We start from the raw sequence: 115343 nt of genomic DNA, 5'->3' as shown, positions 1-115343 counted from the left end.
CGCTATCTGCGAAATCTCCATGTCACCGATGGTCAACAACTTGCACGCATAGCCGATGCGCATATCCGTTACATATTGCAGGAAAGTCTTTTCCGTGACCTCTTTGAAGAAGCGGCAAAAGGCGCTGCTGTTCATATTCGCCATTTCGGCAATCTCGTTGAGCTTAAGGGAACGGGTGTAATTGCTGTTGATGAAGGAGATGATTTTATCAATCCGTTTGTTGCCTGCCGTGGGGAACTTCTCGTAGTAGAAAGGGCTTGCCAACATCTTCTTTGGGGAAGACACGGACAATCCCTGCAATAAATCCAGCAATCCCGTTATCTGCCCGAAGCCTTTCAGTTCGGGAAAAGCGGATACCATGTCACGTGCCGGGCTGTCGTCGGCAGTGTGAAAAACGACTCCCCGTTTGGCCTCTTTCAGCAGCAGCCGTATCTGATGAAACTGCGGATAATGGTCGAAAGAGTATTGCATGAAGTTCTCCTCGAACTGAATGATGGTGCCTTGCACCCGCAGCAAAGGATTACCGCAATGATAAGCATCGTCACTCCGCATGTAATGAGGCAGGTTGGGACCGAACAATATCACATCGCCGTCCGAAAACCGCTCTATGCAATCGCCCACAAAGCAGCGGCCGCTACTGTTCCTCACATAGATTATTTCGTACTGACTGTGGAAGTGCCAGGGATAAGTGAAACGGTCGTAGTCGTAGTAACGCGCCTTTATCGGGTTGGATTCCGATATCTGGAGTTGTTCGTTTATTATCTGTCTCATAACGCTGCTTGCTATCAGTCCGGCATCTGCCGGCTTGTCCGTAGAACAAAGATACGAATAATAATAATAAGTACACCGGGAAGAAAGAAATTACAAAGAGGGGATAACGGAAATAACAAGGGGGAACAACGAAAATACCAATAGCCGGTACACGGAATACCAACGCTTGGTAGCGGTTGTACCAAAGCATGGTACGAGCCGTACCTTAGTGTGGTATAAGATGTACCAACCGTTGGTATAAGCCGTACCAGATGCCGGTACTATATTGGTACTTATATGCTATTGATTTAAAGTCGTTTACTTCTCTGCGCCGGCTACTATCCCATCTTTCTTCCGATATATGCAAATATCCGCAAATATCCTGCAAATATCCGTTCATATACGGAGTGTTTTAGTGCCTATATTTGCACCGGATAAAGATGTGCATAGTTAGTTCATACTATCTGTCATTCAGAGAATACAGGCTTGCAACATCTGCTCAAACAATCATTTTAAATCATTAATACAAAGGAAGTATGGAAAAGACTTGGAGATGGTTTGGTAAGAAAGACAAAATAACGCTCGATATGCTTCGTCAAATCGGTGTGGAAGGTATAGTCACCGCTTTGCACGATGTGCCCAACGGCGAGATATGGACAGAGGAAGCTATCAACGATTTGAAGGCATATATCGAGTCCTACGGTTTGCGCTGGTCGGTTGTAGAGAGCCTGCCCGTATGCGAGGCCATTAAGTACGCCGGACCGGAACGCGAACAACTGATAGAAAATTACAAAATCAGCCTCGCCAACCTGGGTAAATGCGGCGTAAAGACCGTATGCTACAACTTTATGCCCGTTATCGACTGGATACGTACGGATTTGCAGCATCTCTGGGCGGACGGTACATCATCACTCTATTTCGACCGGGTACGTTTTGCCTATTTCGACCTGCGCATTCTTCAACGTGAGGGAGCCGAGAAAGACTACTCTGCGGAAGAACTGGCTAAGGTGGCCGAGCTGGACAAAACCATCACCGAAGCCGAAAAAGAGAGCCTTATCGACACAATCATCGTAAAGACACAGGGATTCGTAAACGGCAACATCAAGGAAGGCGACAAGAACCCGGTGAATATCTTCAAGAACCTGCTGGCCTTGTACAAAGGTATCGACCGCGACGCGCTCCGCGAAAACATGCGGTATTTCCTTGCCGCCGTCATGCCGGTGTGCGAGGAATACGGAGTGAATATGTGCGTACATCCCGACGACCCTCCTTTCCAAGTATTGGGTCTGCCGCGTATCGTTACCAACGAGGAGGACATCGCATGGTTCCTGAACGCTGTGGATAATCCTCACAACGGACTGACCTTCTGTGCCGGCTCGCTCAGCGCGGGAGAGCATAACGATACCCGCGAACTCGCCAGAAAGTTTGCATCACGTACCCACTTTGTACATCTGCGCAGCACCGCAGCCATGCCGGGCGGAAACTTCATAGAAAGCTCCCACCTGACGGGACGCGGGCACCTCATCGACCTTATCCGTATCTTCGAGCAAGAGAATCCGAACCTGCCCATGCGTGTAGACCACGGACGGATGATGCTGGGCGATGAGAATAAAGGATACAACCCCGGCTATTCATTCCACGGCCGCATGCTGGCGCTGGCACAGGTGGAAGGCATGATGGCAGTGGTGCGGGATGAAATGGGGATTGAGAATTAAGTATGAAGCATACAGTATAAGAACGATAAATAATAAAAGAAAGAAAAACTATGAACGAACAATTCAGTATTGCAGGTAAAGTAGCGGTCATCACCGGCGCAGGTGGTGTATTGGGCGGCAGCATCGCCAAGTGTTTTATGCAACAAGGCGCTAAAGTTGTAGCGGTGGACATCCGTCAGGAACAACTGGACAAGCGCGTAGAGGAACTGAAAACGTATGGTGAAGATGTTATCGGTATCGTAGGTAACGTACTGGACATCGCCAGCCTTGAGAAACTTGCCGATGACATCGTTGCCAAGTGGGGACGTATCGACATTCTGCTCAACATCGCCGGCGGAAATATGCCGGGCGCAACTCTGGCTCCCGACCAGCACTTCTACGACATGGATATCTCCTGCTGGGAGAAAGTTACCAACCTGAACATGAACGGAACCGTTTATCCGTCTTTGGTGTTCAGCAAAGTGATGGCAAAGCAGGGTAAAGGATGCATTGTCAACGTATCTTCCATGGCGGCATACAGCGCCATCACCCGTGTTCCGGGTTACTCGGCCGCCAAGACGGCCGTTGCCAACTTCACGCAATGGCTGGCAAGCGAACTGGCTCTGAAATACGGAGACGGTATCCGTGTCAACGCCATCGCCCCGGGCTTCTTCATCGGCGACCAGAACCGTGCCGTACTCATCAATCCCGACGGCTCACTGACCGACCGCAGCAAGAAAGTATTGGCCAAGACTCCGATGAAACGCTTCGGTGACATCAACGAGTTGAACGGCGCCGTACAATTCCTGTGCAGCGATGCCGCCAGCTTCGTTACAGGCGCATTGCTCCCTATCGACGGTGGTTTCAGCGCATTCAGCGGAGTATAATCCGGCAGAGGTTTTCCTCTAAGGAATGAATAAAGAAGGCTCTCTACCTTGCGGTAGAGAGCCTTCTTATTTATTATAAACTTATAAAATGGATATTGCTTAATATCCCGGATTCTGCTCTGCTTTCTTTTCTTCCGGAGTCAGTGCGTGACCGTTCTTCTGGATAGCATCCAGGTAGGTTTGCGGAATAGGACGCAGCAAGTGACGTTCTTCGATATTGGGAGCCGCTTCCGGATTGAAGGCTTTAACGCGGGCCACCAATGTTTTGGTTCTTGCCAAATCTACCCAACGGTGGAATTCACCGCAAAGTTCACGAGAACGTTCGTTCAGCAACAGGCACATCATGCGGTCGTAATCCGAAGAGTAGCCGAGTTTGGCTATGATTGCCTCATCTTCAGCCGGAAGATTATGAATATCCGTAATATCCAAGCTGGTAGCTGCCGTGGTTTCGGTTATGTTGTTGGATTCATAGTAGGAGTTCTCCGTATAATATGAATTCACGCCGTCATTCTTCCAACCCAGTGCATTTTCATTGTACGATGCCCCGCCGTCGCAATATGCGGAACGGTCTTCACCGCTCTTATAAGCCGCACGCTGACGAATCTTGTTGATATAATACAATGCATCATCGTATTGATTCTGACGGATCAGGACTTCGGCTGCAATCAGGTAGGTTTCGCCTACACGTGCCAGGATACCGTCACGATGTCCCTGCATATCGCCGAGCGCTTCACGAGAACCGTCGATATACTTATTAAGAGAAGCAAAACGTGTTACATCGTCATACAAGGCCACATCATCCGCACCATTACGGTCTTTCGGGTAAGCAACGAATACGGTAGGAATCTTCTTGCCGGTCTTGCTGTCCGTTACCTTCTCAGTGAGCTGTACTCCGTCAAAACGAGTATCGCCCGGACGATTGATAACATACATCACTCCCAAATCTCCCAACTGATAACCGGAATCTTTCTTTGGATTGTTCACGGCATATTTAGTCTTGAAGCTTTTCCAGAAACGTGAATCATTGACCATATCATACACATTGTACATGTAGTAAGAAGTTCTCAGACGTTGATATTCACGTCCGCCTGCCAAGTCGCGCTTCATCTGAGGCAGATTGTTGTAAACGGACAAGAAATAGAGATGGCAAGGATTGCCGTTGGCTCCTTCGGATGATTTATCAGAAGAGAACTGAGCGGAAAGGATTATCTCATCCAATTGCTCGCTGGGGCCGTCGGGCTCCGTATAGTTCCACAGTGCGGAGAAGTTCCCAGCCAACTGATGATGCGCAATCACTTCTTTAGCCAAACGCAAAGCCTCCGTCAGGTCTTCGTCTTTAGTAGCACCGTTCCAACTGTCGTTAATCTCACTGGCACGGAACAGATACGCTTTAGCAAGGAAATGAGCGGCAGCGTCTTTAGTCATTTTTCCGGTCAGGCTTGCCGTTTCGGGAAGCATATCATAGGCATTCTTCAAATCGCTGATAGCCTGCCCTACGGTAGCTTCCGCAGAAGAGCGGGTGAACTCACGAAGAGGCACATCACTCGGTTCGAGCTTCAAAGGTACGCCGCCATATTGAGAAACCAACTTCAAATAGTTGAACCCGCGCAGGAAATAAGCCTCTCCCATATAGGTCTTCTTATTCGCACCCGTATAGCTGTCGGGAGTAATCTTGCTCAGCAACAAGTTAGCATTATTGATACCGATGTACATATTGTCCCAAAGGCTTTCCGCCATTGTAGTATTGGAGTTGGCTGCCACAATTTGTGACTGGAAACTACCGTCATAATTGTTCCATACCTTGTTGGAACCGTCACCGCCCACGGTAAACTCGTCCGTACCATAGTTAGTGGTGGCATATGCCCACTCCTTACCAAAGTGGAAACGCAAATTATAATACATGCCTATTGCCAGCTGGTCAATACCTTCTTCCGTATCAAAATAGTCGGTATTCTGCTGAGTAGTCAGTTCTTCATCCAGAAAATCGCTGCAGGAAGCCATTGAACCTCCTAAAGCCAAGGCCATCAAGCCGAATGTAATACTTTTATATAGTTTCATGGTTATATGCTTTTAAAGTTTAAAATCCTACGTTCAATCCTATTGTGAAACCACGGTTCCAAGTGGATGTCAGGTTTTGGGAAGCATCCAGTTCAAGGAAGTCGATGTTAGAGAAGATACGTCCCGGATTCTTAGCCTGTACATACACTTTCAAGTTAGACAGATTCCACTTCTTAACCAATGTTTGCGGGAAAGTATAACCTAATGAAATATTACGCACTTTGAGGAACGAACCGTTCTTATAACCCAAAATCTGATAGTAAGGATCACCTCCTCCATCATCGTGGATAGGTTTCTGGTACTCGGCATTCTTGTTGTTTTCATTATAATAGTTAATCTTACGTTGGGTATAACGGCCGCCTTGCCATTCACCACCGGTATCTACCATATAATCAAAACGTCCATACAGCATAACGGAGAGGTCGAAGTTCTTATAAGAGAAGGTATTTGTCATACCGAAAGTCCAGCGCGGACGAGTATGTCCTATTACCACACGGTCGTCGTTCGGATCAATCTTGTAGTCTCCGTTTTGGTCTACCGGACGTGCCATACCAGCCTGGAACGAATGTCCTTTGGCATTGAACTTAGCCATCTCGGCAGCATCTTCTTCTTTCCAGATGCCAGCCGACTGATAACCGTAGATTACGCCCAGCGCCTGACCGATGAACCAGCTGTTGTTGATATCGTCTTCTTTACCGTTGGCCAGCTCGTCAATCTTATCTTTCTGCCAAGCGGCATTGATGCTGGTAGACCATTCGAAAGAACGTGTCTTAACGTTTACGGTGTTCAATGTAAGGTCAATACCGATATTGGAAGTCTTACCTACATTGGCATACGTATTTGTATAACCGTTCAAGGAAGGGATAGTCATTTCCATCAACAAGTCTGTTGTACGGGAAGTATAGAAATCCAAAACTCCCGAGATTCTTCCGTTCAATACCGAGTAATCGATACCGATATTGTACTGTGTAGTCTTTTCCCATGTCAAATCCTTGCTTGCCATAGCTACGTTACCGTCCTTGGCAATGGACTCGGAAGCCACAAAGCCCGGAGTAGGAGAAGCTCCGAACGGATAATATACAGGCACTACCGCACCTTTGGTCTGGTAAGGGTCGATAGCCGAGTTACCGGTCACACCGACACCGACACGCAGTTTCAACTGATTAATCCAGTTAACGTCCTGCAAGAAACCTTCCTGGTCAAGACGCCAGCCTAATGCGGCACTGGGGAAGAAAGCCCATTTATTTCCCTGAGCAAGCTGGGAAGCGCCATCCCAACGGCCGGAAACCGTCAACAGATATTTATTGTTATAGTCATAGTTCAGACGGAACATGTAAGAGAGCAATTGCTTTTCCGTCAAACCGCTGCTCCAGTCATCCAATGCGGAAATATTCTTCTTGCTCAGCGCATTCCATTTTGCGCTTGCCAAAGGAATGTTGATAGCAGCCATAGAAGATTCTTCATAATGATATTTAGTAGCGCTCTGTAACAGAGTTACCCCGAAAGAGTGCTTACCTATTTCTCTATCATAGTAAATCAAATTGTCCAATGTCCAAGAGAAGTCGGATGAATTAGACAGCTTGGCGCGGTTAGTACCCTCGCGGCTTACGGATTTTGCATCCTGGAAGCTACCGTTACGGTAATAACGGAAATCGGGACCAAAATTAAAACGATATCTAAGACCTTTCAAAGGAGAGTAAATTTCACCCAAATCCAACTGGGCATACAAACTACCGATGGCACGGAACATACGACGTTCGTTTTCACTATAATTCCATTCGTCTACGATAGTCTTTACTTTATCATCACCACCCGGATAGTCGATGCGATTTCCTTCATCATCATAAGGTACAGCGTAAGGATATAAACTGGTAGAAGCGGCATACAAGTTAGACGGCCTGTCTTTCACCATCTGTCCTACCGCTTGCGCAGAAGAGCCGTATTGCTGGTTGCTGAACGTACCGTTGATATTCAAACCCATTTTGAACCATTTGGTCGGGTCCATATCCAAGCTTACTTTCGCCGTATAACGGGTATAAGATTGCCCTCTTACAGTGCCTTCATTGTTAAGATAACCGATAGAAGCATAGCCTTTTACCTTTTCAGAACCACCACTGGCACTCAGTGTGTGCTCATGAGTGATACCGGTTTGCGTAACCATATCAGCCCAATCGGTAGTAGGTACGGCAGCACCATTCCAGCTACCGCCTGCCCATCCTTTTTCAATATTTCTCCAAGCATAGGGGTCTTTTGCTCCATTGAAAATCAAATAATCACTATCCTTGGTCGGCTGGTCGCCTCTCGGATATTTGTTCGGTTCTTTGTAGTAATAAGCCCAACGACGCCAATCGATATACTCGGCAGAGTTCATCATTTCGGAATAGTCCTGCAAATTTTCGATAGTAACCGTACCGGAGTAGTTCAAAGACATTTTGCCTTCTTTACCGGATTTAGTAGTAACCAGAATAACGCCATTGGCACCACGGGAACCGTAAATAGCTGTGGCAGAGGCGTCTTTCAACACATCGATAGATTCGATATCTTGCGGATTCAAGGTTTCAATACCGCTATTGGACATCAAAGGGATACCGTCCACTACATACAGCGGGGTATTGCTGGCGCTCAAAGAACGCACACCACGTACGTTAATTGTTCCGACTTCACCCGGGCGCTCATTGCTGACAATGTCCACACCGGCTGCCTTACCCTGCATGGCTTCAAAAGCATTGGCTACCGGACGTGAATTCAGTTCTTCGGAACCTACGCGAATCATGGCGCCGGTAACATCCGATTTCTTCTGAACGCCATAACCCACTACCACTACTTCATCCAGCATTTCATTGTCTTCCACAAGCACCACTTTAAGATTGGTCTTGTTCTTCGCGGAGATTTCCTGGGTCTTGTAACCGATATAACTGATCTGGATAACTCCCGCTTCGGGCACGTCATTCAGCGTGAACTTACCGTCGATGTCAGTGATGATTCCGTTCGTTGTCCCTTTGACAAGAACACTGGCACCGATGATAGATTCACCGTTTCCGTCCACTACAAGTCCTGTGATTGTTTTGTTTTGCGCGAATGCGCATAAGGTTGCTGCAAAAGCAAAGAGCACAAACAGCACCTGACGCTTAAGTATACTCATAGAATATACTCCTTCTTTCTTCCTGCTTCTCATAGAATAATCTTGGTTTAACAATTAGTTTAACATTAGCGTTTTTCTAACACAGTGTTTGATACGGGCAAAATTATTAATCTCAAAGCAGTTATAGCATAACCGTTTTGATACAATTCATTCTTTTTTTGCTATAAATGAGTGGGGAAAGATAGAAGATTATCCGATAATATCGCTCCTATCAAGCGATAGGTAATGTAAACCAAAAGCACGCCCCTTTGCCCGGTTCACTCTCTACGCCGATGGTTCCGCCCAGTTGCTCAACGATACTCTTACTGATGGACAAACCCAATCCGGTTCCATGCACAAAAGAGTTCAGCTTGACAAAACGGTCAAATATTTCGGCTTGCTTTTCCTGCATGATGCCGATGCCGGTATCGGCGACATAAAAGCGTAAATGGCCGGCATCTATCCGGTCATATCCCAAACGTATGCTACCGATGGCAGTAAACTTTATCGCGTTATTAATAAAGTTGGCGATGACCTGGTTCAAGCGGTTGCGGTCGCTCGCTATGACGCACTCCGGCAGGTGACGGTCGAAGACAACCTCTACTCCCGGCTTGGCTTTTAGCTTCATCACACGCACCATGTCTTCACATAGCAGGTTCACATCCAGTTCCCGTTCGACGAAGTCAAAGGTTCCGGCTTCCATTTTAGACAAGTCCAGAATATCGGATATCAGTTGCAGCAACAGTTCGTTGTTTTCTTCTACGATTGCCATGTACTGCTCCCGTTCTTCCGGATTCTCTTCCTGCACCAGCAGACTGGAGAAGCCGACAATCGCATTCAACGGAGTACGTATCTCATGGCTCATATTGGCGAGGAAAGCGCTTTTCAGGCGGTCGGCCGTTTCGGCTTTCTCTTTGGCATCGATCAATTTGGATTCGGTTTCTTTCAGCTCCGTGATATCATAGTTTATGCCGATAAGCTCGATTACTCCGTTTTCCGGCTTAAACTGGTTGACTACCACGTTGGTGCGTATCCAGTTCCATTGGTCTTTTGTTCCCGGACGCAAGATACGCATCTCTCCCTTGAAGTCTTTCACTTTGCCGAGACGAGCCTTATAGAAGAAGTCCAGCATCTGTTTTCTATCCTCCGGATGCATCTTGCCATATACTCCTACGACTTCCGGCAAGGAAGCGTTTTCATCTTCTCCCATATTCTTATACCATTGCTTGATGGCATAACCTTTCTTATCCAGCAGATTCAACTTTGCATAACCCACTTTCGCATAATCGGAAATCAACAGGAAGAAGTTCTCAAAATCGCATATGCGGCTCAAAGCGTCTATACGCTCGGTATTATCAATATTAATTAGAGCATATCCGGTAAAGTATCCTTTACTGTCGTATATCTTACTTACTTTGGTGTACAGATTAATCTTATTACGCCTGTCGGAAGGATAATACCCCTCTATACTCCCGAATTCATAATCCAGACGGAAATCCACGACATCCTGCTCGCGTATCCGCTCTATCAGTTGAGGGGACAGATTCGGATTCTCAAACAGGTTGATACCTATTACATCGGCTTTGTCGCGGATGCCGAATATCTCCATGTTCTTATTGTTAATATCTACCAGAATACCGTTCGTATCATAAATCTCCACTCCGGCCGGTATATTGGTAAAGATATTCCTGAACAGTTTCTCACTGCGGTCTAAAGCCTGGCGCTCATGTATAGCCTCATCTTTCGCTTTACGCAACTCGACGCAAATACTGATGATATTCGCCAACGAGCTCAACCACTGGTAGTCTTCATTACTCCACAAGATGGTACGGTCTACCAAATCCACTCCCATAAATCCTTTCACCGTATCATCCGCCACCAATGGAACAACCATCAGCGCCTTGATGCCCTGCCGGTCCAATAATTGGAATTCGCTTTCTTCCATTTCGGGCAGCTTATACAATGACTCGAACAATATAGGTTTCCCGGATAGAATCTGCGAAGCCCACCATGACATGGAAGTCACCGGAATATTCTGGAGTGTTTCTATGGCCGGCATTACTCCTTCGGCTACAACCTCGTACGTACAAGTCTGGGAAGTATAATTCTCGTTATACTCAAAGATATAGGCGCGCCCCGCACGGAAGAAATCCAGAATATCTTTCAGGATTTCGTAAATGCCGGAAGCCACCGATTCATCTTTCAGAAAATGGGACAAGGAATGGGAAATGGAATTCTGACGGTACAACAGATTATTGATATGGCACATTCTGTCCTTATCTTCTTTATTCACGGGTTCCGTTACGCGTTGCAGAATTCCGAAGACTTTTAAATGTCCGTCAGGCGTAATCTCCTTAAAACCCATACGGGAATGTACCCAAATCACTCCTGCCGCAGTATGAATAGGAAAGGTCTGTTCGTAGACTTCCACTTCTGTAATGGCGAGAAACTCTCTGGTAATGCGCCCCCGATAGTCTTCACGAATCATCCGGCCGAAATCCATGAAAGAAAGTGACTCTCCTTTTACTCCCAACAAATCGCATACATATTCGGAACAAAGATACTGCTTAGCGGAGAAGTCGGCCTCCCACCAACCAATCCGTCCAAGCAGGGATAGGCGGCGAAAACGTTCGGTGTCATTGTGAAGGGGAACGCCCATAATGTGTCTATTTTTTTAATGATTATACAAATGTAGAGATAAAACTTCAATAACCAAGTACCTTATATTCTTTTTTAAGTTACACGGCATGACAAAATCATACAGATTGTGTAACAGAGCCTTAATAAAAACGAAAATGTATTGTATAAGGTATGTACCACTCTTGAAATACGCCCGGCGCATCTTTGCAGCGAACTAAGAAACGTATAAAAGAGATGAGTATGAAAGTAGATTTAGGAAAGATTCTCTTCCTTATTTTATTCCTTACACTTTCTGTCATGACGGCCATGGCAGGCACCATCAAAGGTACTATCACCGACAAGCAGACCCGGGAACCGCTGACCGGAGCTACCGTACAGATAGCAGGAACCACGCAAGGCGCCATCGCCGATATGGACGGCAACTACTCCTTGGATGTGAAAGACGGTACTTACACATTGTACATTAAATATGTGGGTTACAAAGATATCGTACTGAATAATGTAAAAGCAGGCAATGCCGATGTCGTACTGAACTTCGAGTTGGAAAGCGACGCACAGGCGTTGAGTGAGGTATCCATAGTAGCCGCAGCAAAAAAGAATAATGAAGTGTCCCTGATGCAGGAACAGAAGCGCAGTTTAGTGGTACAAAGCGGCGTATCCGCCCAACAGATTGCCAAAACACAGGACAAAGATGCCTCCGAAGTTATCAAGCGTGTACCGGGTGTATCCATTATAGACGAGAAGTTTGTCATGGTGCGCGGACTGTCCCAACGTTACAATAATGTATGGATGAACGGCAGCGCCGTTCCCAGTTCGGAAGCCGACTCACGCGCTTTCTCTTTCGACATCATTCCCAGCTCCCAACTGGACAACATGGTTATTGTAAAAAGCCCTGCCCCCGAATATCCCGCAGACTTTACCGGTGGTTTTATTCTTATCGACACTAAAGATATGCCAAGCGAAAACGGCTTTAATCTTTCTATCGGAGGCGCAATCAACGACCGGACCCATTTTAAAGATTTTCTAAAAGCCAAAGGGGGAAACATGGACTGGCTGGGATTCGGCACCGGTTTCCGCACACTTGACGCCGGTATGAAAGGAGCATTGAATACATATCCGAACTATGCCAACGGCAATACCGCCCGTATAGACATCCTTAACAACGGCCTTAACAACGACTGGACACTAAAGACCATAAAGCCTGTCGGAGACCTTAAAGTAAATCTGTCTTACAACCATAAATGGGAAACCGAGAGCGGACGTACCTATGGTATGCTGGCAGCCGTAAATTACAGTAATACTTATAAAACGTATCTGGATATGGAGAATTCCCTTTACGGTCCGTACGATACATCCAATGACAAAACCGTATTCCTACGTAAAGCAACAGATAACCAATACAGTAATGATGTGCGTCTGGGCGCTATGCTGAATCTCACCTTTCAGCCGAGAGACAGCCGTCACCGTTATGAATTTAAGAACATTTTCAATCAAATAGCCAAAGACCGCTATTCGGAACGTACCGGATTCAACGCCCAGCCCGATAATATCAATAATATGGAATACTACTATTCCAGCCGTACTACATACAACACGCAATTTACCGGCAAACATACGTTTGACGCCAATAAGCTCGACTGGAGCATCGGTTATGCGTATGCCAACCGTAATCTGCCCGACCGCCGCCTCATCGAGCGTACCGACCGTACAGACGAAACCATGAGTATCTATCGTATCAGCCGTGAGTTCACCAAACTGGACGAGCATATCGCGTCGGCTAATGTAAACTACCGTCATGATTTCCAGTTCGGAAACATTGAACCGACTTTGAAAACCGGTTTGTACGGCGAATACCGCACGCGTACCTATAATACCCGCCAGTTTCAATACGGCTGGGACCCTGATAACGCTTTGCCGGATCGGTTTGAGTTCGACACTGACGTTGTTAATAACGTACTGATTGACTCCAATTACGGAACCGACAAACTCTATATGCAGGAAGAAGTGAACTACATGAACAACTACGAAGGAAAGAACACTCAAATTTCCGGTTATGCAGGAATCAACATCCCCGTAGGCGCTTTCAGTTTATATGCCGGAGTACGTTATGAGCACAACCGCCAGGAACTCATCATGAACACCCGGCAATACGAGGAGAGCAAACGCAGTACTTTCTACGATTATAACGACCTCTTCCCCTCTTTGAATGCCACATACAAGCTGAACGAGAAACACCAGCTCCGCCTGGCTTACGGCAAATCCGTGAATCGTCCGGAATTTCGCGAACTTTCCACTTCCGTTTACTACGACTTCGACCTCGGCAGTGACGTGATGGGTAACTCCGGTTTGAAAGCAGCCTATATACAAAATGTAGACCTGCGTTACGAATGGTATCCCGACAATGGCGAACAAATCTCCGTGGCCTTATTCTACAAACATTTCAAAAACCCTATTGAATGGACATACACCATGTCCGGCGGTACCGACCCGATTTATTCCTATATTAATGCCAAAGGAGCCGACAACTATGGTATAGAAGTGGATATCCGCAAAAACCTCGACTTTATCGGTATGAAGAACTTCAGCCTTTCATTCAACGGGGCGCTCATCAAAAGTAAAGTTCAGTTTGCGGCGGGAACTAACAATATCGACCGGCCTATGCAAGGGCAATCACCGTACCTCATCAACACAGGATTATTCTATAACAACACGGAGAAAGGCTGGAATGCCGCCATCCTCTACAATCGTATCGGTAAACGCATTATCGGTGTAGGCAACCGCTACGGCAGTTCTTCCGAAGGTGATGCACGCAATATTCCCAACTCCTATGAAATGCCTCGTAACAGCATTGACCTCTCTGCCAGCAAAAAGTTTGGCAATCTGGAAATAAAAGCCGCTATACGCGACCTTCTTGCAGAGCGCTATTACTTCAAACAGTTTGAGGATGTAGTAGTAAACGGACAAGCCCGTACCATTGAAGAAATAACGCGCAGTTATAAACCCGGACGGAGTTACAACCTGACAATCGGTTACAATTTTTAAATATACAAGAGAGACTAACAGATTAGAAACAGAAATCCAAAACAAAAAAGAAGTATGAAAATGGAAATTAAAAAGTTTGGCTGGGTCAGTATGATATGCGCAGCCATTGTAATGGGAAGCGGATTAACATCCTGCTCTGATGATGACAATACCGGAAATGGCAATACCGAAGAACCGAAAGTAATTTACGACGGAACGACAGCCGTCAGCGAAGGTATTCTATTCAACAAAGGTACAGAACTGGGTAGTGGCGACCAAGAATTTGTATTTACCGGTGACGTAACACTGGAAAAAGGAACTTACCTCTTGAAAGGTTGGGTATACATTGCCAGCGGAGCCAAGCTGAGAATTCCCGCAGGTACAATCATTAAAGGCGACAAGCAGACCAAAGCCGCCCTTATAGTGGAACCCGGCGGTTACGTAGAAATGAAAGGAACCAAAGAAGCTCCTATCGTAATGACTTCCGAAGAGGCTCCGGGTAACCGCAAGCCCGGTGACTGGGGTGGCCTGATAATCTGCGGTAAAGCCAAGAACAATGAGGGAACCAAACAAATAGAAGGTGGTCCGCGTACAACTTTCGGTGGTGATAACGACAGTGACAATTCCGGTATCTATCAATACATCCGCGTGGAATTTGCCGGTTATCCGTTCAAAACAGACCAGGAAATCAACGGAATCACTTTTGGTTCTGTCGGTAGCGGTACAACCATCGACCACTTACAAGTATCTTATTCCAACGATGATTCTTACGAATGGTTCGGCGGTACGGTAAATTGCCGGTACCTGGTGGCCTACAAAGGTTGGGATGACGAGTTCGATACCGACAACGGTTTCAACGGAACAGTACAATACTGTCTTTCAATCCGTGACCCGCGCATTGCCGATACATCTCAGTCCAACGGCTTTGAGAGCGACAACAACGCAAGCGGTACGGAAACGGCCCCATTTACTACCGCCACTTTTAAGAACATAACTTTCATCGGTCCCAAGACCGCCTTGAATACGGACTTTGCCAACACTTCAGACTACATCACCGGCGGTAGCGTATATCCGGACAACGGCTCTAAACTCGGTAAATTCCAATCTGCCATGCAAATCCGCCGTAGCAGCAGGTTGAATTGTGAAAACTCATTGGCAGTAGGTTATCCTATCGGCCTGATTATAGATGGCGAAAAAGGCAATACACCGAAGTATGCCAAAGAGGGCGGCTTCACATTGAAGAACATCATCTTCGCAGGTATGGATATTATCGGCTCCGACGGTAACAAAATTTATGAAGACCACTTATCCGCCGACGGCAAAAATATAACAGACGGCAGCCGTATATCTTTCTCTCACGAGTTCTTTGTAAACGACGGTTCTTTGGGCACTACTTACGCCAATTCCATCAATAATGCGGTGAAGAGCGAATCCGAATTAGGCCTGACCGACCCGATGAATACCGGCCAGAAATATTGTCCGGCTTCAATCCTCTCCGATGGTAATAACGGTTATATCGGAGCTTTTAAAGATGCCAACGACGACTGGATGAAAGGTTGGACCAACTTTGACCCGCAAAATACCGTATATTAGTTAAACGGGAATCCGGTTAGGGGATATTCAGATAAAAACAGCCTGTATCAGGATAAGATAATAGCTCATTCTGATACAGGCTGTTTCTTCTATTTCAAAAGCAAGACCAGCAGGAATAAATCTACCGGCAACCAATCATTGACAGCTAAGAAAGCACCCGTTGGAAGTCCCTTCCCGACGGCGACTGAAATACCTGTAAATCGAATTCGGGAATGATAGCCAGAACATGGTCGAATACATCGGCCTGTACCCCCTCATAAGGAATCCAATCCTTGATGGCACAGAAGAAATAAAGCTCCATAGGAATACCATGGTCTGTGGGTTGCAGTTGGCGCACCATACAGACAAGTTCCTGATTTACATCAGGAAGGCTTTTCAGGTAAGCGGTCAGATAAGCCCGGAACACACCCAAATTGGTTTGGCGACGACCGTTGACGAGAATGGAGTTATCGATATGATGTTCTTTATTGTACTCCTCTATCACCGCTTCGGTATGCTCCACATAGTCTTTCAGCAAACGAATTTTACGATACTTGTCCAACATCTCCGGAGTACAGAACTTCACGCTGTTCATATCGATGTTAATGGAACGCTTGACACGCCGCCCGCCGCTCTCGCGCATACCGCGCCAGTTCTGGAACGAGTCGCTGACCAGCAGATAGGGTGGAATCGTAGTAATGGTATTATCCCAGTTACGCACCTTTACCGTATTCAGCGTGACTTCTATCACCGTACCGTCGGCACCGTATTTGGGCATCGCAATCCAGTCACCCACCTTCAGCATATCATTGGCGGATAGCTGTACCCCCGAAACAAATCCCATAATCGAATCTTTGAATACCAGCATCAGGATAGCGGCAGAAGCGCCCAGTCCTGCCAATAGCGACAACGGAGACTTATCAATCAGAATACTTACCACGATGATAGCGCCCACAAACCAGAGAATCACCTGTACCGTCTGCAACATTCCCTTCAAAGGGCGGTCGCGAAGCTGTTCTTTCTCGCTGTACACAGTATAAACCGCTTTCAGGAACGAATTGATAAAACTTAGGAACGTGATAAGAATATAGATAAGGCAGACACGCTGGATGAATCCCAAAGTGGAAGAACTCGTCTCGGCAAAAGCAACCGGAATAAAGATATAGATGATGACAGGAGCCACCATCCGGCTAAGGTGAATCAACACCTTACGGTCGAAAACGATATCATCCCATGTCGCTTTCGTTTTCCTTATCAGATGCGCCACCACCTTTAACAAGATATTCCGGCAAATAGCGTCCGCCAGAAAAGCGACTATAAGCACAAGCGCAAAAGCTATAAATTGATCGAGCATATCGGCCAGAGAAGGGGCTATTCCCCAGGAAATCAATAATTCGTCGATATTCTTTAATATGTCCATGATGTTTAAATATAAAGTATAATAGGTGGTCAGAGCTTCTCCCGTTCGAGGAACTCCCGGATGTCTTCTTTCAACCACTGATAGAGATAAAGGTTCTTGTAACCGCTGTTTTTCTTCAACATGACAGCTACATTGACTTGGCTGTTCTCATAGCCCGTCAGTTCATTGCGGAACTGTTCGTTATGCTCCGCCAGACGTTTAATTTCCTGTTCACGCTCACGACGGAGTACGGTACAAACGGGTATCAGCAGCTTCAACACCACACAGTCCATAATGTGATGTCCTTGTATATAGAGATAGGTATTGTCGGGAACTAATCCTAATTTACGCAGTTCTTCTCCCAACTTGTCAACGTGCTCTATGTAGTGCGGAAAACGGACTTGCATTTCGGACAACTTGGCAGATACCGTACGCTGCATAGCATCCAAAGCGCTATAAGGATGCCGCAGGCTTATTTCCTGCAAACGGACACAGGCATTAAAATCGTACATAGGGAAGGTATGCGTATCATGCTGGCGATAAAACCATACGTTCCACAGAAACAACGGATAGGCTATCTGTGAATAGCGTTTCAGGAAAGCGGGAAAATCGAGGATATGACGGTCGTTCAACGTTGCCTGCACACAAACTTCATGAAGGCTCTCGGCAAAACAATGGAAGTTCTCAATGGCATATCCGTAAGTCTGGAAGATATAAGGATTGCGGTTTATCTTCCGCGACACATTGGTAGCCCCTTGCAGCAGGAAATCGTAGTCACTGTCCACACAAGCTATCAGGCTGCGTCCCAACTCCGTTGTATTGAGCGTATTCATCAGCACCATCTTCTTACCCTTCGCCAATGAAGTGGCGGACGGAAGCATTACTTGGAAATAGCGTTCCTCGTTCTCGAACTCTGCCAAAAGAGTACGCCAAAAAGCTATATCATCATAGCTTTCCACATACGCCACAATGCGTCTGCGCCCCCTCTTCGATGAGAATTTATGCGCGGCGTCCAGATAAGCGGAAGTCAGATTATGTCGTAAAGATGTTGCCAAAACAGTGATGAATGATGATTTTAATGAATCATTTAATTTATAATCGTTGAAATATCTTCCACTTCCGTCACTGCATCCAGCCATCCTTCCATGATAACGGCAGGCGAATGGGTAGTGAGGATAAGCTGTACATTCGGATTTAAATCACGTATCATACCGATAAGCTTTTGCTGCCATTCAATGTGCAATGACGCTTCCGGCTCATCCATAAAGAGTACACAATGGTCTTCGTCGCGCACGAGGACAGTCAGCAGGATTACCAGCATCTGTTTCTCACCGGATGAGAGTTTATAGGGAAGCAACCGTTCTCCATCCTGGAAAAAGACGATATCATTGCTCTTGCGGTCAATCTTCTTGCGGGTATAACTGAACAGTTCGTCAACCATATCCTGGAACTTCCGTTTAGGTACGGAAAGAGCCGGAGCCATACTCCGCTGTTCCTCGTCACCGCTCAACAATTCAATCATTTTGTTACCGATATTCACTTGGTAATCAAGATAACGGCGTTGGAGCAGATAGAGCTGCCAGTCCAGTTCGGACTTTACGTTCGGGTCTGCCATGCGGGCGGTGAAATCTCCCATGATAAGGGGACGGTCGTAACTGCGGATTACATCATAAGGGATGAAAGTCGCTTCCGGATTATCGAAAAAAACGTGTACTCCGTTCTTCTCATCACTCTTCACTTCTCCGGTGGTTTGCTCCAGATAACCCACCGAACGGTTCAGAATCGTAGTCTTTCCTACCCCGTTAATACCGGAAAGTATGTTGACATCGGGACGCAACTCCCAAGCTATATTATATCGATGCCACAATCCGTGTATCTCGATACGTCTGATGTAATTGGCTTGTACTTCCATGATTCCTTTATATTCGTGTAGCAAATATAAAGAAAGAGATTGAGAATTTAATTACCTTTGCGGCGTTTTTCACCACAACCAATACATATTTTACAATATGAACAAGAACATACAAGGTCACCTCTTCGCTCTGACCGCCAATATTCTATGGGGACTAATGGCACCCATCGGCAAATCCGCATTAGTTGAGTTCTCCGCTTTGTCTGTCACTACTTTCCGCATGGTAGGCGCAGCGGCTTGCTTCTGGCTGCTCTCACTCTTCTGCAAACGCGAGCAGGTAGACCACCGGGATATGTTGAAGATATTCTTCGCCTCTCTTTTTGCATTGGTGTTCAATCAGGGAGTCTACATCTTCGGACTGTCCATGACTTCCCCCATCGATGCCTCTATCGTAACTACCACCCTTCCTATCGTCACCATGATTGTAGCGGCCGTTTATCTGAAAGAGCCCGTTACCAATAAAAAAGTGCTGGGCATTTTTGTAGGGGCAATGGGGGCATTGATACTTATTATGAGCAGCCAAAATGCAAGCAGCGGTAACGGAAGCATCATAGGCGACTTACTGTGTCTCGTCGCCCAAATCAGTTTCTCTATTTACCTGACCGTATTTAAGGGATTGTCCCAAAAATACTCTCCCATCACCCTGAACAAATGGATGTTTGTGTATGCATCCATGTGCTACATCCCTTTCTCCTATCACGATGTGGCCGCCATTCAGTGGACGGAAATCTCTACTGCGGCACTGCTACAAGTAGGCTATGTAGTGGTAGGCGGCAGTTTCTTTGCCTATATATGTATCATGACGGCGCAAAGGCTGTTGCGCCCCACAGTAGTAAGCATGTACAACTACATGCAACCTATTGTAGCTTCAATAGTTACAGTCATAATCGGTATGGCGGTATTCAATCTGGAAAAGGGAATTGCCATTGCGCTGGTATTTCTCGGTGTATATATCGTTACACAAAGCAAATCGCGCAAGGACTTTGAGAAAGAAGGAAAAGAGGTATAGGGAGCAAGAGGTTATCAAAATATGCTTGAGGATTTCTTTCAGGCACGGATTACACAGATTTACTTGATTCTTTTCCGTGTAATCCATGCCTAAAAAGGAACAAACAGCAAGTGTCTTCTACTTTGAGACCCCACTAATTCTTTAATTCCGTAAAATAAGTATCCAGCAAATTCTTGGCAGCGACAAAGGATGTCAGGTTACCTTTTAATACCTGGCTCTCTTTATCGGTCAGCATCGCTTCAATTGTTGGATTATGATAGAAACTGTCACGGAGTTGTTCATTAATGGTTTCGTACATCCAATATTTGCTTTGCTCGTTGCGGCGATATTCAAAGTAACCGTTCTCTTTCACAAAATCGATATATTTGTAGACCATATCCCATACTTCCTGTACCCCGAGGTTGTAAAAGCCGGAATAGGTCAGTACCTGCGGCGTCCAGCCGCTCTCCGGAGCCGGGAAAAGATGCAGCGCATTACGGAACTGAGTGGCAGCCAACTTGGCACGTTCCAGATTATCCCCATCCGCCTTGTTGATGACGATACCGTCCGCCATCTCCATAATGCCGCGCTTGATGCCTTGCAGCTCATCGCCCGTACCGGCAAGCTGGATAAGCAAGAAGAAGTCCACCATTGAATGTACTGCGGTTTCACTCTGTCCCACACCCACTGTTTCTACAAATATCTTATCGAATCCGGCGGCTTCACAAAGCACAATCGTTTCACGCGTCTTACGCGCCACACCGCCCAGCGAACCTGCCGAAGGGCTGGGACGGATAAAAGATTTAGGATGAACGGAGAGCTTCTCCATACGGGTTTTATCACCCAAAATACTGCCTTTGCTGCGCTCGCTGCTGGGGTCGATAGCCAATACCGCCAGTTTGCCGTCGTATTTCTCCAATACGTGCAATCCGAATACATCGATAGACGTACTCTTGCCAGCGCCCGGTACACCGCTGATACCTATACGGATAGAGTTGCCGGAATATGGCAGGCACTTTTCTATCACCTCCTGGGCAATGGCCTGATGTTCGGGCTTTACGCTTTCCACCAATGTCACAGCCCGGCTTAATATCGTAACATCACCTTTTACAATGCCCTCTACGTACTCGGCAACGGAAAGCTGGCGTTTCTTCGGCTTCCGCTTCAAATAAGGATTGACGGACGACGGTTGTTCAATGCCTGCATTGACAACCAAACCTTTATATTCTCTGCTATTTTCAGGATGTTCCATGGTAAGATTTATATTATTTCGCTTTAATATTAATCTCGACTTTCGGCTGCATCGGGTCATTCGTAATCATCAGTAAGCGCAGATGACGGCGTTTTTTGCCGATATTCCGTTTCGCCACCGTTACACGGAGACGGGTACTTTCTCCCGGTTGCAGCACACTTTTCTTCAGGCTGGCACCCACAGCCGGGTGGAATACCTGAAGTTTGCTGATTTGCAAAGGAGAACGGCCTGTATTCGTTATAATAATGTCCTGACGCGCCTTCGACTTCTTTGCCAATACCGTACTCATATCGATATCCTTAATGGAAAGATTGATGGCAGGGGCATTCGCCTTTTCCGTTTCGGTCATGCCCGAGAAGTCCGGCAGAAGAATGGCGGACACAGGAATTTCATTTTCATCCCCCACCTTGTCACCCGCAAAACGTGCCAGATAGACAGAGGCTTGCGTCAGTCCGAAGTCCGTCAAGCGTTCGGAGTCCAACGTAACGGTGATGACACCCTTTTCTCCTTTTTGCAAGACATTGGGTTTCACTTCCGTTTGCAGATAAGGCGGCAGATGCATCAGCACAGGTTCGTACGGACGGTCTGACAGATTCACGACTCCTATGTGCATAACAGGCTTTTCACCGGCCTGCACATCGGGGAAGTCAAGACTGTTCTTATCAATGCGTATCTGCCCGATGAGATACGGATGGGTTTTAGTAAAATCCTTGATTTCACGTACTACCTCACCGTTGAACTTCAAGTAGACCAAATGAGGTTGCGCATTACTGTAAATGGCTACGGATTTGTTGAAGTGCCCCAGAGCCTCTGCGTCAAAAGTCACATTGACCACTCCCTTTGCACCCGGAGCGATAGGAGTTTTTGTCCACCGTGCTACGGAACAGGCACAATCGGGCTCCACACCGGTAAGCACCAAAGGCTGGTTACCGGAGTTCGTAATGGAATATTGCACCGTTACCGGACGCTTCCATTCAATCTGCCCGAAATCATACATTTCCGTATTAGAGGTGAAATGCGGTTGCGCTACGGCCGTTAATGCCGTAGCTGCAAGCGCATATAGAGTGATAAAACTACGTCTCATTTATATTGCTTCTAAATTAGTCGTACAAATGTAAAGTTTTTAAGCGAGATACGCAGATTTTCTTTCCGCTTTTTATAACCTGTAAACATTCGATAGCAAGTAAATCCATCTACCCTATTTGATTACAACAGTTCCACCCGCAGAGTGTGAAGCATATTCCGGCGCATAAGCACACTGCACGGTAGCCAGTCCGGTTTCGTACGTACCGCCGCGAGCCACCCGATAGCTATGTTCCAGTACATAAACGCCTTTACCCAGGTGGTCGAAGAAGAAATTGGCTCCGGCATCTTCCACCTCTGCGTAATATCCGAAACCGTTGCTCCAACGATAGCCCGAAAGCGAGTTTACCGGTTCGAAGCAGGCGCCACGTTGGTCTTTCAACTGAATAAAGTCCATGGCACGGTCCAAGCGGAGAGTAAGCCGGGACACGACCTTATCACCTACGGAAAGCTGTGCGGCATCCGCCAACGGTTGCAGAGATTTCTGTCCGTCGGCCGAGATACGCTCTACAAAGAGTTTCTTATCGATATCCAGCTCACCGCCTTGTTGCTTCACATCGGATATGGGCGACAAGTATTGCGCATAAACGGCTCCCCACGCGATACCCGCATCCCTCTTCTCTACGGTAACGGATGTCGCCTTCAGTTCAGGACTGCCTTGCGTGAAGACTTCCTTGATGTATCCCAATCCCGGTACAACGGTCTTTGCCGGAGAAAGCGTTTCCATCACTTTATTACCTAAAGTGATGCGGACATCTCCTTCGCTTTCCAGCAAATCGCTACCCTGGCAAAGCAATGCATAAACCGCATCAGCGGTAGCCACCGGAGAATTCCAAGCCGTCGTCTGTTTCTGTTTCAACAACCAAAGCTTCATTTCTTCTATCAAAACATCATTGCCGCCCGCCTTACGCAAGGCCGTCATGACGGCCACATGGGCAGGAACCGGCATCATCCCCCAAGTATAAGGATTGGCATGGAAAGCAAAATGCGCTCCCATTTCATCCGTTTGTACAAGATGCTCTTTTATGGAAGCTATAAACTCATTCGCTTCCGTCCTGCGTCCCACCGTCTGCAGGATAACGGCTGTCTGCGCTTTACGAATCATTGTACCGTTCTCAAGATTACCTCCCAGCTTGGTAAGGAAGTAATCGAACGCTTTTGCATATTCGCCGGACAGTTTTTCCGAACCGAGAGCCACCAGATACAAATATTCCATAGCGGCATCCGACAAAACGGTAATCTTAATCCCATTCTTCTCAGCCTTACGGATATCCCGGTATTCTTTCAGAGCTTCCTTATTCAGATAATCAAAAGCCTTATCCTTCATCACCGCCACTTCTTCCGGCAGTGCCTTATCCGTAAGTAAAGAAAGGCGGACAAGTAACCCGGTGATATAACTTGTGACATAACGGTTGCCGGACATACCGCCAAACCAACTCCATGCGCCTTCCTCCCCCTGTAACTCTTTCAATTTGAGCAAAGACGACATATTACGGTAATTTAATTGGTTAACATCGAACAGGGTAGCGATGCGTTGTTGCCGTTCCGCCTCAGTAGTAGCCTCCAACAACCAGGGAGACTCATCCAGCAGAATGTTTTTCACATCCTGGTTTTTCTCCAATTGGCTGAGGAAAGTTTCTTTTGTCCCACCCGTCAGACGCCAGTTGTCGAACACCGCTTTAATGCGCGGCTGGCTATTGGCAATATAGCCAGCCAAACTGTTGGCATAGAAAGCGGTTGCCCAGGAAATGGCATTATCGGTTGCGGGCCGGCTCAGTACAGGCAGGGCTTGTACGGCATACCATGCCGGATTACCTGTAAATTCCACCGTCAGGCGACGGTCGGTTGCCGTACGGCTGTTACCGTTGAACAAGCTGTCCAGCGAGAAAGTACGCGTTTCTTCACCACGGACAGGCATGGCAAGCGTCTCCGTAATATACTCTTTATTGCTTAAAACAGGCAACAGATGTTGTTCCCCGTCACTGAACGTGCCGCCGTCCGCCACCATACGTACACCAAGCAGGTCATAACGTTCCGTTACATCAAACCGGAAATCAACCGATACCGTCTTTCCGGCCTCCACCGAGAACTTCTGACGCCGGGTGGAGATAATCTTCTCCGTCATCGGGTCGAAAAGGGTGAATACGGCTGTGCCTTTTACCTCCTTCCCTGTCAGGTTGGCAATACCGGCAGCTATCCGTGTCTTATCACCCACCCGTACAAAGCGCGGCATATTCGGAGTAAGCATAAACTCTTTGGCGGTGACAGCCGTAGCGTCAAGCATACCCGTCATCATATCCCGGGTATGGGAATACCCCCGGAAATTCCAACGTGTCAAACTCTGCGGCATAGTGAAGGAGAAAGCGATCTCACCCTGTTCATTCGTACGCAGTTGGGGATAGAAGAAAGCCGTTTCTGCAAAATTAGTACGCAAATCAGCCACCGGCTGTAACGTCTGTCCGTCAAGAGGAATAGTTTCCGATTCAAAAACAACATCCGTCACCGCTTCTTCTACCTGTGCCGGAACATATTTCACTTCAACCGCCTGTCCGGCTTCTTCTGTCGCAGAGAGGGCGGCATTACTGCTCTGCGGACTATATCCGCGTATCTTCAGCCCGCCCGTCGCAGCCTTGCTGCGTGCGCCTCCGTATCCGACGACCGTCACCCCGTTGATAGCCGCGTTATCTTCGACAATTTGCAAAACCTCCGCCACTCCGTTATAGGGCGAAGTGAAATAGTCAAAATGCCAAACGGGAACTCGCCACGACTTCGTGGGGAAATAAGGAGCGTAACTCTTTCCGTTATTATTATTGATATCCCAATAGTAATAAGGAATATACCGGTTGTAATAAACGCTTAACGACTGGCTGCGGCTATAAATCCGGTCTAATGAAGCGTCGTACATCATTGCCAGCATCTCGGCTGCGGCAGGAAACCCTTGCGGAGTTTTGATAACCAGCTTCCACTCTTCCTCCTGTCCCGGACGCAAACGGTCGCGGAAAACCTCCCACTTCATATCCAACGTCCGCTCAGGCAGGCGTTTCCGCAATTCCACCCTACGTGTATATAGCTGTCCGTTCTTTACAAAGGTAAACTGTACGGCAACCCCGTCTCCATACTCTTCGCGATAAGGATACTCCATACGGAGAATCGAATCGCTCAATGACAGGGTACGGCTCTCCAGCCTTCCCTTTTGTCCGAAAACATCTGCCAAGACATAGGCATCCTGCATGGAAGTGCCGAAGTAGAAAAGTGCCGGATGGGTTGCATCGAACTCAGTATTCTTTTCATAGAGGAAGGTTTCCATAAACATAGCCGGACGCGCATCTGCCAATGAGAACAACACAATATTCACCATATTATCTGCATTGCTGACTTCCTTGCCGTCACGGTCACGAACCGACATGACAAAGCGATACTCTCCCGACGGCAGTTGTTTCCAAGCGGCGAAATCCTTCGTCTCACCCGATATAAATGTACTTTCATAAACCGGCCTGTCTGAGACTTTTCCTGTTTTAGAGTCGAGAACCGGATACAGACGGCACATACCTTCCATGGACAACGTCTCATTCACGGCATTCATCACTGCCAGCTTTCCCGATATGGAATCTTCCTTGCATAATTCCCTGTTAATATCAGACATAAAGAAATAGGCTCGGCGGGCTGCGCTCAGGTTATACTGCGAAGTCTGCGTTTCACCCACATCACCCGTTACCGACACTTCTATCTGATAGGAAAAACGTTCCCCGCCTATTCTGTCCGTATCGGCACCCGGCTTCAGAACGACAGGTATGGAGAATTTGCCTTTCGCATCCAGTTGCACCGTATCCGAGGCAAGCGGTGCGGCAGTTTGTCCCCAATATCTCCAATTGTTACGACGGGTAACGGTATATACCAACGGCACATCCTGAATGGCCATACCGTTATATGCCTTGACATTGCCCGTCACATCTACCGTGTCTCCCAAACAGAAGGCCTCCTTCAACGGATTAAAAGTAATCTCAAAGGTAGGCCGTTTGTAATCCTCCACCCGTACGGAAACGGAAGTCTTATTTTTTACTCCAACCGTAAAGTTGCCATTCAAGCAAACCGTCGGCAGCACCAATTCCGTTGTAAAGGAACCGAATTCGTTGGTATTGACATTCTTCTGTACCAACTCTTTTCTATTTACATCCAGCAAGCATATCTGATAGCTCTTTCCGGCCAAGACATGCGCCTTATCCGCTTCCTGTTCATAAGCGATACCCTTGACATAAACGGTCTGACCGGGACGATACAAAGAGCGGTCTGTCAGCAGGGTGATATGTTCTTCCGGACGCGACTCACCGCGCTCGTAATATCTGTTCAAATAAATATGCTGGGGCATCATGGCCGTATCCGTCCCTTTACGTGCCACATAGCTGCGGATGGCTTTATTCCATTCCACAACAGCCTTACCACCGACATCAGTAGTAACCGTCTGCACCAGTTCACGGTCTTTCTCATTGTACGTGGAATAGAAGCTGACCGTTGCATCGGAAATGGGTTGTCCGCTACGGCTATCCACCGTAACCACTTCCATTTTGTTATCCGGCAGAGACAGCGTCAATACCTTGAAACGGGTTGAGACAAGAAAGGAATCCGCCGTACGGGCAGTCGCTACATCCGGTACAATCTGTAATATATAAACGCCCAGTTCATCCGGCACATAAAACTTCAAATCCGTACGTTGCAGGTTGCCCGATGCCTCTCCCCGCCTCTCGTCTTTCCCGGCCTGAGCATCCAATTCAAAATGAGTTGCGGACAATTTACGGGCATGCTTCTGATAGAACGCCCTGCTTATTCCGGTATCCATCCAAGGTACTTCGGACAGATTCGTACGGTACAGGTTCAGCGTAAATCCTTTCAGATTACGATAAGCTACGTTCAGTTCCAATGAATCACCGGGATAAATACTACCCTGGGTATTAATATCCAGATAGGGCTGCAGAATATTTTCCCGTATGTTTCGCAGTTCATTGATACGCTTATAAGCAGGGTAGCGTTTCACTCCTTCATCACAGGTCTGCAAAGCCTCATCAATATAAGTTCCTCCCAAACCACGAAGTCGGTCGGCTTTACAGATATAGGCTTCCGCACAGATTTCATGCGTGCCGTATTCCCGGATCAGACTATCCAGAACTTCAAGATACTCTTTGTTGAGTTGCTCTTGCCTCTCGCGATAAGTAGCGTAGGGCTCACGGCTTATACCACCGCCTGTTACTTTCCATTTCCAATAATCAAGCGTTGCCAGCACCACCGCATCTTCCGCCCCGGCACGATGCCGGTAAGCATTTATCATACCTGTATAAATACCCTCAATCCGGGAGAGCTGCAATGAGTCCACCCGAAAGCCGTCCAACAGCCGGTAGGTATCGATGGCACGGGCTGCCAGCAGATGATACATATCGTGACCGTAAAAACGGCTTCCGTCTTCCAGCACGACAAAAGGCACGTATTCTTTGGAAGAAGCCCCAAGCAAGCGGATGGAATCCCGCAATGAAGCCAGATTATGTTCATCTACCTTAGCGACAAAAAGGTTATTGCTCCACTCACGAATGTCTGTCGGGGCTTCGTCTGCGTCCAAAGCCATGCGTTCCGACAACAGCCGCCGGTTACCCCGCATATAATCCGCATATTCGCGGGCAAGCAATGAATGCAGAATAGCTTTGCTTACCGGATTTCGCTCCGATTTCGTCCAACTTTCCAGATTCTTCAAATTGGTATACAGGCTATCCGGAGTCAGTCTTTCCTGATAGGCCTCCCCACAGATATATGCCTTGAGCATCTGCGGAGCGTTCTTCTCCAGCTCGGCTTTCCGGTAGATTTTACCCGTCAGCTTCACTACCGTTTGCGGCAAACTCTTCTTTTGAGCTTGCTCTACCTGTTTCCACAGTTTTTCATAAGACTGAGCATGCAAAGCGGAAAAGCACAACCCGATCATCAGCAGAAACAACGTACAAAATCTTTGGATTTTCTTCATAGCTATTCTATTGTTATTAGTTTTTGTTTTTTACGCGAATCAGGAATCAAATAATAAAAACTTATCCGTACGGCTATCTGCATTCATATTCCGGTACGGCAGTTTGTACGGTTTATCTTCATTCCCTTATCGGGCCTGTCAGCCTCTTACCTATGACGAGCTATTATTAAAAGGCTTCTAATTGCATATTAAAAGGCTTTTAATATGCAATTAGAAGCCTTTTAATGGTACTTCAACCGTAATGTCATGCCGGCGCCCATCTATACAAACGATTCATATCTCCGCCACATGAATGCACACTGTAAAAATAACAAATTAATAGCCACATTGTGCCGGCTTTTTAGAAAAAATAAAAAAACAAAGCATATACTGACATAAATACCTGCGGTAATAAAAAAAGCGGGGGATACGTTCTCAGAACATATCCCCCGGTCTCTTATCAATCACTACACTCATCTCGGGTAGTTATAATACTTCATCGCTTCAATCCAATTCTCGCCAACTTTGGCAAGAATACCTTTGAAAGAGTTTACAATCTTTTTTCCCATAATCTTAAAAATTAAACTAATACCCTGAAAACATTTTCTCTCTATTTCTTGATGGTGTATCCCATCATCAACATCTCATTACGACCTACCTCTGCGAGAATACGTCTGAATGAATTCATAATCTTCTTTTTCATAACCTTAAAAAATTAAACTAACATCTTGAAAACTGAAAACTAATTTCTCTCTTAAAAGGGGATGAATGCTTAAAGCATTACATAACCCCAGATGTTCTTATCGGCTTCGCCGAAACGTCTAAATAATTTTCTTAACTTTTTCATTTTGTTATCCTCCTAAAATCAATCTTGTTATTCTTAAAAATAACCTGTTATCCTATCGTTTCTATGTTTTATAACACAAAAATAAGGCCTTTGTTCAAGATAGCAAGTGAAAACACATAGAAAAACATGTTTTATAACACATTTCTTGACCTAAATCAATTCCCTGCAACATTACGGCGGCAAGCAGGGACAGAATGTCAGTAAAGCAAAGCAATTCTGACAGACCGAGGTAAAAATGGCGGCAATAAAAAAGCAGAGCGCATCGGCACCCTGCTTTCACATTATTATATATAAAAAGAATTACTTTTCCGGAGTCTGCTCCAAAGTAGCAACCAGGAAGTCATAGAACTTCGTCACAGACGGAATATATGCACGTTCATCGGGCGAATGCGGTGAACGCAGCGTAGGTCCGAAAGAAATCATGTCGAGTCCCGGGCAATTGGCACCGATAATACCACACTCCAAACCGGCATGAATGACCTTCACAGCCGGTTCCACACCGAATTGCCGCTTATAGGACAACGTCATGGCATGCAGAATCGGGGAATCCACATTAGGCTGCCAGCCGGAGTAACCGCCGCTCAACTCTACCTTCATACCTGCCATAGAGAAACATGCTGTCAGGCTATCCGCTAAGAAATCTTTCATTGTATCGCAAGAACTGCGAGCCAATATGCGAACATCAGCCTTACCGCCTCCAATCGTTACAATGGCCAGATTGGAAGAAGTCTCCACCGTGTCGGGAACAGTGGGAATCATACGCATAACCCCGTTCTGACAGGCCATCAATACACTGATCATATTATCCTGGATTTCTTCGGGAACAATGGCGGCAGGCAACTCTACGTTCTCCAGTTTTAACGTAATACCTTCTTCGATCGGAGTATATTCTTCATTAATCTGTGCCTCATATTCCTTGATATAGTCTTCTAATCCTTCGATGTCTTCGGGATTAAAGACCAATACGGCGTGCGCCTCACGTGGAATCGCATTACGCATATTACCGCCTTCAAAGCTTGACAACTGACAATCGAACTCAATCAGCAAGTCGTGTACGATACGGGCAAGCAACTTATTGGCATTACCGCGTCCCTGATTGATTTCCAATCCGGAATGTCCGCCACGCAAACCTTTCAAGGTTATCTTACGGGCTACGGAATCAGCCGCAGGGGCTTCTTCCTTATATTCCAATGTAGCTGTAATATCGATGCCGCCTGCGCAACCGATATAAAGTTCCCCTTCGTCCTCGGAGTCAAGATTCAGCAGAATCTCACCATTCAGCGTACCCGGTTTCAAACCGAACGCGCCGTACATACCCGTTTCCTCGTCCTTGGTAATCAACGCTTCCAACGGACCATGCTTCAGGTCGTTCGCCTCAAGCACAGCCATAATAGCGGCTACGCCCAAACCGTCGTCTGCCCCCAGCGTGGTACCTTTAGCCTTTACCCAGTCACCGTCAATGTAAGTTTCAATGGGGTCTTTGGTAAAATCATGAACTGTATCGTTGTTCTTCTGCGGAACCATATCCATGTGTGCCTGCAGAATGACACCTTTGCGGTTTTCCATACCCGGAGTGGCAGGTTTGCGGATAATAACATTGCCGACCTCGTCAACAAACGATTCCAAGCCCAAACCCTTACCGAAATTTATCAGGAACTCAGTTATTTTCTCCATATGTCCGGAAGGACGGGGTATCTGAGTCAGCGAATAGAAATGCTTCCACACATTTTGTGGAGCCAACTGTAAGATTGTACTCATAATTATAAATGTTGTTTTCGCAAATATAAGAGTAATTTTTCAATATCGCTCTAATCGGAATTGCAAAAATCGGTAAAGTCACGTTCAAATTGCATGAAGCCGCCGGGATAAACGGCGTCTATCAGTTGGGAATAACGAACGCCTGTCATCTTTTTGTTCAATAAGGCTATAAAGTTCTCCATAAACTCTTTTTCAGCCACTTCAAGTCCGAACGTAACAAGCGCGTGGGAAAGAACGTAGGCATAAGATTCATCCGTAAGCAGTTTCTTACGAAAATCACCGTTGGTATTGTCGATAAACGATTTCAAATCCACTTCACCTAACATGTACATGGTACGTATCCGTCCCCGCTCGTAATCTCCAAGCGTGTGCTTAAGCCCTTTCTTACCCAACTCGCAATTTTCAAAATATTTGGATAGGCCTTCGTTAAGCCATCCCGGCAGTCTTTTCATGGTCTGACGGCTTAAATGATGCGTCAATTCATGAATAATTATCTTTGAGCTCCGTTCCCGCCATTTTTCACGTCCTAAGATAATCGCCTCTTTCTTACCGGGGATATACAGTCCGCCGGCATGCAGAGATGGCAAGGCTACTTTTATGCTGTCCAAATAATACCAAGCATCCTGCTTTTTCTCAAAGACGGTCAACTTCAAGTTAGTAGTATCTTTCAAGCCAAACCGTGCATAGAGTTCTATTTCGGATGTCAAAAAACGTTCTATCCAAATCCTATCTTTTTCCGAAAGGGGATCCCCCTCATATCTTATCTGTAAATTTTGCGCGACAGCCCCGCAATATGAGGCGAACACCAAATAAAGGAATAGTGAAAGTCTCATTTCATTTTTTACTTTTTAAATACTTCTTTTGTTCACGCTTGCTCATATCCAGCATAATGAGTTCATCATCGACAAGCGCATTATACATCTTCCTCTCCACAGGCTTTACATCGCCTTCCGCAGTACGGAATACCGGCGTAAAGTGTGAATAGACATATCCGGCGGCTTCCAATCCGCTGAATTTATTTTTATCAAGGAAGAAAAAGGAGATAGAAACTCCCGTAGGGCCGGCTATCCCGACCGGTTGTCCCGTACGCACCTCCTCACCGGGAGAAACAAAATTCTCATTCATAGCCAGATAGGCTGCAAAAGTATAGTCGGCATGGCATATCAGCAACTGGCGAGGCAACATCGTACGACACACGATTCCGCTACGGGTGGCATAGACAGTATCACCCGGCAACATGCGAAATTGCAAGGTTCTGACAGATTCGCGCCTGTCCGTTTTCCAAGCGGTTTGCATGCCATTCTTTACAGGAAACGCATAAGGCGTATTTATATTGAAGTCCTTTGGAAAACTTCCACGAAAAAACGTGTAAGTAGTGGCTCTGTTAAATAGGTTATTGTACTGTGCATCTTTCATTCTCTTAAAAACGGTGTTCTTGCCGGGTCTCAAATTATAGGAGTCATCATTAACCCTATAAAGATAATAGTTACAATAATCTTCGTTGTAATAATTCAGTTCCTGATTCCCGTCATTATCATACTCCCATTCCGACCGGACTATATTGACAGGGCGTTCCAATATTCGTTGAAAAGACTGTGCATCAGCACAAACCGATAATGCCGACAATGCAGCGGCTACTATCAAAGAGTTGATTGTGTTTTTCATAAACAGTTTACTTTCTATGCGCAAAAGTAATTATTTATTCCTAACAGCAAATAATAAGAACATAAAAATCTTTCTTATCCGCCATTTCTGTTACTTCTTGAGCCGTATGCATGCAAAAGATGCTTGGCAAGCCATCTGCGTACCGGTTCATCATACAATTTCAGGCATAAGTAAGCCAACACGACAGAACCCGCCACAAGCGCTACCGCACCCGGCAGAGACTGCGTAAATGTAAGGTGCTCATTCTTAACCCAAGCATAATACAGATAGATAAAAGGATAGTGCACCATGTACAACGGATATGATATATCTCCCAGAAACTTACAAACCCGGGTCGTGACTTTATCCGTAGTCTTTCCCGAAGCTCCAAGACAGACTAACAAAGGAAACGCGACGGCAAAGCATATAGTATCATACAAACCATTCATCCATAGATGCTCACTGCCGCCAATTCTGGGAACCGCCGATAAAATGACAATAGAGAAACTCCCTATCCAGAACGCCCCTCGTACCTTGACAGGCTTGAAGATGCGTGACAACAACAAACCTGCCGGAAACGAGAACAACAATCGCAAAGAGCCGCCGATTATATTTTCTTCCGTCAAAGCAAAGCCCACACATATATCGCCAAGCGGTCCGCAAAGAGCAAATACAGCCAGTCCGCAACCCGCCGACAATACTAATATGGAAAGGACTTTTGTAGAAAGCTTATGCAGAAAGAACGCATATAGAATATTACCCATATATTCAAAAAACAGAGACCAGCTGGGTCCGTTCAGAGGGTACATCTCGCCTACTCCCCGAATTTCCATACCGGGAGTCGCCGGAATTAGAAAAGCATTCATTAGCGTAGCGAGTATCAACGCCATTGCAGATACCTGTGAAACATCCCAAACAGAACAGCCTTGAAAATAAAACATCACAGCTCCGATGACCGCTCCGAGAACTACCATAGGATGCAAACGAATAAACCGACGTTTAAGGAAATCAGTAATACGCATTGTTTTCCACCGGTCATCATAGGCATAACCAACGACGAATCCGGATAAAATAAAGAAAAAATCGACAGCCAAATACCCGTGGTTAATCTTCTGGTCCAGATGACTGGTGGCATAAGCCTCAAACAAGTGGAAACATACAACTGTCAGCGCCGCCACCCCACGCAGTCCGTCGAGGATATTATAATGCGGTTTCGTATCTGCAAACGCAGATGATAAAGTATTAGACATCTGTGCTATTTATGTGTTTATACTTTTGCAAAAGTATAAAATTAATTGATTCATTTTGCACGGTTCACCAACGAAACGTGCAGTCCGCCATAAATACCGAGCAGTACAACCAGCAAGGTTTGAATACCATGTACTATCAGTGCAAAAGCGCCGGCATCCGTAGCGTTCACGCCGTAAAGCATCATCATGGTGATAACGGCAAAATGCCAAGGGCCCGCCCCATTGGGCGTAGGAACGATTACTGCAAATGTTCCGCCTACAAACATCACCATTGCGGCCTGAAAACTAAGATGTTCCGTAAAAGAGAAGCAATAGAAAGTCAGATAGAAATGATAGAAGTAACATCCCCATATAAGTAACGTATAGAGAATAAACAAGGGTATATTCCTCACATTACGAAGCGACATCACCCCCTCGCACACATTCAGCACGACTCCCTTCACTTTCTCAAAGAAAGAAAGCATCCGCATCAGATAATACATAAGCACCAGCACGCCGATAACACAGAACAGGGACACATAAAACCAGGGCGATGTCAGCAGATGCATCAGTGAAGGGATTTTTGTACCCGTTTCCTGAAAGAAGCGGAGAAACACGGGCATCTGAACCAGAAAAGTAAGTCCCGTAATCAAAAGGATACACAAGGTATCCACCAAACGCTCGGTTACCACAGTCCCCAAAGATTTGGAAAACGATACATCATCATACTTAGCCAGAATACCGCAACGCGACACTTCACCCACACGGGGCAATATCAAATTGGTAGCATAGGAAATGAATATGGCATCCACACAATCGCTCCTCTTGGGGTAAGCCCCCAACGGTTCCAGCGTCTGTCGCCAGCGCCACCCTCGAAACACATGGCTCATCACGCCGAAGAACAGTGAGAACAGCATCCATCCCCAATTCGTACCATGCAAAAGCAATTCTTTGGCACGTTCAAAATCAAAATCACGATACACCCAATACAGGATAAAACCGCCCAAAAGAACGGGCAACACGATTTTCAATGTTTTTTTTATTATCTTATTCATCGTTTTACCTTAAAATTCATCCGGCACGCGTCGTAATTTGTGATTTGTAACTCGTAATTCGCCGAAAAGGATTACCTTTGAACCGCAAAAGTAACGATTTAGTTGATACATGAGATTAGTTAAACCTAAAAAGTTTCTCGGCCAGCACTTTCTGAAAGACCTGAAAGTGGCGCAGGACATCGCCGACACCGTAGACGCCTGTCCCAAACTCCCGATACTGGAAGTGGGACCGGGTATGGGGGTACTGACACAATTTCTTTTACCCAAAGAGCGCACAGTGAAAGTTGTGGAAGTGGATTACGAATCGGTAGCCTATCTGCGGGAAGCTTACCCGCAATTGGAGGATAATATCATAGAGGACGATTTCCTGAAAATGAATCTGCAACGCCTGTTCGACGGACAGCCATTCGTACTGACGGGTAATTATCCCTATAACATATCCAGCCAGATTTTCTTTAAAATGCTGGACAACAAGGACCTGATACCATGCTGCACGGGCATGATACAGAAAGAGGTCGCCGAGCGCATCGCCGCCGGTCCGGGCAGCAAGACGTACGGTATTCTGAGCGTACTGATACAAGCCTGGTATCGCGTGGAGTACCTCTTCACCGTAAGCGAGCACGTGTTCAACCCTCCCCCTAAAGTGAAAAGCGCCGTTATCCGTATGACTCGCAATGACACGCGACAATTGGGATGCGACGAAAAGTTATTCAAGCAGGTGGTAAAAACCACATTCAACCAACGCCGGAAAACCTTGCGCAATTCCATAAAACCGATACTCGGCAAAGAATGTCCGCTGACCGAAGACCTCCTCTTCAATAAGCGTCCCGAACAACTGTCCGTACAAGAGTTTATAGAGTTGACCAACCGGGTGGGAACAGCCTTGAAAGAAATGAAAGAAGAAACAGACAAATGAGCATTTAACGGCTTTCAGCCTTAGGCGATATACAATGAGTTATGGAAATAAACGAAGAATACATAGATAGAGTCAAAAGCTTTATAGAGCAGAAAGACGCGGAAAACGTCAAGGCGCTTCTTATCGACCTGCATCCGGCAGACATTGCCGAACTGTGTAATGACCTCGCGCCCGAAGAGGCGCGCTTCGTTTATCGTCTTCTCGACAACGAAACAGCCGCCGACGTATTGGTAGAAATGGACGAAGATGTCCGAAAGGAATTCCTGGAACTTCTGCCTTCGGAAACCATTGCCAAACGGTTTGTGGACTATATGGATACGGATGATGCCGTAGACCTGATGCGCGACCTCGACGAGGAAAAAAAGGAAGAAGTCCTCTCGCATATTGAAGATATAGAGCAGGCCGGAGACATCGTAGACCTGTTGAAATACGATGAAGACACCGCCGGCGGTTTGATGGGTACGGAAATGGTAACCGTCAACGAGAACTGGAGTATGCCGGAATGTCTGAAAGAAATGCGTCTGCAAGCCGAACAGCTGGACGAAATCTACTACGTATACGTCATTGATGATGACGAACGCCTGCAAGGCGTATTCCCGTTGAAGAAGATGATTACCTCTCCCTCCGTTTCCAAAGTGAAACATGTGATGAGGAAAGACCCCATTTCCGTCCATGTAGACACTCCCACGGACGAAGTGGTACAGATCATCGAGAAATACGACTTGGTGGCAGTGCCCGTCGTCGACAGTATAGGCCGCCTGGTAGGGCAAATCACCGTGGACGACGTCATGGACGAGGTTCGCGAACAATCGGAGCGCGACTACCAATTGGCATCCGGTTTGTCACAGGACGTGGAAACGGACGACAATGTCATGCGCCAGACTTCCGCACGCCTGCCGTGGCTGCTTATCGGTATGTTGGGCGGTATCGGCAACTCCATGATATTAGGCAATTTCGACGCGACTTTCGCCGCACACCCCGAAATGGCGCTGTACATTCCGTTAATCGGTGGCACGGGCGGAAACGTGGGAACCCAGTCTTCCGCAATCATCGTGCAGGGCCTTGCCAACAGTTCTCTGGACGCAAAAGATACATTCAAGCAAATTGCCAAGGAATCCGTGGTAGCGGTAATCAACGCGACTATCATATCCTTATTGGTATACATATATAATTTTGTACGGTTCGGCGGTACGGCCACAGTTACCTACTCCGTATCTATCAGTCTGTTTGCCGTTGTCATGTTCGCTTCCATATTCGGAACGTTAGTACCCATGACACTCGAAAAGCTGAAAGTAGACCCGGCCATCGCCACAGGTCCGTTTATATCCATCACCAACGATATTATCGGCATGATGATGTATATGGGCATCACCGTACTATTGGCCTGAAACGGCTAAATTGAAAAAAATTAAGGGAAAAAGTATGAAGTAATCATTTTATTTCATTAATTTGTAACCTAATGTAACCCGAACGGGGTATCCCGTTTCTAAAAAGTAAATACAAATGACGGACACTCATGACACTAATCTCCCCGACAAACCGGTGGAATTAGAAGAAGACAAAAAAACAGCAGAGGTTTCTGAGCCGGCAACAACAGAAACTCCCGCTGAGGCAACCTTGACCGACAAGCCGGCCGAATCAGTTCAAAAGCTCACTAAAGAAGAAATCCTGAACAAACTCAAAGAGATTGCAACAGACGTGGAGAATGCTGCCAAATCGGAGATAGACGGTTTGAAACAGGCTTTCTACAAACTACATAACTCAGAGCAGGAAGCCGCAAAGAAGCAATTCGTTGAGAATGGGGGAGCTATTGAAGAGTTTGTTCCACAAGCCGACGCTTTGGAAGAGGAATTCAAAAATACCATGTCCGTCATCAAGGAAAAAAGAAGCGCGCTCAATGCAGAACAGGAGAAACTGAAAGAACTCAACCTGCAAATCAAGCTTTCTATCATCGAGGAACTGAAAGAGTTGGTGGAATCTCCGGAAGACGCCAATAAGAACTATACGGAATTCAAAAAGTTGCAGCAGCAATGGAACGAAGTTAAAATCGTGCCGCAGGCCAAGATTAACGAACTGTGGAAGAACTACCAGCTGTATGTCGAGAAGTTCTACGACCTTTTGAAACTGAATAACGAATTCCGTGAATATGACTTCAAGAAGAATCTTGAAATAAAGAATCATCTTTGCGAAGCCGCCGAGAAACTGGCAGACGAACCGGATGTGGTTTCCGCTTTCCATCAATTGCAGAAATTGCATCAGGAATTCCGCGACACAGGACCGGTAGCCAAAGAACTGCGCGACGAAATATGGGCACGCTTCAAAGCAGCCTCTACTACCGTGAACCGTCGTCACCAGCAACATTTCGAAGCTTTGAAAGAGACTGAGCAACACAATCTCGACCAAAAGACCGTAATTTGCGAAATCATCGAGGCCATTGATTACAGCGAGCTTACCAACTTCTCTTCCTGGGAAAACAAAACTCAGGAAATCATCGCTTTGCAAAACAAATGGAAAACCATCGGTTTTGCTCCGCAAAAGATGAACGTGAAGATATTTGAGCGTTTCCGCAAAGCCTGTGATGAATTCTTCCAGAAGAAAGGCGAGTTCTTCAAATCCCTGAAAGAAGGCATGAACGAGAACCTTGAAAAGAAGCGCGCCTTATGTGAAAAAGCGGAAGCCCTGAAAGACAGTACCGACTGGAAAGCGACAGCGGACGAACTGACCAAACTCCAGAAAGAGTGGAAAACAGTAGGGCCTGTTGCCAAGAAATATTCGGACGCCATTTGGAAGCGGTTCATCTCCGCCTGCGACTACTTCTTTGAACAAAAGAACAAAGCGACTTCTTCACAACGTTCCGTTGAACAGGAAAATCTGGAAAAGAAGAAAGCCATTATCGAAAAGCTGACCGCCATCGATGAAACGACGGATGTGGAAGAAGCCACCCAACAGGTTCGCGAACTCATGAAAGAGTGGAACGGCATAGGACATGTGCCATTTAAAGAAAAAGACAAGATTTACAAACAATATCACAGCCAGATAGACAAGCTGTTTGAACGCTTCAACATCAGCGCTTCCAACAAGAAACTGAGTAACTTCAAATCGTCTATCAGCAATATTCAGGAAGGTAGCCCGCAAGCCCTCTACCGTGAACGGGACAAACTGGTACGTGCCTGCGAAAACATGAAAAACGAATTGCAGACTTACGAAAACAATTTGGGTTTCCTGACGGCTTCTTCCAAGAAAGGCAACAGCCTTCTGACCGAACTTAACCGTAAGGTTGAGAAACTAAAAGGCGATATAGAGCTGGTTAAACAGAAAATTAAGGTGATTGACAATTCAATCAACGAAGCGGAATAATTTTTTGAATCTAATTATACGAGGTTATGCCAAAAGAATGAAGGCTTTTGGCATAACCTCTTTTTTATCCAAATCTAATCTCACTGCTGAAATATGAAAAGAATTCTAACCTTAGGTATCGTGCTGCTGACGGCAAACAGTCTGCTACCGGCACAAGAAATCACATTCTCGGAAACCAAATTCGATTGGGGAACCGTTCAGGAACAAGACGGAACCGTCAGCCATGATTTCCGGTTCATAAACACCGGCGACAAACCTCTCACTATCAAAAATATCATTACCGGTTGCGGATGCACCTCGTCCGAATGGTCTGAAAAAGCCTATCAACCCGGTGAGAAAGGAACCATACGGCTGGTATATCATCCGCAAGGCAGAACGGAAAACAGCATCAACCTCGTTGCCGAAATATATACCAACCGAGCTGCCAAAGGAGTGGTTACCTTGGAAATGGCAGGAGAGATAAAACGTCAGGCACCCTCCTATCCCGCCTACTATAATCCTGCCAATGGAAAGCGAAGCCAAAGCCAAGCCGGCATCCCGCAGGACGAATATGAGCAAATTCTCGACCGGATACGCGAAGAACTATATGCCAAATCCACCCCGCAGCAAACAGACCAAGCAACAGAGAGATTATTACGCTCCATGCTCCCGGAAGGCAAATGGAACGACCTCGATTATACCTGTTTTTTCCGTACCAACTGGGAACCGGCAGACCACTTGAAGCGGTTGGTTACAATAGCCGCTTCATATACCGACAAACAATCCCGCTATTACGGTAACGAGGTATTATACAATGCAATCAGGGCTGCCCTGCAATACTGGATAGCACAAGATCCTACCTGTTTCAACTGGTGGTATAACCAAATTTCCGTACCGCAAACGCAAGCTTCGCTCCTCGCCCTGATGGATGCAGGACAACAGAAGCTCCCGCCCGAAATCAGTGCGCCTATCTTAAAAGCAATGGGCGAACGTAGCGACCCGCGTAAGTGGACCGGCGCCAATAAAATGGACATTGCCATTCATCATTTAATAAGAGGTTGCCTGTTGAAAAATGACAGCATTGTACGTGTCAACGCCGATGAAATATTCTATCCCGTACAAATTGTCGCGAACGAAGGCATACAAGAAGACTTGTCCTATCACCAGCACGGGCCTCAACTCTACATCGGCGGATACGGAACGGTGTTTGTTGATAACATAGTGCGCATGGGCAATATCCTCAACGGTACAAAATATGCCATGAATCCGGAGAAACTCAGCCTGTTTTCCAATTTTATCCGCAACACCTACTTCAACGTATTCCGCAGCAGATATCTGGACTTCAGTGTAACAGGCAGAGGTGTCAGCCGCAAAGGAACATTGGATTACGGAGATTGCGCAGTCCTGTTTAAAAACTTACAGACGCTCGATGCCGCACATGCCGACGACTATGCGAGCATTGCCCGCCGTTTCCTCACCCGGGAAGCATCTTATCAGCGTTCGGACAGAAATACAATGTATTATTGTTCAGACTACATGTTACACAACCGACAGAATTACGACTTTTCCGTACGCGCCTCCTCAACACGCACCAACAAGACCGAAAGCGGTAACGGCGAAAATATATACGGAACCTATATGAGTGACGGTGCTACCAACATTCGTGTCAACGGCAATGAATATGTTGACATCTTCCCCGTTTGGGAGTGGGACAGAATACCGGGAACCACTCTGCCCGCAGGAGAAAAACGCAATCCTGTTGACTGGGGAACCAAGGGAACCTGTACATTCACAGGCGGAGTATCCGACGGGAAATACGGTGTAATGACCTTCAGGCTGAATGACTATGGCGTAAAAGCCCAAAAGTCATGGTTTATGTTCGACAACGAAGTGGTCTGCTTAGGTAGCGGCATCGGCTCGGATGTCCCGGCAGACATCGTTACCACCCTCAATCAATGCCATTTAGACGGAGACACATGGATAAATACAGGAAAGACACTCCGGCAAGCAGCCCAAGGAGAATTTTCTTTTGAGCAAGCTCCGCAATGGATCTGGCATGACAGCATCGCCTACCTGTTCCTTCAGGAGAATAATGTAAAACTAAGGATGAACAGGCAAAAAGGCAACTGGGCAAAAATCAATTTCAATTATCCTGCTACGGAAATCAGCATACCTGTGTTCAACCTGAGCATTAATCACGGCAAGTCACCCCGGAATGCATCTTACGCATATATCGTTGTACCGGGAATCAACCATCCGGAAAAGATGAAAGCATACTCCCACCGGCATCTGAAAATTGAACGGAACGATATGGAGATGCAAGCCGTTAGTAATCGGAAATCGGGAATCCTGCAAATTGTATTCTTCAAGCCCGACACCTTCGACAATGGAGAAATAAAGGTGAAAGCCCTGAAACCCTGTGTTGTACAAATAAAGAGAAGTAAAGGAAAAGTGACGGATATACAAATTGCCGACCCGCAAAATCAGGAAAAGCTAAAGCCCGGGATAGATGTAATAATCTTATAGAGGGGGGGGGGGTCAAAATACACTTGATAATTTCTTTCAGGCACGGATTACACAGACTTCACTGAAAAGGATAAAGGAAATCCATATTTTCCATAAAATCCGTGTAATCCGTGCCTGAAAAGAAACAAATAGTAAGTGAATTTTATTTGGGCACATCCACCTCTTAATGGTGGAACAGACGGATACCCGTAAACGCCATTGCTATACCATACTTATCGCAAGTCTCGATAACATGATCATCGCGTACCGAACCGCCGGCCTGCGCTATAAACTCCACGCCACTCTTGTGCGCGCGCTCAATATTATCACCAAAGGGGAAGAAAGCGTCAGAGCCCAGTGCAACCCCTCTTAAAGTATCCAGCCAGGCACGTTTCTCCTCACGGGTCAGCACCTCCGGCTTCTCCGTAAAGAATTGCTGCCAAACGCCGTCAGCCAATACATCATCATAATCGTCACTGATGTAAACGTCAATCGTATTGTCACGGTCGGCACGGCGTATCTTCTCCACCCAAGGCAGATTCAGCACTTTCGGATGTTGGCGCAAGTACCATATATCAGCTTTATTTCCTGCCAAACGGGTACAATGAATACGGCTTTGCTGACCGGCGCCGATACCGATTGCCTGGCCGTCTTTCACATAACATACGGAATTAGACTGGGTATACTTCAGGGTAATAAGCGCTATCATCAAATCACGCTTGGCGGCTTCGGAGAAATTCTTATTCCGGGTAGGAATATCAGCAAACAACTCCTCGCCATTCAGCTTAATCTCATTGCGCCCTTGTTCAAAAGTAACTCCGAACACGTCTTTATGTTCAATCGGAGCCGGTTTATAAGCCGGATCAATCTTGATTACATTATAAGTACCTTTACGCTTGTTTCTCAATATTTCGAGCGCCTCATCGGTATAGCCCGGAGCAATCACCCCGTCTGAAACCTCACGATTGATGAAACGGGCGGTAGCCTCGTCACATACATCACTCAGGGCGATAAAATCGCCATAAGAAGACATACGGTCGGCACCACGGGCACGCACATAGGCATTGGCAAGCGGTGAAAGCGGCAGGTTATCAACAAAGTAAATCTTTTTCAGCGTTTCGTCCAGCTCCAGCCCGATAGCGGCTCCTGCCGGGCTCACATGTTTGAATGAAGTGGCGGCCGGCATTCCGGTGGCTTCTTTCAATTCCTTCACCAATTGCCAACCGTTCAAGGCATCCATAAAGTTGATATACCCCGGACGTCCGTTCAGGACTTCGATAGGCAACTCCCCCTCCTGCATAAAAATGCGGGCCGGCTTTTGATTAGGGTTACAGCCGTATTTCAGCGATAATTCTTTTGCCATAATTAGTATTGTTTGAGTTGTTGCAAATTTACTCTTTTTTGCCTAATAAAAAAACCCACTAAATTATGATTTTAGTGGGTTCCTTAGCTTTAAATATATGTCTTATGGTTGGGCTACCTGGATTCGAACCAGGAATGACAGGACCAGAATCTGTAGTGTTACCATTACACCATAGCCCAATTGAGCATCGCATTTCTGTTTTGCGGTGCAAAGATACAAAGTTTTCCATAAACCAAAACATTTTCCGTTATTTTTTTCATTAAAATCTGATAAGATACCATGACACAAAGAATTATATACCTAAAAAAAAACAAAAAATGAAAGACTTTTTCTCTTTTGCGTGTTTGATATGATAAATCAACGTATATTTGTCACCTGTTTAATATTAATAATGTGTAATGAACGAAGCTAAAAAACTAATTCAACAAATAACAGAAGGTATTCAAGATAAAAAAGGAAAAAAAATCGTCATAGCAGACCTTACCCAAATAGACGATACTATATGTAATTATTTCGTCATCTGTCAAGGAAACTCTCCAAGCCAAGTAAGCGCCATTGTAGACTCTGTAAAAGACTTCACCCGTAAAGGAGCGAACAGCAAGCCTTTTGCGGTAGACGGCTTACGTAACGCCGAATGGGTAGCCATGGACTATTCCGATGTATTGGTTCACGTCTTTCTGCCGGAAGCGCGTGACTTCTACAATCTGGAACACCTATGGGCAGATGCCAAACTAACTCAAATCCCCGACCTCGATTAATTTAGACTTATGGACAATAACACCAATAAAAAGCCCTCTAAAACCAATATGCCCAAGTTCAACCTGAACTGGTTGTATATGATTATAGCCATGATGTTACTGGGACTGTATCTCACCAACGAAAGCGGTACAGCCAGCAAAAACATCCCCTACGACGAATTTCAGGAATATGTACGCAACGGCTATATAAGCAAAGTGACCGGTTATGACGATAACTCCGTAGAGGCATACGTCAAGCCCCAATATGTGCCCAATGTATTCAAAGCCGATTCCAGCCGTGTAGGCAAGAATCCTCTGATTACGACAGAAGCCCCCTCGCGCGAAAGCCTGGGTGACTTCCTGCAGAAAGAAAAAGACGAGACTCGTTTCGACGGCTCCATCAACTACGAAAAGAAGCGTAACTACTTCGGTGCAATCCTCTGGCAGATACTGCCGTTCGCATTCCTCATCGGCTTCTGGATATTCCTGTCCCGTCGCTGGAGTGGCGGTGGCGGCATGGGCGGCGGTAGCGGCATCTTCAGTGTCGGCAAATCCAAAGCGCAACTGTTTGAAAAGAACTCTCCCGTAAAGGTAACCTTCAAGGATGTAGCCGGACTTGCCGAAGCCAAACAGGAAGTAGAGGAAATCGTGGAATTCCTGAGAGAACCGCAGAAATATACAGACCTGGGAGGCAAGATACCCAAAGGCGCATTGCTCGTAGGCCCTCCGGGAACAGGTAAGACGTTGCTGGCAAAGGCGGTAGCCGGAGAAGCCAACGTACCGTTCTTCTCATTGGCAGGTTCCGACTTCGTGGAAATGTTTGTCGGCGTAGGCGCTTCCCGCGTCCGCGACCTGTTCCGCCAAGCCAAAGAAAAAGCTCCCTGCATCGTATTCATCGACGAAATCGATGCAGTGGGACGTGCCCGTGCCAAAGCGGCCGCTATGGGCGGTAACGATGAACGCGAAAACACATTGAACCAATTGCTGACCGAAATGGACGGTTTCGGTTCCAACAGCGGTGTCATCATTCTCGCCGCAACCAACCGTGTGGATGTATTGGACAAAGCATTGCTGCGCGCCGGACGTTTCGACCGCCAGATACACGTTGATTTACCGGACTTGAACGAGCGTAAAGAAGTATTCGGCGTACATCTGCGCCCCATTAAGATAGACAATACGGTGGACGTGGAATTACTGGCCCGCCAAACTCCGGGTTTCTCCGGTGCCGATATCGCCAATGTCTGCAACGAAGCTGCCCTGATTGCCGCCCGTCACGGAAAGAAGTTTGTAGAAAAGCAGGACTTCCTGGATGCCGTAGACCGTATCGTAGGCGGATTGGAAAAGAAAACCAAAATTACGACAGAAGAGGAACGCCGTTCCATCGCCATACACGAAGCCGGACACGCCAGCATCTCATGGCTGTTGGAATACGCCAATCCGCTGATTAAAGTAACAATCGTTCCGCGTGGACGCGCCCTGGGCGCTGCCTGGTACTTGCCCGAAGAGCGACAGATTACCACCAAGGAGCAGATGCTGGACGAAATGTGCGCCACTTTGGGAGGACGCGCTGCCGAAGATTTGTTCATCGGAAGAATCTCTACCGGCGCCATGAACGACCTGGAGCGCGTAACCAAGCAGGCTTACGGCATGATTGCCTATTTAGGCATGAGCGACAAATTGCCTAATCTCTGCTACTACAATAACGAAGAGTATTCTTTCAACCGCCCGTACAGCGAAAAGACCGCCGAACTGATTGATGAAGAAGTAAAGCGTATGGTCAACGAGCAGTACGAGCGTGCCAAGAAGATACTTTCCGACAACAGGGACGGCCACAACAAGCTGGCTCAACAGTTGATAGACAAAGAAGTTATCTTTGCGGAAGATGTGGAAGAAATCTTCGGCAAGCGTCCGTGGGCTTCCCGTTCCGAGGAAATCATCAGTGCCGGCAAGACCTCTAAAGAGCTGAAAGAAGCCGAAGAGCAAGAAGCCGCCAAGGCCAAAGAAGCGGAAGAAGAAGTGAAAGAAGAAGAAAGCCGTAACACAGAGGCTTCAGACAAAACCGACAATACGGCTCATGCCGAATCAAACAATTAAAACGAAAACACTTTGAAAAATAACTTCATACAACGCGCGATTACAGGTGCATTATTTGTAGTCATATTGGTGGGTTGTATCCTTTACAGCCCCCTCTCATTCGGGATTCTGTTCACCATCATCAGCGCATTGAGCGTGCATGAGTTCGCCCATTTGGTAAACAAAAGCGGTGAGGTCGGTATCAACAGGACGATTACCGCTTTAGGCGGAGCCTATCTGTTCCTCGCGCTCATGGGCTTTTGTACGTCCGCTATCGACGCGCGCGTATTCTTACCCTATTTAGGGCTGCTGCTCTATTTGATGATTACGGAGTTATATCTGAAAAAGAAGAATCCCATCGGCAACTGGGCATATTCCACACTGAGCCAGCTATACGTAGCCTTGCCTTTCGCGTTACTGAATGTACTCGCTTTCCAGAATTCACCGGAAACGAGCAGCGTGACTTACAATCCTATCCTGCCGCTTTCCATCTTTGTATTTATCTGGCTGAGTGACACAGGCGCATATTGCGTAGGTTCTTTAATAGGCAAGCACCGTCTGTTCGAGCGCATCTCTCCCAAGAAATCATGGGAAGGCAGCATAGGCGGAGCGGTTTTCTCCATCGCCTCTTCCTTTGTATTTGCCCGTTTTTTCCCTTTCATGTCCATGTGGCAATGGGCGGGACTGGCAGTCATCGTGGTTATTTTCGGTACCTGGGGCGACCTGACCGAATCGCTGATGAAACGCCAACTGGGCATCAAGGATTCCGGAAACATCCTGCCGGGACACGGCGGAATGCTCGACCGCTTTGACAGCGCCCTAATGGCCATTCCCGCAGCGGTGGTCTATCTGTATATACTGACAATGATTTAACAAACAAGAAACCAATATTTTTTAGGCACGGACTACACGAATTTCACGGCTCTTTTCAAGTTCATCCGTGTTTTCCGTGTAATCCGTGCCTAAAAAGAAATCGGCAAACGGGTTTTAAGACACCCTATTCTTCACGCATATAATACGACGACCTTCCTACTTCAACCGCATCTTCGATAAGTCGAGGTTTCGTACATCCTTCGTATTATCATCGGCAGCTACAATATCGAATACCAATTCCACCTCACCGTTTACTTCCGAATTAAGTTTCAGTTTCATGCCTTTTGTCTCGGAAGTCACGTCAAGACTGTTCAGGTTATACGATACCGCGCCGTAGTCGCGCAGCCCCGTCAAGTCCTCATAGTTATTATAGCGGAGTTCCAAATGTATGTAACCGTCCTCTCCATATAAATCCGCATCATCTTGCGGACGCACAAGACTGATACGATGCTTGGTTTTGGAGGGCAGATTCTGCATGAACACGATATTCATATACCCTCCGCTGATACCGATATCTCCTTTAAATATCAGGACAGGATCATTGCCGAACTCTTCCTCGGTCTCGGGAGTCAGCGTTTCGACCTCCTTCGTCAGCACATCCTGCAAACTTAAGAGCTTCACAGCGTGGTCGTACCCGTCAAACCCGTCGGATAAAGGATTAAACATGGTAATCACGCGCTTTCCGTCGACCGGTTCGTACCATCCCAAATCCGTATTCACAGGCCAGAGGGTTCCCCAAACATCACAGTCCAGATAAAAAGCATTTCCGGTAACACGCACCGTAGCCCATAACGGTGGAGTGAAATCACCGATTGAATATCCGTCGTTATCATCACAGGATTGCAGTACAGGCATCACAGCCAAACAAACTGCCATAAATAACCAATGTAGCTTTCTCATAATTAAAGTCTTTTTGTTTATTTCTGTATGGAAAATACAAAAGCCGGGCATTTACTGCACCGGCTTTATTCCTTTTAACAAGAAATTAAATATCGTCCTACTTTTTAAAACGTTTCTTAAGCAAAGCCACCATCTTACGGGCTGCGTGCGCAGGCGCTCCCGCTTCGCCCAAACGGGACGCCATATATTCGTAACCGTCAAGCATCCGCCTGCGGTACGCCTCATCATATAAGATACGTTGAAGTTCGGCACGTATCCGCTCCACCGTCATGGTATCGGCAACCAGCTCTTTCACGACTTCACGGTCCGCGATAAGATTAACCAAAGAAATGTACCTGACTTTCAAAATATGCCGTTTCAGGAAAGCGATAACCTTACCTATCGGCGTATGGTAGCATACCGCCTGCGGAACCCGGAACAACGCCGTTTCCAGCGTTGCGGTGCCCGAAGTGACCAGTGCCGCTTCCGCATGCCGAAGCAAAGAGAACGTACAGTTAAAGATTATTTTCACATCCGAGTTGCCTATATACTTTTGGTAATACTCCGGAGAAATACCCGGAGCCCCCGCCAGCACCAACTGATAATCGGGGAATGAAGCGGCAGCCCGAATCATATCCGGCAAATTATCCTTAATCTCCTGCTTGCGGCTTCCCGCGAGCAGCGCAATGACAGGCTTCGCGGAAAGGCCGTTGGCCTGCCGGAACTCATCCGAAGTTTCCGAATAAGCGGCCTGAAAAGCGGTCACCTCATCCATCGTCGGATTACCGACATAATGTATGGGATAATGGTGCCTGCCTTCAAAGAACTCCACCTCGAACGGAAGAATGGAGAACAGTTCATCCACATCCCGCTTGATATTCTTGATGCGGTACTCCTTCCAAGCCCATATTTTGGGAGAGATATAATAATACACGGGGATTTGCGTATGGGCATGAATAAACTTGGCGATATTCAGGTTGAATCCCGGATAATCCACCAAAATAAGTACATCCGGTTGCCAGGCCGCAATATCTTCTTTGCACCGCTTCATATTGGCAAAAATAGTACGCAGATGCAACAAGACGGGAACGAAACCCATATACGCCAATTCCTTATAATGCTTCACCGGCGTTCCGCCCACAGCCGCCATCAAGTCGCCGCCCAAAAAGCGGAACTCAGCCTGCGGGTCTTCCACCTTCAAAGCGCTCATCAGGTGAGACGCATGCAGGTCACCGGAAGCTTCGCCGACAATCAAATAATACTTCATAAATACCGTAAATCAATTTATACTCTCTGAAGTTGTGTCCAAACGAAATGTCAGAACCAGGTCTTCAATTCGTCTATCAAGCCGTATGCGGTTACATCCACGGTAGTCGGGGTAATTGCCACATAGCCGTTTTGAAGCGCCCAATGGTCGCTCTTTTCATTCTCTTTTTCAGCCTCTTCAAATTCTCCGGTCAGCCAATAATAATGCGCATCGCCCCGGTGGGCAAAGTTCTCCCATTCGTTGGTCCACTGTCCTTTGGCCTGTTCGCAGATTTTCACCCCTTTCAGCTCTTTGGTGTCGGGGAAGTTGACATTAAGACAAGTCAGCGGCGGCAATCCTTTTTCCAACACCCGGCGGGCTATCTCACGGATATACGTTCCCGCAGGCTCAAAATCGGCGTCGGGCTCGTGGTTGCACAGTGAAAAGCCGATAGAGGGAACCCCCTTCAGGCAACCCTCGATAACCACGCCCATCGTACCCGAATAATGTACATTGACAGAGGAGTTATCCCCATGGTTGATACCGCCCACCACGAGGTCGGGCTTACGGTCGAGTACCGTATGGAACGCCAGTTTGACGCAATCGGCAGGCGTACCGGAACATTTATAAACCGTCAGCCCCACATCCTTACGAAGCAACTGGTAACGGATAGGCTCCGTTACAGTCAGCGCGCTCGCACTGCCCGAACGCGGCGCATCCGGCGCCATCACCACAATCTCGCCCAACGGACGGAGAAACTTTATCAACTCGCTGATTCCTTTCGCAATGATGCCGTCATCATTGGAAATCAATATTAAAGGTCTCTGATTTTCCATATTTCTTTTTAAATTTGCTACAAATTTAGCAAAAGAGAACCACATATTAACCACCAATACTCAAAAAGATATGCCAGACATCATTCTCATCATAACGGGTATCCTCTGCCTGATAGCAGGACTGGCCGGCTGCATACTGCCCGCCATACCCGGCCCGCCCGTCTCCTATGCCGGTTTATTGCTGCTGCACTTCACCGATAAGGCGCAATTCTCCGCCACACAATTACTGCTCTGGCTGCTGATTGTCGTCATCGTTCAGGTACTCGACTATCTCGTCCCCATGCTGGGCAGCAAATACAGCGGTGGAACCCGGTGGGGAACACGCGGATGCCTCATAGGAACCGTCATCGGACTGTTCTTCATGCCCTGGGGCATTATCCTCGGCCCGTTCCTCGGCGCATTCATCGGTGAGCTTTTCGGCGGCAGGGAAACCCGCCAGGCGTTAAAGTCCGGATTGGGTTCACTGCTCGGCTTCCTGTTCGGCACGGTGGTAAAATGCGTCTTATGCGGGTACTTCGCATGGGAGTTTGTATCGGCGTTAGTCCGGTAATCGCACGCGCATCAAAGAGAAGAATTCCCCCTCCACCTTTCACATCCCTTTATTGATGCGGGATAGCGGGTGAAGGCCGGCTTTAAAGCGTTTCGTTCTGATTTGTCTCGCAGGATGAATGATTTCGTTCCGCGGGATGGATTTATCCGTCTCACGGGACGGATATTTTTGTCTCGCGGGACGGTTTAATCCATCCCGCAAGACGGTTTCACCCGCTATCCCGCATCAATAAAAGGATGTGAAAGGTGAAGGGGGTACATGCAAACCGTTTTTTCATACGAAACACACCGTCTGTCGTACCCGGACAGACTATGCGTTCACCTCGGGCAGACAGCGCGTTTCGCCCGGACAGACCCTGTATTTTCCTACGATGATAATCCGGTTTGATACGCTTGAAAAAAAGATTTGCTTATAGTGAAAACTTGTTTGGATGTACATCAAAACAGGCCGGCACAAAACGCGTCGCAGCGCGACGCCCGCATTGAAATAAATCTTAATCTTACGCAAGTGAGACAAAAAAACAGCTTCATTTCAAGATAAATACGTATATTTGCCTGCCAACACAGAGAAGGAGTACTCCAGCGTACTTTCATAGGGAAGAACCGAAATAAACGCCCGGGAGTTATTAACAAAACAGGCGACTTTTCAACCGTTTTTGCAATCTTTCTCTTTTTTAGTAGGCGCTATTCGGAATTATCACTTATTTCGCTGCCAATAAACATTGAAATTATGGGAAAAATAATTGCTTTGGCAAATCAAAAAGGTGGTGTAGGAAAAACAACAACGACCATTAACCTCGCAGCTTCTCTCGCCACGCTTGAAAAGAAAGTTCTTGTTGTGGACGCAGACCCCCAGGCAAATGCCTCATCAGGGTTGGGCGTGGACATCAAGCAGGCGGAATGTACTATCTATGAATGTATTATAGACCGTGCCGATGTGCGCGACGCTATTCACGACACAGAGATTGATACATTGAAGGTTATTTCCTCCCACATCAATCTGGTAGGTGCCGAAATAGAAATGCTCAATCTTAAAAACAGGGAAAAGATACTGAAAGAAGTGCTTGCCCCGCTGAGAGAAGAGTTTGATTATATCCTGATAGATTGCTCACCGTCATTGGGGCTGATTACCATCAACGCGCTTACGGCCGCCGACTCGGTTATCATCCCCGTACAGGCCGAATACTTCGCGCTGGAAGGTATCAGCAAACTGCTGAACACCATTAAAATCATCAAGTCCAAGCTGAACCCCGCACTCGAAATCGAAGGATTCCTGCTGACTATGTATGATTCACGCCTGCGCCAGGCCAACCAGATATACGATGAAGTAAAGCGCCACTTCCAGGAACTGGTGTTCAACACCGTTATCCAGCGCAACGTAAAGCTGAGCGAAGCGCCCAGCTACGGGCTTCCCACCATCCTGTACGACGCAGACTCCACCGGAGCCAAAAACCACATCGCGCTGGCCAAAGAATTAATCAGCCACAACGAGAAGTAATCTCCCGTATGGCAAAACAGTAAATTGTAAATCGTAAAACAGTAAATAAACAGATGGTACAGAAAAGAAATGCATTAGGACGTGGGCTGGACGCCTTGCTCTCTATGGACGAGGTGCAGACCGAAGGCTCTTCCTCTATCAATGAAATAGAATTGTCGAAGATTGCCGTCAACCCCAATCAGCCCCGCCGCGAGTTCGACCAAACAGCGTTGCAGGAACTTGCCGATTCTATTGCAGAGATTGGTATCATCCAGCCTGTCACCCTGCGTAAGCTATCCGATGATGAATACCAGATTATTGCCGGCGAACGCCGTTTCCGCGCTTCACAAATAGCCGGACTGACAAGCATCCCCGCCTACATCCGTACGGCCGACGATGAAAATGTCATGGAAATGGCGCTCATCGAAAACATACAGCGCGAAGACCTGAACTCCGTGGAAATAGCGCTTGCCTATCAACACCTGCTGGAACAATACGGACTGACCCAGGAACGCCTCAGCGAACGCATAGGAAAGAAACGTACCACCATCGCCAACTACCTGCGCCTGCTGAAGCTGCCGGCTCCCATCCAGATGGGACTGCAAAACAAGCAGATAGACATGGGACACGCCCGTGCCTTGATAACGTTGGGCGACCCCAAACTGCAAGTGAAGATTTTCGAGGAGATACTCGAGCAAGGATATTCCGTGCGCAAGGTAGAGGAAATCGTGAAATCATTGAACGAAGGGGAAACCGTGAAAAGCGGCGGTCGTAAGATTGCTCCCAAACGCGCCAAACTGCCCGAAGAGTTCAATATGCTGAAGCAGCAGCTTTCCAGCTTCTTCAGCACCAAAGTACAACTGACCTGCTCCGAAAAAGGGAAAGGAAAAATCAGTATCCCGTTCGGTAACGAAGAAGAATTGGAACGTATCATCGGTATTCTCGATACGCTGAAAAATAAATGACGAAGAAGAGAAGAATATATCAAATCGGTATCGCCCTGCTGCTTTGCTTTATGCAGACGGCAGGGATTGCTATGTATGGTCAGAACCGTCCGCGCGCCGCCGCCAAAAGGATACACAGGCTGCAGGCGGACTCCCTCAACGCCATACGGCAAGCTGCCCGGATACCGTCCGACAGCCTGGGTCTGACAATGGACGAACCGGTGCTTCACCAGGCCGTTACCTCGGCGGACAGCATCGCCACCGCCGACAGCATTGCGGCCGAGAACAAGAAAAAGTTATTGGAAATGACCTCCGCTCCCGCCTTGGAAGAACCGGAAGCGCCGACAGACAGTCTGAAAAGAGAAATCAACCCAAAGGTGTGGGTTCCCAACCCTACGAAGGCAACCTGGCTGGCGCTCGTGATTCCCGGCGGCGGACAAATCTACAACCGTAAATACTGGAAACTGCCTATATTCTACGGCGGTTTCGCCGGATGCGCCTATGCATTGACGTGGAACGGAAAAATGTATAAGGACTACTCCACCGCATACAAAGACGCGATGAACGGCAACATGCAGTCCAGCAGCATCACCGACCTGCTGCCCCCCGGATACACGGTTTCCGAAACCCAGCTGAAGGAATTGCTGCGCAAGCGAAAAGACACCTATCGCAGATACCGGGATTTAAGTATCTTCGCCTTTATCGGAGTATATCTGCTATCCGTCATCGACGCCTATGTGGACGCCGAGCTGTCCAATTTCGACATCACTCCCGACCTCAGCATGAAGGTGGAGCCGACTGTCATCAACAATCAGATAAGCAACCCGTCCAACCGTTCCGTAGGATTGCAATGCAGTTTCCGATTTTAAAAACAAATAAAACAGATTTATCCATGACAAATAAACCTACATACATGAAAAGAATAATCATAGGTTCCTCACTGCTGTTCAGTGTATTGCTTGCGGCTCCGCAAGCGTATGCCCAGGAAAGCGTAGACGTCATCATCCGTGAAAACGGAACGGAGCGCCGGGAAGTTATCGACCTGCCCAAGAGCATGACTTACCCCGTAGACAGCCTGCTCAACGACTGGAAAGCAAAAAACTATATAGATTTGGGAAAGGATTGCAGCACTTCTACCGTCAATCCGGAATTCAGCGACTCTGTATATATCGACCGGCTTTCACGTATGCCGACCGTCATGGAGATGCCTTACAACGAGATTGTTCGCAAATTCATCGACATGTACGCCGGACGCCTCCGCAACCAGGTGGCTTTCATGCTGAGCGCCTGCAATTTCTATATGCCTATTTTTGAAGAAGCGCTCGATACATACGGTCTGCCGCTGGAGCTCAAGTATCTGCCGATTATCGAGTCGGCTCTCAACCCTTCGGCCGTATCCCGTGCAGGAGCCTCCGGCTTATGGCAGTTCATGCTGAACACGGGCAAGATATACGGCCTGGAAAGCAACAGCCTTGTGGACGAGCGCCGCGATCCGATTAAAGCGACTTGGGCCGCCGCACGTTATCTGAAGGATATGTACGCCATTTATCAGGACTGGAATCTGGTAATCGCCGCTTACAACTGCGGTCCCGGAACAATCAACAAAGCCATCCGTCGCGCGGGCGGCAAAACGGATTATTGGGAAATATACAATTACCTGCCCAAAGAGACACGGGGATACGTACCTGCCTTTATAGCCGCCAACTACGTAATGACGTACTACTGCAAGCACAATATCTGCCCGATGGAAACCAATATTCCGGATGCCACAGATACCGTACAGGTGAACCGCAACCTGCACTTTGAGCAAATCGCGGATGTTTGCGGCATCGGAATGGATGAGCTCAAGAGCCTGAATCCCCAGTACAAAAAGAACATCATCCCGGGAGACAGCAAACCTCAGACACTCCGTTTACCGATAAACTCCATTAGTACTTTTATTGACAAACAAGACACGATTTATACCCATCGCAGCGCAGAGTTGTTTAAAAACCGCAGAACCGTTTCCGTGGCCGATACCCGCAGCAAAGCACGCGGCAGCAAAGGAAAAAGTTCTTCACAAGGCGATGTAACCTACCACAGGATACGCAACGGAGAAACCCTGTCGACTATCGCCCGTAAATATGGCGTCACCGTCAATCAGATAAAAAGCTGGAATGGATTGAGAAGCACAAAAATTAACGCAGGAAAGAGACTGAAGATTTACAAATAAAGACATAAATGCTTGTCCGGTGTTGAAAATTGCTTATTTTTGCAAAAAGTGAAGAAGAAAGGAGAAACAGTATATGGAAGAGAGTGTAAGCCAGAAGGAGAAAGAGAAAGCCGAAGAAGAAATGATTGAACAGGCATTCCAGGAACTGTTGAACGACTATTTGGCAACCAAGCACCGCAAGCGTGTCGAAATAATAACCAAAGCATTCAATTTTGCCAATCAGGCGCATAAAGGAATCAAACGCCGTTCGGGCGAGCCTTATATCATGCACCCCATCGCCGTTGCCAAGATTGTGTGCAATGAGATAGGTTTGGGGTCGACTTCCATTTGCTCCGCCCTGTTGCACGACGTAGTGGAAGACACCGATTACACGGTTGAAGATATTGAAAACATTTTCGGCCCTAAGATTGCCCAAATCGTAGACGGGCTGACCAAAATCTCAGGCGGTATCTTCGGTGACCGCGCCTCGGCGCAAGCAGAGAACTTCAAGAAGTTGCTGCTCACCATGTCCGATGATATTCGCGTTATCCTTATCAAAATAGCCGACCGGCTGCATAATATGCGTACGCTCGGTTCCATGCTGCCCAACAAGCAGTTCAAGATAGCCGGTGAAACCTTGTATATCTATGCGCCGCTGGCCAACCGGTTAGGCTTATACAAGATAAAGACGGAGTTGGAAAACCTGAGTTTCAGGTACGAACATCCGGAAGAGTACCGCGAAATTGAAGAAAAGCTGGCGGCAACAGCCGTAGAGCGCGACAAAGTATTCAAAGAATTCACCGCTCCGATACGCGCCCAACTGGATAAGATGGGATTGAAATACCGCATTCTCGCCCGCGTAAAATCCATTTACTCTATTTGGAACAAGATGCAGACCAAGCACGTGCCGTTCGAGGAAATCTATGACCTGCTGGCCGTACGCATCATCTTCGAACCCCGCAATATGGAAGAGGAGCTGAACGACTGCTTCGACATATACGTGTCCATATCCAAAATATACAAACCGCATCCCGACCGTCTGCGCGACTGGGTGAGCCACCCGAAAGCCAATGGTTATCAGGCCTTGCACGTCACCCTTATGGGGAATAACGGACAATGGATTGAAGTCCAGATTCGCAGCGAGCGTATGAACGACGTTGCGGAGCAAGGCTTCGCCGCCCATTGGAAATACAAAGAAGGCGGTGGCAGTGAGGATGAGGGCGAGCTGGATAAATGGTTGCGTACCATCAAGGAGATACTCGACGACCCCCAACCGGACGCCATTGATTTTCTGGATACCATCAAGCTGAATCTGTTTGCTTCGGAAATTTTCGTATTTACTCCGAAAGGCGAAATCAAGACCATGCCGCAGAACTCGACAGCATTGGATTTCGCTTTTTCCCTGCACACAGACATCGGCAGCCACTGCATCGGCGCGAAAGTAAATCACAAACTCGTTCCTCTCAGCCATAAGTTGCAGAGCGGCGACCAGGTGGAGATTCTGACCTCCAAATCGCAGCGCGTACAACCGGAATGGGAAGCTTATGCCACTACCGCCCGTGCCCGCGCCAAGATTGCATCCATCCTGCGCAAGGAAGCGAAAGCTCATCAGAAAGAGGGTGAAATAATGCTTGCCGACTTCTTCAAGAATGAGGATATACGCATGGATGATGCAGCTTTAGACAAGCTCACCCGTCTGCACAATTTCCATACCCGCGACGAACTGTTCGTTGCCGTCGGCGGCAAAAAGCTCGTATTGGGCGATGCTGACAGAAACGCCTTCAAAGAAAAGCAGAGTACCAACTGGAAGAAGTTCCTGACTTTCTCCTTCGGTAACAAAGATAACAAAGACACAAAGGAGCAGCCGTCCGAAGATAAAGCTCCGCAAGAAAAAATCAATACCAAACAGATATTGAAACTTACGGAGGAAACCATCCAGAAGAACTATATCATGGCGGATTGCTGTCATCCCATTCCCGGCGACGATGTACTGGGATATATAGACGAGCAGAACCGGATAATCATTCACAAGCGCCAATGTCCGGTAGCCGCACGCCTCAAGAGCAGTTACGGCAACCGCATCATTGCAACCGAATGGGATACTCACAAGGAGTTGTCATTCCTTGTGACGATTTATCTGAAAGGTATCGATAGCATGGGACTGCTGAACGAAGTTACACAGGTCATCTCCCGCCAACTGAACGTTAATATCCGCAAGCTGACGATTGAAACGACCGACGGCATTTTTGAAGGCAAGATACAGCTTTACGTACATGACGTGGACGATGTGCGCAGCATCTGCGACAACTTGAAACTGATACAGAATATCAAGCAGGTAACGAGAATAGAGGGATAATCCTTTAAAGATTCTCTTTGATAAGATTCTCTTTCAATGCCTCTACATCTTCATAGGTAAAGGCATCGAGTGATTCTTTCATACCGATAAGTTCTTCACGGATACTTTTAAGCCGCTCTACGATTTCAAAATTCCGGAGAGTGGCTTCTTTATTGTCTTTCATCCGCTGGCGTGCGCCGGGCAACGTCATCCCACGCTCCTTAACCAGGTGATAAATCAACTTCACAGTCTCAATATCTTCCTTACGGTATTGGCGTATCCCCCGCCCGCCCTTCTTGGGATTGAGTTGCGGAAATTCCTTCTCCCAGAAACGAAGCAGCGATTCGTTGACGTCAAACATTTTGGCAACCTCGCCAATGGAGTAATACAGTTTCAGTTCTTTATCGGTATTCAGCATGACAATACTATCAATCAGTCGTTATACAATCCATTAATCAAGCACCTTACCGTGATTGGCCGCAATCTGTATCATACGGTCGTAATCTTCGGCGCTCAAATCCATAAAGTAATAGTTAACCGGATTTACTACCTGTCCTTTTACATGCACTTCGTAATGCAAGTGAGGACCTGTACTCTTGCCCGTACTGCCTACTTCACCGATAACCTCACCTCGTACCACCCGCTTACCGAGTTGCGTACGGAAACCTTGCAAGTGAGCGTACCAAGTCTGATAACCGAAGCCGTGGTCAACGATAATAATATTGCCGTAACCGGTTTCCCATCCCATTTTTACCACCTTACCATCGCCAGTGGCGTATACCTCCGTCCCCGGATGAGCCGAGAAGTCCATACCCGCATGAAATTTGGTAGTTCCGTAGATAGGGTCGATACGCGTGCCATAACCGGAAGCCGTCTTACGCAAATCCTTATTGGAAATCGGCTGAATGGCAGGTATGCAACGTAACATTTCATCATGGTTCTTGCACATCTCCACCACGTCGTCAAACGAACGGGATTGGATATAAAGCTGCTTCGTGAGCATATCCATCTTCTGAGTAGTGTTTACCACCAAATCCGAATTAGCCATATCCATCAGATGTTCGTAACGGTTTGTACCGCCGTACCCCGCCTTACGGATAGCCGACGGAACAGGGTCGGCCTGGAAAATGACGCGATATAAGTTGTCGTCACGTTGCTGTACATCCTGCAATACTCCCATCGCCTCGTCCATTCTTCGTGAAAGGACATTATACTGCGCCTGAAGCCGGCTGTTTTCTTTCCGCAGCTCTTTCTCGGAGGGTGAACCGAAAATCAGCAATAATATGATGAAACTGCCGGCTCCCAACCCCATACCGAAAAACAGCCTGCGCAATATGCTCAACGCCCGTTGCCGGACGGTAGGATAAATTCGGTCGTAAGTCTGTGTCCGCGGATTATAAATGTAGTAAACTTTGCGCATTGAGAGTAAATATTTCATTATCAATGCGACAAAAATACGAAAAACAAGCTATCTTTGCACAGTTTTTTCAAGAATTATAAGATTTATGACCGACGATTTATGATTTATCGGAAGGTGAGTCATAGAATGTGTAAGTCATAAATCACAAGCAATAAATCAGAAATCATAAATCAGAAATAAGAAGTATGTTGACTGCAAATGAAATCAGAGACTCATTCAAGAGTTTCTTCGAAAGTAAAGGTCACCAAATTGTGCCTTCGGCTCCAATGGTGATTAAAGACGATCCCACGCTGATGTTTACCAACGCGGGTATGAACCAGTTTAAAGATATTATTTTGGGTAATCACCCGGCGAAATATAAAAGAGTGGCGGACTCGCAAAAATGTCTTCGTGTCAGCGGAAAACACAATGACTTGGAAGAAGTGGGTCATGACACTTATCACCACACCATGTTCGAGATGTTGGGTAACTGGTCTTTTGGCGATTACTTCAAGAAAGAAGCTATCTCCTGGGCATGGGAGTATCTGGTAGACGTGCTGAAGCTGGATCCGAAAGACCTCTATGCAACCGTGTTCGAAGGCAGTCCCGAAGAAGGTCTGGAGCGTGACAACGAGGCCGCTTCTTACTGGGAACAATTCTTGCCGAAAGACCATATCCTCAATGGAAATAAGCATGATAACTTCTGGGAAATGGGTGATACAGGCCCTTGCGGTCCGTGTTCCGAAATCCATGTGGATTCACGTTCGGAAGAAGAGAAAGCCAAAGTTCCCGGATCGCAATTGGTGAATAAAGACCATCCGCAAGTTATCGAAATCTGGAATCTCGTATTCATGCAGTTCAACCGTAAAGCGGACGGCAGCCTTGAAGGACTTCCCGCCAAGGTTATCGATACCGGTATGGGCTTCGAGCGTCTGGTACGTACATTGCAAGGCAAGACTTCCAACTATGACACCGATGTTTTCCAACCGATGTTGAAAGCAATCGGCGACATGTCAGGAACCGCATACGGCAAAAATGAGCAACAGGATATCGCCATGCGCGTAATCGCCGACCATATCCGTACGATTGCCTTCTCTATTACTGACGGCCAGTTGCCGAGCAATGCCAAGGCCGGTTATGTAATCCGACGTATTCTTCGCCGTGCGGTGCGTTACGGTTACACATTCCTCGGGCAGAAACAGGCGTTCATGTACAAGTTATTGCCTGTACTGATTGAAAATATGGGTGGTGCATATCCTGAACTGAACGCACAAAAAGAACTGATAGCCAAAGTTATCAAAGAAGAAGAAGATTCTTTCCTTCGTACTTTGGAAACCGGTATACGTCTGCTGGATAAGACCATGGCGGATGCCAAAGCAGCCGGTAAGACTGAAATCAGCGGTAAAGACGCCTTTACGCTTTATGATACATTCGGTTTCCCGCTCGACCTTACGGAGCTTATTCTCCGCGAAAACGGTATGACAGCCGACATCAAAGAATTTGACGCCGAGATGCAGCAGCAAAAGCAACGCGCACGTAATGCAGCAGCCGTGGAAACCGGAGACTGGATTACATTGCAGGAAGGTACAACCGAATTCGTAGGCTACGACTATACGGAATACGAAACATCCATTCTGCGTTACCGACAGATAAAGCAGAAAAACCAGACATTGTACCAGATTGTATTGGACAAAACCCCGTTCTATGCCGAAAGTGGCGGTCAGGTAGGTGATACCGGTGTATTGGTGAACGAATTCGAAACAATCGAAGTCATTGACACAAAGAAGGAAAACAATCTTCCTATCCATATTACCAAGAAGCTTCCCGAACATTTGGAAGCTCCGCTCATGGCATGTGTAGACACGGACAAACGCGCCGCTTGCGCCGCCAACCACTCTGCCACTCACTTGCTGGATGCAGCGTTGCGCGAAGTGCTGGGCGAGCACGTTGAACAGAAAGGTTCTTTAGTTAGTCCGGAATCCTTACGTTTCGACTTCTCTCACTTCCAGAAAGTAACGGACGAAGAAATCCGCCGGGTAGAGCATATTGTAAATGCCAAGATACGCGCCAATATTCCTTTGAAAGAATATCGCAACATTCCTATTGAAGAAGCCAAGGAACTGGGAGCTATCGCTTTATTCGGTGAGAAGTACGGTGACCATGTACGCGTTATCCAATTCAGTTCTTCCATCGAATTCTGTGGTGGTACGCACGTAGCCGCTACCGGAAACATCGGAATGATAAAGATCGTATCCGAAAGTTCCGTTGCAGCCGGTGTCCGCCGTATCGAAGCCTATACCGGAGCCCGTGTAGAAGAAATGCTCGATACGTTCCAGGATACCATGCGCGATTTGAAAGCGCTCTTCAACAACGCTCCCGACTTGTCCGGCGCAATCCGCAAATACATCGAGGAAAATGCAGGTTTGAAGAAACAGGTGGAAGACTTTATGAAAGAGAAAGAAGCGCAACTGAAAGAGAAACTTTTACAGAACATTCAGGAAATAAACGGTGTGAAAGTAATCAAATTCTGTGCAGCCATGATACCTGCCGATGCAGTCAAGAATATCGCTTTCCAACTGCGCGGGGAAATTACAGAAAACCTCTTTTTCGTTGCAGGAACAGTATTTGAAGGAAAACCGATGTTGACAGTAATGCTGAGCGACAATTTGGTGGCCGGTGGCCTGAAAGCCGGTAATCTGGTGAAAGAAGCCGCCAAACTGATACAAGGCGGCGGTGGCGGTCAACCTCACTTTGCAACTGCCGGCGGTAAGAACCCCGACGGGCTGAATGCAGCAGTTGAGAAAGTGATAGAACTGGCAAATATCTAAACGATTATTCCAATCACCATAAAGTAGAAACCCCGTCTCGGCTTCCTTTGCCAAGACGGGGTTTCTTTTATTTATCCAATCTGTTCCTGCGGATAATTTACTAAATATAACGTCCCCGTAGCACGGGTAAAGGCTGTATACAGCCAACGGAAATAATCGGGTGTCAGATACTCGTCCGTCATATATCCCTGATCAAGAAAAACGTTCTTCCACTGCCCGCCCTGCGCTTTATGGCAAGTCACGGCATAAGCGTACTTCACCTGCAAAGCGTTATAGAAAGGATCGGCTTTCATCTTTTTCATCCGTTCACGTTTCGTCGTTATATCAGCATAGTCCTCCAGAACAGTATAGAAAAGCCTGTCGTTATCTGCTTTAGGCAACGCGGGGACGTCGCTATGCAAAGTATCCAGCAAGAGATTCACCTCTAACTCAAAATCATTATAATCAGGAAATGCCAAAGTCACATCGGCAAAGCGAAAACCATACAACTCACGGGTGCGGCGTACCCGGCGTACTATGGCGGTTTCACCATTGGCTATGAAATCGGGAATTTGCGCAACAGCTTCTTTCTTCTCGCCATTGCGCAACATATCCGTTTGAAGCTGTTCCGTCCAAAAATAATTATTTTTCGCAACCATCAGCAAGTCTCCCGTATTCAGTTCATCCTCCCTCCAAAGAATCTGGGCACGAATACCGTTATTATAAATATTCGCCCGTTTATTGGAACGGCATATCACAATGGTTTCATCCAATCCGTCATGGTCATAGCATGTTTCAAGCCTATCTATCAACTCATTACCGGGTAATGCCTTTATGTCCGCAAAGCCCGTTATCTTTATTTTCGGTAACGCTTCACAAGTATCTTCGGCTATCAGTTGCCGTAAACGGGTTGCATTCCACAATATACCCGATTGCTGTTCCTGACGGACGACTTGAGTTAAATCCACTTCCTGTACTTCCAGCCCATATCCTTTCAAAGCATCGGCAAAAAGTGCAGGACTTTGTTCCTCTCCTACCGGCGGAAGCTGCGCCGTATCGCCCATCAGTAAAAGACGGCACCCCGTACCGGAATAAACAAACTGTACCAAATCATCCAGCAAACGTCCCGTTCCGAATGAAGTTCCCGACAGGCCTTCATTGGAAATCATCGACGCCTCATCCACAATATATAACGTGTGAATTGTCAAATTATCGTTCACAGAAAAATTACTTGTCTCGTTAGAGAATGATTGCTGTCTATATATTTTTTTATGAATTGTAAACGCCGGATGTCCCGCATAAGCAGAAAATACTTTCGCCGCCCGCCCCGTCGGAGCCAGCAATATCACTTTTTGCTGCAACTTATCCAACGTCTTGACCAAAGCGCCTACCAACGACGTTTTACCCGTTCCGGCATAACCACGAAGCAGAAAAACCGCCTCGCTGCGTGGCGACAAAAGGAACTCCGACAAAGATTTTATTGCAATTTCCTGCTCCGAAGTTGGTTGATAAGGAAAATTTTCCTTAATTTGCCTTTCTAAATAGTTATTTATCATTTTTGTAATAGAAAAAAGTAACGGGAACTATCGTTTTTAAATTTATTTCTTTTATTTTTGCGGTGCGAATATAACAACTAAAAAACATATTTATCATGAAAACAGTATTTAATATCGTTTTAGGCTTATGTGCTCTGGTCTTAGTTTATATCTGCTATGCCAGTATCATGGGTCCTATAAACTTTGAAGAAGCCAAAAAGCACAGAGACGCAGCAGTTATCGCACGTCTGATCGACATCCGTAAAGCACAGTTGGAATATCGTGGTTTGCACGACCAACAATATACCGCCAGCTTCGATACGCTGATTGACTTCGTAAAGAATCAGAAACTTCCGTTCATCTTCAAACAAGGAGAATTGGATGACAAACAGTTGGAAGACGGTTTGACTGAAAAGAAAGCTATCAACATCATCAATAAAGCCAAGAAGACCGGTAACTATTCAGAAGTAAAGAAATGGGGATTGGAAAACTTCAAACGTGATACCATGTGGGTAGCCGTATTGGATACTATCTTCCCGAAAGGCTTCAACGCAGATTCTATGAGATATGTTCCTTTCGGAAACGGTGCGCAGTTTGAAATGGCTATCCGCAACGATACAGCCAAATCAGGTGCTCCTTTCTGTCTGCTCGAAGTTAAGACTCCGTACGATGTATATCTGAATGGTTTGGACAAGCAGGAAATCGCTAACTTGAAAGACCTTCAAACTAAGTTGGGTAAATACTCAGGTTTGATGATCGGTAGCTTGGAAACAGCTAACAATAACGCCGGTAACTGGGAATAATCCACCGACAATACGTATGATAGAAACAACTGATTTTAGTAAATCGGAACAATATACCTTATCCATCCGTCTCAGTACGGATGGATTTTCTTTTTCTATATTCAACCCTCTCGGCGACGGTGAAGTTTCTTTCTATGAGCGTGAGGTAGACGATTCTTTATCTCTCACCGCCAACCTGAAACAAACTTTCCGGGAAGTGGAATGGCTGAACTTCGCTTTCCGCCGTGTCAATGTGCTCATGGCAAACAAGCGCTTCACATTCATTCCTTTAGAGTTTTTTGAGGATGAACAGGTAGAAACCGTATTCTATCATAATCACCCCAAGCAGGAAAACGAACTGGTACAATATAATATTTTGCACAAAAACAATATAGTCGTACTGTTCGGTATGGATAAAAGTACTTGTTCACTTTTACGGGAACAATATCCGAACATCCGTTTCTATTCTCAAGCAAGTCCGTTTATAGAATACTTTGCGACTAAAAGCCGGCTGGGTAACTGCCGGAAAATGTATGTACATCTACGTAAAGAAGCAGTAGACATATACACCTACGAACGTGGCCGGTTGACATTCGCCAACGCTTTTGCGTGCAAGGAAGCCAACGACCGTATCTACTACATCCTCTATATATGGAAACAACTCGGCATGGAACAGGAACGCGACGAACTTCACCTTACCGGCGAACTGTCCGACAAAGAGCAACTGCTACCCGAACTGAGAAAATTCATCCGACAGGTATTCATCATGAACCCTGCCACTAATCTTGACCTGCAAGCCATTAACCTATGCGAGTAATCAGCGGAATATATAAAAGAAGACGCTTTGATGTGCCTCATACATTCAAAGCACGCCCGACTACGGATTTTGCCAAAGAAAACCTGTTCAACGTACTATCCAACTATCTCGACTTTGAGGAGGGTGTACGTGCCCTTGACCTGTTTGCCGGTACAGGCAGTATCAGCATAGAACTTGTGTCCAGAGGTTGCGACCAGGTTATCAGTATAGAAAGAGACCGTGACCATTACGCCTTTATCTGTAAAGTGATGCAAGAACTGAAAACCGACAAATGTCTACCCGTCCGCGGTGATGTATTCAAATACATACGAGGCGGCCGAGAGCAGTTCGACTTCATCTTTGCCGACCCGCCTTACGAGCTAAAAGGACTTGAAACTCTACCTGACCTGATTTTTGAAAATAACCTTTTAAAAGAAGACGGTCTGTTTGTTCTGGAACATGGAAAAAGCAATAATTTTGAAAGCCATCCTCATTTTGTAGAAAGAAGAGTATACGGTAGCGTAAACTTCTCCTTTTTTAAGTTGAGAGTTGATAGCTGAAAGGTGAAAGTTTCACTGTGTGGCAAACTCTCAACTTTCAACTATAAAAGTGGTGCCAGCAAACGCACCACACTCTCTGCCGCCTTACGATACCACGGTCGTTTTTCCCAGTTCTTGGAGAATACTTGTACACACTCCCGTTGATCCTGCAGAAATATCTCACGCATCTGGAGAGCCGTTTCAGTATCGTATATAAATGCATTCACTTCAAAGTTATGTTCAAAACTGCGGAAGTCCACATTTGTAGAGCCTACAGTAGATAATTCATCATCCGAAACCATCAATTTGGAGTGCAGAAATCCTTTTTTATAGAAATAAACTTTCACTCCCGCCCGTAATGCTTCTGCCAAATAAGAACAAGAGCCTAAATGCGTCAGCCTGTTATCTGCACGGTAAGGGAGCATCAAACGCACATCAACTCCTGCTAAAGCCGCTGTCTGCATTGCTACGGCAACGGCCTCCGTCGGCAGGAAATAAGGAGTTTGTATGTAGAAATATTTTCGTGCACCGGTTATCGCCATGACAAGTCCCTGCATAATCTCTTTCCAAGGGCCTATCGGTTCGCTTGTTACAATCTGCGCCAACGAGGTTCCGCAATTATCGACTTTTGGAAAATAGCGGGCGGACGTTATCAAAGTACGATCTACAAAATACCAGTCGAGCAAAAATGCCGTCTGCAAGCCGTGCACAGCTTTACCATCCAGCAAAATATGAGTATCACGCCAGATACCCCAAGAGAATCCGCGCATATAACGCTCTGCCAAATTCATTCCGCCGACAAATCCGATACGCCCGTCAATGACCACAATCTTACGGTGATTACGATAGTTCACCTTACTGGTAAACAATGGAAAACGAACCTTCAAAAAGCTACGCACTTCCACGCCCGCCTCACGCATCTGATCATAAAAACGGTGGGGAACATGCCAGCATCCCACATCATCATAAATAACACGTACCTCTACCCCCTGTCTTGCCTTATCTACCAATACATCTCGCACCATACGCCCGATGGCATCATCCTCAAAAATATAGAACTCCATGTGGATATGTTTCGTAGCCTTCTGCAACTCGCGCAACAAGGACTGGAGCATGGAAAGCCCTCTCGTATAGACTTCCACACGGTTTCCGTCAAAAGGAAATGCTTGGTTAGTATTACGGAACAGGGCGATGAGACGGCTGTAATTCATCGGAAGTACACACGAATTCTGGGCAAGATATTCCGCCATCGGCTTCTTCAGCAAACGGTTGTAGCTCTTCTTCCCGATGACACGTACACGCCGTTGACTACGACCGAAGAAGAAGTAAAGCACAAGCCCCGCTAATGGCAGAAACATTAATATCAATATCCACGCCATCGTCTTTACCGGATTTCGGTTGTCGAGGATGATGACCGTAATTGTTCCGATAATTGCACCAAAATAGATTATATCAAATGCTACTGTGGCAATCAGGCTGGCTATGAGGTTCCAATCAAACATACATTTGTCATAAAGAGTAAAACAAATGTATAAAAAACAAAGGGATTTTTACGACCTATTACATTGATTAACATTAAAACGGACGACGCCCACCGCCAAATCCGCCCCGATGTCCTCCCGGATGGCCGCCAGGGCCGCCAAACCCTCTTCGCCCCTGCATGCTTTCGCGAGCAGCCTTACTGCCAAAGATATTCAAGCGATAAATAAAGTGCAGCATACAATAGCTGTTGATACCGTTATAAGAAGATACCGAACGTGCATCTGCCGTCAACGAACGACTGATATTACTCTGCTGTTTCAGTATATCGTACATCTCAAAACTTACAGTAGCCGCACCTTTCAGGAAAGACTGCGAAAGTTGGGCATTCCAAATCAATTCGTTACGGTTCATGCTGCTATCCGTATAGCCGCGACGGCTCTGATTGGTAATATTGGTAGAAAGCGTCATCTTCCAGGGCATCGTTATATTAGTCAAAGCACCGTAAGAGAAGGTATAAGGTTCTTGATTATTCTCCGGACGCAATTTGCTGCGCTCGGCCGTATAAGAAATAGAACCGTTCAGTCCAAATTCAAACCAATCGTTACGATAAGCTCCGTTCAACCGTTCACTCAGCGTTAATCCGGTAGTGGTATTCTTATCGTCCACCTTTGTATCCTTATTGTATAGGAAAGCTACATTATTGGCATAATTGATATTCGAGAAAGAATTTATCGTAAACTTCTTATTCTTCAATGCCGTATTGAATCCAAACATGCCGAAAGCGTTCCAATTACCATTGATATTCTTCGGAGTGGTAGTTCGCCCACCGGTTTGCTCATTATATATCGTACTGTTGCTGATACTATTCTGAGTCGTCGAGAAGCTGACATGTGTCATCATACCACGCTGCAGTTCTGCGTTATATGTATTATAAAACAAACGCATATTATGCGTAAACGCAGGTTTCAGGCCGGGATTACCCACTTTGATGTTCAGTGGATTTGAATTATCGGCAATCGGCAATAAGTTCTCCATACTCGGCTGACTGCTACGCCCACGATACATGAAACGTAACTGGCTCACTTTGGAGAAACGGTAGCGAAAATCAATATTCGGAGCAAAGTTAAATACGTTACGTGTCGTATCAATCATATAATCACCACGTTTGTAGGACAGTACCGAATGTTGCGGCTGGAAAGACATTCCCGCGCTCAACTGATACTTTTCACGGATGAAACGCAACGATACAGACGCATCATGATTATAGTACCTATACTCTGCATATTTGCCCAAACTATCCACCGGATGCGTTTCATATCCTGCAGGTAATGGTCCGTTAATATCCCATTCGGGAAAGCTCAACATATCAAACGTAGTCTTATCGCTCTCACTATACTTATACTGGAACTGATAACTGAACTGTAAAAAAGCAGCCCGTGCAATCGGCTCGCTGTATGTAATTTGGGCGCTATAATTATAATTGCGGGTGGGAGTCGTAATGTATTGGTTACGATACAGGATGGAGTCACCTCCCAATGCATTCAATATCTGATAGTAACGAGTTTCTGACTGCGTATATTGGTCATTATCATTATCCCCGTAACCAAAACGTCCGCGAAAAGTAACATTACGTCCTCTGTCATTAAGTTTCCTGTTCAGCTGCAAAGTAGCCGCTGTAGAGATACTCTTACTTTTACTTAAAGAAGCGTCGTTCGTAGCATTGACACGAATATCTTCCAAAGGATCATCTGTCATCTGGTCGAAATTGAGGAAATCGTTCGGGTTGGCAACCAAACTATACGGGTCGATATTGAATGTTCCCGACTCCGATCCGGAAGCATTATTCGTTTTACCATAAGAGAAGTTCGGACGGAAAATAATATTGGTCATTGAATCCGGCTTCCACTCCAAACGGAAATCAGCATTAAAGTCTATATTCTTGTTCCTATTGACGGAATTGGAGTTTGAATACGAGTTTCCGTTCTGCAGGAAACGTTCGGAAGAGTTGGTACTGATAATATCCGCGCCTCTATAATTATATCGGGCGCTGCCGCCAACTTCCAGTTTGGATGTTTCCGTAGCGAAATTCGCACCCAACGTTTTAGTAGCCACCAAACCGTTATTTCTGCGCCAACGCGGACCACCGCCACCGCCCGAGAAGCCTTGGTCATTGACATTATTCGCCGAACCGATCAAGGAGAACTGCGTTTTATCCACAAAATGATTCACCATCATACGAGCCATATAGCGGTCTTCCGTACCATAAGCAACATCCGCATTACCAAACCAGCCCCTGTTCATGCCTTTCTTCACAGTGAGGTCAAGCACCGTTTCCTCTTCACCGTCGTCTATACCGGTGATACGTGCCAGGTCTGATTTCTTATCGTAGGTTTTCAGTTTATCAATCATATCGACGGGCAAATTCTTCAATCCGGTTTTTACATCACCGCCAAAGAATTCTTTGCCATCTACCATAATTTTCTTCAACTCCTTACCATTAATCTTCACGTTACCGTCGTCATCAATTTCGGCACCGGGAAGTTTCTTCACCAATTCTTCCAGCATCGCGCCTTCCGGAGTACGGTAAGCGGTAGAATTATACATTAATGTATCTTCCACCACTTGTACTTGCGGCGCTTCGGCGGTTATCACGGCTTCAGCGAGCATAATGGCATCCGTTTCGAGCGTTACCGTACCGACATTCTTATTCAGTACATTGGCATACAGATGCAAAGGGATAAATTTATTCTTAAAACCGATATAGGAAACTTTCAATACATACTTCCCGGCATTCACCTTCGGCAAGGTAAAATAGCCATTTCCTGTAGTAGCGACACCGGCAGCATAGGCGCTGTCCGGCAATGAAAGTAACTGAATAGTAGCTTGTACCGCAGGTTCGTTCGTATCCTCAACCACACGACCGGAGACGGTAATGTTTTTTGTTTGTGAAAAAGCGGATAATGCCGTTGCCAGCAACAACATTGCTCCGGTGATAATTCTTTTCATGCCCTGTCTTCTAAATGATCAACAATGTTTATTTGTAACTGCTTCATTTGACAAACTTACGGACAAAAGGTTTAATGCCTAACAGATTGATTTTATTTAATTATCGATTATTCCGCTTAAATAACCGGTCAACAGTCGCTTTCTTTATACCAAATTCAAGACAAAGAACATTTATAATCAGGAATATCAAGAAAGAAGAGGAGTCTACAGACATCAAATCACCTTGTGCCACACGATAAAGCATGTTACCAAAGATGAAAAACACCGTCAAGAACATAGCGTTCCGCGTAGCTTTGTTACGTATTGCCTCCACCTCTTTACATTCATTTTTTGTCAAAGCGAATATTATCATCAATGCCCCCAACATCATCAAAAGTTTGGAACATTCCTTATAAAACAACAAATTAGCATCCGTTACCCTGCCCATCATCACCATTAAGAACGGCAGAAACAAAGCGAGCGCAATTATACAATATCCAAGCGGACGACAATATACGGGAAGTAAAGCTTTCATTTGGATTTCAAAATTATGGTTTCAGATTTATTTTCGTGAGACAAAGGTAGCATTTATTGTCGAAAGAATTATCTTTGTCCCGCAATAAATCATAAATCTGCAATTTTCTCATGAGTAAACAAGAAGTAATCCTTTGCGAAAAACTCGAAAGCAGTCTGACGCATGCCATTGAGAAGTGTCCTCACGATAAGCTCTTCATCCTTACCGACGAACATACCCACCGTCTTTGTTTGCCGCAACTGCAAAGTATTCCCGCACTGCAAGATGCTGCCGAAATCATTATCGGAGCAGAAGATATGCATAAGAATCTGGAAACACTGGCTTCGGTGTGGCAGGCTTTAAGCGAGCAAGGAGCTACCCGCCACTCACTATTAATAAATTTGGGCGGCGGTATGGTAACCGATCTCGGCGGTTTTGCCGCTTCCACCTTTAAGCGAGGAATAGCTTATATCAATATCCCCACGACCTTGCTTGCTATGGTAGATGCATCGGTAGGCGGAAAAACAGGTATTAATTTCAACGGATTGAAAAACGAAATCGGAGTTTTTGCACCTGCCGCCAGCGTATTGTTGGAAACCGAATTCTTACGTAGTCTCGATTCCCATAATTTCTTCTCCGGTTACGCCGAAATGCTGAAACATGGTCTAATCAGCACTCCCGAACATTTAACAGAATTATTATCTTTCGATACGGAAAACATAAACTATACTGCTCTCAAAGCAATGGTAGGCCGTTCTGTTCAAGTGAAAGAAGATATTGTAGAACAAGACCCCCAAGAACATGGTATACGTAAAGCGCTTAACCTCGGCCATACCGTAGGGCATGCTTTCGAGAGCCTTGCCTTGGCAGAGAACCGTCCGGTACTCCATGGTTATGCCGTAGCGTGGGGAATAGTATGCGAACTTTATCTTTCGCATATACAAACGGGCTTCCCTAAAGAAAAGATGCGTCAAACCATTCAGTTTATCAAGGAGAATTACGGAGCCTTTGCTTTTAACTGCAAACAATATGACCGCTTGTATGAACTGATGCAGCATGACAAGAAAAATACCGCCGGCATCATTAACTTCACACTGCTTAAAGAAGTCGGGGATATTTGTTTGAATCAAACGGCAGACAAAGAAACAATATTCGAGGTATTCGACTTTTATCGGGAATGTATGGGTGTATAAGCTCCTTATTAGCATAAAGAATATAAAGAAGTTACAAAATAAAGGAGCAAAAAGTTAAGGAATTATTTGCTATTTCAAAATAAAGCCGTACTTTTGCATCCGCAATTCGGGGTGTAGCTCAGCCCGGTTAGAGTACGCGTCTGGGGGGCGTGTGGTCGCTGGTTCGAATCCAGTCACCCCGACTGGTAATTATCAAGGAGTTAAGTCAATGGCTTAGCTCCTTTTTCTTTATAGCGATTACATTTTTATTAAATTTTTCGGCTTCAAAAAGAAATATAAGCAATACCAATCCATAAATTCCTATCTTTGCTTTCAAATTCACCCTTAATAGTTTCAATACAATCCTTAACATTAGCCTATGTTCGAATTTATAAAGAAATACAGCAACGGTTCCTTCTCTTTCGGCATTGAAGATAATCTGAAAGCAAAGTGCATGGAAATCCAATATGAAAATATAGACAAGTGTTGCGGCGTATATATCGTATATGGCTATCCCAAAGATAAAGGCGATAAAGAAATCGTTTACATAGGCAGTTCCGGCCACTTTGAAGACAACCGTCTCATCCCCCGCAAGGGCGGACTGCGAAGGAGACTTTACGGGCGGCAGAAGGATGATTTATCGGGCGAACTTGTCTTTAGAAGTATATTATGGCCTCGATTGATGCAAAGAAACTCTATCCATAAATTAGAAATATGCTGGTACGATACGGGAAAAGAGCACAATCCCTTAATTGTTGAGTTCTGTCTGATACTAACACATATTATCTGCCGCAAAAGGCTGCCTGTTTGGAATAATGAATTAAAGCTGGACGGACGTTCAAAGAACGACTTCGAACAATTTGTAAAAGAACAAAACATAACATCTTTGATTACGGCAATAAACCAATAAGTTAAATCCTTTTTTATAATACTCCGAAATCTAAATCAATGTAAACGAAAAAAGATAAACCGGGCTCCATATAGCCAATCTATAATCTCTATCCGCATTATTCCGTATTTCTTGGCATCGCCCTTCTTTGTATTTAGGCAAGAATAGTTACTTTTGCAAAATCAAAGAACAAAATTATGGGAGCAGGAAAATGGATTGGCGGTATCATCGGCTTTATGGCAGGCGGACCGCTCGGCGCATTGGCAGGATATGCACTTGGTTCGTTGATGGACCTCGGCGGTAATACAACAAGCTATACGGCAACCTACGGCAACGGACAGACAACGGAAGGCGTGTTTGCCGGACAGCGGAACAGTTTTCTCTTTTCAATGCTGGTAATGGCCTCGTACATTATACGGGCGGACGGGCGTATCATGCACAGTGAAATGGAATACGTCCGCAATTTCTTACGAACGAATTTCGGCGTGGCCGCAGTCAGCGAAGGAGAACGAATACTACTCAACCTCTTTGAGCAGCGCAAGCGTATGGATATGCAAAACCCTCTTGCATTCAAGAATACCATCCGTGACTGCGGTATGCAAATTGCCGCCAACCTGACATACGAAGAACGCTTGCAGTTGTTGGGCTTCCTCGCCAACATAGCCCGAAGCGACAACAACGTTTGTCGTGAAGAAATAGAAGCATTGAAAGAAGTGGCGACTTATATGGGACTATCCGAAAACGAAGTGGAATCCATGCTCAATTTGGGTGGCAATTCATTGGACGCGGCTTACAAAGTATTGGAAATACTCCCCACGGCAACCGATGAAGAAGTGCGTGCCGCATACCGCAAATTGGTATTAAAGCACCATCCCGACCGGGTAGCTACGCTGGGAGAAGATATCAAGCGTGCCGCCGAAGAAAAGCTACAGAACATCAACAATGCCAAAGAGATTGTGTACAAGGCAAGGGGAATGAAATAATAACCAAAGCCCACTTCATCAAAACAATACTCTTACTATAAATCCCTAATCCGATAGAAATACATTCATTATGAAAAAGATACTCGCTTACTTCGCGCTGAGTTTCACAACTCTCGCCACCTATGCAACAACTCCTCTCTGGATGCGTGACATACAAATTTCACCCGACGGGACAGAAATCGCTTTCTGTTACAAAGGAGATATCTACAAAGTTCCTGCAAAAGGCGGTACAGCCATACAACTCACTACGCAGGAGTCCTACGAATCGACCCCTGTCTGGTCACCGGACGGCAAGCAAATAGCATTTGCCAGTGACAGATACGGTAACTTCGACGTATTCGTAATGCCAGCCAACGGTGGAACAGCCCAACGCCTGACCACCCACTCGGCCGGAGAAATCCCATCCGCATTTACCCCCGACGGTAAATACATCCTCTTCTCGGCCGCCATTCAAGACCCAGCCGAAAGCGCCCTCTTTCCCCGTTCTGCCATGACTGAACTTTACAAAGTACCCGTAACCGGCGGACGTACCGAACAGGTATTGGGTACACCTGCCGAAGCAGTCTGTTTCGACAAATCGGGCGAACTGTTTTTCTATCAAGACCAAAAAGGGTTTGAAGACCAATGGCGGAAGCATCACACTTCATCCGTCACACGTGATATATGGATGTACGATGCCCGCACAGGCAAACATGCCAACCTCACCCAACGTGCCGGTGAAGACCGTAACCCCGTCCTTTCTCCGGACGGACAGGAGTTGTATTTCCTAAGCGAACGCGATGGCGGTTCATTCAACGTATACGCCTTCCCGCTGAACCGACCGGAGGCAGTGAAAGCAGTAACTTCCTTTAAAACCCACCCCGTACGTTTCCTTTCCATAAGCAACAACGGAACATTGTGCTACGGTTACGACGGCGAAATATACACACAGCAGAACAACTCGGAACCACAAAAAGTCCGAATAGAAATCACCCGTGACGACCGTCCGCAAATAGCCCGCTTGAATTATACCAGCGGAGCAACCTCGGCCACCGTCTCACCGGATGGCAAGCAAATAGCCTTCATAGCTCGTGGCGAAGTCTTTGTAACTTCGGCAGACTACGCTACCACCAAGCAAATCACCCACACCCCTGCCAACGAAAGCAGTCTGTCCTTTGCCCCCGACAATCGTACGCTGGCCTACGCCAGCGAACGTAACGGCAACTGGCAGCTCTATCTCGCCAAGATTGCCCGTAAGGAAGAACCCAACTTCCCCAATGCCACTCTTATAAAAGAGGAAGCGCTACTGCCTTCCGCCACTGTCGAGCGCACTTGCCCGCAATTCTCACCGGACGGTAAGGAATTGGCATTCATAGAAGACCGCATCCGCCTGATGGTACTCAACCTCGACACGAAGAAAGTACGCCGGATTACCGACGGTTCCACCTGGTACAGTACAGATGGCGAATTCAGTTATGCCTGGTCACCGGACGGCAAATGGTTTACCCTCGAATTTATCGGCAACAGACACGATCCGTATTCCGACATAGGTCTTGTCAGCGCGCAAGGCAATAGTCCCATCGTCAATCTGACCAATAGCGGTTACATGAGCGGTTCGCCCCGTTTTGCCCTCGACGGTAACGCGATTCTGTTCAAGACAGAACGTTACGGTATGCGCGCCCACGCCTCATGGGGCTCGCAAGACGACGCCATGCTTATTTTCCTCAATCAGGACGCTTACGACAAATACTGCCTGAGCAAAGAAGATTACGAGTTGCGCAAAGAATTGGAAGCCGAACAGAAGAAAACGCAAGACAAGGATACCGCCAAAGATAAAAAGCGCAGCAAGAAAGAAACAGAACAAGAAAAGACCGGCAATGACAAGTCTCAAGTGAAAGACATTGTCGTTGAACTGAAAAACATTGAAGACCGCATTGTACGTCTCACCCCGAATTCTTCGGATATGGGCAGCGTCATCATCTCCAAAGACGGTGAAAGCCTTTATTACTTCGCAGCCTTTGAAGACGGTTACGACCTTTGGAAAATGGATCTTCGCAAGAAAGATACCCGGCTCCTTCACAAAATGGATGCCGGCTGGGCTTCCATGGAAATGGACAAAGACGGTAAGAACCTCTTCCTGCTGGGTGGCAAAACCATGCAGAAAATGGATATGGCGTCCAATACGTTGAAACCCGTCACTTATCAGGCGCAGGTTAAAATGGATTTGGCGGCAGAACGCGAATATATGTTCGGGCATGTGTACAAACAACAGCAGAAACGTTTCTACAACACCAATATGCACGGCGTAGACTGGGATGCCATGAGCGCCGCCTATCGTAAGTTCCTGCCACACATCAACAACAACTACGACTTTGCCGAACTCTTGAGCGAATGGTTGGGCGAACTGAACGTATCGCACACCGGCGGTCGCTACTCCCCTTCCGGACAGAGCGAACCGACAGCCAGCCTGGGACTGCTTTTTGACTGGAAATACCGGGACAAAGGCATGCGTATAGCCGAAGTAATAGAAAAAGGCCCGTTTGATAACGCCACTACCAAGGTGAAACCAGGCAGTATTATCGAAAAGATTGACGGTATGGAGATTACCCCCGAGACGGATTACTATACATTAGTAAACAATAAGGCCAAAAAGAAAACCCTCGTCTCGCTCTACAACCCGCAGACCAAAGAGCGTTGGGAAGAAGTGGTAATCCCGATAAGCGGCAGTGCGCTAAACACTCTGCTCTACACCCGTTGGGTAAAACAACGCGCGGCAGATGTAGCCGAATGGTCTGGCGGCCGTTTGGGCTATGTGCATATCGAGTCGATGGGCGATGACAGCTTCCGTTCCGTTTACTCGGATATTTTGGGTAAATACAACAATTGCGAAGGCATCGTCATCGACACCCGCTTCAATGGCGGCGGCCGTCTGCACGAAGATATCGAGATTCTGTTCAGCGGCAAGAAGTACTTTACGCAGGTAATCCGCGGTCGCGAAGCTTGCGATATGCCCAGCCGCCGCTGGAACAAGCCGTCTGTCATGCTGACGTGCGAAGCCAACTATTCCAATGCGCACGGTACGCCGTGGGTATACCGCCACCGGAATATCGGCAAGCTCGTAGGCATGCCCGTTCCGGGAACTATGACCAGCGTATCGTGGGAACGCCTGCAAGACCCTTCCCTCGTTTTCGGCATTCCCGTTGTAGGCTACCGTCTGCCCGACGGCAGTTATTTGGAGAACTCCCAATTGGAACCGGATATCAAAGTCGCCAACTCGCCCGAAACCATCGTGAAAGGCGAAGACACCCAGCTCAAAGTAGCCGTAGAAGAGCTGCTGAAAGAGCTGGAATCCGTCTTATGAGACAAAAATATTCGTCCTGCGAGACAAAAATATTCATCTCACGAGATAAAAAAAATCATCCCACGAGACAAAAACAACCGTCTCGCGGGATGAAATAAACTGTTCCGTAAGCAGGAAAAAACGCTCTCTCTAATCATCCATATCGTTCAGATGTATCTCCAGCGCTTTCACCGAGATATAAATTTCGTATACTGAAATAGTCAGCGAGATAATCAGCAGTACCAAAGCAAGGCCGAAAATATAAACCGAGGCCAGATAAAGCCGGATATAAATAAAGAACATACTGACTACGCACAGCAGCAAACTCGCTATGCCCGTTACCTGCATGGCACGTGTCAGATACAGACGTTTACGCAGGTTGGCAATCTGCGCGGCGGTTACAGACGAATGGCTCTTCTGGTGCTGTTCCTTCAAAGCGCGCACAAGACCGGCATACGACAAAAAACGGTTGGTATACGCCAACATAATCAAGGATATTGCCGAAAACAGCAAAGCGGGGGTAGTCAAATCTATTTCCATAAGACGGATTTCTTTAAATCTTTAGCGGCTGCAAAGATAAATAATACTTTCTCCATCTAACTTTTTTCCTTTACCTTTGTTCCCACGAAAAGACTAATTCACCGAGCCTATGTTCACTGACCTGCTTAATTCCTCTTACTTCGCGCTTTTCCTCATCGTAGCCTTAGGCTTCATGCTGGGAAGAATCAAAATCAAAGGATTGTCGCTCGACGTTTCCGCAGTAATCTTCATCGCCCTGCTCTTCGGACATTTCGGGGTGATTATCCCTAAAGAGCTGGGAAACTTCGGGCTTGTACTATTCATATTCACCATCGGCATACAGGCCGGTCCGGGCTTCTTCGATTCCTTCCGGAGCAAAGGGAAGACACTCATTATCATCACCCTGCTGATTATTTGTTCCGCCGCTTTGACGGCGACAGGGCTGAAATATGCGTTCGACATCGACACGCCAAGCGTGGTAGGGCTGATAGCCGGCGCACTGACCAGTACTCCGGGACTTGCCGTTGCCATCGACAGCACGCATTCACCGCTGGCATCCATAGCCTACGGTATCGCCTATCCGTTCGGAGTAATCGGCGTTATCCTGTTCGTGAAGCTGCTGCCCCGCATCATGCATATCGACCTCGACCGGGAAGCCCGCCGCTTGGAAAAAGAACGCCGCGGACAATTCCCCGAACTGATTACCTGCATTTACCGCATTACGAACCCTATCGTTTTCGGACGCACCCTGATGCAAATCAATGCCCGTGCCATGACCGGCGCGGTAATCTCCCGCCACAAGCATGACGAGCAAATCTCTATCCCGACCGCACATACCGTACTCCACGAAAACGACTACATACAAGCCGTCGGCAGTGACGAAGCCCTGAATCAGCTTGCCACTCTGGTAGGCGAACGCGAAGAAGGCGAGCTCCCGCTGAGCCACACCCAGGAAATAGAGTCTCTGCTGCTCACCAAAAAGGATATGATAAACAAACAGCTGGGAGACTTGAACCTGATGAAGAACTTCGGCTGTACCGTAACGCGTGTCCGCCGAAGCGGTATCGACCTCTCCCCCTCACCCGACCTCGCCCTTAAGTTCGGCGATAAGCTGACGGTAGTCGGCGAGAAAGAAGGGCTGAAGGGTTTGGCGCGTTTGTTGGGCAATAATGCCAAGAAGCTGTCCGATACGGACTTCTTTCCAATCGCAATGGGTATCGTGCTCGGAGTGCTATTTGGCAAACTGAATATATCCTTCCCCGGAGGTTTGTCGTTCTCACCGGGATTGACAGGCGGTATACTGATAGTGGCCTTGTTCCTTAGCGCCGTAGGCAAGACAGGCCCCATCATTTGGTCTATGTCGGGTCCAGCCAACCAACTGCTGCGACAATTGGGACTGCTGCTATTCCTCGCCGAAGTAGGGACATCGGCCGGAAAGAATTTAGTAGCTACCTTTCAGGAAAGCGGCTGGCTGCTGTTCGGCGTGGGCGCAGCCATTACGTTAGTGCCCATGCTGATAGCCGTAATCGCAGGCAGGCTGTTTTTTAAAATCAGCATCCTCGATTTATTGGGAACCCTTACCGGAGGCATGACGAGTACTCCCGGCCTGGCAGCCGCCGACTCCATGACGGACAGCAATATTCCGAGTGTGGCCTATGCTACGGTGTATCCTATTGCGATGGTGTTCCTCATATTATCCATCCAAATTATTGCAACGGTGATTTAAGACGATGAGAGCCTTGGACAAAGAAACAGCCATCGCCCGCATGAACACATTCGGGCGTAGAAACACACCTTTTCTGTTCATCATCGACTATACGCAAGAGCAGTCGTACGTTGAAGCCCTCGATGAGGTAGATACGTCCGTCTGCCTCTACCGGTTCGGAGAAGCCGGTAATGCCCCCGATGCAGATGCCCGGTATACCGGAACAATAGATTGGGACTTTACTCCCCCGTCTCCAGCCGATTACCGCCGTTCTTTCGATATCGTGAAACGTAATCTGCTGGGCGGAAACAGTTATCTGACCAATCTGACGTGCAAAGTTCCGCTTCGCACTAACCTGACGCTAAAGGATGTATTTCTGCATGCTCACGCTTTGTATAAGCTTTGGCTGAAAGACCGTTTCGTCTGTTTCTCGCCCGAAATCTTTGTCCGCATGGAAGAAGGCAGGATAAAGTCCTTTCCGATGAAAGGAACGATTGATGCCGCTCTGCCCCATGCCGAATCAATATTGCTGGACGATGCCAAAGAAGCGGCGGAACACGCCACCATTGTCGATTTGATACGCAATGATATCAGTATGGTTTCCGAACACGTCACCGTAACGTCCTATCGCTATATAGACCGCCTGCAAACCAACAAAGGAGCGATTCTGCAGACAAGCTCTGAAATATGCGGCACGCTACCCCATGATTATACCGAGCGGCTCGGCGATATCCTTTTCCGGTTATTGCCTGCCGGCTCTATTACCGGCGCTCCCAAGCCGCGTACCATGCAAATCATCGACGAAGCGGAAGGCTACGAACGGGGATTCTACACCGGAGTTATGGGCTGCTACGCCAACGGCCGACTGGACAGCGCCGTCATGATACGCTTCATCGAACAAGAAAACGGGCAACTCTATTTCAAAGCCGGCGGCGGTATCACCGCCCAAAGCCGATGGGAAAGCGAATACAACGAGGTAAAACAAAAGATATATGTGCCGATTTATTGAAACCATACGTATTGACGGCGGAGTGGTTCGTAACTTAGCCTACCATGAACGGAGGCTGAACGATACCCGCACACACTTCTGGCCGGAAAGTACCGGCCTGCAATTGACCGATTTTCTGCCCCCGATTCCCGAAAACGGCAGACACAGATTGCGTATAGTCTACGGACGATGCGGTATCGAGGAAGTGACTTGTACCCCTTACATCCTACGTCCCGTCCGTTCACTGGCATTGATATCGGCAAACGACATCGGTTACACCTACAAAAGCGCCGACCGTAAAGCGCTCAACCAACTGTTTGCGCAACGCGGTTCTTGTGATGACATTCTCATTGTCCGCCAGCGCCTGCTCACCGACACCAGCATTGCCAACATCGCTCTCTTCGACGGCAAGCGGTGGTACACTCCGCAACATCCTCTGCTGAAAGGAACCAAACGAGCCGAGCTATTGGACAAAGGCATTCTTACGGAAAAGAATATACGCATGGAAGATTTGCCTTCCTACTCCACCGTCCGCCTTTTCAATGCGATGACAGACTGGGGTGAACTGGAACTTTCCGTCCGTCACCTGCAACCAATATTCTGAAAATTGCTGAAACCGGTTGCGGCATCGCAGGTCTCAAGCCTATCCGGATAACTCCGTTATTCAAAGAAACGGCAGACACTCAATATTTATCTGCCTCAACGTTTCGGAGACGTACCGAATGCGAAGTAAAGCCTAGCCCGCCTTTTGCCCAAAGCCAGCAGGATGCAACTTAACGAGCAGCCGGCACTGATGACAAAGATAATTCCCGTGGATACCAGGATATCACCGAGCCCCACCAAAGGAGAGACAATTCCGCCGGAAGCGAAACAGACAGCCCCCAATAGCGCGGAAGCCGTACCCGCATTGTCACGCTGACACTCCATCGCCAATGTTGTGGTAGACGTAAAAGTCAGCCCCATCATAAACAACAAAACCAGCAGAAGCGCTTCGTACATCCAAAAACTACATCCTGTCATAAGCGCCGTACACTCTCCGAGTGCAGCCACCGCCATGCCCACACAGCCTATCAACGTACTACTGACAGGACGCCTGAACTTCACGGATGTCGCAGCCGCACCCCCTATCGCCACCGCATTAACAGCAAAGCAGAAACTGAATACCAACGGCGAATATCCGTAATGCTGCTGCACAATAAAAGGTGAAGAGGAAATATAGGCAAACAGCACTCCTTGCGCAAACGCCATTTGCAACACATAAAACACATATTGCCTATCTTGCAGCACCACTTTAAAACTGCGGAATGTATCTCCCCACCGGCTTACCGAACGGTGCTCCTTAGGCAATGACTCCCGAAAGCAGTAACTGCCGACAAGCAACACAACGCCCAATCCCAACAGAATACCGAAGATACCCTGCCAGCCGATAGCTTCCGTAAATACTCCTCCGATAATAGGAGCCACCACCGGAGCCACTCCGTTGATAGCGCCAATAACCGCAAGCATCTTCGCCAGTTCCTTACCCGAATATTTATCTGCAGCCACCGAACGGGCGATTACAATACCGCCTGCCCCGGCTATGCCTTGTACCAGACGAAAAGCCACAAACTGATGAATATCCCGTGCAAACAGACAAAGAATGGTAGAGACGATAAACAGCCACATGGCTGCCAGTAACGGTATGCGCCTCCCATAGCGGTCGCTCAGCGGACCAAACAAGATTTGTCCTGCCGCCAACCCTATCATGCTCGTGGTAAGTCCCAACTGTACCATTGAAGAAGCGGTTTGAAAATAATCTCCCATAGCCGGAAGGCTGGGCAGATACATATCGGTGACGAATGGGCCGAAAGCAGTCAGCATACCCAGCAATACAAGTAGAAACAACTTAGAATTATCTTTTACCATACAACATATTAATTTGAGCCACAAAAGTAGTGTATTTCCATAAGTCCGGCGAGACATATTATTAAGCAATCCTGTTCATTTTAGGAACATGCTTCCATTTCCCAAAGATTTGTCTTACTTTTGCATCGGAATATAAAGCTCTCCACTACCGTAACTTAACAAATACAACTATGCGTTATACCGTTTCCGCCCCCGGCACCCCGATACACGCCGCTATTCAATTGCCGGCATCCAAGAGTATCAGTAACCGTGCGCTTATCCTGCACGCCCTTGCTCACGGCAAGCAAACGCCCTGCAATCTGAGCGATTGCGACGATACCCGTGTCATGGTGCGCGCGCTGCAAGGCAATCCCGAACATATAGACATTATGGCAGCGGGGACGGCCATGCGTTTCCTCACCGCCTATCTCAGCGTGACACCCGGCAGCCGTATCATCACCGGAACGCAACGCATGCAGCAACGTCCCATCCGTATCCTCGTAGATTCGCTGCGTTTGCTCGGAGCAAAAATCGATTACGCCGGACAAGAAGGATTCCCACCTCTGCGCATCACGGGGACGGAGTTGCAAGGCGATGAAATATCCCTTGCCGGAAACGTCAGTTCGCAATATATCTCCGCCTTGCTGATGATGGGAGCGGTGCTTCCCAACGGACTGCGCCTGCACCTTACGGGCAGTATCATCTCCCGCCCCTACATCAACCTCACGCTTCAGCTTATACACGACTTCGGCGGACGTGCCGAATGGAGTTCCGAAAACAGCATCACCGTATATCCCGGCGGTTACCGGGATGTCCCGTTCACCGTGGAGAGCGACTGGAGCGCGGCATCCTACTGGTATCAGATATTGGCGCTGAGGGGAAATGAAGAACGAAGAATGAAGGATGAAGAATCTCCGAAGGGTGATGAGCATGAAACGGTGGAGCTGCTCGGGCTGTTTCCCCGCAGTTATCAAGGTGACAGTCGCGGCGCGGAGATTTTCTCCCGACTGGGCGTACATACCGAATATACCGACCGGGGCGTACGACTGACATTGGCGGGTACACCCGTCTCGCGCTTGGAAGAGGATATGGTAGACATTCCCGATCTGGCACAAACCTTTGTCGTAACTTGCTGCCTGATGGACATTCCTTTCCGCTTTACCGGTTTGCAAAGCCTCAAAATTAAGGAAACCGACCGTATCGCCGCCCTTATCACCGAGCTGCGAAAGTTAGGTTATTTGGTACGTTCCGAACAGGACAGCGTTCTGTTATGGGACGGAGAACGTTGTCCTGCTGAAAACACCCCGATTATCTCCACGTACGAAGACCATCGTATGGCAATGGCATTTGCTCCTGCCTGCATCGTATTACCGCAGATAGTGATTGATGAACCTCAAGTAGTTTCCAAATCCTACCTGGCCTATTGGGAAGATTTAAAGAAAGCGGGGTTCACAATCTCCAACGAACAAGGGTAAAAGGCAATGTTTCTTTTTGCTATCCGCCAGTTTCTCCGAAGAGAATCAACCTTTTTGCCCGTTCAAAAGAAGTCAGATACGAAAACAATGTGTATCTTTGTCCGTTCTATTTTATAAGGACACTTTTTTCAAGGAAAGAGAACGTATGTGGATACTGATTATTAGCCTGATTGCCCTCGCCATCGTAGCTGCCATAGCGGGAATAGTACGCAACCGCAGACTTCAAAAGAAAATTGACAACGGCGAGTTGGACGCCATGCCCGAAGTGCAGGAAGCAGATATGGAATGCTGCGGACAGCACGAAGTATGCGAGAAAGACAGCCTGCTGGCCGCCGTCAGCAAGAAAATAGAATATTATGATGACGAGGAACTGGACAAATACATCGGGACTGCTCCCGACCGGTATACTCCCGAACAAGAAGAAGAATTTCGTGACGTATTCTATACCATGCAGTCGGAAGATGTGGCCGGATGGGTGCGCAGCCTGCAACTACGAGGCATCGCGCTACCGGACAACATAAAAGACGAAGTGTTCCTGATAGTAGGAGAAAGGAGAATTAATCACTAATCACCGCCACATGGAACTTTTACAATATACTTTCTTTCAACATGCCCTTATCGGCAGCCTGCTGGCAAGTATTGTCTGCGGAATTATCGGTACATACATCGTTACCCGGAGACTGGTATTCATCAGCGGCGGACTGACGCATGCTTCTTTTGGAGGTATAGGAATGGGGCTGTACACGGGAATTTCACCGATTCTTTCGGCAGCTATCTTTTCAGTACTGTCGGCATTCGGTGTAGAATGGCTCAGCAAACGGAAAGATATGCGTGAAGACTCTGCTATTGCGGTATTCTGGACGTTAGGAATGGCATTGGGCATCATCTTTACATTCCTGTCTCCCGGATTTGCCCCCGACCTTTCCGCTTATCTGTTCGGGAATATCCTGACAATAACATTTGGCGACATCGCCTTGCTGGGCGGGCTGGCGATATTACTTATCTTGTTTTTTTCGTGTTTCCTGCATCCGATAATCTATGTAGCATTCGACCGCGAATTTGCCCGTTCACAAGGTATTCCTGTACAGGCTTTTGAATATGTATTGATGATGTTCATCGCATTGACTATCGTAGCCTGCCTCCGTATGGTGGGTATCGTGCTGGTTATCTCATTACTGACAATTCCGCAAATGACAGCCAATCTCTTCTCGCACAGGTTTCACCGTATTATATGGCTATCCATCGGCATCGGCTATCTTAGCTGCTTGGGGGGACTGCTTATTTCATACTATCTCAATGTTCCTTCGGGAGCAGCCATAATCTTCTTCTCCATTATTATTTACGCAATCTGTAAAGGAGGAAAAAGTTTTTGGTTATCTTTGCATCAAAATACAAGATAATGGAAATCAAAATTCAGTCATTAGACCAGATTCATGAAGCTGCCCGCCAATTCATCGAAGCGATGGGTGACAATACGGTATTTGCTCTTTACGGCAAGATGGGAGCCGGTAAAACAACCTTTATCAAGGCGGTTTGCGAAGAACTCGACGTGTCCGATGTCATCACCTCTCCTACTTTCGCTATCGTCAACGAATATCGTTCCGATATTGCCGGAGAGTTAATCTATCATTTCGACTTCTACCGCATCAAGAAACTGGAAGAAGTGTACGACATGGGATATGAAGACTATCTGTACAGCGGTGCGCTTTGCTTTATCGAATGGCCGGAATTGATTGAAGAGCTTCTGCCGGGAAATACCGTAAAAGTTACTATTGAAGAGGTGGAAAGCGGTGAACGAAAAGTAACGCTGGAACCACTGGATTAATATAGATTACTAAATTAACAGCTAATCACTTTACAATGAGCCAATACATTGTTCAAGGTATCTTTGTTGTCGCGGGAATTATCTCCCTGCTGGCTGCTATTTTGGATTGGAATTGGTTCTTTACCGCCCAAAATACGCAGTTTGTTGTGCGAAACGTAGGCCGCCGGCAAGCGCGCTGGTTTTATGGCGTATTAGGAGCGATACTTATCGGAATGTCAGTATTCTTTTTTCTGAATACTCCGCCAATGACATAATAAAGAAAGATCAATACAGTTTAATTAATAAAAGGAAAGGCGCAGGTTTTACAATCTGCGCCTTTCCTTTTATTAATTAAACTGTGATTTACTCATCTTCCAAAGATTCCGTATATTCCATTTCACCTTGTACAATGAAAAGGATTTCATCCGGATCATAATCACCCATTTCATCCTTATGAGCTTCTTTGATGATGTAATTTACGATTTTCTCCAAATCGACTTCGATATATCCGTCACCGTCGGGCTGCACATCAAGGATGCCGCTCTCGGAATAATACTCGTCAATCAAATCGAGGAAATAATAGAACTCGTCATCAGAGAACTTCTCTTTTAACTCCTGCGGCAAATAGTTTTTGATGTACTCAATGGTCTTTTCATCATCGAGATCATTCTTCAAAAAATCGTCTTCCAGTCCCATAGCTTTATATTTTAAATTTGTCAAATAGTACCTTATAACAACGCTTCAATCTTCGTTACATAAACCGGTTTGGGGGCAGAACCTACCTGTTTGTCCACCAATTCCCCGTTCTTGAAGAACAGTACGGTAGGAATGTTACGAATACCATACTCGGCAGCTACATCACCGTTCTCGTCTACATCACATTTACCGATAAGTACTTTACCTTCATATTCACCTGCCAATTCATCGATGATAGGACCTACCATTTTACAGGGTCCGCACCACGGTGCCCAAAAGTCAATTACTACAGGTTTACCCTCTGCCAAGATTTCCTTGAAATTGTTGTCTGTAATTTCTAAAGCCATTTCTTCTAAATATTAAGTTTAAATATTAATTCAATAATACAGTATCAAACATTATCTTCTTACTGTTATCAGTGAAGCAAAGATAATTAATTTATCCGAAACTCAAGCTCCGGACGCTCTTTTAAATAAGAGATAAGTTCACGGCCTACGGAAAGCTTCACCGGACGAGACACCAAATCAACAGTCATCTTACTATCCGGATCGGTCACTCTGAAATAGAGTTCCGTAGTACCGGGACGGTCTTTCGTAAGTTCTGCCAATTCCGTCACCAATGCTTTGTTCAGTACACTGAGCGGGATAAGAATCGTAATCTTCTCTATCAGTTTCTCTTTTACGTCGGGAAGCAATTCCATAGAGGTAATCTTCAGTTCCAATTCATCCTGCCGCCACTGTTTAGGTTGGCAACGCGCCTTAATATAAAGGAAAGTACGCTCACCCAAATAGCCTTGATAAGTTACCCAATCGTTCCCGAAGAAAGGCAACTCTGCCGAACCGGAATAGTCTTCTATCTTGGCTATACCGTAAGGATTGCCGTTCTTACTGATGCCTCGGCGGACGGTAGTGACTATACCGCCCATGGTAATTTCACGTCCCACCAGAAGTGTCTTATCCTCCAACTCCGCCATGTGTGTATTACAAACATGTTCCAGCACTACGGAATACTCATCCAAGGGATGAGCGGAAAGATAAATACCGACTAAATCACGTTCCTTATTCAATCTGTCAAGGTCGCTCCAACGCTCTGCGGGAAGAATTTCGGGAGTAGCGATATCTACCACATTTTCACCGCCGAACAAAGAGTTGACCGCTGCCGCTTTATCCGCCTGATAACGGTTACCATAGCGTACTAATGTCTCGATAAAGACTTCATTCTTGGCATTAACGGCAAAATATTGTTCACGCTTCAACTCGGGGAAACTGTCAAAGCCACCGGCAAGAGCAAGGCATTCCAGGTTCTTCTTGTTACAAGCATTCAAATTGACACGCTGTACGAAATCGAAGATACCTGTATACGGACCATTCTTCTCACGCTCCTCCATGATACTTTGCACAGCACCCTCACCTACTCCTTTCACCGCACCCAATCCGAAACGGATATTACCTTCCGGATTGACGGTAAACTTCAAGTTCGATTCGTTCACATCAGGACCAAGTACTTTAATACCCATCGACTTACATTCGTCCATGAGTTTGGTTATGGTAGTTATATCGGATAAACTTCGGCTCATGACGGCAGCCATATATTCCGCCGGATAATTCGCTTTCAAGAAAGCCGTCTGATAAGCCACCCATGAATAGCAGGTGGCATGAGATTTATTGAAAGCATAAGACGCGAACTTTTCCCAGTCAGTCCAAATTTTTTCGAGCACCTTCGCATCGTGCCCGTTTTTCTGTCCGCCCGCAATGAATTTCGGCTTCATGTGATCCAGCTTGTCCCGCAACTTTTTACCCATCGCCTTACGCAAAGCATCGGATTCGCCACGGGTGAAGTCCGCCAACAAACGGGACAGAAGCATGACCTGCTCCTGATAGACAGTAATACCGTATGTATCCTTCAAGTATTTCTCCATAATAGGAATATCATACTCGATAGGCTTGCGTCCCCACTTACGGTCGATGAAATCCGGGATATAGTCCATAGGACCCGGACGATAGAGAGCATTCATGGCAATCAAGTCCTCAAACGTACCGGGTTGCAACTCACGCAGATATTTCTGCATACCGGCAGATTCAAATTGGAATGTACCGATAGTCCGTCCGTCACAGTATAATTTATAGGTAGCGGGATCATTGATGGAAATCTTGTCGATATCCAATGCCAATCCCCGATGTAAACGTACATTCTCAACAGCTTCCTTAATGATTGAAAGAGTCTTCAATCCCAGGAAGTCCATTTTAATCAACCCCGTATCTTCAATGACCGAACCTTCGTACTGGGTAACGAGCATCTTCTCACCGGTTTCCTTGTCATCCGCCGTGCTGACAGGAACCCAGTCGGTGATATCGTCACGGCAGATAATCGTACCGCAAGCGTGTACACCTGTACCTCTCACATTACCTTCCAGCATTTTGGCATACTTCAACGTATCGCGTACCAACGGGTCGGGCGATGCCTCTGCCGCCTGCAATTCCGGTACGTAAGCGATAGCATTGGGAAGATTCAGTTTCTTATCAGGGATTTTGTCGGGAACCAGTTTGGCCAAACGGTCGGATTCCGACAAGGGTAACTTCTGTACACGGGCAACGTCCTTGATAGCCAATTTGGTTGCCATGGTACCATACGTGATGATATGCGCTACCTTCTCCTGCCCGTACTTTTCCGTTACCCAACGCAACACTTCACCACGTCCGTCATCATCGAAGTCCACATCAATATCAGGCAACGAGATACGGTCCGGATTAAGGAAACGCTCAAACAGCAAGTCGTACTGGATAGGGTCTATCTTGGTAATACCCAAACAATAAGCCACAGCCGAACCGGCAGCTGAACCACGTCCCGGCCCCACCGAAACTCCCAGCTGCGTACGGGCGGCATTGATAAAGTCCTGTACAATCAGGAAGTAACCGGGGAAACCCATCGTCTTCATGATGTACAACTCAAACACCAAACGCTCTTTTACTTCATCCGACAACGGATCACCGTAAATCCGTTTGGCGCCGTCAAATGCCAGTTTGGCGAGATAGTCGGCTTCCAGCTTGATACGATAAAGCTTTTCGTAACCGCCCAAACGCTTTATTTTGGCTTTAGCGGCTTCCTCGTCCAAGACTACTTTCCCATTTTCGTCTTGCGTAAATTCATCGAACAAATCTTTTTCCGTATATTTCTGCCTGTATCCTTCTTCTGTTCCAAAATCCTCGGGAATGGCGAAAGTAGGCATGATAGGAGCATGGTCTATGGAGTAGTATTCCACCTTGTCCAAAATCTCCAACGTATTGGAAAGCGCTTCAGGAACATCGGCAAAAAGCTCGTTCATCTCCGCCTTGGTTTTCATCCACTCCTGCTTGGTATAAAGCATACGGCTCGGATCGTCCAAATCCTTGCCCGTACTCAAACAGATAAGGCGGTCGTGCGCCTCGGCATTCTCCTCGTCCACAAAGTGAACGTCATTGGAGCAGATTACTTTTATATTGTACTTCCTGGCATATTCCAGCAGTTTGGCATTGGCTTTTTGCTGTAAAGGATAAGCTTCGTGATTGGCACGGGGAACGGTCGCCTTATGGCGCTGCAATTCCAGGTAATAATCATCTCCGAAAAGATTCTTATACCAGCGGATGGCTTCTTCGGCCTCCTCTAATTGGTCGTTGATAATCTTTTTAGGAACCTCTCCACCGATACAGGCGGAGCAGACAATCAGGCCTTCGTGATACTTCTCCAGCTCATTGCGATCGGTACGCGGACGCATATAGTATCCCATAGTCCATGCGCGGGACACCAATTTTATAAGATTATGATAACCTGTTTCGTTCTTCGCCAATACAATCAGGTGGTAACCGCTTTGGTCAGGCTTACCCTCTTTCTTATCCATTGTACGGCGGGCCACATACATTTCGCAACCGATGATAGGCTTGAACAGTTTATTTTCGGCTTCCGTTATCTTCGCTTTGCAAGCCGCTATCTCCGCTTCCTTATCCTCACATGCTATTTCACCGCTCTCTATACCGGCAATCCGCTTTTTCAGGTCTTTTATTTCCCCTTTCGGACCACCGTTCTTTTTATTAACATAGTTGGTGAATTCCTTGATACCGAACATATTGCCATGATCGGTAACGGCAATACCTTTCATACCATCCTTCATCGCCTTGTCTACCAAACGGCTCACACTGGCCTGGCCGTCAAGGAGCGAATACTGGGTATGTACGTGCAAATGAACAAAATCCTGCATAAATCTATCCTTTCTATAAGTGAGCATAAAGGTACGACCTATGCGATATCTAACAAAAATATTCCTCAAAAAGTTATCAACATCTGCAATTCTATGACTAAATTCTTGTTAGATTTTCAAAATAAGCCTATTTTTGCAGATAATTTGCATCAGAAAAGAATAAAACAAGATACATGGGTCGACTTAAAAAACTAAAGAAAATACGCATTCACCGCGAAGGCACACATACACTGGCCGGCAGTTTGCTGTTGATACTTGCCGTAAACGCCGGACTTTATTTCGGTTTGGAATGCAAGATTCCGTTCTATGTAGTGGCCGTCATCAGCCTTATAGTTTATGGAATCTTGGTAAACTTCTTCCGTTGCCCGATACGTTTGTTCGGTCAGGAAGAGACTGAAAAGATTGTGGTCGCTCCCGCTGACGGGAAGATTGTGGTAGTGGAGGAAGTTGAAGAGACCGAATATTTCCATGACCGCCGTATCATGGTTTCCATATTTATGAGTCTGGTCAATGTACATGCCAACTGGTACCCGGTAGACGGAACCGTGAAGTCGGTGTCTCACCAGAACGGTAAGTTCATGAAGGCCTGGTTGCCTAAAGCAAGTACCGACAACGAGCGTTCCACCGTAGTAATCGAAACTCCCGAAGGCGTGGAAATCATGGCACGTCAGATTGCGGGCGCTATGGCACGCCGTATCGTAACCTATGCCGAACCGGGCGAAGAATGTTATATTGACGAACATATGGGTTTCATCAAGTTCGGTTCCCGCGTGGATGTATTTCTCCCGCTGGGTACGGAAGTGCTTGTTAAACTCGGACAACTGACTACCGGTAATCAAACCGTGATAGCAAAACTTAAATAACAATGGCAAATCGCATCACCCGTTCTATACCAAACACCTTAACCTGTCTGAACTTATTCTCCGGGTGTATCGCTTGTGTCATGGCTTTCGAAGCCAACTACAATCTGGCGCTTGTATTCATTATCCTCAGTGCCGTATTCGATTTCTTCGACGGTATGATGGCGCGTTTACTGAACGCGCATTCCCCCATCGGAAAGGATTTGGATTCCTTGGCGGATGATGTAAGTTTCGGTGTAGCACCCTCATTGGTAGTATTTTCCTTATTCAAAGAAATGTACTATCCGGCATCCATGGAGTTCATCGCTCCTTACATGCCGTATGCCGCATTCCTTATTTCCGTATTCTCGGCACTGCGTTTGGCGAAATTCAATAACGATACCCGCCAGACCAGTTCCTTTATCGGTATGCCGGTTCCTGCCAACGCCCTTTTCTGGGCATCGTTAGTGGCGGGCATACATCCTATCCTTATCTCCGGGAACTTCAATCCTTTTTATCTGTTAATATTGGTCTGCCTGTTCTCATGGCTGCTGGTATCGGAAATACCGATGTTCTCATTGAAGTTCAAGAATCTTTCATGGAAAGACAATAAAGTAAGTTTCATTTTCCTGATTGTCTGCATTCCACTCCTTATTTTTTTAAAAGTCAGCGGCTTTGCAGCAGTGATTGTATGGTACATCTTACTGTCACTCCTAACAGGAAAACGTAAATAAACATTTTCTTGGCACGGTTGTTGTACTATCGTTCGCTGAAAACGAACACATAAAAAGACATTAGCCCATGTTTCATTTTTTAGGATTCTTATTTATCATTATAATTGCTATCCTGCTTATCGGGCTTAGCATTATAGGCACTGTCATCCGAAGCGTCTTCGGATTAGGCGGCCGCCGTTCATCGAGCACTTACCGGAATGACAACGGAAATTACCAATCCGGAAGGGGGTATTCTTTTAATGACAGACAGCAATCAGGCCCTTCTCCCAATGAAGAGCCGGACACCAGAACTAAAGAAGCCCACACACACAACAGACACAAAAAACTATTCTCCCAAGATGAAGGAGAGTACGTAGACTTTGAGGAAATCAAAGAAGAATAACAATAAAACACACCATGAAAACACTACTTGCCTTTATTCTTTTCGCGTTATCATCCCTGACGTATGTTAATGCAACGGATAACAAAACAATCCGCATCTCTACAAAAGACACAGACTTAATACTCCAGGTAGGGGAAAACGGTCGGCTGTACCAAACCTATTTGGGTGAAAAACTATTGCATGAGCAAGACTTGCAGCATTTCCAATGGAATATACATGCCGGCTCGGATGGCAGCGTAAGCAAACGGGGTTGGGAAGTGTACGGCGGTTCGGGCAACGAAGATTTTTTTGAACCGGCCATCAGTATCACGCACCACGACGGTAATCCATCCACCATATTATATTATGTTTCTTCATCCGACAAGGCCGTTGAAGGTGGTACGGAAACAACAATTCTGTTACGCGACGACCGGTATCCGGTAGAAGTTACCCTACATTACATAGCCTATCCCAAAGAGAACATTATCAAGACATGGAGTGAAATCAGACATCAGGAGAAGAAACCCGTTACCCTATCCTCCTATGCCTCTACCATGCTTTACTTCAACAACTCCGGTTACTATCTCACCGAGTTCAGCAGCGACTGGGCCAAAGAAGCGCAGATGAGCAGCCAGCAACTACAATTCGGCAAGAAAGTCATCGATACGAAACTCGGCAGCCGCGCCGCCATGCATACACACCCCTTTTTTGAAATAGGATTAGACCAACCCGTCAACGAACACCAAGGCACCGTGCTCATGGGGACATTAGGCTGGACCGGAAATTTCCGCTTCACCTTTGAGGTAGACAACGTAGGCAATCTTCGTGTAATCCCCGCCATCAATCCCTACGCCTCAACTTACGAATTAAAAGCGAATGAAGTGTTCACCACGCCCGAATTCATATTCACATTAAGCAATAACGGTACCGGACAAGGCAGCCGCAATTTCCACGAATGGGCGCGTAACTACGGCATAAAAGACGGTAACGGTCCCCGCCTGACACTATTGAACAACTGGGAAAATACGGCGTTCAACTTTAACGAGGAGAAGCTTGCCGCACTGATGAAAGAAGCCAAACACTTGGGAGTAGACATGTTCCTGCTGGATGACGGTTGGTTCGGCAACAAATATCCCCGTAAAAACGACCGTGCCGGTCTGGGCGATTGGGAAGTGACCCGTGACAAACTGCCCGGCGGCATACCGGCTTTAGTCCGGTCGGCAAAAGACGCCGGTGTAAAATTCGGTATCTGGATAGAGCCGGAAATGGTAAATCCTAAGAGCGAGTTGTTTGAAAAGCACCCGGAATGGGTAATCAAGCTGCCCAACCGCGAAACCTATTATTACCGTCACCAATTGGTCTTGGACCTTAGCAATCCGAAAGTACAAGATTACGTTTACAACGTTGTCGCCGATATATTAAAAGAGAATCCAGAAACAGCTTTCTTTAAATGGGACTGCAACAGCCCTATCACCAATATATACTCGCCCTATCTCAAAGAGAAACAAGGACAGTTATATATTGACCACGTACGCGGCATCTACAATGTTATGAAGCGCGTCAAAGCGAACTATCCCGATGTGCCGATGATGCTTTGCTCCGGCGGTGGCGCCCGTTGCGACTATGAAGCGCTGAAATACTTCACCGAATTCTGGTGCAGTGACAATACCGATCCGATAGAACGTATCTACATCCAATGGGGGTTCTCTCAGTTCTTCCCCGCCAAAGCAATGTGCGCGCACGTCACCGGCTGGAACAAATCCACTTCCGTCAAGTTCCGTACCGACGTGGCCTCCATGTGCAAACTCGGCTTTGACCTCGGGCTGAAAGAGCTTAGTGCTGACGAGCTGACCTATTGCCAAACGGCGGTAACCAACTGGAAACGCCTGCAAGCCGCAATCATGGACGGAGTTCAGTACCGATTGGTCTCTCCGTACCAAAGTAATCACATGGCTGTAAATTACGTGAGCCGGGATACCGACAAGGCCGTTCTTTTTGCCTACGACATTTATCCCCGCTTCCAAGAGAAACTGATGCCCGTCAGACTGCAAGGCCTGAACCCAGACAAACGATATAAAGTAGAAGAGATAAATCTGATGCCTTCCGTAAAATCCGCTTTAAAAGCCAATGGAAAGATATATTCGGGAGATTATCTCATGAAAGTCGGTTTGGATGTATTCGGAACGGCAATTACGCAGAGTCACGTTATTGAACTGACCGCGCAATAATCATCCCGTAAGATAAAAAAAATCATCCCGTGAGACGGATTATTCCATCTCACGGGATGATTTTTTTTGTCCCGCGGGACGAATCCATCCGTTCCGCAAGACGATTTCATTCGTGTTCCGTACTATCTGGGCAGTCTGCTGTAACGATATTATTCAGAAATGTATTACCTGCGTTTCGCAGCGAAAAAGTCTTTCATCAACGCGGCACATTCGTCCGCCAGTACACCTTTCACTACCGAGGTTTTAGGATGCAAAGCCTGTGGCGCATAACGCTGGTATCCCCGTTTCTCGTCTTCCGCGCCAAACACCAGCCGTCCCGTCTGCGCCCATGCAATGGCTCCGGCACACATGACGCAAGGCTCAACGGTGACATAAAGAGTACATTCATTCAGATATTTACCGCCAAGCGTAGCGGCGGCGGCAGTAATCGCCTGCATTTCGGCATGCGCGGTGACATCGGTCAGAGTCTCAGTTAGATTATGGGCACGGGCAATAATGCGGTCTTTGCAAACAACGACAGCCCCAACGGGCACTTCTCCCCGCTCACCCGCCTTTTGCGCTTCAAGAAGCGCCTGCTTCATATAATCCGTATCCGTCATTTTCTTCCTACCTGTTGTTTATCTTCTTCTACATCATGCACGACACCCTGCTCCGCCGCTTTCTCATCTTCGCATATCATGCTCGCCGAACAGCGTAGGATAATCTTCCTCCATATTCTTGTGGATAAACATGAGAATGGTTTCCCTGAGCCAGCGTGATTTATTCGTTATCTTGTACTTCTCCAGATAACGGTCTACAATCCGCAGCTCTTCCTCGCTCATCAGGCATACCATGCGCTGCTCGCGTTTAGGCTCTTCGGGTGTTGCTTTCGCACACGTTTTGTCTCTCTTTCTCATATTTCTTTGCAAAATTAGTTTTACTTCTGTAAAAACAAAGCAGAAAAAACGTATTTTTGTACTGAAAGAAAGAAAATCGTACTATGGCAATACATAATGCTCTGGGAAAAGCAGGAGAAGATGCGGCAGCAGCCTATCTGGAGCGTAACGGATACGAGATACGCGACCGGAACTGGCGGAAAAACCATCTGGAACTGGATATCGTCGCGACCAAAGACAATGAGCTGATTATCGTAGAAGTGAAAACCCGAAGCAATACAGAGTATGTCGAGCCGCAAGATGCCGTCAATTGGCAGAAAGTACGTCGTATTGTCATAGCCGCCGATGCTTACATAAAACATTTTTGCATAGATATGCCCGTACGTTTTGACATTATTACGGCAGTAGGCGATATAGGAGCTTTCAAAACGGAACATATCAAGGAAGCGTTTTATCCGCCTATGTTTTAAGAACTCTAATACCTGAAATACAATGGATATAGAAACCGCCCGCGAATATTGCCTCAGTAAAAAGGCTGCGACCGAAGACACTCCTTTCGGTGAGGATTTCCTCGTTATCCGAGTTATGGGGAAGATGTTTTTATGTATAAACCTCAATACCCCCGACCGCATCACCATGAAATGCGACCCGGAATACACGCTGGAATTGCGTGACCGCTATAACGCCATCGAAGGCGCCTGGCACTTCAATAAAAAGTACTGGAACCAAGTGTTCCTGGACAGTGACGCAGATGACAAGCTGATAAGACATCTGATAGACCACTCTTACGAAGAAGTAATAAAGAAATTCACTAAAAAAACGCGCAATGAGTATGAAGCCCTGCCCTGAAACATTCCCTTATCCGCTGATAGCGTTGGACGAGACAGACTCAACCAACCGATACATCAGCCAGTTGTGTAATGAGCTGCAAGAATCCGTTGCCGAGCTGACCACGGTTACAGCCGAGTTTCAAAGTGCCGGCAAAGGCCAGCGTGGCAATACCTGGGAAGCGGACAAAGGAAAGAATCTGCTTTTCAGTTTTGTCCTCTATCCTACTTTTCTGGAAGCACGCCGCCAGTTTATCCTGTCGCAAATCGTTTCCCTCTCCATTAAGGAGGAGCTGGACAGATGGTCGGACGAGATTACGATAAAGTGGCCGAATGATATTTACTGGAGAGATAAGAAGATATGCGGTATACTGATAGAGAATGACCTCTCCGGACACTTCATCGGACGCAGCATCTCCGGCATCGGAATCAATATCAATCAGGATGAATTTCACAGCGATGCTCCCAACCCGGTATCCCTGAAGCAGATTACCGGTCAGGAGCACGACCGCTATGAGATTCTATCGCATATCCTGAAACGGGTGCAAATCTACTACAACAGTTTGCAAACGGAAGACGGCAGTACTTATACCGCCGAAATAGCCGCCCGCTATGCCCGCTCCTTATTCCGCCGCAGAGGCTTTCACCCTTATGAAGATGCCGACGGCAGGTTTTCCGCCCGCCTGCTGCGCGTGGAGCAAGACGGACGTTTTGTTCTGGAAGACGAGAACGGCAAGGAACGGGAGTATTTATTCAAAGAGGTGCAATACATCGTCTGATTAAACAAATTGGCAAACATTATCTTTGTAAAACACGTTTTGTATGGAATTAATATATAAACTCATGAAGATACAAGTCTTAATCGTAGCCGTCATATCAAGTTTCATTTTATATGGTTGCGAAGATAATGAAGCCGACTATTTGGAACTCTCCGAATCGTCATTCGGCAATGTCAGTGGTGACGGGGCTACACTGACTGTCAATATCACAAGCGACGTAGAGTGGCAAGTGTCCAAAACAGCGCAATGGTGCAGCATCACTCCCGGCAAAGGCTCCGGAAATCAGACGCTGACCCTGCAAATAGAAGCCAACCCCGACAGTAAAGAAAGGAAAGTTACAGTAACAGTCGCGTCGCCGTCCATCCAAGTGAGCAGAAAGATAGAAATCACTCAAGCGGCAGGATATACCCCCATAGAACAGTATCACTATAAACTGCCTGTGGTTTTTCATGTTCTCTATCACGACAAGTCCGACCCTGAACAGTACGTCAGACAAAGTCGCTTATCCGAGATATTGAACACGGTAAACCGGCTGTATAAAAACAGCACGCAAAGTGTAGACATGAACCTGACCTTTACACTCGCCACCGTTAATCCTGACGGAGAAGCGATGGAACAGCCGGGAGTGGAATACATTGCATGGCCAGATAGCGACCCGATAGATTGCGATGCCTTTATGAACGATGATATAAGCGAAGCAACTGGAAAAGGCTATGTAAGATATTTATGGGATCCCAACAGATATATCAATATAATGGTCTACAACTTCGCCAATGACCCCAACAGCAATACGACAACATTGGGGATATCACATCTGCCTTTCACCGTGAAAGGAGCCAATAGCCTGGCAGGTCTCAGTGAAATCAATGCATCCCATTTAGAATTGGAGAACTTATCCTTTCCCTATTGCGTATCCATCAACAGCCTGTTCATTAATGAAGAAAGTACGGGAAACACATACAATACGGCGGACATAACCGTTACATTGGCGCATGAATTGGGGCATTACTTAGGATTGCACCATGTATTCTCCGAAACGGAAAACGAAAACAGTTGTGAAGATACCGACTATTGCGCAGATACCCCCACCTATAACAAAAAAGCATACGATATGGATTGCGCATACATCGAGGTGAATGACCCGGATAACTTCACATTCGCCAATTTGGTGAACCGCGAGAATTGCCTGACAGGCGAATCCTTTGTCTCATACAACATCATGGATTATGCAATCAGCTATTCCGACCGTTTTACTCCCGAACAGCGGGCGCGTATTCGTCATGTCTTGCTATACAGTCCTCTGATACCGGGGCCAAAAGCCGGTCAGGAAGCAGGCACGCGCTCTGCGCCAAGCGGACTCATGAAGTTACCAATCCGTACCGCCAAATAGGGATTGCGATAAAAAGAAAAAAGGAGATGAACAATCATTTGTTCATCTCCTTTTCCAATATCTTTATCCGTTCCAATGTTTTTCCCGCTTCCGTAGAAGGAAACAACTGAAGAACTTTCTGCAAATAGTTCTTAGCCTTATCATACCCGTTAGCGAACACATCCGATAACCCGTTACGGTAACTGGCATATTGCATCCGTGTGGGAGAAACAATTTTCTTATAGTTATCTTCCAGCGTCTTCTTCTTTCGCTCGGCTTGCAGGTAGTAATAATTACCTAAAAAGATATTTGCCTGAAGATTATCTGCATCCAAAGCCAACACCGTCTCATAGAGTTTCAAGGCATCTTTCGCCTCGCCACGCATCATCTGCATCTCCGCACAGGCTACAAGGCCGGGAACATCTTCCGGATAATACTGCAACCATTCCTTATAAAAAAGGTATGCTTTGTCATAATTCCGCTTATCCTTGTAATAAGCAGCCAGTTCGCGTACCAGACGAGGAGCCACCGCACTGTTCTTCTCAATGCGGGTCCAATAAAACATCTCCGTCTGCTCCGCTCCCATGCCTGCGGCCTGACGGAACAAACTCACGGCATAATCATCCTTACCGGCTGATAAGGCATCGGATACTTTCTGCAACAACACATCTGCCGATTGTGCCAAAAGTGACATCGGGCACAGCAAGAGCCCAAAGAAAAGTAAAGTTAAGGTCTTCATTTTTTAAGTCTATATAGTTTAACAGCCCGAAATCGCTCATAGAGAGTCACCTACAAATTTACAAACTTCCCCGCCAATCATCAATAGATAAAAGTAGAAATATAGTTAATCTTTCCCACTATTTTTGCTTTTCTGCGTACCTTTGCCCCCCCATTAAACAAAATATCGCGAATGAACCCCATAGACAGACAGATATTACAGATAGCCTTACCTTCCATCGTATCGAATATCACCGTGCCTTTGCTCGGACTAATCGATGTGGCTATCGTGGGGCATCTGGGTGCTCCCGCCTATATCGGCGCCATTGCGGTAGGCGGTATGCTGTTCAATATCATTTATTGGATATTCGGCTTTCTGCGTATGGGAACCAGCGGCATGACATCACAGGCTTATGGTAAACGGGATTTCCCCGAAATTGTTCGGCTGCTGATACGTTCCGTAGGTATAGGGCTGGCTGTGGCTCTTTGCCTTATCCTGCTGCAAGTGCCTATCAGGCAAGCGGCCTTCCTCATTATCCACCCCACGGAAGAAGTCAGGGAAATGGCGACGCTCTATTTCCACATCTGCATATGGGGCGCTCCTGCCATGTTAGGATTATACGGGCTCTCCGGATGGTATATCGGCATGCAGAACTCGCGCATTCCCATGTACATAGCCATTACACAGAACATCGTGAACATCATCGCCAGCCTCAGCTTTGTCTATTTCTTCAATATGAAGGTAGAAGGCGTAGCCTTGGGGACGCTGATCGCCCAATACGCGGGCTTCTTCATGGGACTCATACTGTGGATGAACCGTTACGGTAAACTGAAAAAGCACATCGTTTGGAAAGGGGTATTGCAAAAAGAAGCAATGGTACGCTTTTTCCAGGTGAACCGCGACATATTCCTACGTACGCTCTGTCTTGTAGCCGTCACGTTATTCTTCACCTCGGCAGGCGCTTCGCAAGGTGAAATTATACTGGCGGTAAATACATTGCTGATGCAGCTCTTCACCCTTTTCTCTTACGTAATGGACGGCTTCGCCTATGCGGGAGAGGCACTGAGCGGACGATACATAGGCGCCCGCAACCGGGAAGCATTTACAAACACCGCCCGTCACCTGTTTATGTGGGGCGGTTGGATGGCCATACTCTTTACATTGGTTTACGCGTTGGGGGGGAATGCTTTTCTGGGACTGCTGACCGATGACCGAAACGTGATAACCGCCGCCGATACCTATTTCTATTGGGCGCTTGCCATCCCCGTTGCCGGAATCGCCGCCTTTATTTGGGACGGTATCTTTATCGGCGCTACCGCCACCCGCGGGATGCTCGCATCTATGGCAGTGGCGGCCGTCTGCTTCTTTGCCGCATTTTACGGGTTCCGCCCGGCTTTAGGCAACCATGCCTTATGGCTTGCTTTTCTTATCTACCTCTCCATACGGGGAGCTATGCAGACCTTGCTCAGCCGAAAGATTATCAAAGAAAACTTCAGCTAAAGCCGTTACGCATACCCGCAAAGAAATTACTTCTCCTCCAACAGCAGGAAACTGTCCAGCCTGCCAAAGAGCATCCTCGCCCAATGATTAGACAATGCATAAAACCACATCATAGGAATGAAACAGAAGAAGAAACGCTTGGCGGAGTAAGCCAGAACATTCTGGATGGAGTCCCATTTATAATCAATCTGATAAAGAACCATCACATAAAAGGCCAGAGAGATGACAACCATCGCCAGCAAAGCCAGATTATCTTTCCTCTTGAGTAAGAACCAGCCGTTTGCGAGCAATGATAGGGAGAACGCCATAACAGTCCAGCCGAAGAACTGCGTATCTTTATAATAGGCTTTCATAAACGCCCAAATAATACCGGCTTTCTCCGCATCCCAATAAGGACGGAATATGACGATATTTTCGGCATAAAAACCGCTCACCCACGAAAAGACCGCCCACAAAAGCGCGGGAAACAGCGCAGCGGCAACAGGCAGCAAATCTTTCCAATGCCTGTTCCTGAGCACATCCGCAAAAACAACCGCCAAGGCCGCACCGATAAAGACTATCCCTTCCGAACGCGTCCATATATTTACGGCAAGCAGCAAGGAGCCGAGGTACAAATCTTTCCGTTCCCTGCACTTCAGCCATAAAGCAATATAAATAATGCCCGACGAAGCAGTAGCGGCATGAATGACATTAGTGGCCGACAACGACGAAAACGCAATCATCTCCGGAGTAATCAGCACGAAGAAAGTGGCGACAGCCGCACCCGTAGGTCCTGTCACGCGCTGCATGCTGCCGTAGAAAGCTATCAGCAGGGATAAATACATCAATGCCGGAACAAGCTTGGACGTTTCCGCTCCCAAAAGATAGACAAAAGCATAACTCAACTGAACCATCGGAGCATACGTCATGTAACTGCCCGCATCGTGGATGTGCGGCATATAGCTCTGCTGAAAGATGCTCAAGTTCCTGAAAGTATGTTCCTGTGCCATGACATAACCAATGGTATCAAATCCCGCCAGACTATCCCTGTCGAACGTAGGGAAATACATGCACTTGGTAAAGTTCATATACTCGAAGTACGCAATAAGCACGATAAAGAAGCACCAGACAAGGTTACAGTTCGAAGTATCGATACGGACAGCCTTCTTATAGTACATCATCACCCCGTCCCTGCGCTTGTACAGAAACGACAGTAACAGAAGCAGTATCAACACTCCCCCAAGCATAACGCTGGCAGTTATCAGTTTTATTTTAAGCAGGTTGATGATGAGCATCATCATTGTTTGCAGTCCGATTCCCACCGGAAAGGCAAGACCTATCTTTTCGCTCCACGTAAACTTCACGGAGATGCAGTTGACGGCAAGAAAGCCTATTGCAATAACGAGAATTATTCCTAATACAAGCATAAGCTACTGTTTTTTCGGTTGGACAACCGGTAATACGGCGTGTTGAATCTCCGGATCGACTTGATAAGGAAGCCTGTCTTTACCTTCTCCGTTCACTATGGCTACGTGGGTTATCCTATCCGCATACCTGCTTTCTTCCAATTCACTTTCCAATATGAGCAGGCGGGGGTACAGGAAACGGGTCGCGTAAAGCTTATTGCCGATTTCCCGCTTAAACGGACTGCCTTTCTTCAGGAAAGCCTCCTGAGAGGGATAAAGAATGACCGCATTCTCCGGCGTGGCCTGCTTTATGAAAAGAAGATAATCGTAGTCAACTCCCAGCTTCATCTTCATTTTCTCTTCAAAAGTAAGCTCGGGATGTTTCTTTATCGTCGCCATATTCTCTTTCAGCAGGCTGCTGTATACCCAACGATAAGCCGGCTGTTTCGTCAATGTATATTTAACGAGGAGCAAAGCAAGAACCATGAACAGCACATTCCTTGCAAGCCACACGGCGTACACGGCAAAAGTTTTCCTTTGCTTCTCCTGTTTCCCTTCCTTAGTCGTTTTCTCAGATTGCATACCCGGTATTTACTTTTCGTTAAACCTATATTTCAGCAATATGCCGATAGCTTCCACTCCATCATGCCATTTTATCTTTTTCCCCTCTTGCCTGGAGCGCGGATAATAGCGTATCGGAACTTCCTTTATCTTATATCCCCTTCTGAGAACCTTGGCCGTCACCTCCGGGCAGAACCCGAACCTGTCGCAGACAAGCGGTATGGACTTCAGCAAAGAAGCGTCAAACATCTTGTAACAAGTAGGCTCGTCCGTTATCTTCCGGGAGAAAAGCAGGCTTGTGACAAAAGACACCAGCCGCCCGCCCCAATAAAAGGTACGATATATCGGCTTATTGTCACCACCCAACAGCCTGGAGCCATATACAACCCTATATTCTCCCGACAGAATAGGCTCCAGCAAAACCCGGTAGTCGTCCGGGTCATATTCCAAATCGGCATCTTGTATGATTATGACGTCACCGGTGGAGCACGCTATTCCCTGACGCACCGCATATCCCTTCCCCCGGTTTGCCGGCAGCCTGAGATACCGAATGCAGGCATCCGCATACTGCGCTTGGGCTTTCTCCACCTCCCGCTCCGTATCGTCGGCGGAGCAATCGTCAATCACCCATATCTCTTTTTCCACAGCGGCAGGAAGCTCCGCGCCTATAACCTTTTCCAAAACCCTGAAGATGGTTCCGGCCTCATTATAAGCAGGTATTATTACGGAGAGTTTCTTTACTGATTTCTTCATCTTTATCGATTAGGATATTATCCCTTCAGGCCGCGTCCCCAAAGAGCCCATAAGGTAATCGTCCGCAAAGTAATGAAATTTTGATTAGAAAGTCACGATAAGCGCCATTAATATTTATTCGCAAATAAATGCAAGCAAAAACAAATCGTTCGTGTTATCTTTGCTCGAAAAAGAACAAGATGCCCGATACCGTACCCAATCCCGAAAATACGCTGCACATCAAGAACATGGTCTGCAACCGTTGCATCATGGTGGTGAGAAACCAGCTTGAGCAATTGGGACTCCACCCCCTTTCGGTGGAACTGGGCATCACCGTCCTGCCCGACACCGTTACCGACGAGGTATATCAGAGCGTAAAAGCCTCGCTTGAGCCTTTCGGATTCGAACTGATTGACGATAAGAAGTCCCAGACAACAGAGCGGATAAAAGACGCCATCATCGAATTAGTGCATTACAACGACAACGATTTGAAGGTCAACCTGTCCGATTATCTGGCAGCCAAACTGCATCGGGAGTACAGCGCGCTAAGCAAACTGTTCTCGGAAGTCACCGATACCACTATCGAGAAGTATCTCATCGCGCAGAAGATAGAGCGCGCCAAAGAACTGCTGGTATACGGAGAACTATCCCTGAACGAAATAGCCGACAAGCTGAACTATTCGAGCGCAGCCTATCTCAGCTCCCAATTCAAGAGCGTCACCGGGTTGACACCCAGTTATTTCAAGAAGATAAAAGCAAACAAGCGCAAACCGCTTGACGAGGTATAGGCGTAATCTTGTAAATCATATCCCGAATTTTACAATTCCCAAGCAACTTCCCTGCCGTATCTTTGTTCCATATAAAAGTTTGGAACGTGAGATAAATAAGTTCCCAACCCGTGGTACCGGAAATACCAACGGTTGGTACCGGCAGTTTCAAGCGTTGGTACTGAAGATTCCAACCGTTGGTATCAGGCGTACCAACCGTTGGTATTTCCGGTTTCAGCCGTTGGTACTGAAAGTTCCACACCAAGAGCTAACAATTTAGATACAACATTATGGCAAACAAAAGCATTGTTCAAGAAACTTTCCCCGTGTTGGGAATGAGTTGCGCCTCATGCTCGGCAAGAGTGGAGAAGACGTTAAACCATCAGTCCGGCGTCCAAAAAGCGACTGTAAACTACGCTTCGGCAATGGCGACCGTGGAATATGACACCCGGGATTGCTCTCCCGAAGCCCTGCAACAGGCAGTGCAGAATGCCGGATACGACTTGCTGATAAAACAGGATGAGGATACGCCGGATGAGTTGGAACAGGCACACGACAAAAAATATCGCGCGCTGAAATTCCGTACCACATGGGCCATCGTCTTGTCCGTACCCATTATGGTTATCGGCATGTTCTTTATGGACATGCCGTACGCCAATCTCATTATGTGGCTGCTCTCCACTCCCGTCGTATTCTGGTTGGGAAGAAGTTTCTTTACCAGCGCATGGAAGCAACTGAAACATGGCACGGCCAATATGGATACGTTGGTAGCCAACAGTACCGGGATTGCTTACCTTTTCAGCCTGTTCAACATGCTGTTCCCCGGGTTTTGGCTGGAAAGGGGTATTCATCCGCACGTCTATTTCGAAGCGGCGAGTGTCATCATTGCCTTTATCCTGCTGGGACGGCTGCTGGAAGAAAAGGCAAAAGGAAACACTTCCTCCGCCATCAAGAAACTTATGGGACTGCAACCCAAAACGGTAACCGTCATTGACGGTTCCTCGTCGGAGAAGATTGTCCCGATTGGACAGATTCGTCCGGGAGACATTATTTTAGTGAAACCGGGAGAGCGGATCGCCGTAGACGGCACCGTCACGGAAGGCAGCTCTTATGTGGACGAAAGCATGTTGAGCGGTGAGCCGGTGGCGGTAGCCAAACAAAAGGACGCAAAAGTCTTTGCCGGCACTATCAATCAGAAAGGAAGTTTCCGGTTCAGCGCGGAGAAAGTAGGGACAGATACGCTGTTGGCAAAAATCATCCACATGGTGCAGGACGCGCAAGGCAGTAAAGCCCCCGTCCAGCAATTGGTAGATAAGATTGCGGGTATCTTCGTACCGGTTATTATCGGCATTGCCGTGCTCTCCTTCATCGCATGGATGTTGCTGGACGGACAGAGCGGATTCACACACGGACTGCTGGCATTGGTTACGGTACTTATCATCGCCTGCCCATGCGCCCTGGGACTTGCCACACCTACCGCCATCATGGTAGGCATCGGCAAAGGCGCGGAACGGGGCATTCTGATAAAAGACGCCGAAAGTCTGGAAACCGCCAAGAAGATTGATACGGTGGTACTGGACAAGACCGGAACCGTAACCGAAGGGAAGCCGGTAGTCGGCGATTTGATTTGGGAAACGCAGACGGCGGAGACCGGAAACATCTTTTACAGCCTGGAAAAGTTATCGGAACATCCGCTTGCCGAAGCGGTAGTCCGCCATTTACAAGATGCCCGAAGCGTAAGCATCGGTAATTTTGAAAGTATCACCGGCAGGGGCGTAAAAGGCGAGTCGAACGGAAAAGCCTATTATGCCGGCAACCGGAAACTGCTGGAAGAGAACCGGATTGCCGTCAGCCGGTCGCTAAGCGACGAAGCCGCCCGTCTGACAGCGGACACGCAGACCGTTATCTGGTTTGCCGACAGCGAAAACGCGCTTGCCATAGCCGGGATTACAGACCAAATCAAACCGACCTCCATACAGGCCGTCAGCGAATTGCAAGCCGCCGGCATCGAAGTCTGCATGCTGACGGGTGACAACGAAGCCACCGCACGGGAGATTGCACGCAAAGCGGGTATTCTTCATTATAAAGCGGGAGTATTGCCGCAGGATAAGGCCGCCTTTATCAGTGACCTGCAGAAAAACGGCAGGAAAGTGGCAATGGTAGGCGACGGCATCAACGACAGCGCAGCCCTGGCGCAAGCGGATTTAAGCATCGCCATGGGCGGCGGCAGCGACATCGCCATGGATGTAGCCAAGATGACCATCATCTCTTCCGACCTCACAAAGATACCGGAAGCGTTGAAGCTCTCCAGACTGACCGTGCGCACCATTCGTCAGAACCTGTTTTGGGCGTTCATTTATAATATAATAGGTGTACCCGTCGCAGCCGGCGTACTCTACCCCGTCAACGGCTTCCTGCTGAATCCCATGATAGCCGGCGCGGCCATGGCGTTCAGCAGCGTCAGCGTGGTAACCAACAGCTTGCGGCTGAAAAGGAAAAAGATAGAGAGTGCCGAAAGCCCTGCCATCGACCCGGCAGGACAACCGGACAATAAAGTAGAACCATCAACAGAAAAAATCATGAGAAAAGAATTTAAAGTGGAAGGCATGATGTGCAACCATTGCCGCATGCATGTGGAAAAAGCATTGAACAGCATGGAAGGCGTACACGCCACCGTAACCCTCAATCCGCCGGTGGCGACCGTGGAATTCCCGGAAGGCGAAAAGACACTCGACGAGCTGCAGGCCGCAGTAACCGCAAAAGCCGGTGACTATACGCTGAAAGAATAACTGAAAATTGTTTATAGCGATTGGCATTATTTTCCTATCTTTGCCGCTAAGCGAAATAAATTAATAAACTATGGCAACATACAAAAGAATCTTATTGAAACTCAGCGGCGAGAGCCTGATGGGAGAAAAGCAATACGGTATCGACGAGAAACGTCTGGCCGAATATGCAGCGCAGATTAAGGAAATCCATGAATTGGGCATACAAATCGGCATCGTTATCGGTGGCGGCAACATCTTCCGCGGGCTGAGCGGCACCAACAAAGGTTTCGACCGTGTAAAAGGCGACCAAATGGGTATGCTGGCAACCGTTATCAACAGCCTTGCGCTAAGCTCGGCACTGGTAGCGGCAGGCGTAAAAGCCCGTGTGCTGACAGCCGTCCGCATGGAACCTATCGGTGAATTCTACAACAAATGGAAAGCTATCGAGTGCATGGAAGCGGGCGAAGTGGTTATCATGTCTGCCGGAACGGGTAATCCGTTCTTCACGACAGACACCGGTTCCAGCCTCCGCGGCATCGAAATAGAAGCGGACGTCATGTTGAAAGGGACACGCGTCGACGGCATCTACACCGCCGACCCGGAAAAAGACCCTACGGCAACGAAGTTCCACGATATCACTTACGACGAAGTGCTGAAACGCGGCCTGAAAGTCATGGACCTTACGGCTACCTGCATGTGTAAGGAAAACAACCTGCCCATCATCGTTTTCGATATGGACACCGTAGGCAATCTGAAAAAAGTAATGCAAGGCGAAGAAATAGGAACGCTGGTACATAACTGATATCCATCCGCACCCATCCGCCGGTTTACATGACAGATACGGATTCAGATTTACACAGATTATCCGAATAAAATAATCTGTGTAAATCTGTGTAATCTGTCGTGAAACAATTATATTTGCAAAGTTTCAAATTAAAAGCTACTTCAAACAATAGAAATATGAAAGACGTAAAAGACATCTTAGACGAAGCACAAGAGAAAATGGATATGGCTGTAATGTACCTGGAAGAATCATTAGCCCATATCCGTGCCGGAAAAGCCGACGTTCGTTTGCTGGACGGAATCCGTGTCGATTCTTACGGAAGCATGGTGCCCATCAACAACGTAGCAGCCGTAACCACCCCGGATGCCCGCAGTATCGCTATCAAGCCGTGGGACAAGAGCATGTTCCGTGTCATTGAGAAAGCAATCATCGACTCCGACCTCGGCATCATGCCCGAAAACAACGGCGAAATCATCCGCATCGGTATTCCTCCGTTGACAGAGGAACGCCGTAAACAACTTGCCAAACAGTGTAAGAACGAAAGCGAAACCGCCAAAGTAAGTGTACGTAACGCACGCCGCGACGCTATCGACGCCTTTAAGAAATCTGTGAAAGAAGGATTGGCGGAAGACGCCCAAAAAGGCGGCGAGGAAAAGCTGCAAAAGATTCACGACAAGTATATCAAGCAGATTGACGATATGCTGGCGGCGAAGGACAAAGAGATTATGACAGTATAAATATAGTTGAAAGTTGAAAGTTGAGAGTTGAGAGTTACCGTGCGGCATGACCGTTCCAACGACTCCCGGCACTCAACTTTCAGCTTTCGGCTCTCAACTTTCAACTATTTTGAGGGGACTGATAATTAAAAATACAGGGAGTTGGTATCTGGTAAAGACCGACGAAGGAACATACGTTGAATGTAAAATCAAAGGTAACTTCCGTCTGAAAGGTATCCGTAGCACCAATCCGGTGGCGGTAGGCGACTACGTGCAAATCATATTGAACCAGGAAGGCACGGCTTTCATCAATGAAATCGAAGACCGGAAGAATTACATCATCCGACGTTCGTCCAACTTGTCCAAACAATCTCATATCCTTGCCGCCAACCTCGACCAGTGCATGCTGGTGGTAACAGTGAATTATCCGGAAACCTCCACTACATTCATCGACCGCTTTTTGGCATCAGCCGAGGCATACCGAGTACCCGTCAATATCATATTCAATAAGACAGACGCTTACGATGAAGACGAGCTTCGCTATCTGGACGGGCTTATCAATCTTTACACCACTATCGGTTACCCTTGTTTCAAGGTGTCCGCCAAAACCGGTGAAGGCGTCGACACCATAAAAGAAGAGCTTAAAGGGAGAATAACTCTCTTCTCCGGACATTCCGGAGTAGGCAAATCCACCCTTATCAATGCTATCCTGCCTGAACTGGATATCAAGACCGGCGCTATCTCCACCTACCACAACAAAGGTATGCACACCACCACTTTCTCCGAAATGTTTCCCGTGCCGGGTGACGGCTACATCATCGACACACCGGGCATCAAAGGTTTTGGAACATTCGACATGGAAGAAGAAGAAATAGGACATTACTTTCCGGAAATATTCAAAGTTTCCGCCGGCTGCCGCTATAACAACTGTACCCACCGCCATGAACCGGGTTGCGCCGTACGCGAAGCGGTAGAGCAACATTACATCAGCGAATCCCGCTATGCCTCTTACCTGAACATGCTGGAAGATAAGGAAGAAGGTAAATACAGGGCAGCCTATTAAGAAAGCGGTAAAGTGGCAGTCTTGCCCCTAACGCTCTACCGCTTTATTGCCTTATCACTTTTATTAACTTTTCTTGTTTTAAACTTTTTCGTACCTTTTCCGTCCAAATCTATGGCTAAATATACTACTAATACTACGACATGAATAAAAAAGTAAAATGGGGCATCATCCTATTCATTGGTGCCGGACTGATAGGCGGAGGTATTTATTCTCAACTTCCCAAGACAAACGAGGAATTGGCGGCTGCCGATAAAGTAATGACCGGTAAGCGTGGAGGCAAAAAGATTCTGAACGTAAACGCCAAAATAATAAAACCGCAACTGCTAAAAGACGAAATACAAATCAGCGGCAGTTTGCTGCCCGATGAAGAAGTAGACCTTTCATTCGAGACATCCGGCAAGATTATCGAAATCAACTTTGAAGAAGGCAGTTTCGTGAAGAAAGGGCAATTGCTCGCTAAAGTGAACGATCGTCCTCTTCAGGCGCAATTGCAAAGGCTGGTATCGCAGTTGAAGTTGGCGGAAGACCGCGTATTCCGTCAAAATGCCTTGCTGGAAAGAGATGCGGTCAGTAAGGAAGCGTACGAACAGGTAAAGACCGAACTGGCGACCTTGAATGCCGACATCGACCTGATAGAGTCCAATATTGCACAAACAGAACTTCGCGCTCCCTTTGACGGAGTTATCGGCCTGCGGCAGGTCAGCGTAGGAACATACGCTTCTCCCTCTACCATTGTAGCCAAACTCACCAAGCTCTCCCCCTTGAAAGTAGAGTTCGCAGTACCCGAACGATATGCCAATGACGTAAAAATCGGCGCAGGGCTGGACTTTACGCTCGAAGGAAAGCTGAACGCTTTCCATGCCACTGTTTACGCACGCGAATCAAAGATAGACCCCACTACCCATACACTGACCATCCGTGCGCTCTATCCCAACGCCAACAGCGCCGTACTGCCGGGACGCTACGCCAGTATCAAACTGAATAAGGACGAAATACAGAATGCGCTTGCCGTACCCTCCGAAGCCATCGTACCGGAAATGGGTAAGGATAAGATTTTCCTCTATAAGTCAGGAAAAGCACAGCCGACAGAGATTACCACCGGTATCCGGACGGAAGCCGAAGTGCAAGTATTGCAAGGTCTGAACGTAGGCGATACAATCATCACTTCAGGAACCCTGCAACTCCGCACAGGATTACCCGTGACATTAGACAACATTAACTAAGTATAAAGTATCAAGGATAAAATATGAGCTATGGCAGGTTTATGCCGGAAGCAGTAATTCATAATTCGTACCTTATACTTCATATTCATACCTTATACTTCTTATCATGAATATATCTGAATTAAGCATACGGAGACCGGTACTCTCCACCGTATTGACACTGATTATCCTGCTTTTCGGTTTCATCGGGTACAACTACCTCGGTGTCCGCGAGTATCCGTCAGTGGATAATCCTATTATCTCCGTATCCTGTTCCTATCCCGGAGCAAACGCCGACGTTATCGAAAATCAGATTACAGAACCGCTGGAACAGAATATCAACGGTATTCCGGGGATCCGTTCCCTCTCCAGCGTCAGCCAGCAGGGTTCATCACGTATTACGGTAGAGTTCGAGCTTTCCGTCGACTTGGAAACGGCCGCCAATGACGTACGTGACAAAGTTTCGCGCGCCCAGCGTTATTTACCCCGCGACTGCGACCCGCCAACCGTATCCAAAGCCGACGCGGATGCTACTCCTATCCTCATGGTGGCTTTGCAAAGCGACAAGCGTTCGTTGCTGGAACTTAGCGAGATAGCAGACCTCACGGTCAAAGAACAGTTACAAACCATTTCCGATGTAAGCAGCGTAAGCATTTGGGGAGAGAAACGTTATTCCATGCGTTTGTGGCTCGACCCCATTAAGATGTCCGGTTACGGTATCACTCCTATCGACGTAAAGAATGCGGTAGACAATGAGAATGTGGAACTTCCTTCGGGCAGTATCGAAGGAAATACCATCGAACTGACGATTCGCACGCTCGGCCTGATGCATACGGCAGAAGAATTCAATAACCTCATCCTGAAAGAAGACGGCAACCGTATCGTCCGGTTCAGCGACATAGGCCGCGCCGAACTTGGCCCGGCAGACATCAAAAGTTATATGAAGATGAACGGTGTGCCTATGGTGGGTATCGTAGTGATTCCGCAACCGGGCGCCAATCATATCCAGATTGCCGACGCCGTGTACGAACGTATGGAGAAGATGCAGAAAGACCTGCCGGAAGATGTGCATTACTCGTACGGTTTCGATAACACCAAATTCATCCGCGCCTCCATCAATGAAGTAAAGCAAACGGTGTACGAGGCGTTCATCCTCGTAATCATCATCATCTTCCTGTTCCTGCGCGACTGGCGTGTGACCCTCGTTCCCTGTATCGTAATTCCCGTCTCATTGATCGGAGCTTTCTTTGTGATGTACCTGGCAGGATTTTCCATCAACGTACTCTCCATGCTGGCCATTGTGCTTGCCGTGGGACTTGTGGTGGACGATGCCATTGTAATGACGGAGAATATCTATGTCCGTATTGAAAAGGGAATGCCCCCGAAAGAGGCAGGTATCGAAGGAGCCAAAGAAATCTTCTTTGCCGTAATCTCCACCACCATTACGCTGGTAGCGGTGTTTTTCCCTATCGTATTTATGGACGGTACGACAGGACGTCTGTTCCGTGAATTCAGTATCGTAGTATCCGGTTCGGTTATCATCTCCTCTTTTGCCGCGTTGACTTTTACACCGATGTTGGCTACCAAACTGTTGATAAAAAGAGAAAAGCAAAGCTGGTTCTATCGTAAAACCGAACCTTTCTTCGAAGGGATGAACAACGTTTACAGCCGCTCTTTGGCCGCTTTCCTGCGGAAACGCTGGATTGCACTGCCGTTCACGGCGTTAACCATTATCATTATCGGTTTTCTTTGGAACTATATCCCCGCGGAAATGTCACCGCTGGAAGACCGTTCGCAAATCAGCATCAATACGCGTGGTGCCGAAGGCGTCACCTACGAATATATCCGTGACTACACAGAAGATATCAACCAGCTGGTCGATTCTATCGTGCCCGATGCGGAAGCGGTGACCGCCCGTGTATCCAGCGGTAGCGGTAATGTGCGCATTACTTTGAAAGACATGCAGGACCGTAACTATACGCAAATGGAAGTAGCGGAAAAGCTATCGAAAGCGGTACAGAAAAAAACGATGGCCCGTTCTTTCGTGCAGCAGTCTTCCTCGTTCGGCGGACGACGCGGCGGCATGCCCGTACAGTACGTACTGCAAGCTACCAACATTGAGAAATTGCAAGAGGTACTTCCCAAGTTCATGGCGAAAGTATACGAGAATCCGGTGTTCCAAATGGCGGATGTGGACTTGAAGTTCAGTAAACCGGAAGCCCGTATCAACATCAATCGTGACAAAGCAAGTATCATGGGAGTCAGCACCCGTAACATTGCCCAAACACTGCAATACGGTTTAAGCGGCCAGCGTATGGGTTACTTCTATATGAACGGCAAGCAATACGAGATATTGGGAGAAATCAACCGTCAACAGCGTAACAAGCCTGCCGACCTGAAAGGCATTTATATCCGTAGCGACAAGGGGGATATGGTACAGCTCGACAACCTTATAGAACTGACAAACGGCATCGCTCCGCCTAAGTTGTATCGCTACAACCGTTTCGTATCCGCCACTATCTCCGCCGGGCTTGCCGACGGCAAGACTATCGGACAAGGTTTGGACGAAATGGACAAGATAGCTAAAGAAACATTGGACGACACTTTCCGCACCGCCCTCACCGGTGACTCAAAAGAGTACCGTGAGAGCTCTTCCAGTCTGATGTTCGCTTTCATTCTGGCAATCCTGCTTATCTACCTGATTCTGGCCGCCCAGTTCGAAAGTTTCAAAGACCCGCTGATTATCATGCTGACGGTGCCCCTTGCCATTGCCGGCGCACTGGTATTCATGTATTTCGGAGACATCACAATGAATATATTCAGCCAAATCGGTATCATCATGCTGATTGGTCTGGTGGCAAAGAACGGTATCCTTATCGTAGAGTTCGCCAATCAGAAGCAGGAAACCGGCGAGGACAAGATGCAAGCCATCAAAGATGCCGCTCTGCAACGCCTACGCCCCATCTTGATGACAAGCGCCTCTACCGTACTGGGACTGATACCGTTGGCATTCGCCACAGGTGAAGGATGTAACCAACGTATCGCCATGGGTACGGCCGTAGTAGGCGGTATGCTTGTGTCCACACTGCTCACGATGTATATCGTCCCCGCTATTTATAGTTATGTATCTACCAACCGAAGTAAACTAAAGAACGAATGAAACGTACGATTTTATCTTTCTTAATCATTCTGTGCGCCACGCTTGCCGTTCAGGCACAGCCCGCGCCTATCTATACCCTGAAGTCTTGTCTGGAACAGGGGCTGTTGAACAACTATTCCCTGCGTATCACCCGTAACGAACAGCAAGTAAGCAAGAACAACGCCACCCTTGCCAATGCCGGCTACCTGCCTACCCTAGACTTATCTGCCGGTTATAAAGGTACTTTGGATAATACCGAAACAAAGCTGCGCGCCACCGGTGAAACAACCAAAGAGAACGGTGTGTTCGACCAGACCGTCGATGCCGGCATTAACCTGAGCTGGACTATCTTCGACGGCTTCAATATCACCGCCAACTACCAGAAACTGAAAGAGCTGGAACGACAAGGCGAAACCAATACCCGTATCGCCATCGAAGATTTGATAGCCAATATTGCAGCCGAATATTACAATTATGTACAGCACACAATCCGCCTGAAGAACTTCCGCTATGCCGTATCGCTCTCCAAAGAACGTCTGCGTATCGTAGAGGAGCGTTATCATATCGGAAACTTCTCCCGCCTGGACTACCAGCAGGCTAAAGTAGACTTCAATGCCGACAGTGCGCAATACATGAAACAACAGGAGTTATTGCATACCTCACGCATCCAGCTGAACGAATTAATGGCACACGAAGATGTAGACCGCCCTTTCATCGTTGAAGACAGCCTCATCAATGTCAGCGCCAAACTGAATTTCGAGGAACTTTGGAACGCCACTCTCCAAGCCAATGCATCTTTACTGAAAGCTGAACAGAACAATACTTTGGCACGACTGGATTATAAAAAAGCCAGTTCCCGCGACTACCCGTACGTGAAGATGAATGGCGGCTACGGCTATACCCTCAACAAATATGATATTTCCGCCAACAGCCGTCGTAGCAACCTCGGACTGAACGTAGGCGTCACCGTAGGCTTCAATCTCTTTGACGGCAACCGTCGCCGCGAACTCCGGAATGCACGTATCGCAGTGCAAAACGCCCGTCTGGAACGGGAACAGTTGGAACAAGCCTTGCGCGCCGACCTGAGTAACCTGTGGCAAGCCTATCAGAACAACCTCCAAATGCTGAACCTGGAACGTCAGAACCTTGTTGCAGCCAAAGAAAACCATGAGATTGCCATGGAACGATATATGCTCGGTAACCTCTCCGGTATTGAAATGCGTGAAGCGCAAAAGAGCCTGCTGGATGCCGAAGAACGTATCTTATCGGCGGAATATGACACCAAACTATGCGAAATATCCTTGCTGCAAATCAGTGGAAGAGTGGAACAATATTTAGAGTAAATACATAAATCACAATATTTACTCTCTTAAAAACAAATATTACTATTCTCTCTTTAGAGTTTTCCCTACTTTTGTTCGCAAAGAAACTCAAAACTTCAATAGTATGAAACGAACATTTCTCTTCTGCGCATTGCTCGCCCTTCTCACCGGAGCCAATGCGCAGGAAACAACCGATTACAAGGAAAAACATCCCTACAAGGATTGGGTGAAGATAGCTCCCAAACTGGATGACGCTTTCTTCACCACTCCCGAAGCCATTCGCATTGCCGACAATGTACTGCTCTACCAACAAACGACCGGCGGCTGGCCCAAGAACATCTATATGCCCGCCGAACTGACGGCCGATGAGTATAAGAAAGCCCTCGCCGCGAAAGATAACGTCAACCAGAGTACCATCGACAATAATGCCACGAGTACGGAAATCCGTTACCTTTCCCGGGTTTATCTGGCCACCGATATAGAGAAATACAAAGAGGCCGCTTTAGAAGGTATACGTTACATACTGAAAGCGCAATACCCCAACGGCGGTTGGCCTCAATTCTGGCCGCGTCCCAAAGGCTATTATACCCACATCACCTACAACGACAACGCAATGGTAAACGTCATGAACCTGCTACGTGATGTTTACAACAAGAAAGCCCCGTACACCTATGTACCGGATACTCTTTGCCAACGCGCCCGTGCCGCATTCGACAAAGGTGTGGAGTGTATCCTTAATACTCAGGTGAAGCAAAACGGCAAACTGACAGTGTGGTGCGCCCAGCATGACGAACACACCCTCGCCCCCGCCAAGGCCCGTGCCTACGAACTTCCCTCACTCAGCGGGGCCGAATCGGACAACATCGTCCTACTGTTGATGTCCATCCCCGATCCGTCACCCGAAATCATCGCTTCCGTGGAAGCAGCCATCGCATGGTTCAAGGCAAACAAGATAACAGGTATCATGCGTGAGAATTTCACTAATAGCGAAGGCCAAAAAGACTACCGGATGATTCCATG

General features: G+C 47.1%; 89 protein-coding genes and 2 tRNA genes (2 of these 91 running past the window's edge). 54 read left to right on the top strand and 37 right to left on the bottom strand.

The annotated features are described in order from the left end of the window. Positions 1-771, bottom strand: partial view of an AraC family transcriptional regulator gene (locus tag BUB52_RS00885; protein WP_050792291.1) — the 5' portion only. The gene continues 99 nt to the left of window position 1, outside the view; the window shows 771 of its 870 coding nt (coding positions 1-771); it begins with the start codon at positions 769-771; its stop codon lies beyond the left edge, outside the window. A 515-nt stretch (positions 772-1286) separates the two neighbouring features. Here BUB52_RS00885 and uxuA point away from each other — a divergent pair. Both uxuA and BUB52_RS00875 read left to right on the top strand, forming a co-directional pair. Further along, positions 1287-2465, top strand: a complete 1179-nt coding sequence (gene uxuA / locus BUB52_RS00880) for a mannonate dehydratase (protein ID WP_009123005.1) — start codon at positions 1287-1289, stop codon at positions 2463-2465. A gap of 50 nt (positions 2466-2515) precedes the next feature. Beyond that, complete coding sequence (locus BUB52_RS00875; RefSeq protein WP_004289114.1) at positions 2516-3331, top strand: SDR family oxidoreductase; 816 nt, start codon at positions 2516-2518, stop codon at positions 3329-3331. 99 nt (positions 3332-3430) lie between these two features. Here BUB52_RS00875 and BUB52_RS00870 read toward each other — a convergent pair whose 3' ends face one another. The 3 genes from BUB52_RS00870 to BUB52_RS00860 all read right to left on the bottom strand — a co-directional run bounded on the left by BUB52_RS00870 (position 3431) and on the right by BUB52_RS00860 (position 11169). Further along, positions 3431-5389, bottom strand: coding sequence for a RagB/SusD family nutrient uptake outer membrane protein (locus tag BUB52_RS00870; RefSeq protein ID WP_009123004.1), 1959 nt, complete (start codon positions 5387-5389; stop codon positions 3431-3433). 19 nt (positions 5390-5408) lie between these two features. After that, positions 5409-8564 (bottom strand): SusC/RagA family TonB-linked outer membrane protein, encoded by a 3156-nt coding sequence (locus tag BUB52_RS00865; RefSeq protein ID WP_009123003.1) that lies wholly within the window; start codon positions 8562-8564, stop codon positions 5409-5411. A 178-nt stretch (positions 8565-8742) separates the two neighbouring features. Continuing rightward, positions 8743-11169 (bottom strand): sensor histidine kinase, encoded by a 2427-nt coding sequence (locus BUB52_RS00860; RefSeq protein WP_009123002.1) that lies wholly within the window; start codon positions 11167-11169, stop codon positions 8743-8745. Positions 11170-11384: 215 nt separating this feature from the next. On the opposite strand from BUB52_RS00860, the gene BUB52_RS00855 reads away from it, so the two are divergent. Both BUB52_RS00855 and BUB52_RS00850 read left to right on the top strand, forming a co-directional pair. Next, positions 11385-14192: a TonB-dependent receptor gene (locus BUB52_RS00855; protein WP_009123001.1), complete on the top strand. Its 2808-nt coding sequence runs from the start codon at positions 11385-11387 to the stop codon at positions 14190-14192. Positions 14193-14246: 54 nt separating this feature from the next. Beyond that, entirely contained in the window at positions 14247-15764 is a 1518-nt protein-coding gene (locus tag BUB52_RS00850; RefSeq protein ID WP_009123000.1) for a hypothetical protein, read from the top strand. 145 nt (positions 15765-15909) lie between these two features. Here BUB52_RS00850 and BUB52_RS00845 read toward each other — a convergent pair whose 3' ends face one another. Genes BUB52_RS00845 through BUB52_RS00835 form a run of 3 tightly spaced genes read right to left on the bottom strand, consistent with a single transcriptional unit; the run spans position 15910 to position 19054 of the window. After that, a complete protein-coding gene (locus BUB52_RS00845; protein WP_009122999.1) occupies positions 15910-17163 on the bottom strand; it encodes a mechanosensitive ion channel family protein in 1254 nt (417 codons plus the stop codon). Positions 17164-17192: 29 nt separating this feature from the next. Next, positions 17193-18197, bottom strand: coding sequence for a DUF4435 domain-containing protein (locus BUB52_RS00840; protein WP_039951065.1), 1005 nt, complete (start codon positions 18195-18197; stop codon positions 17193-17195). Positions 18198-18229: 32 nt separating this feature from the next. After that, entirely contained in the window at positions 18230-19054 is an 825-nt protein-coding gene (locus BUB52_RS00835) for an AAA family ATPase (RefSeq protein ID WP_009122997.1), read from the bottom strand. A gap of 97 nt (positions 19055-19151) precedes the next feature. On the opposite strand from BUB52_RS00835, the gene BUB52_RS00830 reads away from it, so the two are divergent. Further along, entirely contained in the window at positions 19152-20063 is a 912-nt protein-coding gene (locus BUB52_RS00830; RefSeq protein WP_009122996.1) for a DMT family transporter, read from the top strand. A 133-nt stretch (positions 20064-20196) separates the two neighbouring features. Here BUB52_RS00830 and meaB read toward each other — a convergent pair whose 3' ends face one another. The 8 genes from meaB to BUB52_RS00790 all read right to left on the bottom strand — a co-directional run bounded on the left by meaB (position 20197) and on the right by BUB52_RS00790 (position 34890). Beyond that, positions 20197-21294 (bottom strand): methylmalonyl Co-A mutase-associated GTPase MeaB, encoded by a 1098-nt coding sequence (gene meaB, locus BUB52_RS00825; RefSeq protein ID WP_009122995.1) that lies wholly within the window; start codon positions 21292-21294, stop codon positions 20197-20199. Between the two features lie 13 nt (positions 21295-21307). Beyond that, complete coding sequence (locus tag BUB52_RS00820) at positions 21308-22378, bottom strand: DUF1573 domain-containing protein (RefSeq protein ID WP_009122994.1); 1071 nt, start codon at positions 22376-22378, stop codon at positions 21308-21310. A gap of 114 nt (positions 22379-22492) precedes the next feature. Continuing rightward, positions 22493-28378, bottom strand: a complete 5886-nt coding sequence (locus tag BUB52_RS00815; RefSeq protein ID WP_009122993.1) for an alpha-2-macroglobulin family protein — start codon at positions 28376-28378, stop codon at positions 22493-22495. 1126 nt (positions 28379-29504) lie between these two features. Then, positions 29505-30962: an aminoacyl-histidine dipeptidase gene (locus BUB52_RS00810; RefSeq protein ID WP_009122992.1), complete on the bottom strand. Its 1458-nt coding sequence runs from the start codon at positions 30960-30962 to the stop codon at positions 29505-29507. A 50-nt stretch (positions 30963-31012) separates the two neighbouring features. Continuing rightward, entirely contained in the window at positions 31013-31795 is a 783-nt protein-coding gene (locus BUB52_RS00805; RefSeq protein WP_009122991.1) for a hypothetical protein, read from the bottom strand. A 1-nt stretch (position 31796) separates the two neighbouring features. After that, entirely contained in the window at positions 31797-32627 is an 831-nt protein-coding gene (locus tag BUB52_RS00800) for a M23 family metallopeptidase (protein ID WP_009122990.1), read from the bottom strand. Positions 32628-32701: 74 nt separating this feature from the next. Continuing rightward, positions 32702-33856: an acyltransferase family protein gene (locus BUB52_RS00795; protein ID WP_009122989.1), complete on the bottom strand. Its 1155-nt coding sequence runs from the start codon at positions 33854-33856 to the stop codon at positions 32702-32704. A gap of 50 nt (positions 33857-33906) precedes the next feature. After that, positions 33907-34890, bottom strand: coding sequence for a lysylphosphatidylglycerol synthase transmembrane domain-containing protein (locus tag BUB52_RS00790; RefSeq protein WP_009122988.1), 984 nt, complete (start codon positions 34888-34890; stop codon positions 33907-33909). Between the two features lie 109 nt (positions 34891-34999). Here BUB52_RS00790 and rsmA point away from each other — a divergent pair, with 109 nt between their 5' ends. From rsmA to BUB52_RS00770, 4 genes are all read left to right on the top strand, one after another. Further along, the gene (rsmA, locus tag BUB52_RS00785; protein ID WP_009122987.1) at positions 35000-35806 is read left to right on the top strand and encodes a 16S rRNA (adenine(1518)-N(6)/adenine(1519)-N(6))-dimethyltransferase RsmA; all 807 of its coding nucleotides are present in this window, start codon (positions 35000-35002) and stop codon (positions 35804-35806) included. A gap of 41 nt (positions 35807-35847) precedes the next feature. Beyond that, positions 35848-37194 (top strand): magnesium transporter, encoded by a 1347-nt coding sequence (mgtE, locus tag BUB52_RS00780; RefSeq protein WP_009122986.1) that lies wholly within the window; start codon positions 35848-35850, stop codon positions 37192-37194. A 115-nt stretch (positions 37195-37309) separates the two neighbouring features. Continuing rightward, positions 37310-39163, top strand: coding sequence for a DUF349 domain-containing protein (locus BUB52_RS00775; RefSeq protein ID WP_009122985.1), 1854 nt, complete (start codon positions 37310-37312; stop codon positions 39161-39163). Between the two features lie 93 nt (positions 39164-39256). After that, positions 39257-41668, top strand: coding sequence for a polysaccharide lyase family 8 super-sandwich domain-containing protein (locus BUB52_RS00770; RefSeq protein ID WP_009122984.1), 2412 nt, complete (start codon positions 39257-39259; stop codon positions 41666-41668). Positions 41669-41831: 163 nt separating this feature from the next. Here BUB52_RS00770 and BUB52_RS00765 read toward each other — a convergent pair whose 3' ends face one another. Together BUB52_RS00765 and BUB52_RS00760 are read right to left on the bottom strand one after the other, a co-directional pair. Then, positions 41832-43013 carry a phosphoribosylaminoimidazolecarboxamide formyltransferase gene (locus BUB52_RS00765; protein WP_302050570.1) on the bottom strand — a complete coding sequence of 394 codons (1182 nt, stop codon included), beginning with the start codon at positions 43011-43013 and terminating at the stop codon, positions 41832-41834. 102 nt (positions 43014-43115) lie between these two features. Next, positions 43116-43189 (bottom strand) — tRNA-Gln (locus BUB52_RS00760). Positions 43190-43408: 219 nt separating this feature from the next. Between BUB52_RS00760 and rsfS the strand changes: the two genes are divergently transcribed. The 3 genes from rsfS to BUB52_RS00745 are packed head-to-tail and all read left to right on the top strand — an operon-like array spanning position 43409 to position 46693. After that, positions 43409-43768 (top strand): ribosome silencing factor, encoded by a 360-nt coding sequence (rsfS, locus tag BUB52_RS00755; protein ID WP_009122981.1) that lies wholly within the window; start codon positions 43409-43411, stop codon positions 43766-43768. A gap of 9 nt (positions 43769-43777) precedes the next feature. After that, positions 43778-45841, top strand: a complete 2064-nt coding sequence (gene ftsH / locus BUB52_RS00750) for an ATP-dependent zinc metalloprotease FtsH (RefSeq protein ID WP_009122980.1) — start codon at positions 43778-43780, stop codon at positions 45839-45841. A 12-nt stretch (positions 45842-45853) separates the two neighbouring features. After that, a complete protein-coding gene (locus BUB52_RS00745; RefSeq protein ID WP_009122979.1) occupies positions 45854-46693 on the top strand; it encodes a phosphatidate cytidylyltransferase in 840 nt (279 codons plus the stop codon). Between the two features lie 156 nt (positions 46694-46849). Here BUB52_RS00745 and BUB52_RS00740 read toward each other — a convergent pair whose 3' ends face one another. The 3 genes from BUB52_RS00740 to surE all read right to left on the bottom strand — a co-directional run bounded on the left by BUB52_RS00740 (position 46850) and on the right by surE (position 49654). Beyond that, positions 46850-47593: a NigD1/NigD2 family lipoprotein gene (locus BUB52_RS00740; RefSeq protein ID WP_039951063.1), complete on the bottom strand. Its 744-nt coding sequence runs from the start codon at positions 47591-47593 to the stop codon at positions 46850-46852. A gap of 97 nt (positions 47594-47690) precedes the next feature. Then, positions 47691-48839, bottom strand: a complete 1149-nt coding sequence (lpxB, locus tag BUB52_RS00735) for a lipid-A-disaccharide synthase (RefSeq protein ID WP_009122977.1) — start codon at positions 48837-48839, stop codon at positions 47691-47693. Between the two features lie 50 nt (positions 48840-48889). After that, the gene (gene surE, locus BUB52_RS00730; RefSeq protein ID WP_022218074.1) at positions 48890-49654 is read right to left on the bottom strand and encodes a 5'/3'-nucleotidase SurE; all 765 of its coding nucleotides are present in this window, start codon (positions 49652-49654) and stop codon (positions 48890-48892) included. Between the two features lie 70 nt (positions 49655-49724). Here surE and BUB52_RS00725 point away from each other — a divergent pair, with 70 nt between their 5' ends. From BUB52_RS00725 to BUB52_RS00700, 6 genes are all read left to right on the top strand, one after another. Then, positions 49725-50204 (top strand): DUF456 domain-containing protein, encoded by a 480-nt coding sequence (locus BUB52_RS00725; protein WP_009122975.1) that lies wholly within the window; start codon positions 49725-49727, stop codon positions 50202-50204. A gap of 729 nt (positions 50205-50933) precedes the next feature. Then, a complete protein-coding gene (locus BUB52_RS00720) occupies positions 50934-51701 on the top strand; it encodes a ParA family protein (RefSeq protein WP_009122973.1) in 768 nt (255 codons plus the stop codon). 53 nt (positions 51702-51754) lie between these two features. Next, on the top strand, positions 51755-52645 hold the full coding sequence (locus BUB52_RS00715) for a ParB/RepB/Spo0J family partition protein (RefSeq protein WP_009122972.1): 891 nt from the start codon (positions 51755-51757) through the stop codon (positions 52643-52645). Continuing rightward, positions 52642-53493, top strand: coding sequence for a DUF5683 domain-containing protein (locus tag BUB52_RS00710; RefSeq protein WP_009122971.1), 852 nt, complete (start codon positions 52642-52644; stop codon positions 53491-53493). Before BUB52_RS00715 ends, BUB52_RS00710 begins: the two co-directional genes overlap by 4 nt. A 44-nt stretch (positions 53494-53537) precedes the next feature. Further along, positions 53538-54836 (top strand): lytic transglycosylase domain-containing protein, encoded by a 1299-nt coding sequence (locus tag BUB52_RS00705; protein WP_174263183.1) that lies wholly within the window; start codon positions 53538-53540, stop codon positions 54834-54836. A 73-nt stretch (positions 54837-54909) separates the two neighbouring features. Further along, a complete protein-coding gene (locus BUB52_RS00700) occupies positions 54910-57171 on the top strand; it encodes a RelA/SpoT family protein (RefSeq protein WP_009122969.1) in 2262 nt (753 codons plus the stop codon). Between the two features lie 4 nt (positions 57172-57175). Here BUB52_RS00700 and BUB52_RS00695 read toward each other — a convergent pair whose 3' ends face one another. Next, complete coding sequence (locus BUB52_RS00695) at positions 57176-57568, bottom strand: MerR family transcriptional regulator (protein ID WP_009122968.1); 393 nt, start codon at positions 57566-57568, stop codon at positions 57176-57178. Positions 57569-57601: 33 nt separating this feature from the next. Beyond that, entirely contained in the window at positions 57602-58570 is a 969-nt protein-coding gene (locus BUB52_RS00690; RefSeq protein ID WP_022218068.1) for a M23 family metallopeptidase, read from the bottom strand. Positions 58571-58755: 185 nt separating this feature from the next. On the opposite strand from BUB52_RS00690, the gene alaS reads away from it, so the two are divergent. Then, a complete protein-coding gene (alaS, locus tag BUB52_RS00685; protein WP_009122966.1) occupies positions 58756-61377 on the top strand; it encodes an alanine--tRNA ligase in 2622 nt (873 codons plus the stop codon). Positions 61378-61448: 71 nt separating this feature from the next. On the opposite strand, the gene BUB52_RS00680 is transcribed toward alaS, so the two are convergent. Further along, the gene (locus BUB52_RS00680) at positions 61449-62912 is read right to left on the bottom strand and encodes an ATP-dependent DNA helicase (RefSeq protein WP_009122965.1); all 1464 of its coding nucleotides are present in this window, start codon (positions 62910-62912) and stop codon (positions 61449-61451) included. Positions 62913-63007: 95 nt separating this feature from the next. Between BUB52_RS00680 and BUB52_RS00675 the strand changes: the two genes are divergently transcribed. Genes BUB52_RS00675 through rsmD form a run of 3 tightly spaced genes read left to right on the top strand, consistent with a single transcriptional unit; the run spans position 63008 to position 65029 of the window. Next, entirely contained in the window at positions 63008-63694 is a 687-nt protein-coding gene (locus BUB52_RS00675) for a hypothetical protein (protein ID WP_009122964.1), read from the top strand. A gap of 16 nt (positions 63695-63710) precedes the next feature. Further along, positions 63711-64490, top strand: a complete 780-nt coding sequence (locus BUB52_RS00670) for a DUF3822 family protein (RefSeq protein ID WP_009122963.1) — start codon at positions 63711-63713, stop codon at positions 64488-64490. Further along, a complete protein-coding gene (gene rsmD / locus BUB52_RS00665; protein WP_009122962.1) occupies positions 64481-65029 on the top strand; it encodes a 16S rRNA (guanine(966)-N(2))-methyltransferase RsmD in 549 nt (182 codons plus the stop codon). Before BUB52_RS00670 ends, rsmD begins: the two co-directional genes overlap by 10 nt. Before the next feature lie 41 nt (positions 65030-65070). On the opposite strand, the gene cls is transcribed toward rsmD, so the two are convergent. The 3 genes from cls to BUB52_RS00650 form a co-directional block, all read right to left on the bottom strand. Next, positions 65071-66510, bottom strand: a complete 1440-nt coding sequence (gene cls, locus BUB52_RS00660) for a cardiolipin synthase (protein ID WP_009122961.1) — start codon at positions 66508-66510, stop codon at positions 65071-65073. 73 nt (positions 66511-66583) lie between these two features. Then, on the bottom strand, positions 66584-69496 hold the full coding sequence (locus BUB52_RS00655) for a TonB-dependent receptor (protein WP_009122960.1): 2913 nt from the start codon (positions 69494-69496) through the stop codon (positions 66584-66586). A gap of 100 nt (positions 69497-69596) precedes the next feature. Beyond that, complete coding sequence (locus BUB52_RS00650) at positions 69597-70010, bottom strand: hypothetical protein (protein WP_009122959.1); 414 nt, start codon at positions 70008-70010, stop codon at positions 69597-69599. 110 nt (positions 70011-70120) lie between these two features. Here BUB52_RS00650 and aroB point away from each other — a divergent pair, with 110 nt between their 5' ends. From aroB to BUB52_RS00625, 5 genes are all read left to right on the top strand, one after another. Then, a complete protein-coding gene (gene aroB, locus BUB52_RS00645; RefSeq protein WP_009122958.1) occupies positions 70121-71182 on the top strand; it encodes a 3-dehydroquinate synthase in 1062 nt (353 codons plus the stop codon). 107 nt (positions 71183-71289) lie between these two features. Next, positions 71290-71364, top strand: a tRNA-Pro gene (locus BUB52_RS00640). A gap of 176 nt (positions 71365-71540) precedes the next feature. Beyond that, a complete protein-coding gene (locus tag BUB52_RS00635) occupies positions 71541-72071 on the top strand; it encodes a hypothetical protein (protein ID WP_009122956.1) in 531 nt (176 codons plus the stop codon). A 176-nt stretch (positions 72072-72247) separates the two neighbouring features. Next, complete coding sequence (locus BUB52_RS00630; RefSeq protein WP_009122955.1) at positions 72248-73033, top strand: TerB family tellurite resistance protein; 786 nt, start codon at positions 72248-72250, stop codon at positions 73031-73033. A gap of 70 nt (positions 73034-73103) precedes the next feature. Continuing rightward, complete coding sequence (locus BUB52_RS00625; RefSeq protein WP_009122954.1) at positions 73104-76373, top strand: S41 family peptidase; 3270 nt, start codon at positions 73104-73106, stop codon at positions 76371-76373. Positions 76374-76502: 129 nt separating this feature from the next. On the opposite strand, the gene BUB52_RS00620 is transcribed toward BUB52_RS00625, so the two are convergent. Next, entirely contained in the window at positions 76503-76892 is a 390-nt protein-coding gene (locus BUB52_RS00620; protein WP_009122953.1) for a DUF2721 domain-containing protein, read from the bottom strand. Between the two features lie 109 nt (positions 76893-77001). Between BUB52_RS00620 and BUB52_RS00615 the strand changes: the two genes are divergently transcribed. The 3 genes from BUB52_RS00615 to BUB52_RS00605 are packed head-to-tail and all read left to right on the top strand — an operon-like array spanning position 77002 to position 80168. After that, entirely contained in the window at positions 77002-78597 is a 1596-nt protein-coding gene (locus BUB52_RS00615; RefSeq protein WP_022218056.1) for an aspartate:alanine exchanger family transporter, read from the top strand. Positions 78598-78601: 4 nt separating this feature from the next. Next, positions 78602-79585 carry an aminodeoxychorismate synthase component I gene (locus BUB52_RS00610; RefSeq protein ID WP_009122951.1) on the top strand — a complete coding sequence of 328 codons (984 nt, stop codon included), beginning with the start codon at positions 78602-78604 and terminating at the stop codon, positions 79583-79585. Continuing rightward, the gene (locus BUB52_RS00605) at positions 79569-80168 is read left to right on the top strand and encodes an aminotransferase class IV family protein (protein ID WP_009122950.1); all 600 of its coding nucleotides are present in this window, start codon (positions 79569-79571) and stop codon (positions 80166-80168) included. Before BUB52_RS00610 ends, BUB52_RS00605 begins: the two co-directional genes overlap by 17 nt. Positions 80169-80263: 95 nt before the next feature. On the opposite strand, the gene BUB52_RS00600 is transcribed toward BUB52_RS00605, so the two are convergent. After that, on the bottom strand, positions 80264-81469 hold the full coding sequence (locus tag BUB52_RS00600; protein WP_009122949.1) for a multidrug effflux MFS transporter: 1206 nt from the start codon (positions 81467-81469) through the stop codon (positions 80264-80266). Positions 81470-81639: 170 nt separating this feature from the next. Between BUB52_RS00600 and BUB52_RS00595 the strand changes: the two genes are divergently transcribed. From BUB52_RS00595 to BUB52_RS00575, 5 genes are all read left to right on the top strand, one after another. Further along, positions 81640-82923, top strand: coding sequence for a 3-phosphoshikimate 1-carboxyvinyltransferase (locus BUB52_RS00595; protein WP_009122948.1), 1284 nt, complete (start codon positions 81640-81642; stop codon positions 82921-82923). Between the two features lie 145 nt (positions 82924-83068). Beyond that, positions 83069-83491, top strand: coding sequence for a hypothetical protein (locus tag BUB52_RS00590; RefSeq protein WP_009122947.1), 423 nt, complete (start codon positions 83069-83071; stop codon positions 83489-83491). 10 nt (positions 83492-83501) lie between these two features. Further along, on the top strand, positions 83502-84323 hold the full coding sequence (locus tag BUB52_RS00585) for a metal ABC transporter permease (protein WP_009122946.1): 822 nt from the start codon (positions 83502-83504) through the stop codon (positions 84321-84323). Next, the gene (tsaE, locus tag BUB52_RS00580; protein WP_009122945.1) at positions 84323-84748 is read left to right on the top strand and encodes a tRNA (adenosine(37)-N6)-threonylcarbamoyltransferase complex ATPase subunit type 1 TsaE; all 426 of its coding nucleotides are present in this window, start codon (positions 84323-84325) and stop codon (positions 84746-84748) included. Before BUB52_RS00585 ends, tsaE begins: the two co-directional genes overlap by 1 nt. Before the next feature lie 35 nt (positions 84749-84783). Next, the gene (locus BUB52_RS00575) at positions 84784-85002 is read left to right on the top strand and encodes an immunity 17 family protein (protein WP_009122944.1); all 219 of its coding nucleotides are present in this window, start codon (positions 84784-84786) and stop codon (positions 85000-85002) included. An 88-nt stretch (positions 85003-85090) separates the two neighbouring features. Here the strand turns inward: BUB52_RS00575 and BUB52_RS00570 are convergent, their stop codons facing one another. The 3 genes from BUB52_RS00570 to dnaE form a co-directional block, all read right to left on the bottom strand. Then, positions 85091-85423 carry a hypothetical protein gene (locus tag BUB52_RS00570; RefSeq protein WP_009122943.1) on the bottom strand — a complete coding sequence of 111 codons (333 nt, stop codon included), beginning with the start codon at positions 85421-85423 and terminating at the stop codon, positions 85091-85093. A gap of 32 nt (positions 85424-85455) precedes the next feature. Beyond that, entirely contained in the window at positions 85456-85770 is a 315-nt protein-coding gene (gene trxA / locus BUB52_RS00565) for a thioredoxin (protein WP_009122942.1), read from the bottom strand. An 86-nt stretch (positions 85771-85856) separates the two neighbouring features. Beyond that, positions 85857-89654: a DNA polymerase III subunit alpha gene (gene dnaE / locus BUB52_RS00560; protein WP_009122941.1), complete on the bottom strand. Its 3798-nt coding sequence runs from the start codon at positions 89652-89654 to the stop codon at positions 85857-85859. A gap of 173 nt (positions 89655-89827) precedes the next feature. Here dnaE and BUB52_RS00550 point away from each other — a divergent pair, with 173 nt between their 5' ends. From BUB52_RS00550 to BUB52_RS00535, 4 genes are all read left to right on the top strand, one after another. After that, the gene (locus tag BUB52_RS00550) at positions 89828-90517 is read left to right on the top strand and encodes a phosphatidylserine decarboxylase family protein (protein ID WP_009122939.1); all 690 of its coding nucleotides are present in this window, start codon (positions 89828-89830) and stop codon (positions 90515-90517) included. A gap of 2 nt (positions 90518-90519) precedes the next feature. Next, entirely contained in the window at positions 90520-91227 is a 708-nt protein-coding gene (gene pssA, locus BUB52_RS00545) for a CDP-diacylglycerol--serine O-phosphatidyltransferase (RefSeq protein ID WP_073212569.1), read from the top strand. Positions 91228-91294: 67 nt separating this feature from the next. After that, positions 91295-91609 carry a DUF4834 family protein gene (locus tag BUB52_RS00540; RefSeq protein WP_009122937.1) on the top strand — a complete coding sequence of 105 codons (315 nt, stop codon included), beginning with the start codon at positions 91295-91297 and terminating at the stop codon, positions 91607-91609. Positions 91610-91623: 14 nt separating this feature from the next. Then, the gene (locus BUB52_RS00535; RefSeq protein WP_009122936.1) at positions 91624-93816 is read left to right on the top strand and encodes an alpha-galactosidase; all 2193 of its coding nucleotides are present in this window, start codon (positions 91624-91626) and stop codon (positions 93814-93816) included. 164 nt (positions 93817-93980) lie between these two features. Here the strand turns inward: BUB52_RS00535 and BUB52_RS00530 are convergent, their stop codons facing one another. Both BUB52_RS00530 and BUB52_RS00525 read right to left on the bottom strand, forming a co-directional pair. Then, entirely contained in the window at positions 93981-94415 is a 435-nt protein-coding gene (locus BUB52_RS00530; RefSeq protein ID WP_009122935.1) for a nucleoside deaminase, read from the bottom strand. A gap of 63 nt (positions 94416-94478) precedes the next feature. Beyond that, positions 94479-94712, bottom strand: coding sequence for a hypothetical protein (locus tag BUB52_RS00525; protein WP_004293731.1), 234 nt, complete (start codon positions 94710-94712; stop codon positions 94479-94481). Positions 94713-94795: 83 nt separating this feature from the next. On the opposite strand from BUB52_RS00525, the gene BUB52_RS00520 reads away from it, so the two are divergent. The 4 genes from BUB52_RS00520 to BUB52_RS00505 are packed head-to-tail and all read left to right on the top strand — an operon-like array spanning position 94796 to position 97687. Then, positions 94796-95161, top strand: a complete 366-nt coding sequence (locus tag BUB52_RS00520) for a YraN family protein (protein WP_009122934.1) — start codon at positions 94796-94798, stop codon at positions 95159-95161. A gap of 22 nt (positions 95162-95183) precedes the next feature. After that, positions 95184-95540, top strand: coding sequence for an MmcQ/YjbR family DNA-binding protein (locus tag BUB52_RS00515; protein ID WP_009122933.1), 357 nt, complete (start codon positions 95184-95186; stop codon positions 95538-95540). Further along, positions 95524-96297 (top strand): biotin--[acetyl-CoA-carboxylase] ligase, encoded by a 774-nt coding sequence (locus BUB52_RS00510; RefSeq protein ID WP_009122932.1) that lies wholly within the window; start codon positions 95524-95526, stop codon positions 96295-96297. The genes BUB52_RS00515 and BUB52_RS00510 overlap by 17 nt, the downstream gene beginning before the upstream one ends. Positions 96298-96340: 43 nt before the next feature. Then, positions 96341-97687: a zinc-dependent metalloproteinase lipoprotein gene (locus BUB52_RS00505; protein ID WP_009122931.1), complete on the top strand. Its 1347-nt coding sequence runs from the start codon at positions 96341-96343 to the stop codon at positions 97685-97687. 34 nt (positions 97688-97721) lie between these two features. On the opposite strand, the gene BUB52_RS00500 is transcribed toward BUB52_RS00505, so the two are convergent. Beyond that, positions 97722-98405, bottom strand: coding sequence for a tetratricopeptide repeat protein (locus tag BUB52_RS00500; RefSeq protein WP_009122930.1), 684 nt, complete (start codon positions 98403-98405; stop codon positions 97722-97724). A gap of 171 nt (positions 98406-98576) precedes the next feature. Here BUB52_RS00500 and BUB52_RS00495 point away from each other — a divergent pair, with 171 nt between their 5' ends. Continuing rightward, a complete protein-coding gene (locus BUB52_RS00495) occupies positions 98577-99884 on the top strand; it encodes an MATE family efflux transporter (RefSeq protein WP_009122929.1) in 1308 nt (435 codons plus the stop codon). Positions 99885-99910: 26 nt separating this feature from the next. On the opposite strand, the gene BUB52_RS00490 is transcribed toward BUB52_RS00495, so the two are convergent. Genes BUB52_RS00490 through BUB52_RS00480 form a run of 3 tightly spaced genes read right to left on the bottom strand, consistent with a single transcriptional unit; the run spans position 99911 to position 102583 of the window. Next, on the bottom strand, positions 99911-101290 hold the full coding sequence (locus tag BUB52_RS00490; protein ID WP_009122928.1) for a glycosyltransferase family 39 protein: 1380 nt from the start codon (positions 101288-101290) through the stop codon (positions 99911-99913). A 3-nt stretch (positions 101291-101293) separates the two neighbouring features. Continuing rightward, entirely contained in the window at positions 101294-101851 is a 558-nt protein-coding gene (locus BUB52_RS00485) for a hypothetical protein (protein ID WP_009122927.1), read from the bottom strand. A gap of 9 nt (positions 101852-101860) precedes the next feature. Then, complete coding sequence (locus tag BUB52_RS00480) at positions 101861-102583, bottom strand: glycosyltransferase family 2 protein (protein ID WP_009122926.1); 723 nt, start codon at positions 102581-102583, stop codon at positions 101861-101863. A gap of 179 nt (positions 102584-102762) precedes the next feature. Here BUB52_RS00480 and BUB52_RS00475 point away from each other — a divergent pair, with 179 nt between their 5' ends. The 10 genes from BUB52_RS00475 to pelA all read left to right on the top strand — a co-directional run. Next, the gene (locus tag BUB52_RS00475) at positions 102763-103350 is read left to right on the top strand and encodes a helix-turn-helix domain-containing protein (RefSeq protein ID WP_009122925.1); all 588 of its coding nucleotides are present in this window, start codon (positions 102763-102765) and stop codon (positions 103348-103350) included. A gap of 79 nt (positions 103351-103429) precedes the next feature. Further along, the gene (locus BUB52_RS15525) at positions 103430-103609 is read left to right on the top strand and encodes a hypothetical protein (RefSeq protein ID WP_118468850.1); all 180 of its coding nucleotides are present in this window, start codon (positions 103430-103432) and stop codon (positions 103607-103609) included. 10 nt (positions 103610-103619) lie between these two features. After that, a complete protein-coding gene (locus BUB52_RS00470; protein WP_009122923.1) occupies positions 103620-106118 on the top strand; it encodes a heavy metal translocating P-type ATPase in 2499 nt (832 codons plus the stop codon). Positions 106119-106188: 70 nt separating this feature from the next. Continuing rightward, entirely contained in the window at positions 106189-106899 is a 711-nt protein-coding gene (gene pyrH, locus BUB52_RS00465; RefSeq protein ID WP_009122922.1) for a UMP kinase, read from the top strand. Positions 106900-107057: 158 nt separating this feature from the next. Continuing rightward, positions 107058-107618, top strand: a complete 561-nt coding sequence (gene frr / locus BUB52_RS00460) for a ribosome recycling factor (RefSeq protein ID WP_009122921.1) — start codon at positions 107058-107060, stop codon at positions 107616-107618. A 109-nt stretch (positions 107619-107727) separates the two neighbouring features. Beyond that, positions 107728-108660 carry a ribosome small subunit-dependent GTPase A gene (gene rsgA, locus BUB52_RS00455; protein ID WP_039951148.1) on the top strand — a complete coding sequence of 311 codons (933 nt, stop codon included), beginning with the start codon at positions 107728-107730 and terminating at the stop codon, positions 108658-108660. 140 nt (positions 108661-108800) lie between these two features. Next, positions 108801-109883, top strand: a complete 1083-nt coding sequence (locus BUB52_RS00450) for an efflux RND transporter periplasmic adaptor subunit (protein WP_009122919.1) — start codon at positions 108801-108803, stop codon at positions 109881-109883. A 106-nt stretch (positions 109884-109989) separates the two neighbouring features. Then, positions 109990-113022: an efflux RND transporter permease subunit gene (locus tag BUB52_RS00445; RefSeq protein ID WP_009122918.1), complete on the top strand. Its 3033-nt coding sequence runs from the start codon at positions 109990-109992 to the stop codon at positions 113020-113022. After that, positions 113019-114344, top strand: a complete 1326-nt coding sequence (locus BUB52_RS00440; RefSeq protein WP_009122917.1) for a TolC family protein — start codon at positions 113019-113021, stop codon at positions 114342-114344. The genes BUB52_RS00445 and BUB52_RS00440 overlap by 4 nt, the downstream gene beginning before the upstream one ends. Before the next feature lie 103 nt (positions 114345-114447). After that, a protein-coding gene (pelA, locus tag BUB52_RS00435; RefSeq protein ID WP_009122916.1) for a pectate lyase crosses the window boundary here: on the top strand, positions 114448-115343 show its 5' portion. It continues 211 nt past the right edge of the window; the window shows 896 of its 1107 coding nt (coding positions 1-896); the start codon lies at positions 114448-114450; its stop codon lies beyond the right edge, outside the window.

The sequence above is a fragment of the Bacteroides clarus YIT 12056 genome (assembly GCF_900129655.1).
GTDB lineage: Bacteria > Bacteroidota > Bacteroidia > Bacteroidales > Bacteroidaceae > Bacteroides > Bacteroides clarus.
This window is presented reverse-complemented; position numbering and strand designations above follow the sequence as displayed.

Bases quoted from the DNA above. Each gene is read 5' to 3' on its own strand.
- uxuA (WP_009123005.1), top strand. From the start codon at position 1,287: ATGGAAAAGACTTGGAGATGGTTTGGTAAGAAAGACAAAATAACGCTC.
- BUB52_RS00875 (WP_004289114.1), top strand. From the start codon at position 2,516: ATGAACGAACAATTCAGTATTGCAGGTAAAGTAGCGGTCATCACCGGC.
- BUB52_RS00870 (WP_009123004.1), bottom strand. From the start codon at position 5,389: ATGAAACTATATAAAAGTATTACATTCGGCTTGATGGCCTTGGCTTTA.
- BUB52_RS00865 (WP_009123003.1), bottom strand. From the start codon at position 8,564: ATGAGAAGCAGGAAGAAAGAAGGAGTATATTCTATGAGTATACTTAAG.
- BUB52_RS00860 (WP_009123002.1), bottom strand. From the start codon at position 11,169: ATGGGCGTTCCCCTTCACAATGACACCGAACGTTTTCGCCGCCTATCC.
- BUB52_RS00855 (WP_009123001.1), top strand. From the start codon at position 11,385: ATGAGTATGAAAGTAGATTTAGGAAAGATTCTCTTCCTTATTTTATTC.
- BUB52_RS00850 (WP_009123000.1), top strand. From the start codon at position 14,247: ATGAAAATGGAAATTAAAAAGTTTGGCTGGGTCAGTATGATATGCGCA.
- BUB52_RS00845 (WP_009122999.1), bottom strand. From the start codon at position 17,163: ATGGACATATTAAAGAATATCGACGAATTATTGATTTCCTGGGGAATA.
- BUB52_RS00835 (WP_009122997.1), bottom strand. From the start codon at position 19,054: ATGGAAGTACAAGCCAATTACATCAGACGTATCGAGATACACGGATTG.
- BUB52_RS00830 (WP_009122996.1), top strand. From the start codon at position 19,152: ATGAACAAGAACATACAAGGTCACCTCTTCGCTCTGACCGCCAATATT.
- meaB (WP_009122995.1), bottom strand. From the start codon at position 21,294: ATGGAACATCCTGAAAATAGCAGAGAATATAAAGGTTTGGTTGTCAAT.
- BUB52_RS00820 (WP_009122994.1), bottom strand. From the start codon at position 22,378: ATGAGACGTAGTTTTATCACTCTATATGCGCTTGCAGCTACGGCATTA.
- BUB52_RS00815 (WP_009122993.1), bottom strand. From the start codon at position 28,378: ATGAAGAAAATCCAAAGATTTTGTACGTTGTTTCTGCTGATGATCGGG.
- BUB52_RS00810 (WP_009122992.1), bottom strand. From the start codon at position 30,962: ATGAGTACAATCTTACAGTTGGCTCCACAAAATGTGTGGAAGCATTTC.
- BUB52_RS00805 (WP_009122991.1), bottom strand. From the start codon at position 31,795: ATGAGACTTTCACTATTCCTTTATTTGGTGTTCGCCTCATATTGCGGG.
- BUB52_RS00800 (WP_009122990.1), bottom strand. From the start codon at position 32,627: ATGAAAAACACAATCAACTCTTTGATAGTAGCCGCTGCATTGTCGGCA.
- BUB52_RS00795 (WP_009122989.1), bottom strand. From the start codon at position 33,856: ATGTCTAATACTTTATCATCTGCGTTTGCAGATACGAAACCGCATTAT.
- BUB52_RS00790 (WP_009122988.1), bottom strand. From the start codon at position 34,890: ATGAATAAGATAATAAAAAAAACATTGAAAATCGTGTTGCCCGTTCTT.
- rsmA (WP_009122987.1), top strand. From the start codon at position 35,000: ATGAGATTAGTTAAACCTAAAAAGTTTCTCGGCCAGCACTTTCTGAAA.
- mgtE (WP_009122986.1), top strand. From the start codon at position 35,848: ATGGAAATAAACGAAGAATACATAGATAGAGTCAAAAGCTTTATAGAG.
- BUB52_RS00775 (WP_009122985.1), top strand. From the start codon at position 37,310: ATGACGGACACTCATGACACTAATCTCCCCGACAAACCGGTGGAATTA.
- BUB52_RS00770 (WP_009122984.1), top strand. From the start codon at position 39,257: ATGAAAAGAATTCTAACCTTAGGTATCGTGCTGCTGACGGCAAACAGT.
- rsfS (WP_009122981.1), top strand. From the start codon at position 43,409: ATGAACGAAGCTAAAAAACTAATTCAACAAATAACAGAAGGTATTCAA.
- ftsH (WP_009122980.1), top strand. From the start codon at position 43,778: ATGGACAATAACACCAATAAAAAGCCCTCTAAAACCAATATGCCCAAG.
- BUB52_RS00740 (WP_039951063.1), bottom strand. From the start codon at position 47,593: ATGAGAAAGCTACATTGGTTATTTATGGCAGTTTGTTTGGCTGTGATG.
- lpxB (WP_009122977.1), bottom strand. From the start codon at position 48,839: ATGAAGTATTATTTGATTGTCGGCGAAGCTTCCGGTGACCTGCATGCG.
- surE (WP_022218074.1), bottom strand. From the start codon at position 49,654: ATGGAAAATCAGAGACCTTTAATATTGATTTCCAATGATGACGGCATC.
- BUB52_RS00725 (WP_009122975.1), top strand. From the start codon at position 49,725: ATGCCAGACATCATTCTCATCATAACGGGTATCCTCTGCCTGATAGCA.
- BUB52_RS00720 (WP_009122973.1), top strand. From the start codon at position 50,934: ATGGGAAAAATAATTGCTTTGGCAAATCAAAAAGGTGGTGTAGGAAAA.
- BUB52_RS00715 (WP_009122972.1), top strand. From the start codon at position 51,755: ATGGTACAGAAAAGAAATGCATTAGGACGTGGGCTGGACGCCTTGCTC.
- BUB52_RS00710 (WP_009122971.1), top strand. From the start codon at position 52,642: ATGACGAAGAAGAGAAGAATATATCAAATCGGTATCGCCCTGCTGCTT.
- BUB52_RS00705 (WP_174263183.1), top strand. From the start codon at position 53,538: ATGAAAAGAATAATCATAGGTTCCTCACTGCTGTTCAGTGTATTGCTT.
- BUB52_RS00700 (WP_009122969.1), top strand. From the start codon at position 54,910: ATGGAAGAGAGTGTAAGCCAGAAGGAGAAAGAGAAAGCCGAAGAAGAA.
- BUB52_RS00695 (WP_009122968.1), bottom strand. From the start codon at position 57,568: ATGCTGAATACCGATAAAGAACTGAAACTGTATTACTCCATTGGCGAG.
- BUB52_RS00690 (WP_022218068.1), bottom strand. From the start codon at position 58,570: ATGCGCAAAGTTTACTACATTTATAATCCGCGGACACAGACTTACGAC.
- alaS (WP_009122966.1), top strand. From the start codon at position 58,756: ATGTTGACTGCAAATGAAATCAGAGACTCATTCAAGAGTTTCTTCGAA.
- BUB52_RS00680 (WP_009122965.1), bottom strand. From the start codon at position 62,912: ATGATAAATAACTATTTAGAAAGGCAAATTAAGGAAAATTTTCCTTAT.
- BUB52_RS00675 (WP_009122964.1), top strand. From the start codon at position 63,008: ATGAAAACAGTATTTAATATCGTTTTAGGCTTATGTGCTCTGGTCTTA.
- BUB52_RS00670 (WP_009122963.1), top strand. From the start codon at position 63,711: ATGATAGAAACAACTGATTTTAGTAAATCGGAACAATATACCTTATCC.
- rsmD (WP_009122962.1), top strand. From the start codon at position 64,481: ATGCGAGTAATCAGCGGAATATATAAAAGAAGACGCTTTGATGTGCCT.
- cls (WP_009122961.1), bottom strand. From the start codon at position 66,510: ATGTTTGATTGGAACCTCATAGCCAGCCTGATTGCCACAGTAGCATTT.
- BUB52_RS00655 (WP_009122960.1), bottom strand. From the start codon at position 69,496: ATGAAAAGAATTATCACCGGAGCAATGTTGTTGCTGGCAACGGCATTA.
- BUB52_RS00650 (WP_009122959.1), bottom strand. From the start codon at position 70,010: ATGAAAGCTTTACTTCCCGTATATTGTCGTCCGCTTGGATATTGTATA.
- aroB (WP_009122958.1), top strand. From the start codon at position 70,121: ATGAGTAAACAAGAAGTAATCCTTTGCGAAAAACTCGAAAGCAGTCTG.
- BUB52_RS00635 (WP_009122956.1), top strand. From the start codon at position 71,541: ATGTTCGAATTTATAAAGAAATACAGCAACGGTTCCTTCTCTTTCGGC.
- BUB52_RS00630 (WP_009122955.1), top strand. From the start codon at position 72,248: ATGGGAGCAGGAAAATGGATTGGCGGTATCATCGGCTTTATGGCAGGC.
- BUB52_RS00625 (WP_009122954.1), top strand. From the start codon at position 73,104: ATGAAAAAGATACTCGCTTACTTCGCGCTGAGTTTCACAACTCTCGCC.
- BUB52_RS00620 (WP_009122953.1), bottom strand. From the start codon at position 76,892: ATGGAAATAGATTTGACTACCCCCGCTTTGCTGTTTTCGGCAATATCC.
- BUB52_RS00615 (WP_022218056.1), top strand. From the start codon at position 77,002: ATGTTCACTGACCTGCTTAATTCCTCTTACTTCGCGCTTTTCCTCATC.
- BUB52_RS00610 (WP_009122951.1), top strand. From the start codon at position 78,602: ATGAGAGCCTTGGACAAAGAAACAGCCATCGCCCGCATGAACACATTC.
- BUB52_RS00605 (WP_009122950.1), top strand. From the start codon at position 79,569: ATGTGCCGATTTATTGAAACCATACGTATTGACGGCGGAGTGGTTCGT.
- BUB52_RS00600 (WP_009122949.1), bottom strand. From the start codon at position 81,469: ATGGTAAAAGATAATTCTAAGTTGTTTCTACTTGTATTGCTGGGTATG.
- BUB52_RS00595 (WP_009122948.1), top strand. From the start codon at position 81,640: ATGCGTTATACCGTTTCCGCCCCCGGCACCCCGATACACGCCGCTATT.
- BUB52_RS00590 (WP_009122947.1), top strand. From the start codon at position 83,069: ATGTGGATACTGATTATTAGCCTGATTGCCCTCGCCATCGTAGCTGCC.
- BUB52_RS00585 (WP_009122946.1), top strand. From the start codon at position 83,502: ATGGAACTTTTACAATATACTTTCTTTCAACATGCCCTTATCGGCAGC.
- tsaE (WP_009122945.1), top strand. From the start codon at position 84,323: ATGGAAATCAAAATTCAGTCATTAGACCAGATTCATGAAGCTGCCCGC.
- BUB52_RS00575 (WP_009122944.1), top strand. From the start codon at position 84,784: ATGAGCCAATACATTGTTCAAGGTATCTTTGTTGTCGCGGGAATTATC.
- BUB52_RS00570 (WP_009122943.1), bottom strand. From the start codon at position 85,423: ATGGGACTGGAAGACGATTTTTTGAAGAATGATCTCGATGATGAAAAG.
- trxA (WP_009122942.1), bottom strand. From the start codon at position 85,770: ATGGCTTTAGAAATTACAGACAACAATTTCAAGGAAATCTTGGCAGAG.
- dnaE (WP_009122941.1), bottom strand. From the start codon at position 89,654: ATGCAGGATTTTGTTCATTTGCACGTACATACCCAGTATTCGCTCCTT.
- BUB52_RS00550 (WP_009122939.1), top strand. From the start codon at position 89,828: ATGGGTCGACTTAAAAAACTAAAGAAAATACGCATTCACCGCGAAGGC.
- pssA (WP_073212569.1), top strand. From the start codon at position 90,520: ATGGCAAATCGCATCACCCGTTCTATACCAAACACCTTAACCTGTCTG.
- BUB52_RS00540 (WP_009122937.1), top strand. From the start codon at position 91,295: ATGTTTCATTTTTTAGGATTCTTATTTATCATTATAATTGCTATCCTG.
- BUB52_RS00535 (WP_009122936.1), top strand. From the start codon at position 91,624: ATGAAAACACTACTTGCCTTTATTCTTTTCGCGTTATCATCCCTGACG.
- BUB52_RS00530 (WP_009122935.1), bottom strand. From the start codon at position 94,415: ATGACGGATACGGATTATATGAAGCAGGCGCTTCTTGAAGCGCAAAAG.
- BUB52_RS00525 (WP_004293731.1), bottom strand. From the start codon at position 94,712: ATGAGAAAGAGAGACAAAACGTGTGCGAAAGCAACACCCGAAGAGCCT.
- BUB52_RS00520 (WP_009122934.1), top strand. From the start codon at position 94,796: ATGGCAATACATAATGCTCTGGGAAAAGCAGGAGAAGATGCGGCAGCA.
- BUB52_RS00515 (WP_009122933.1), top strand. From the start codon at position 95,184: ATGGATATAGAAACCGCCCGCGAATATTGCCTCAGTAAAAAGGCTGCG.
- BUB52_RS00510 (WP_009122932.1), top strand. From the start codon at position 95,524: ATGAAGCCCTGCCCTGAAACATTCCCTTATCCGCTGATAGCGTTGGAC.
- BUB52_RS00505 (WP_009122931.1), top strand. From the start codon at position 96,341: ATGGAATTAATATATAAACTCATGAAGATACAAGTCTTAATCGTAGCC.
- BUB52_RS00500 (WP_009122930.1), bottom strand. From the start codon at position 98,405: ATGAAGACCTTAACTTTACTTTTCTTTGGGCTCTTGCTGTGCCCGATG.
- BUB52_RS00495 (WP_009122929.1), top strand. From the start codon at position 98,577: ATGAACCCCATAGACAGACAGATATTACAGATAGCCTTACCTTCCATC.
- BUB52_RS00490 (WP_009122928.1), bottom strand. From the start codon at position 101,290: ATGCTTGTATTAGGAATAATTCTCGTTATTGCAATAGGCTTTCTTGCC.
- BUB52_RS00485 (WP_009122927.1), bottom strand. From the start codon at position 101,851: ATGCAATCTGAGAAAACGACTAAGGAAGGGAAACAGGAGAAGCAAAGG.
- BUB52_RS00480 (WP_009122926.1), bottom strand. From the start codon at position 102,583: ATGAAGAAATCAGTAAAGAAACTCTCCGTAATAATACCTGCTTATAAT.
- BUB52_RS00475 (WP_009122925.1), top strand. From the start codon at position 102,763: ATGCCCGATACCGTACCCAATCCCGAAAATACGCTGCACATCAAGAAC.
- BUB52_RS00470 (WP_009122923.1), top strand. From the start codon at position 103,620: ATGGCAAACAAAAGCATTGTTCAAGAAACTTTCCCCGTGTTGGGAATG.
- pyrH (WP_009122922.1), top strand. From the start codon at position 106,189: ATGGCAACATACAAAAGAATCTTATTGAAACTCAGCGGCGAGAGCCTG.
- frr (WP_009122921.1), top strand. From the start codon at position 107,058: ATGAAAGACGTAAAAGACATCTTAGACGAAGCACAAGAGAAAATGGAT.
- BUB52_RS00450 (WP_009122919.1), top strand. From the start codon at position 108,801: ATGAATAAAAAAGTAAAATGGGGCATCATCCTATTCATTGGTGCCGGA.
- BUB52_RS00445 (WP_009122918.1), top strand. From the start codon at position 109,990: ATGAATATATCTGAATTAAGCATACGGAGACCGGTACTCTCCACCGTA.
- BUB52_RS00440 (WP_009122917.1), top strand. From the start codon at position 113,019: ATGAAACGTACGATTTTATCTTTCTTAATCATTCTGTGCGCCACGCTT.